Source organism: Arthrobacter sp. 01T419, from assembly GCF_056398865.1.
Genome location: NZ_JBFTQF010000017.1, coordinates 1 through 112,225 on the forward strand (window position 1 = coordinate 1; position 112,225 = coordinate 112,225).

Here is a 112,225-nt window from a genome sequence, read left to right on the forward strand (position 1 = left end):
GGAGGGAGAGTAGGACACCGCCGGACAACCATTAACGGTCAGGCCCCGACACACCAGTGCCGGGGCCTGACCCATTTAAAACCACACCCCCACCCCGGGCACCGGACCCCCGGACACCCAACCCCCGGACACCCCGCCCCGCCGGAAGACGCCCGATAACAGCAGGACCGTCCCGCCGGGAGGCAACATACGTGAGCGAGCGTCCCGCCGGGAGGCAACATACGTGAGCGAGCGTCCCACCGGAAGCCCCCATACGTGAGCGAGCATCCCGCCGGGACGCCCGATAACTGCAGGAGCGTCCCGCCGGAAGCCCCCATACCTGAGCGAGCGTCCCGCCGGGAGGCAACATACGTGAGCGAGCGTCCGGGGTCGGGGAGTTCGCCCGCGGCGGAATTGGGCCCCGAAACACCCCGAAATCGGGTGAATTTGGTCAAAAAGGCGCGGAAACACGCGGAATTTGCTGGCCGTGTCCCTCCAAGCTGGTAAGTTTTCGAACAGTGGCTCGCACGCATGCCGTGTGTGAGCTCCAAAATCGTAAAGTCCAGGAGGACACAAATGGCTAAGAACCGTAGCGAACTGGTTTCCGAGGTAGCTGGCAAGGCTGGCACCAGCCAGGCTGCAGTCAACTCCGTGCTCGATGCACTGTTCGAAGTTTTCGAGACTTCCGTCGCCGCTGGCGAGAAGATCACCATTCCGGGCTGGCTCGCGATCGAGCGCACCGACCGCGCTGCCCGCACGGGCCGCAACCCGCAGACCGGCGAGACCATCCAGATTGCCGCTGGCCACAGCGTCAAGCTGACCGCTGGCTCCAAGCTGAAGGCAGCTGTCGCCAAGAAGTAAGACACTTCGGCGAATGCCTTGAAAGGCGGCAACCTGCGGGTTGCCGCCTTTCTGCTTTAACCCTGTCGATTCGCCGCCTCGCCTACGTTAGCGGACAATGGATAGGTGCCATCAGCCAAGACTCCCGCCACCACCCCTTCGCCCGCGTCCAAGCCGGGAACCAAGGCAGGCGTTGCCGTGGAAGGGATCGGACTGCCGTGGCAGTTGGCTGGCTTCGCGGCGCTTTTCCTGGCCCTCGCGGCCGCTCTGATCTTCTCAGGTGCCGCGGCCGCCCGGCAGGTCTCTGATCCCGGCGCGCTGGTCCGCTGGGGGCTGCCCGTGGCCAAATCCATCCACAACGTGTGCTTGGCGACCGTGATCGGCGGGCTGATCTTCGCCGTCGGCATCCTTCCCAAGTACGCCAAGGCATCCCGGTCCAAGGGCGGCGATGCCACTGAGCACCCCGCATTCGCCCGTGCCTTGGCCGTAGCGGCAGCCGCAGGCGCCGCGTGGACGCTCTCCGCCGTCGCGGTCCTTGTCCTCACCTATGCGGACGTCGCCGGCCAGAGCCTCTCCGGCACCCCGGAGTTCACTGCCTCCCTGGTCTACTTCATGACCGACATTCAGACAGGTCAAGCATGGCTCGCGGTGACCATCATCGCCGCGATTGTCACGACGGCGCTGTTCGGCGTCCGCTCGCTGGCGGGACTCGCGTTGACGCTTGTCTTGGCCCTGGGCGGCTTGGTGCCGAGCGCCCTGATCGGCCATTCGGCTAGTTCCAGCGATCACGAAGGCGCCATCAACTCCCTCGGCCTCCACTTGGTGGGTGTGTCCACCTGGGTGGGTGGCATCATCATGCTCGCGGTCCTGTCGGGCATCCTGCGGGGTTCGAAGGCGTCGGGTACCAAAGACATCACCGAACAGACCCTTAGCCGTTTCTCCGCCTTGGCAGGCTTTGCGTTCGTGCTGGTCTTCGCCTCGGGCATCGTCAACGCGAGCATCCGGGTTACCAGCTTCTCCGCGTTGGTGGGTTCTGCCTACGGCCAGATCATCCTCGCAAAGGCTTTCGCCACGATTGTCCTGGGCGGCATTGGTTTCATGCACCGCCAGTGGGTGATCCCGCAGCTGGGCCGGAAGTCCATGACCACCCGCCGCGTGCTTTGGCAACTGGTGTTGGTCGAACTTCTCGTGATGGGCGCGACGTCGGGACTCGCCGTCGCGCTGGCCAGTTCGGCACCACCGCAGCCCACCACGTACGCACCCGATGCCTCGCCGGCGTTCATCCTGTCCGGTTACGAGTTGCCGCCCGAGCTGACTCCCGCCCGCTGGCTGACGGAATGGCGCCTCGACTGGCTTTGGGTGGCTGTTGCCCTCTTCGGTGCGGTGAGCTACGTCCTGGGCGTGGTGAAGGTCCGGCGGCGCGGTGACTCGTGGTCCTGGTTCCGGACCGTCAACTGGATCATCGGCCTAGCTGTGCTGACGTTCATCACGTCCGGACCGCCGTCGGTCTATGGGCGCGTGCTGTTCTCCGCACACATGGTGGACCATATGGCGCTGACCATGGTGGCACCGCTCTTCCTGGTCCTCGGTTCGCCCGTGACTTTGGCATTGCGAGCACTACCGTCCCGTGGCGAAGGATCTCGCGGAGATGGCTCCCGTGGGCTTCGTGAGTGGCTGCTGGTGTTTGTGCACTCGAAGTTCTCACAAGTGGTGACCCACCCGCTGTTTGCCGCCGCGAACTTTGCCGGCTCGATCGTCCTCTTCTATTTCTCGGACGCGTTCGGCTGGGCGATGCGCGAGCACGTGGGCCATGAGCTCATGAACCTGCATTTCCTGCTGACCGGCTACATTTTTGTCCTCACGATGATCGGTACGGACCCCTTGCCTCTCCGGGCGCCGTACCCCATGCGGCTGCTTCTCCTGCTGGCCACCATGGCCTTCCACGCCTTCTTCGGTGTGTCAATCATGGGAGGCACCGGGCTGCTCGCCGCCGACTACTTTGGCAACCTCGGCCGGACGTGGGGGCTTTCGGCTCTGGCAGACCAGCAGATGGGCGGCGCCGTTGCCTGGGGAATCGGTGAAGTCCCCACGTTGCTGGTGGCGATTGGCGTCGCGGTCATGTGGTCCCGCTCGGATGAGCGTGAGACCAAACGCACCGACCGCGCTGCCGACAGGAATAACGACGCCGACCTTAATGCTTACAACGATATGTTTGCGCGGCTTGCAGACCGCGATGCCAAACTGGCTGATCGGGGCTCCAAGCGCCCCGAAAGCGAAACCAATCTGGAAGGACGCTGATGAGCGAAACCGTACGCACCCAACTGCGTGTCCGCGCCTCTGAACTGGTGGGCCGTGGCTGGCTCAACACCGGGGGCAAGTCCCTGGACCTGGAAGCGCTGCGGGGCAAGATCGTGCTGCTGGACTTCTGGACGTTCTGCTGCATCAACTGCCTCCATGTGCTGGACGAGCTGCGCCCGCTTGAGGAGAAGTATTCCGACGTCCTAGTGACGGTTGGCGTGCACTCCCCCAAGTTCGAGCACGAGGCCGATCCCGTGGCCCTCGCATCTGCCGTGGAGCGCTACGAAATCCACCATCCCGTCCTGGACGACCCCGAGCTCGCCACGTGGAAGGCCTACACGGCCCGCGCTTGGCCCACGCTGGTGGTAGTGGATCCTGAAGGCTACATCGTCGCGCACCTCTCTGGTGAGGGCCATGCGGACGGCCTCGGGGTGCTCCTCGAGGAGCTCGTGGCCGAGCACGACGCCAAGGGGACCCTCCACCGCGGTGACGGACCCTACGTGGCTCCCGTCCCGACGTCGGGCACCCTGCGTTTCCCGGGTAAGGCGACCCAGCTGGACAACGGCAACTACCTCGTGGTCGATTCCGGCCACCACCGCCTGGTGGAACTGCGCCCGGACCTCGAGACCGTGGAGCGTGTCATCGGCTCCGGCACCAAGGGCTACCTGGACGGCGCAGCGGAAATCGCCCAGTTCAACGAGCCGCAGGGCGTGGCGGTCCTCCCGTCGTCGCTGGCTTGGCAGCTCGGTTACGAAGCCGTCGTGGCGGACACTGTGAACCACCGCCTCCGGGGCGTCACGCTCAGCTCCGGTTATGTGCAGACTGTTGCCGGCAATGGGGTGCAGCGACTGCTCGACGCCGGCCCTGCCCGCGTGACGGACAGCGGTGCCGGAGTTTGGGCTGAACACCACGACGGCGGTCCGGCTGACTTCGCTGCCGACGCGGTGGACGTCGGAGTGCTGGGTCTTGGGACCGGGGTGTCCCTGTCCTCGCCGTGGGACGTGGTGTGGAGCGAGAAGCTGCAGCGCGTTGTCATCGCGATGGCCGGCACGCACCAGATCTTCGCCTTCGAGCCGTTGAGCGGCGAGGTGTCCATCCTGGCCGGCTCGGGCCTTGAGGGCTTGCTGGACGGAGCTGCCGAGGAAGCTTGGTTCGCCCAGCCTTCCGGCCTGGCCGTGGATGCCGACGACAACATCTGGGTGGCCGATTCCGAGACCTCGGCATTGCGCCGCCTGGTCCTTGGCGAAACCGGCGTAACCGTTGAGTCGGCCGTGGGCAAGGGGTTGTTCGATTTCGGCTTCCGGGACGGCGAGGCCACCGAAGCCCGTCTGCAGCACCCCTTGGGCGTCACGGTGCTCCCCGACGGTTCCGTGGCCATCGCCGACACCTACAACGGTGCCGTGAGGCGCTACGACCCCGCCACTAAGACCGTATCGACTTTGGCGAGGGGACTCGCGGAGCCGAGCGACGTCGTCGTGGTCTACCCGGAGAGCGGCGAGCCGCTGCTGGTGGTGGTGGAGTCCAACAAGCACCAATTGGTCCTGGTCCCCATCCCCAAGGAAGCCCAGCAGGTGGACGAGGGGGCCTCCCAGACGCACCGGCCCAAGAGCCCCGTGGCGCCGGGAAACCTGGAGCTCACGGTGCGCTTCACGGCCCCGACCGGCCAGAAGCTTGACGACCGCTGGGGCGACCCCACGCAGCTGAAGATCTCGTCGACCCCGCCCGAGCTGCTGCTTTCCGGCGGTGGCACGTCCGTGGGGCTGCTGCGGACCCTCGAGCTGTCCGCGGACGTGCMTGAAGGGATCCTCCACATCACGGCCCGCGCGGCCGCGTGCGACGGCCCGGAGACGGAGGACGGCGAAATTCCCGATCACGCCGCGTGCCACTTGTACCAGCAGGACTGGGGCATCCCCGTGGTTTTGCAGGCCGACGGCGACTCCGCATTGGTGCTTGACCTGCGCGGGATGGACTAGGCAGGGGCTGGCCGGGGCCTTCGCGGCGTCACGCTGAGCAACTTTTTAGCGTCCAGCGTCGAGGACAGCCCCGGAAACTCGGGGATTGGGGGAGTCGGTCACGGCCAAAAACCTGCGCTATGTGACGCTGGCCCACTCAACGGCGAAACCTAGAAGCTCACCAGCGGGGTGACCGTGATGGTATCGGCGCCGATGTCCAACCGCGTGGTGAAGCTGAAATCGTGGACCGCGTTGAGGTCACCGACCAATCCGCTGAAGAGATCGATCTCGCGGGCGGTTACCCGGGCCTTGCCATTGAGTGGTGCCACCACCCATTGGCCATCAAAGGGATCGATACTCACCTTGGGGTACTCCGTGATTTGCCACTTGATGGTGCCGTCCACCACCCGGCTGTTGGTGACGTGGTAGAACGGGCAGTCGGGCTGAAGCTTTTGTTGCTTCGTGGCTTCGGCGGCGCAGTTGTCCAGGAATTCCTTGACCTTGTCGCTGACCACCTTGATCATGGCGTCCGTGGGCTTCGTCAGGAGGTTGAGGGGTGCCTGGGGCGACGCGCCGGCGGTCACTGACGTGCTGGTGGAGGGTGCCGAGAAGTATTTGCCCGTGAGGCTTGCCTCGTATTGGCCAGGGTAAAACACGGCAAAGCTGTTGCGGCCATTGGGCAGGTTCACCGGGACGCCGTTCAGGGTCGCCTCGTTGGCGTTGACTACGGTCACCTCGATAGTCGGCAGGGATGACGGCACGAAGGACCATTTGCCGAAGAACAGCCACTCGGTGCCCGTCCGTTCAAGCAAGAAATCCGAGTGCATCGCCTTGCCGTCCATTTGGTAGTCCATAGGGACCGTCACGCGGTTGCCACCGCGGGATTCGGCGTTGCCGATCTTGATATCGGTCATCTTCGAGGCCGCCGTCTGCAGGGCAGTACCGTCCAGCATCGCGGCGTTGGCGTTGGGTACGGACGCATGCAGAAGCCCGAGTGCCTCGCCGCCATGGCCCTTCTGGAGGGCTCCCAGGTACTCGCGAACTTGCTGCTGTGGACTGGCTACGGAGTTGCTCACGAGGTTGATGGAGACGATCGCAGCGGCGACAGCAAGCATCAGACCGAGCAGCCACCCGGCCGCGGTCTTGACCAACGCTTGACTCAACTGCACGCCCTTTACGTTACCTGCAGGGTCCGCAATACCTCGGCATCCTTCCCCTCACGTGACGAGCGAACATGCTGTAGGAAAGGCACGACGGCAGGTGGCAGCTCCGTTTTAGCGCCGGCGACGCGATGAGGTTCCGAACACTCCGCGGAGCAATTCCCGGCCGAGTTGCGTGCCGAGCGACCGTGCCATGCTCTTGATTCCGCCGCCGAGCGCACCGCCCAGTACGCCGGCAAGATCGCCCATCATTCCGCCGCCGTCCTGCTGGGGAACTGGCGCCGGTGCATGGGCTGGTGCCGGTGCCGGGGGCAACTCGACGGGTACTGAGCCCGGCAGTGGACGGCTGCTGGGGCGGCCAAGGATCTCTTCTTCGATTCTGCGGGCATCGGCATCCACGGCGTTGGGGTCAAGGGAAGCAGGCACCGGCGGCTGACCTGGCGCCGCTTCTCCGGTAGTGGGTGCGGTGCCCTTGCCGGTCAGTTTCTCGTAAGCCGAAATGTTGTCAACAGCGGTGCCGTACTTGGGGAGGAGTGATGAAGCCGCAATGGTACTGCGGATCAGATCGTCCGCACTGGGACCCATCACGGATTCCGGTGCGCGCAGCTTGGTCAGGGCAACCGGTGTGGGCGCGCCCTTTTCGTTCATGACGGTGACGACCGCTTCACCAATGCCTGCGGAGGTGAGGGTTTCTTCAAGGTCGTAGTCGCTCACCGGGAACGTGGACACCGTGGCCTTGAGGGCTTTGGCATCCTCCGGGGTGAAGGCGCGCAGGGCGTGCTGGACCCGATTGGCAAGTTGGCCAAGGACATCGGCAGGAACATCCTTGGGTGTCTGGGTGACAAAGAAGATGCCGACACCCTTGGACCGGATGAGCCGCACGGTGGTGGTGATGGCGTCGAGGAAGGCCTTGGACGCGCCATTGAAGAGCAAGTGGGCTTCGTCGAGGAAGAACACGAGCTTGGGTTTGTCCAGGTCTCCCGCTTCGGGCAGGTCTTCGAAAAGGTCCGCAAGCAGCCACATAAGGAACGTCGAAAAGAGCATGGGCTTGGTCTGGAGCGTGGGCAGTTCGAGGCAACTGACCACGCCGCGGCCGTCCGGGGCAGTGCGGAGCAGCTCTGCCGTATCGAATTCCGGTTCGCCGAAGAACTTCTCCATGCCCTGCGCCTCAAGGTTGACGAGTTCACGCAGGATGACGCCGGCCGTTGCCTTGGAGRGCCCGCCGAGGTCTTGGAGTTCCGCCTTGCCTTCATCAGAGGTCAAGAACTGGATGACCGCTCGCAGGTCCTTGAGGTCGATCAGTTCCAGCTTTTTCTGATCCGCGAAATGGAAGATCAGCTGCAGGCTGGATTCCTGGGTGTCGTTGAGCTCCATGATGCGCGAAAGCAGGATCGGGCCGAACGAGGTGATAGTTGCGCGGACGGGAACGCCGTTGCCATCGCCGCCCAGCGAGAGGAACTCGACCGGAAAAGCCTTGCCTGCCCACTGTTGGCCGAGGCTGGCTGTGCGGGCCGTGAGTTTTTCGCTGGCCGTCGCCTCGGTGGCGAGTCCTGAAAGGTCCCCCTTGATATCCGCGAGGAAAACCGGGACTCCGGCGGTGGAAAGTTGTTCTGCCATCATGTGCAGGGTGACGGTCTTGCCCGTGCCAGTCGCGCCAGCTACCAGGCCATGCCGGTTCATCATGGACAGCGGCAACCGGACTTGCGCTTCTTTGTGGACTTCGCCGTCGACGATGGCTGCGCCTAGCTCGATCGTGGCGCCTTCGAGGGTGTATCCCTGCTGGATCGTGGCGAGTTTTTCAGCTGTGGTTTTGTTGGCCATGCGCATAGCCTAGCGGCGCAGGGCCGCAGTTTGGCCGAAAACATTTGACGTTCCGCTCATGCCCCCTTGGCGTACCGGAGGTAGACCACGCCGTTGTCAAAGCGGCGCTCGTCCAGCAGCTTGAGCGTCATCCTGATGCCGTCGGGGAGGAACTGTTTGCCGCCTCCGACGACCACCGGCGTGAGGAAGAGACCGAACTCGTCCACCAGGCCGGCTTTGATGGCTTGCGCAGCGAGCACTGTGCCACCAATGGACATGTCCCTCTCTGCCGCCTCTTTCAGCGCGCGGATGGCTCCGGCGTCGAACTCCCGCTCAATACGCGTCCTCGCAGTGGACGGACCCGCCAAGCTGCTGGAATACACGATCTTGTCCGCGGCACGCCAAATCTCCGCGTAGTCACGCATGACCGGTGGCTCCTCAGAAAGGGACATGTCCTCCCACGCGGACATGACCTCGTACATCCGTCGGCCATAGAGATAGGTGCCGACCGGCCGCTCAAGGTCATTGACGAAGCTGTGCACTTCTTCGTCGGGCATGCTCCAATCGAACTTTCCGTTGGCATCGGCGGTGTAGCCGTCCAGCGACATGATTCCTGCGTAAATCAGCTTGGCCATGCACCGACGGTACACACGCGGGACCGTCATGAGAAGGTACCTGCACCCGATGCCCGCTGAACCGGAAGCGGTATAGTGCCCGGCATGGATGACAAAGCGGTTCTGCTCAAATACCTGCGCGCCCGGCGCGGCGATCTCCTCGCCAAGCTCGACGGACTCGACGAGTACGACGTCCGCCGGCCCATGACCCCCACCGGCACCAACCTTCTGGGACTCCTCAAACATGTGGCCAGCGTAGAGCTCGGGTATTTCGGGGAGGTCTTCGGCCGGCCCAGCGGCTGGGACTTACCCTGGCTTGCGGACGACGCCGAGGCCGACGCGGACCTGTGGGTTCCGACGGAAGAAACCCGCGAGGAGATCGTCGAACTGCATCGATTCTCGGCCGAGCACAGTGATGCGACCATCGAGGCCCTACCGCTCGATGCCCCCGGCGAAGTGCCCTGGTGGTCGGAAGAACGCCGCCACGTGACGCTCCATCAGATCCTGGTGCACATGTGCGTCGAGTCAGCCCAGCACTTGGGACACGCCGACATCCTTCGCGAGCTCATCGACGGCTCCGCCGGGAAAGGCCCTGGCGATCCGAATTTGTCGCGACGAAGCACGGAGGAATGGGCCGCGCACCGTGCCCGGATTGAAACCGCGGCGCGCCAGGCAGTGGGGTAGCCAGGTAGCGGAGTAGCCAATCCAAACGTGAGATCTCGGCACTTCAAGCGAGCCAAAGGGCCGAGATCTCACGCCTCGATGGAAGCCAGGTCCTTCGAGAACGCCAAATGCTTGATTTCTTCAGGATCCGCGTCGAGGTCGAACAAGGGAGTGTAGCCAGTGGCCAGGTACAGGTTCTTGGCTTCGGGCTGCCGCGGACCGGTGGTGAGGTAGATCCGGCGGTAACCACGCCGCGCGGCCTCGGCCTCCAGCTCGGCGAGAACCACCCGGGCCAGCCCACGACGGCGGTGTGCGGAGTGCGTCCAGATCCGCTTGAGCTCTGCCGTACGGGAGTCGTAGCGGCGGAATGCCCCGCCCGCCACGGTTTCGCCGTTCTCCTGCAGGATGAGCAGGGCACCGTGGGGTGCGGCAAACTCGCCGGCCGGGTACCTGTTGAGCTCTTCGGCTGCGCCACCGCTGCCGAAGAGGTCCCCGTAGCGCGTGGTGTATTCGACGGCGAGTTCGTCCAGGAGGGGCTTCACGCGCGGATCGCGCATGGGCAGGCTCAGGACGGAAAGGCCCGACGACGGCAGGGTTGGCGTTGTTGTCATGTCATGCCTTTCGGGAATTTCCCCAACTAGCTCGCATTTGTTGTCGTTATGAGGCGTCAAAACGACAACAACTGCGAGTCAGTTGGGTGGCTGGTGCGTGGGTGAGGGGCGGACAGTTCGGCCAGGAGGCGGCGGGCCAAGCCGTCATTCTCGCGGAACGGTGCAGCGTTGGTGCCGGGCCGCGCGAACGCACCCGCGCCCCACCCCGAGGTCCAGGGTCCGACGGCGAAGAGGCCCATCTGCCGACCGCCGTCGGGAGCCAGGACTTCGTGGGAACCCGAGACCAACAGCTTACCCGTGGAGTGCGGGCCGTCCGAGGTGAGCAGCCGCTGTTCGGTGCCCCATTCGGCGTCGTGCAGGTCCGCCAGCGCGGGGTTGGCCGAACGCGCCACCGACGGCGACGGCAACCGGGCCTCGATGTACGCGGATGCGTCTACCACCACGGGCGATTGGAAGGAGCCGGCCACGAATCGGCCGCTGGCTTCGTCCGGGCGTACCCACATGCCCGGGCCAAGGAACTGGAGCAACCCGGCCCGGTGCAGGGCGAGGATCTCGCGCAACCGGTGGGGCGGCGGGCCGGAATCCACGAAGCTGAAGAAGCCGTGCCACCATCCGTGCACCGCTTGCTGGGAGCGCGAGTTGAGCCGTTCCTGCGGGACCAGCCGGCCGAGTTCCATGTAGACCCGGAGCAGGGCCGTGAACAAGGCCAAGGTTTCCGAATGGTCAGGACTCGTGCGGAGCTGGAGGTCGCGATCGATGTAGTTGGCCACGGATCTCTGCACCGCGGCATGGTCCGCGAAGGCGCAGCCGCTGAACGGTTGGTCCAGGGCTTCGAGGTCGAGCCGGAGGACCGGGTCGGGGATGGCCGCGGCAACGAGGTCCTCGCGTTCGCGGCAGTTCCAATCCAGGCCATCGAATCGCAGCGAAAATTCTTCCCAGCTGCCGCGGACGCGTGCCGGATAGCCGGTGAAGAGCTCGCGGTAGTAGGCGTAGCCGGCGTCCTTGGCAATGAGGGGCCAGAGCTGCGTGCGGAAATCCAGCTCTTCGTGGGCGGCGAGCAACGATTCGACGGCGCTGGCAGTGAAGTACTTAGGGGCGCCGGTGGGCTCGCCGTGCAGGGTGGAGGAGATCTTGGAGTGGTAGGGGACTCCTCTCCGGGAGCCCGCCCAGAGCCGCGGTTCGGCGCCGGATGGCACGTAGTCCAGGCCGCCGTCGGGCCTGTCTTCGAAGCGGCCGCCGCGGCCCTCGAACAAGAGCACCAGCAGATCCACGAACGCCAGCCCCATGCCCGAAACCAGGACATCCTGGCCGGGGGCGATCGCCGAATAGTCGACGTCGGTGGTGTACGACGGCGCCGCATGGAACCCGCCGTGCCGGGCAGCGAAGTCGCCGAGCCGCGCAGATTCCGGCTCGGCTTGGGAGTCCGTGTGGCCCAGCGAGTACACCACGAGGTCGGCTTCCAGCACCCCACCCGAGGCGAGACGCACGCGGTACCGCGGACCGCCGTCGGGCGCTGCCGGACCTTCCGGAGAGTAGCGTTCGACGGCGGTGGCCGTGTCCCGGTGGACCGTCACCGTGACGTCCGGGCCGAGTGCCGCGACGGCCCGGCGGAAGAACCACTCGAGGTACTTGCTCTGGAGCTGGCGGCTGGGAAACGACGCCGGTGTCAGCGCCCTGAGTTGCTCAAGGATGTGGGGTTCGAACTGCGGCACGTCGCGGATGGAACCGTCAAGCACGGCGGTTGCCCAGGCGGCGAGACCCGGACCCTCCACGGAGGGACCGTCGCAGGCCACCGAACTGTCGGTGAACATCGTGACATCCGCTGCGGTGGAGTTGAGCAGGAGCCCCGGGCTCTGGTCATAGCGCCAGATCCTCCCGGAACCGGGTTCGTGCGGCTCAACGACATGGATGGAGAGCTGTCCGTCGAAGAGGCCAGGCTTGTTGGCCGCGAGCCGTTCGAGTATGCCGGCTGAGCGCGGACCACCGCCAATGAACACGATGGTGGGGGCGAAGGGCGGCATGGCAACTCCTGTTGGCGGTGGCTGTTGGTACCCGAGCCTAGGGATGCTTTGGGACTTCGGTCGAGGCCCGGGTAACCGCCGTTCACCCCGCGACATGGCGCGTCAAAAGGCGCAAAGAACCGACTCATATGGCTCCATATGAAGCGGGGCGAAGCGCCATTAAGCCCCGTGAAGAAGTGCAAAAATCCGCCTTGCGGCCGCTTCGAACGCGCCCCTAGATTGGCAGCCATCCGATAAGACAAGCGATATGAAGCGAGGTGGCGCATGAGTTCAGCAGCAACCACAGTGGCGCAGTCCGCACAGCAATCTGCACCGGAACCGGCGCCCACCGGCGCTGTTGCGGAAAGTCCGACGGCGGACGCTGCCCAGAGTGCCGCAGCCCACAGGGCCGTCGCCCGGCCCGCAGCCGACTACTCCGGCTACAAACTGGTCCCGGCCCGGCAACCATGGCGTTGGGTAGGCACCGTCCTGGTGGCGCTCGGCGTCGTCGCGGTGGCCTGGTCCCTAGCGACCAACCCGCGCTGGGAATGGGGTGTGGTGGCGCAATGGTTCACCGCGCAGTCCGTGGTGAACGGCCTGGTGGAGACACTGAAGCTGACGGCCATCTCCGGCGCGCTCGGCTTTGTCCTCGGCTTCATCCTGGCACTCATGAGGCTTTCCGCGTCCCCGCTCCTGGTTTCGGTGTCCTGGACGTTTTCCTGGATCTTCCGGTCAACGCCGTTGTTGGTGCAGATGCTGCTTTGGTACAACCTGGGCTACCTCTACGAGAAAATCAGCTTAGGGCTCCCCTTCACGGATATCCGCTTCTTCGAGGTCCAGACCACCACGCTCATCAGCCAATTCGCGGCGGCCGTCCTGGGCCTGACGCTCAACCAGGCGGCGTACTCGGCGGAGATCATCCGTGGCGGTATCCTCTCGGTGGATCAGGGCCAGCTCGAGGCAGCCGCGGCCTTGGGCATTCCGGCATGGCGACGCTCCACGAGGATTGTGTTGCCGCAGGCCATGCGCGCCATCCTGCCCACCGCTTTCAATGAGATCATCGGCCTGGTCAAGGGAACATCGATCGTCTACGTCTTGGCCTATTCCGAGCTCTTCTACACCGTGCAGGTCATCTATAACCGCACCCAGCAGGTCCTTCCGCTGCTCCTCGTGGCGACCCTCTGGTACGTGGCGATTACCTCGGTCCTGAGTGTCTTCCAGTACTACATCGAGCGCCACTACTCGAAGGGCGCGGTCCGCAGCTTGCCGCTCACTCCGCTGCAGAAGGCCAGGAAGTTCTTTGCCACCCACGCGCCCGTGAACCTTGGCCGAGCGAAGGACGTCCGATGAGTACTGCTGCAAGCCCGACGACGGCGGCGCTGGCCGCCGCTGCAACCCGCGGCCACGTGGAAATCACCAACGTCCGCAAGTCTTTTGGGGGCACTGAAGTTCTCAAGGGTGTATCCCTCACGGTTCCGCCAGGCGGAGTCGCAGTGATCGTGGGACCCTCCGGCTCCGGGAAGTCCACCCTGCTACGGACCATTAACCACTTGGAAAAAGTGGACGGCGGGTACATCACCATCGACGGCCAATTGGTGGGCTACCAGGTCCGTGGGAACAAACTGCACGAACTGCGCGAAAAGGACATCCTCAAGCAGCGCACGGACATCGGCATGGTGTTCCAGAACTTCAACCTGTTCCCGCACCTCACCGCACTGGAAAACGTGACTGAAGCGCCCGTCGTCGCGCTCCAGCGGAACAAGACCGAAGCGCGCAAGCGTGCCCTGGAACTTCTGGACCGCGTGGGCCTCAAGGACCGGGCTGGTACCTATCCACGGCAATTGTCCGGCGGCCAGCAGCAGCGCGTCGCCATCGCCCGGGCGCTCGCTCTTGACCCCAAGATCCTGCTCTTCGACGAACCCACGTCGGCCCTGGATCCGGAGCTTGTCAACGAGGTCCTGGACGTGATCCGCGAACTCGCCACGTCGGGCACCACGTTGATCATCGTCACCCATGAAATGGGCTTTGCCCGCGACGTGGCGGACACTGTGGTCTTCATGGACGACGGCCAGATCGTGGAGCAGGGCAGTCCCCAGGAGATCTTCGCGAATCCCCGCGAACCCCGCACGCGCAGCTTCTTCTCCAAAGTCATCGAACCAGCTTTCAACATCTGAGGAATCCCCCGCATGATTCGCATCAAAACCAAACTCCTGGCGCTCGCGGTGCTGCCCGCCGTCGTACTCCCGGCGCTCGCTGCTTGCTCCGACCCCGGCGCCTCGGCGGCAGGGTCCAGCCCGTCCGCAAGCGCCGCCCGCAACGGCGTCGTCTACAACACCTCACCGGAGCAGAATCGTATCCGGGCGCAAAAGGATCCGGCCGCGGCAGCCGCGGTTCCCGCTGCGATCGGCAAGGACGGCAAACTGACCGTTGCCACCACGGCCGGATCCATTCCGCTGTCCTTCCATGCCACAGATGACAAGACACCGATCGGCGTCGAAGTGGACATCGCACAACTTGTGGCCGACAAGCTGGGCCTCGCGCTGGACGTACAGGTCACTTCGTGGGAGAACTGGCCGCTCAAGACGCAGTCCGGGGACTTCGAAGCCGTGTTCTCGAACGTGGGCATCAACAAGGACCGGGTGAAACTGTTCGACTTCTCCAGCTATCGCGCCGCGTACATGGGCTTTGAAGCCAAGAAGTCGTCCACCTACAACATCAAGGGCGCGGACGACATCTCGGGGCTGAAGGTCTCGGTGGGCTCGGGAACCAACCAGGAGAAGATCCTTCTGGCCTGGAACAAGGACCTGGAGTCCCGCGGCAAGGCTCCGGCGACCCTGCAGTACTACTCTTCCGACGCCGACACCATCCTGGCGCTCTCCTCCGGGCGGACAGACTTGAACATCGCGCCCTACCCGTCCGTGTCCTACCGGGAAAACACCCGGAACGACTTGAAAGTGGTGGGCAAGGTCAACGCCGGCTGGCCCTCCGAGACGCTCGTCGCGGCCACCACCCTCAAGGGCAACGGGCTGGCCCCGGCCATCACGGATGCCCTGAATTCGGCCATCAAGGACGGCTCCTACGGCAAGGTCCTGGATCGCTGGGGATTATCCGAGGAAGCGCTGGCGGAATCCAAGACCGTTACTGAGGCAACGTTTGGGGCTGGTGCGAAGTGAAGTTCCAGGTCCTCGATATCATTCCGCACCTGAAGAACCCGGTAACCGGGGAAATTGTCTCGACGGCGGAGCGGCTCAACCAGGTGGTGCACACTGCCCGCCGGGCCGAGGAGCTGGGTTTTGACAGTTTCGCGGTGGGGGAGCGGCACGCCGGTGAGTTCATCTCGTCGTCCCCGACGACGGTCCTCGCCGCGATCGCGGCCGTCACGAGTCGCATCCGGCTGCAGACCGGGGTCACCGTCTTGTCCGTGCTCGATCCGGTGCGGGTGGCCGAAGACTACGCCACCATCGACCAACTGAGCCGCGGCCGCCTGGAACTCGTGATCGGCAAGGGCAACGAAGTGCTGCAGTACCCCTTGTTTGGGCTCTCCCTTGATGAACAGTGGGAGCTGCTTGCCGAAAAGTATGGCTTGCTGCGGCGGCTGTGGCGGGAGGAAGGCGTCACCTGGTCCGGCCGTTTCCGGCCCGCATTGACCGAAGCGACCACGACGACGCCGCGACCGTTTGCCGGGTCGCCGCGGATTTGGCACGGCTCGGCTACAACCCTGACCTCGGCCGCGCTCGCCGCCCAATGGGGCGACCCGTTGTTCACCGCCAACGCCATCCAGCCTCGCGAGAACTACAAGATCCTGATCGACCATTACCGCGAGGAATACGAACGCCACGGTCACGATCCGCGCCACCAATACCTCGGCTCGGGTTCCGGCGCAGGTGGCGTGTTCATCGCGGACACCACGCGGGAAGCCAAGCGCCAGTTCGGGCCGGTCTACGAGGCGTTGACGATCGGACGCAACGTCCCGGGCAACAATTCGCCGTTCCGGGACATCGACCACGCCGTGGCTGAAGGGCCCGCACTGGTGGGCAGCCCGGAACAGGTCATCGACAAGATCCTGAGCTACCACTCGCTCTACGGCCACGATCTGCAATCCATTTCCTTGCCCACCACCCTGCCTTTCGAGCAGCAACTGGAGATCCTGGAGCGGTTCGCGCTCGAGGTCATCCCGGCTGTCCGCGCTGCCGCGCCCACCACCCTGTGGGAGCCTGCGGATCCTTACGGAGGCCGCCCGGAATTCGCTGGAGCCACCTCGCCTGACGCCGCGGGAACCGTCACCGCAGACCACGCAAACCACAGGAGTGAAAATGTCTACGCCCACTGAAACGGCTGCCCCCACCACTGCGGCCTTCGCTGCCGAGTGGCGGGAATGGCACGCAGCGCACGAACGCCACCGCGCCGATCCGCACGGATTCCTCGCCGTCACCCACCTGCACTGGCTTGGGCATTCGCATCGGCCTGGCGGCGCAGCTGCTCCACTGGACGGGGTGCCCGGCAGTTGGAGTGTGGAGAACGACGTCGTCACCGTAGTTTTGGGGGCAGGCGAAAGCCTGCTGAGGGATGGCCATGAACTCAACCCCGACGGCGTCGGGACCACCGTCACTTTCGGCCCGATCGCGGAACGGGACGGCCTCAACCTCAAGGTGGGGGACGCCGTCGTCGAGCTGGCCAAGCGCGGCGGCGAGTACATCGTCCGTCCTCGGCACCCCGGGAACCCGCTGCTCAATGAGTACCGCGGCACACCGACATACGCGCCCGATGCTTCCTTCGCCGTGAACGGTACGTTCGTGCCGTTCGAGGTCCCCCGACCGACCACCGTGGGCGCCGCCGTCGAAGGCATCCAGCACGTCTACGAAGCGCCGGGCGAGCTCCATTTCACGCTTGCGGGCCAGGATCTGGTGCTGACGGCCTTCAATGGACATGGCCCGGGCACGCTCTCGGTGTTGTTCACGGATGCAACGTCAGGCAAGACCACCTACGCGGCCAACCGCTCGCTCACCGTTGTCCCGAATGCCGACGGTTCCGTGGTCCTCGATTTCAACCGTGCCGTCAACCTGCCGTGCGCCTACACGGACCTCGCCACTTGCCCGCTGCCGCCTGCAGAAAACCGGCTGGCCGTGGCCATTGAAGCCGGCGAACAGATTCCTTATGAAAGGCAGGAACAACAATGAGCGGCATCCCTCGTCCAGGCCGCCCCGGATTCTTGGCCCTGGAGCTCGACGGCGACGGGGCCCACCCAGCCGCCTGGCGCAAAGCCCGGCACGCCCCGCATGAGCTGCTGAACGGTGCGCGAATCCGGAGTACGGCGCTGGCGGCGGAGTCGGCGGGGTTTCATGTGGCGACGTTCGCCGATGGGCCTGTGAGTTCTGGACGTGACGTTGCCGGCCGCCTGAACGCCTTGCAGCGGGCCGCCTTCGCCGGGCCGGTGACAAGTTCCATTGTGCTGGTCCCGGAAGTGGACACGGTCTACACCGAGCCGTTCCACATCTCGACGCAGCTGGCGAGCCTGGACTATGTCTCGCGTGGACGGGCCGGTTGGCTCGTCGCGGCGAGCCGCTCCGCGGAGGAGGCTGCCGCCGTCGGGCGCTCTTTTGTGGACGGTGCCGCGCTGGCGCAGGAGGCCGCGGCGTCGGTGGAAGTGAGCCGGCGGCTTTGGGATTCCTGGGAGGACGGCGCCGTGATCCGCGACGTGGCCACCGGGCGGTACCTTGATGTCGACAAACTGCACTACGTCGACTTCGAGACGCCAGTGGATTTCGCAGGGCCCGGGTACTCCGTGAAGGGACCCTCGATCATTCCGCGCCCGCTGCAGGGGCAGTTGCCCGTGATTGCCCAGGCTGGCGTGCTTCCTTCGGATGTCGATGTGGTGCTGGTGTCCGCTCCGACAACTTCGCTGCTCTCCGCGGAGGTGGCGGAGGTACGTCGGGCTATTGCTGGGGGCGGCCCGGATCTTGCGGGAGGCGCCGCGGTAGTCGCGGAGCTCGACGTCGTCCTTGACTCGCGCGGGCAAAGAGCCTCCGCGCGGCTCGCCGAACTGGACGCGTTTACTCCGTGGTCCAGTTCCCGTGCGCGTTTCGTCGGCACGGCCGCGGAACTGGTGGACTTCCTTGCCGAGCTGCTCGCGGTGGCCGACGGCGTTCGGCTGCATCCGGCGGTCCTGGACATAGAGCTTGAGGAGCTGGCCCAGTTGGTGCTGCCCGAGCTTCGGCGTCGCGGGGCGCTGAAGCCCGTTGCCCAGGGCAGCACGTTCCGGGAATTGCTGGGCTTGGATCGTCCTGTGAGCCGTTACGGGCAAGTAGGCGCGTCGGCGGGCTTGGGCGCGGTGGCGGGCGCCGCCGTCGTTGGCTCGGAAAACTGAGGAGACAACATGACACAGCACAACCGTGCTAAATTCCAGCCGAGCGGGAAGATCCAGTTCGGGATCTTCTTCCAGGGCGTCAACTCCGGCACCATCTGGAAGGCCCCCGAATCCGGTTCGCAGACCGACTTCGAGTCGTTCCGGAGGATCGCCCAGACCGCCGAGCGCGGGCTGTTCGCTGCCTTCTTCCTGGGCGAGGGCCTGCGCTTGCGTGAGCACCTCGGCCGTCCGCACGCCTTGGATGTCGCGGGCAGGCCGGACGCGCAGACCATGCTCGCGGCGCTCGCGTCGGTGACGTCCAACATCGGGCTCGTGGCCACGCAGAACACCACGTACAACGATCCCGCCGACCTCGCGCACCGGCTCGCTTCGCTCGACTTGCTCTCCGGCGGGCGTGCGGCATGGAACGTCGTGACCACAGACAATGCCTGGACCGGGGCCAACTTCCGGCGGGGCGGCTATCTGGACCATGCCGATCGCTATGTCCATGCCGAAGCCTTCGTGGACACGGCCAAGAGGATCTGGGATTCGTGGGAGGAAAGTGCGGTTTCCTCGTCCGTTTCCGCGGATTCCTGGGCGGTTCCCGGCCATGCGCGGAGCGTGCGCCATTCCGGGCAGAACTATTCCGTGGATGTGACGCCGCGGTTGCCGCGCAGCGCCCAGTACAGGCCTGTGTTGTTCCAAGCCGGCGATTCCCCAGAAGGACGCGACTTCGCCGCCCGCCAGGCGGATGTCATCTTCTCGGCGCACCCGAAGTTCGACGACGCCGTGGAGTTCCGCTCCGATATCGTCTCGCGCACCCTGGCTGCCGGGCGCGGAGCCAACGACGTCCAGATCATGCCTGCCAGCGAGTTCATCCTCGCGGCGACCGACGAGGAAGCGCACGAAAAGAAGGAATGGGTCCGAAGCCTGCAGATCGGGCCGCAGCAGGCAGTTGCGTATCTCGAGCAATTCTGGGGCCGTGAATTGTCCGCCTACGATCCCGATGGTCCACTTCCGGAGATCGATCCGGTGGTGGAGGAGACCTCCGAGACCCGTGGCAGTGGTTTCCACGGTGCCAAGGCCCGGCAACTCGCCGAGCAGTGGTGCGCCGAGGCCAAGGAGAAGGGTCTGTCCATCCGGCAGTTCGTGAGCTCCAGGACTTCCAGGGTGGACGCGACCTTCACGGGATCCTACACAGCCGTGGCCGACACCCTGGCCGAATACGCCCGGGTGGGCGCCGTGGACGGCTTCAACATCTCGCCATGGCTCATCCCCACGGGCCTGGATGACATCGTGAACTACTTGGTGCCCGAGCTGCAGGAACGGGGCGTGTACCCCACGGAGTACGTCGGCTCGACCCTGCGCGAAAACCTGGGTCTCCCGACGCCGGTGCGCTCGGAGTCGTTGGAACCGGTACCCGCCGGGGTCACGCGGTGAACTTTCCCGCGCGGCTCGCAGCCGCCGTCGTCGGCTCGCAGACCGACGACGGCGGTTCTCGCGACCCGGACGCGGGCCTCGTGCGGCTCCAACTGACTGTGTGGGAGCAGTGGCTCTAGGTGGCAGCTGAGGTTTGTTCTGGTTGACTAGTCCCATGGAGGCCCCCGATGCCCGGAGATAACCCTTACCGTTCGGCGAGGCAGCGGCCGCGCAGATCAGGGCAGTTCTGCCTCCCGAACAACCTCTCCTTCACATCCCGCTCACGCGGCGAATGCCTTTTTGATGATCCGGACGGTGTCTTCGACGTCGTCGGGCTTTACCAGTACACCGGGGTCCAGGACATCGCCCATGACGGCGCCCTGGATGACGCGCTTGAGGGGTATTTCCAGCCGCTTTCCCGACGGATTGCGGGGAATGCTGGGGACGAAGACGACGTCGTCCGGCACGTGCCGGGGTGAGAGTTCGGTCCTCAGTGCCCGCCGCAGCACGGCCCTTAGTTCCACCTGGTCCGCGCCGTCCCGGGATTCGATGAGGAGGACTAGCCGGCCCATGCCGCCGGCGGGGTCTTCAAAGTGCAGGACCATGCTGTCCTTGACCGCTGCCAGACCGTCGAGGACTGCATAGAACTCCGCCGTGCCGAGGCGGACGCCGCCGCGGTTCAGGGTGGCATCGGAACGGCCCGAGATCACCCAGGTGCCCCGTTCGGTCTCGATGAGCCAGTCGCCATGGCGCCAGACGCCTTCGTAGGCGCCGAAGTAGCTGTCGCGGTAGCGTTCCCGGTTCTCGTCCCCCCAGAAGAAGACCGGCATGGAGGGCATCGGCTTCGTGGCCACGAGCTCGCCGGCGGCGCCGTGCAGCGGCCGGCCCTCCGGATCCCAGGACTCGACCGAGACACCGAGGGGCCGGCAGGCCATCTCACCTGCATAGACTCCGGTCAGCGGGCTGGCGCCCAGGAAGGCGGCGCAGATATCAGTACCCCCGGAAGTGGGGGCCAGCAACAATCCCGGGCTGACGGCGTCGTAGACCCAGCCGGCGACATTCGCCGAGAGCGGGGAGCCGGAGCACTGAATTTCCCGCAGCCGGCTCAGGTCCCAGGTGCTGCCCGGCGTGAGGCCGGCGTGCGCGCAGGCCGCGAGGTAGGCAGAACCCGTACCCAGGTAGGTGGCCCCGGTTTCGGCTGCCACGGCCCATTGGGACCACTCGCCGTCGATCGATGGCCAGTTCGGGTCCCCGTCCATGAGGACCGTCGCGGCGCCGGTCAGCAGGGTGGAGACGCCCAGGGTCCACACCATCCAGGCGGTGGTGGTGAACCAGAACGCGGTGTCTTTCGGGCCCATGTCAAAGTGCAGTCCCATGGCTTTGAAGTGCTCCAGCAACAGGCCCCCATGGGAGTGAACGATCGCCTTGGGTTTACCGGTAGTGCCCGAGGAAAAGAGCACTGTGAGCGGGTGGGCGAACGGGACCGGCTCACAGCGGATTTCCCCACGGTCGTGGGTGAAGTCGGCGTAAGAGGTGGCACCGGCAGGAATGTCACAGTCCTGGTCCAGGTACGGCAGCACCACCGCGGGTGTCTGCGGAAGTTGGTGTCGGATCTGGGCGAGGTCGTCGGCCCGGGAGAGGTCTTTCCTGCCCCAGCGGTAACCATCGATGGCGAGGATCAGGGACGGTTCCAGTTGGCTGATCCGGTCAAGGACGGACCTGGGGCCCATCTCCGGCGGAACCGAGCACCAGATGGCACCGAGTGCTGCGGTCGCCAGGTACGCGGCGAGGGTCTCGGGAATGTTGGGCAAATACCCGGCCACGCGGTCGCCGGCTGTGATGCCGAGGCGGATCAGGCCTTGCTGGATGCGGCCGATTTCCTCCAGCAGCCGGGCACCGGTCCATTCCGAGCTGCCGTTGGTCTGGCTGCGGGATATCACCATGACCTCGTCACTGCGGCTGGCCACTGCCCGAACGATATGTTCGGTGTAGTTGATCGTTGCGCCGGGGAACCAGTCGGCGCCCGGCATCTTTGAGTCGCGCAGCACCGTCTCGTAAGGGGTGTGGGCGATGATCTCGAAGTGCTCCCAGACCGCTTCCCAGAAGTCCTCAAGGTTGTCCACCGACCAGCGCCAGGCGTCCTGGTAGTCGGCGAAGCTCCGCCCCATCCGCTGTTCGATGTCCGCCAGGAAGACACCCATCCGGGACTCGGACCAGTCTTCCCGGGCGGGGGCGGCCTTCAGCAGGGTGCCTATTTCAATAGAACGCATGGGGTAATCCTTCTGGGTGTTTCTCGGGAGATGGGACTGTTTCGCTGCTCAGGCAGCGGCGGTGGGGGTGACGGCGTCGGCAAGCGCGGGGGGCCGCGCGAGCCTCAGGGAGATACCCAGCGACACGATGCACAGGGCCGATGCCGCCAGCGGGATGGAGAAGAGGAAGAAGATACGCTCCGGCTGCCATCCGCCGGAAATCAGGTAGCCCACGAGGATTGGCGCGACGATGGAGACCAAGCGGCCCAGGCCGATCATCCAGCCGATGCCGGTGGCCCGGGCACGGGCGGTGTAGACGTCCGGTGCCACGGCGTAGAAGCCGGCGATCCCGGACGTGGTGAGGATGCCCAGGAACATCGCCACCACGATGGCGGCGTCGATCTGGGTGAACACGATACCGAACAGCAGGTAGGCTGCGGCGGCGGCACCCAGGGCCCAGACGAGCAGGGGGCGGCTGCGGAACTTGATGGCCAGGGCACTGAAGATGAAGCAGCCTAGGATGCCGCCGGCGTTGGCTATCACGCCGATGGTCACGCCCAGGGAGTCATTGCCAGAGGCCGCCGCGACGATCTTCGGTGTCCAAGTGTTCGCGAAGTAGTAGGCCGCGACCAAGCAGGCGTACCCGATCCACAATGCCAGGGTGCGGAAACGGGTGGGCCGGCTCAGGATTTCGGAAACGGCGCTCTGCTGACGGACGGACTCGGGGAGGACGGGCAGCTCGTTCAACGCCGGGCGTCCGATCTTGGCCAGGATGACGTTGATCCTGACCAGGGCACCCGCTGGGCGGCGGGTCAGTAGGTAGTCCAGAGACTCGGGCAGGAATCGCCAGGAGATGAGCAGCATCAGCACCGTCAGAGTGGCACCCACGATGAACACTGAATGCCATCCGAAGAGCGGGATCAGCTGCGCGGCCACCAGTCCGCCGATGGTGGCGCCGATCGGATAGCCAGCGGCATAGATTCCGATGATCGTGCCGCGCCGCTTGTCCGAGGAGTACTCGGAGACGAGCACGTTCAGGTTGGCCATCATGCCACCCACGCCGAGGCCGGTGACGATCCGGAAGGCCATCAGCTGCATCGCGTCCGCGGCGTAGACCGACAAGATCATGCCGATACTGATGATGACCAGGGAGATCAGCGCGAGCCTCCGGCGCCCGATCTTGTCAGCGAGCGGCGTCAGAAAAATGGAGCCGGCTGCCATGCCGAAGAGGCTGGCGCTGAGCAGGAATCCCAGGGTGACCGGATCCAGCCCCCAGGCCCGGGAGAGGCTGGGGGCTGCGTAGGCCATCACGGCCACATCGAATCCGTCGATGAGGATCAGCGTCAGCGCGATAACTACGGCCATCACCTGGAAATGGGTCATCTGCGACCGGCGGATCTGAGCTAAGACGTCCATGTCTTCTTTCCTGATACGTAAAGTTCTTTGACAACACCGTGATCGTAATTACAACTGCGAACAACCGTCCACAACTCCGTTGAAAGTTTCGATCAGCGAAATCTGGTTCAGCGGAATAGTCACTACGAACCACAAATTCCAAGGACATTTCGAAGCCATCACTCCTTTGGTGCAGTTATCGCTGCATGTGATAATTCTGCTATGCGAAATCTGGAAACAAACCCGAAGCTCGAATCAGTTGACCGCGCCCTCCAGCTGCTGGTCCGCCTGCGCGACGGGGACGTGATGAGCGTCAAATCCGCCGGCGAACGCCTGGGCGTGGCACCCTCGACAGCCCACAGGCTGCTCGGCGCGCTCGTCGCTAGGGACTTCGCGGTGCAGGACCGGGAGCGGCGGTATCGCGCGGGACCCCAGCTGATTCCTCATCGCGAGAGTTACGTGTCAGTGAACCAATTACGGCGGGTGGCTCGACCGGCCTTGCTGAAACTCCATGAAGACGTCAACGACACTGTCCAGCTCATGCTGCTTACCGGCCCCAACATCCGTTTCATCGACGGCATCGAGTCCGAAGAGGTGCTGCGCGTCAAGGCCAGGATGGGAGACCTCATGCCGGCCTACTGTTCCGCCGGGGGCAAAGCGATCCTGGCCGAGCTCGGCAACGTGGAGGTGGAGCAAATCTACCGCGGTGGCCTGACCCCGTGGCCCACCGCCAGAATCCACACCCTGCCCGCCCTCAAGCGTCAACTGGCGGTCGTCCACAAAGCAGGCTACGCAGTGAGCCTGGAGGAGACTGAACAGGGGGTCACAGGCCTGGGCGTCTGTATGAGGGACTCCACCGGAAAACCCGTCGCCGCCTACACGACCGCCATCCCCACAGCGAGATTCAGGAAGGCTTCCACCCCCGAGTACGTCAAGGCACTAATGGAAGCCGCGGCCATGACCGAGGGCGGGCTGCTAAACGGATCAGCCGAGCTTCCCTGAATTGCTTGCCTCCACCTTTGACCCTCATGGTGGCCTGCTTTGGTACGCGTAGCCCACAGTTAGCCATCGTCGGCGACTGTGCTGGTCTCCTGCAGATGCCGGAGCATCCAAGCACCCAGTGTTTGCGCGAGGGTGGAAAGTTCTTCTGCGGCGTAATGGTCGGGCTCCCAGGCTGCATAAAGGCTCACGACGAGGGGCTTCTTGTTGTGCAGAACGGGTATGTTTTTAAGGCCGAACCGCACAGGTTCTATCACCAGGGCGCTACCGTGGCCCGCCGCCGCCAAGGCCTGGGCCAGAGTCCCGTTGCTAGTCGACTTCGTCACGTCCAGAGATAACCCTGACGCTGCTGCGGCCTGCCTCACGGTACTCTCGATGGCACTACCGAAACCTGGCATCAGAATCGGCCCTTCAGCCACCGTAGCCAGCTCGATGCTCCCATCCGGCTCTGTCCGGAACCGCTCAGGGTGGAGGTCCTGCATGAGGATTCCGACGGATATGAGTTTCCGTGAGGCAAGATGTTCAGGGGGCCGCGATGTGTTGACGGCGAAGTCGATTCCGTCGTCAAGCTGCTCGTAAACCGCGCCGGGACGGACGGGAACAATGTCCGAGATCGGTGCGCCCGAGGCGATGTATGGGGCGATGAAGTAGTCGCCAGTAGTTTCGGGACACGCGACGGTGAACGCCTGGCGCTCCTCGTGAAGCGCAACCATTACTTGTCGGGTCCGCTCGGTCCTGATTTGGATGTCCTTGGCCATCGCCTGCAGGCGCGCACCAGCGGGTGTGAGCCGCATGCCCGTAGCAGTGCGCCGGAACAGCTTCAGGCCAATTTCGCGCTCGAGGGCGGCGATTTGGCGGGAGACGGCTGGCTGGGAAACAAAACACGACTGGGCAGCAGAGCTGACCGAGCCAGTGTCGGCGACGGCAAGAAAGTAAGCCAGTGATCTCGTATCCATTATTACCCTAGGTTATACCTGGGCACCTTAAAAGGCATTGGACAGTAATACTGCGCCAGCGGATAGTAGGTGATACATCGAACAGGCGAATAGCTCCGGCTTCGTTTCACACCGCCCCGCCCCTGCCAAATTTTTGGAGATCCCGCTGTGCCCCAAACCTTCACTGCCGCGCAGGCGGCCCGACAGCGACGCTCGACCGTGGGCGCCTTCGTTGGTACCGCCATCGAGTGGTACGACTTCTACATCTTCGGTACTGCCGCCGCGTTGGTTTTCAGCCAGGTCTTTTATCCCGGCGCCGCACCGGCCGCGGCCCTCATGGCCTCTTTCGCCACATTCTGGGTCGGTTTCCTTGCCCGGCCCATCGGTGGGATGATCTTCGGGCACTTCGGCGACAGGCTCGGCCGCAAGAACGTCCTGGTGATCACCCTTCTCATGATGGGTGCCGCGACAACACTGATCGGTTTCTTGCCGGGTTACGCGGCCATCGGCGTATGGGCTCCGATCCTCCTCATCGCCCTGCGCGCGCTTCAGGGCGTCGCAGTAGGCGGCGAATGGGGCGGCGCCGTACTGATGGCCACCGAAAACGCTTCCGAAAAGAAGAAAGGCCTTGCCGGCGCCTGGGTCCAGCAGGGCTCCCCTGCCGGCTCAATCCTGGCCACGGTGATGTTCATGATCGTCGGCTCGCTGCCGAACCGGGACTTCCTGGCCTGGGGGTGGCGCATTCCCTTCCTGATGTCAGCCGTCCTCGTCATCGTTGGGCTGGTCATTCGGATGAAAGTAGAGGAATCCCAGGACTTCATCGAAACCCGCAAGAACCAGGCCGTCGTCAAGACACCGCTCATAGAAGTGTTCCGGATCGCCCCAGGCATCGTCTTCTTGGGCATCGCCGCCTCCATCATGGGCATCTCGCTGGCTTACTTCACCAACACCTTCCTCTTGGCCTGGACCACCGGCACCCTCGGGATTGAACGGCAGGCCATGCTGAACGTCCTGCTCGGGATGGCCATTCTTCAGTTCATCTGGCAGCCGATCGCAGCCCGCATCGCGGAAAGGATCGGCACCACCAAAGTCATGATCTGGGGCCTGGCTCTCTGCGTCGTGATGGTCGTTCCGTTCTTCCTTGCCATCACCTCCGCCAATCCGCTCAGTATCGCCATTACGCTCTACATCTCCGCGCTCGGCGGGACGGCCTACTACGCGCTGCTCGCGCATTTCCTTGCCGGCGCGTTCCCAGCAAACGTCCGGTACACCGGCGTCTCGCTCGCCTACCAGCTTTGCGCAACCCTCATCGGCGGCTCCACCCCCCTTATTGCCCAGTGGATCCTCACCTCCTCCGGCGGATCGCCCTGGGGCGTCGCAGGGTTCTACGCAGCGATGCTCGTGGCCACGATCGCAGGAGTCTGGGGACTCAACCGCTTGGCGACTTCCCGTGAAGCCGCTACCGCCGACCAGCACGCCACCGTTCCGGCCTAGCAACTACGTCCCCCAGCGGAACCAACCATCCTGCCAGGTGCGGCCTTGAAGCCACGCCACGGCAGAGAGCCCTTCAGGAGGCCCCATGCTGATTGACACAATATTCACCAACGGCCGCATCCGAACCATGGACCCCGAGCGCCCTACCGCCCACCGGATCGGTGTCCTGCACGGACGCATCGTTGGCCTCGATTCCGATATCGACGGTGTCACCGCCAGCCGAACCATCGATCTCAAGGGCGCGCCCGTTCTGCCCGGGTTCCATGACGCCCACAACCACCTCTCCCTGACAGGGGCCAGGCTGGCGTCGCTGGACCTGAAACACGGAGCCGTTCCTACCAGCGACGCCCTTTACGCTGCGGTGGCCCGACGAGCTGCGGAACTGCCCGCCGATGCGTGGGTCCGCGGCTCAGGCTACGACCAGAACTTTCTGGACGGACATCCGACGGCGGAACGCCTCGATGCCGCGGCCGGCGGACGGCCGGTGATCCTTGAGCACGTCAGCGGACACATGATCACAGTGAGTACCCGCGCCTTTGAACTCGCCGGATACCCGGCCCGCAACGGCGTTCCTGACGTCGATGGCGGCTTCGTGGCCCGGACTCCGGATGGCCGCGCGGAAGGACTTCTTCAGGAAAAAGCCATGTCCTTGATCTATGAACTTGTCCGGCCCATGCAACTCGAGGAAGTGCAGCACAACCTCTCCCTCGCTGGCGAGCAGGCAGTGCGTTACGGGCTGACCTCCGTTACGGAGCCGGGCATAGGTGCATTCACAATGATCGGGAACTCACCCGTGGACTTCCACTCTTATCAGCAGGCGGTCGAAAACGACGTCCTGTCCACCCGCGTGACGCTCATGCCGTACTGCACCACCCTGCATGAGGTGAAGGGATTCAAGGACCGCGGCTGGTTTGGACTGGACCTCGGCATCCGCACCGGTCTGGGCAACGACCGCCTGCGAGTAGGTCCGGTAAAGATCGTGTCCGACGGTTCGTTCATCGGCCGGTCCGCTGCGATGCACCACTGCTATCACGGCGAGCCGGACAACCACGGGGTCCTGCAGTTCGACCCCGCTCAGCTGCAGGCCATGATTGTTGGCGCCCACGAGGCCGGCTGGACCGTGGCGACTCACGCAATCGGTGACGCTGCGATCGACCACGTGATGGATGCCGTCGAAGTAGCCCAACGGCGGCTGCCACGACCGGGCGTACGGCACCGGATCGAACACTTCGCCCTTGCCACCGACGCCCAGGTTTCCCGAGCCGCCGCCCTCGGCCTAACGGCCGTTCCGCAGGGGGTGTTCATTTCGGACTTCGGCGACAGCATGATGGCTGCGGTTGAACCCGGAATGGGATCACTGATCTACCGCATGAAGTCACTTCTCCTTGCCGGCATGGTTCTGCCCGGTTCCTCGGATTCGCCGGTCTCCGACGGCAACCCGCTGGTGTCCCTCCATGACATGGTGAACCGGCTCACCGCGACGGGCGCACTGATGGGGCCGGAGGAGCGGCTCACCGTGCACGAGGCCGTGCTCGCGTACACCTACGGCTCGGCCTTCGCGGTTGGCCAGGAGCAGGACAAGGGCACATTGAGGGTGGGGCAGTTGGCGGATTTTGTGGCCCTTTCCGACGATCTTTTCGTTGTACCGGAGGAGAACATCCGAAACGTGACGGTAGCTAGCACCATCATCGGCGGAGTCGTGGTGTTCGACGACGGCCTCCTCGGCGAGCCAGTACGAGACTCCGAGGCGTTGGTCGTGAGCGGCTGAGTTACAAGGTCATGCCCGGGCCAGCGCCGCCGTTGGCCGAGAATCCGCCAATCTGCGATTCCTACAATTGGTTCTCGAAAACGGACACTCCAGAGCCGCATCAAGTTTCGAAGGGGAGCCCAACAGGCTCGGCGTTAAGGCGGCCATCCATGATGTGTCCATTCCGCAGCGATCGTTTCAGTAACGACCACATTCGCTACAGATCACGCTGCGACCATGAACACGTCCACCGGATCCTCCGTCTCCAGGACGAAGCCGTGGCGTTCGTAGAGGCGTCGGGCCGGGCTGCCTTGGAGCACGTTGAGCCGGAACGGTCGGTGGTCCTTGGACTCGACCATGACCCGCTGAAGCACGCCGCTCCCCAGCCCGAGCCCCTGGAATCCTGGAGCGATGTAGAAGTGCTCGATCCACAGCGCATCGGGTTCCGGGCGGACAGCGATGACACCGACAGCTTGCCCCTCAACGGCAATGACGAAGGTGTGTTCCGGCTGGAACGCATTCAAGAACCGTTCCCTGACCCGGATCGGATCCCAACGCCCAAGCCGCTCCAGATCGGGCCGCATGACGACGGCGCGCAGTTCCGCGATCCAGCGGGCATCGGTGGGCAGGGCAGGACGGAGCGAGAATTCGGCAGGCACTGGACCATTCAACCCCAACCTCAACCCCGATCGGCGCCGCCGAATCAAAGGGTGAGCACTCGCAACGGGGCCCCCCGCACCCACCCGCGGATGTCCTCGAACGCCTCGCCATAGAAGCGGGCGTAGCTTTGCGACGTGACGTAACCCAAGTGCGGCGTCAGCACGGTTCGCGGAGCCATGAGGAGGGGGTGGTCCGCCGGGAGGGGCTCGACGTCGTACACGTCCAGGGCCGCGCCGCCGAGCCACCCCTCGTTGAGACCGCGGAGGAGCGCCACTTCGTCCACGATTGGCCCACGGGCTGTGTTCACCAGGACGCCTTCAGGGCCGAGGAGCCGCAGTTCGTCCTCCCCGACGAGCCCCCGGGACCGTTCCGATAACCGCACGTGGACACTCACGACGTCGGCCTCCCGGAAGAGTGCCTCCTTGCTCACCTTCCTGGCGCCGGCCGTAGCGGCAGTTTCTTCAGTGAGGTTCGGACTCCAAGCAATCACCTCCATGCCGAAGGCCTTGGCGTAGTCGGCGATCTTGCTCCCGATCTTTCCCAGGCCCAGCACCCCGAGCGTCTTTCCGGACAGCTCGAAACCCACCGTGCTCTGCCAATTTCCGGCGCGCAGCCGACGGTCCTCGAACGGCACCTTGCGTGCGAAAGCCAGGAGCAGGGCCCACGTCAGCTCGGGCGCCGCGGCGGGTGAGCCGCCCGTCCCGCAGACGGTGATGCCCTGCTCCTCGGCTGCGCGCAGGTCGATGGCTGCGTTGGCCATCCCCGTGGTGACGAGGAGCTTCAGCTTCGGCAGTTGCCGGAGGAGCCCGGCGTCGAAAGCGGTCCGTTCCCGCATGGCCATGACGATGTCGAAGTCGCGGAGGGCGGCCACCGGGTCAGCCAAAGGCTCCGTGAAAACGGAGACCTCGACGCCGTCGTCGGCGAGCTCGGCCCACGGCGCATAGTCGTAGGCGACCGCTTGGTAGTCATCAAGGATGGCAAGGCGCTGGACCATGGAATTCCCTTTCGCTGTGAGGGGTCGCGGCTATTCGTAAGCTACCCCCGAAGCGAACCCTAACTCTTCGGAAGGCCCGGCGGGTTCAGTTCCGACTTCTGAATGGCTTCCGCCGAGAGTCCCCAGCGGTCCAGGATCTTGCCGTAGGTGCCGTCCTTGATGAGCGAGTTCAGGCCTGCCTGGGCTGCCGCCGCGAAGCCGTTGCCCTTCTTGGTGGTCACCGCGATGCTCGCCTTGAGCGGCCACCCGCCGTCTACCAGGCCCACGTTCTTTGTCTTGCCATCGGTCTGCGACTTGTAGGACGCGGTCGCGTTCGGCCCGAACGTCAGGTCTGCACGGCCCGACTGCAGCGCGAGTGTGGACGCAGAGTCGTCGTCGTAATACTGGAACTCGACCGGCTTCAAGCCGTTCTTCTTGTTCTCGGCGTCCCAGCGCAACAGGATTGCTTCCTGGTTGGTGCCCGAGCCCACAATGATCCGCTTGCCCGCCACATCCGGCGCCGAGTCCACCTTCGTGATGGAACTGCCGCTTTTGGCGTAGAAGCCCAGTTTGTCCTCGCGGTAGGTGGCGAAATCGAACTTGAGCTTGCGCTCTTCCGTCACGGTGACGTTCGAGATGACGGCCTCGTACTTGCCCGATTCCACGCCCAACGGCCAGTCGGCCCACGCCGTCGGGACGATGTCCGGCTTGAGTCCCAGCGATTCGGCCAGCGCGACGGCGATGTCCACCTCGTTGCCCACCGGCGTCTTGTTGTCCGTGGCGTAGACAGCCAGCGGCGCGGCGAAGGGGCTCACTGCGACGGTCAGCTTGCCGTCCGCCTTGACGGATTCAGGCACCAGCGCGGCAGCTTCGGGCGAAACCTTCGCCGGGAAACGGTTCTGCTCCGGGGACAAGTTGAAGGTCTTAGCAGCGGAAGAGCCAGCGGACGACGACGGCGCTGACGCGGCAGAGGCGCCCGGGTCTGAGCACGCGGCGAGGCCGAGAGTCGTGGTGACGGCGAGTGCCAACGCGGCGCCTGTTTTGAGGCGTGAAATAGCCATGGAATCCCTTTCGAAAGTGATGGATGGTGTGCGTTGCAGCAACTATCCGGCAGGGCCCAGTACCGGTCAAAGCGATGTGAAACGCTGGGATACAGGGGTTAATCCGGCTTCATTCGAGGTCCCGAGAAGTCACACTCGAGCTCGGTGTAGGCTTCCCAAACAACGCCCATACCAGAGGAGATTTTTCGTGAGCAACGAGCAAACCCCGGTTACACAGGCACTGGACTCCTACGCCGCCGCGGTCCACGCGAAGGACGTCGACGCGTTCACGGCGCTCTACGACGACAACGTCCACATCTACGATTCCTGGGGACAATGGCAATACACCGGAATCGATGCTTGGCGGCAGATGGCAGGGGAATGGTTCGCCTCCCTTGGCGAGGAGCGCGTTAAGGTCGAATTCAACGATGTGCGGTCCGTGGCCGGGGAGGACGTGGCTTTCGGGCATGCAGCCGTGACCTTCGCCGGCATCTCGGCGGAAGGCGAACGGCTCCGGGCGATGACCAACCGCTTCACCATTTGCCTTGAGAAGAAGGACGACACCTGGAAGATCTCCCATGAGCACTCTTCCCTGCCCATCGACTTGGAGACCGGCAAGGGGATCTTCACGAGCTGAGACGGAACCCACGCAAGCCGACGAAATAACCCGGTCGCCGCCGTCGTTGTCGCAAGAGTGGCCGGGAAACCGGCCCCTTGGACGAAACCACCTTCGAAAGGCCGGCACCAACGTGACTGTTCCCCTCTCCATCCTCGACCTGGCAATCATTGGCAAAGGCCAGACGGCGGCGGAGAGTTTCGCCGGAAGCGTCGCCATGGCGCAACTGGCCGAGCGGCTTGGTTACCGCCGGATTTGGTACGCCGAGCACCACAACATGGGCTCGATCGCGTCCTCGGCCACGAGCGTGCTGATCGCCCACATCGCCGCCAACACGAGCACCATCCGGCTCGGTGCCGGCGGGGTGATGCTGCCCAACCATTCGCCGCTCACCATCGCCGAGCAGTTTGGAACGCTCGAGACGCTGCACCCGGGCCGCATCGACCTCGGCCTCGGACGGGCGCCCGGCAGCGACCAGAACACGATGCGTGCACTCCGCCGCGATCCCATGGCCGCCGATACTTTCCCGCAGGATGTCCTGGAGTTGCAGGGCTACCTCACGGGGCCCACCCGCATCCAAGGCGTTGAAGCAACGCCCGGCAAGGGCACCAACGTGCCGCTCTACATTCTGGGGTCCTCCCTGTTCGGGGCACATTTGGCGGCGCAACTCGGCCTGCCCTATGCCTTCGCCTCGCACTTCGCGCCCAATGCGCTGCAGGACGCCGTCGCCGTCTACCGCCGCGAATTCAAGCCGTCCGAGCAACTGCAGGAGCCGTACGTGATCGCCGGAGTGAACGTCGTGGCCGCAGATTCGGCGGCCGAAGCCCAACGGCTCTTCCTTGAGGTCAAGCGGGACCGCGTCTCCCGCTTCCTGGGCGGCGGACGCGAATTCACCGACGCCGAAGCGGACCTCATCCTCGACTCGCCGCAGGGCCAGCACATCGCGCAAATGGTGAAGTACTCGGCGGTGGGCACGCCGGAAGTGGTGCGCGATTACCTCGACGAGTTTGCCCGCCACGCCGACGCCGACGAACTGATCGTCGCCCACCAGAGCACGGGCACGGAGCAGCGACTGCGTTCCGTGGAGCTGGTTGCGGAAGCCGTGGGGCTCACCCAACTAGCTCGCAGTTAATGTCGCTATGAGGCCGCATAGGGACATTAACTGCGAGTCAGTTGGGTGCTAGCGGCGTAGTCGTTACACCCCGGCAATACGCGGGTCATGGGGGCGAAACTCCCGGGGCGGAAACTGGACGAATCCACCCCGGAAGGATCGTCTCCATGGCTACTCCGCTCAACCAGTCCGTGGCCGATTCGGCGCTGCTGACAAAGTCGCTTCCGCTCGGCCTCCTGCGGACCTTCGTCCAATCCGAGGCCGCCCACGACGGCATCACCCCGGACCTGCTGGCCGAGCTGAGGATGCTGGCCCGCACGCCGGGGCTCCTGGTGGCCTGCAACTACGGTGGAACCCTCTGCGCCGCTGAAGGCGTGTCCACGGAGACGCTTCCGTTGGGGAGTGCCGCCGTCGCGCTCAGGGCCTTGGCCGCTTTGCCGAACACGCACACGGCGGTTATCTCCGGGCGGTCGCTGCGAGACTTGGCCGCAGTGTCGAGGCTCCCGGCGGAGGTCCATCTGGTGGGTTCGCACGGCGCCGAGTTCGACATGACCTACGCGTACAGCATCTCCATGGCCACGGAGGCCGTCCTTCAGCAGGCAGCCACCGCCCTGCACGAAAGCGTCGGCTTCGAGAAGGGCATCAGCATCGAGCACAAGCCCGTGGCCATCGCGGTCCACACCCGGCCGGCCACCCCCGCCGTGGTCGCGCGGGTGACCCGCGAGGCGCACCAGATAGCCCGCGAGCTGGGCCTGTTCTTCATCGTGGACGGATCCGTGTTGGACTTATCCATCGTGGAACCGTCCAAGGACGCCGCGCTTGAGCATCTGCGCACCCAACTGGGTGCCAGCGCAGCCTTGTTCGCCGGCGACGCCGACAGTGACGAACTCGCCATTGCCACCTTGCGTGGCCCGGATCTTGGCCTGCACGTCGGAGACGGAGAAACGTCAGCGCGCCACCGTCTGCCGGACCCGGAGTCCTTCGCCAAGGTGCTTGCCATCCTGTTCGAGCTGCGGCGGGCGTGGCTGTTCGGCGAGGACGCAGTGGGGCTGGAGCGGCATTCGATGATCGGCAACGGGACCTCGACTGCGCTGCTCACCCCCGAAGCCAAGATCTGCTGGATGAGCCATCCCCTCCCGGATTCCGGCTCCTTGTTTGCCCACATCCTCGGTGGCGACCCGGCCGGCCACTTCAGCGTGGAACCCGTCAAGACCTCGAAGGTCCTAGGCCAGCGCTACGTGGACAACACCATGATCGTCGAGACCCGCTGGGCGGACGTCACAGTCACCGACTACCTCGAGCCTGCACCGGACGGTATCACCAGCCTGGTCCGCGTCCTGTCCGGAACAGGCATTGCGCGGATTGTTTTCGCACCGCGGCCGGACTACGCCAACGCCCCGTTCAACATGGAAATCCGGGGCGAGGAACTGCACGTCGTGGGCACCTCGGACCCCATCATTCTCTTCGCGCCCGGAGTGTCCTTCACAGTCACGAGCGACGGCAAGCATGGCACCGCAACCGCGGAAGTCAGTCTCGCGTACGGTCCCGTGGTCATGAACCTGAGGTGCGGGGACACTGAGCCGACGACGCCGGACCCCGCCGGAGAGCTCGCCCGGCGGGCCGCCGTCGCGCAGCAATCCCGGCAGTGGGTCCGGGGGCTGGAGCTGCCCGACATGAAACCGTCGCTGGTGCGGCGCTCGGCCCTGGTCCTGAAGGCGCTGGTTCATGAGCCAACCGGGGCCGTCCTCGCGGCGCCGACCACCTCGCTGCCCGAAGGGATCGGCGGCACCCGCAACTGGGACTACCGCTACTGCTGGCTCCGCGACGGGTCTATGACCGTCAACGCCCTGGTAGACCTCGGCTCCACCGAGGAGGCGGACGGTTTCCTGAGCTGGCTGGGCCGCATTCTCGAGAACGCGCCCGGGCCGGAATGGCTGCACCCCCTGTACTCCGTGACTGGTGCCCCGCTGTCCACGGAAGCCATCATCGAAAGCCTGCCCGGCTACGCTGGTTCGCGGCCGGTGCGGATCGGAAACGCCGCGGACCACCAAGTGCAACTGGACGTCTTCGGGCCGATCGCCGAGCTCATCCAGACCCTCAGCAAGCGGCGCGGCACCCTGCCGGACGAACACTGGAAGCTCATGGAGCAGATGGCCTCTGCCGTCTTGGCCCGGTGGCACGAACCTGACCACGGCATCTGGGAAGCGCGGCGGGCGCCGCGGCATCACATCTACACCAAGGTGATGTGCTGGGTGACCCTAGACCGGGCAATGCACACGGCGGTCCGGTTCCGGCGCCCTATTGGCGCCGAGTGGGAGGAAACGGCCAACATCATCCGAGCGGAAGTCCTCCGCGAGGGCTGGGATGATTCCGCGACTTCCTACACCGTGGCCTACGACAGCCCGGACCTCGACGCCGCGGTGCTGCACATCGGACTCTCGGGCCTGCTGGATGTCCGCGACCAGCGCTTCCTGGACACCGTCACCGCCGTCGAACGGGAACTGCGGGTGGGTCCCACCGTGTTCCGGTACAGGTACGACGACGGCCTGCCGGGTTTGGAGGGCGGGTTCCACATCTGCACCACCTGGCTCATCGAGGCCTACCTTGCCGTGGGCCGGCTGGACGATGCGCTGGAATTGTTCAACCAACTCGTGGCGCTCTTCGGTCCGACCGGGCTGCTTCCCGAGGAGTTCGACCCCGGCACGGAGACCCACCTGGGCAACCACCCGCAGGCCTATTCGCACTTGGGCTTCATCCGCTGCGCACAGCTGCTGGACAGGTACCTTGACTCGGTAGACGAAGAGTAGCCCCCGCCCAACTAGCTCGCAGTTAACGTCGTTTTGGGCGCTCAAAACGACACCTAATGCGAGCTAGTTGGGGGATCGCCTTAGGTGAGCAGGAGCGCGACGGCGATCATCGCGGGGACGGCCACCACCGTGGTGACCAGGACGGTGTCTTTGGCGACGGTGATTCCCGTGTTGTAGCGGCTCGCAGCCACGAACACGTTCTGTGCCGTGGGCAGCGCCGAAGTTACCACCACGGCGAACAGCGCGTGACCGTCCAGGCCCAGCGCGAAGCGGGCGAACAGGTATGCCATCGTGGGGTGGACGAATAGCTTGAAGCCGCTGGCCAGCACCGTGTCCAGGCGGCGGCCCATGTCTTTTTGCAGGGGGCGCGAGCCGTTCAAGCTCATGCCGAACGCCATCAGCATCGCGGGAATGGCGGCGCCTCCGATCAGATGGATCGGCTCCATAATGAGCGAGGGCACTTGCCAGCCCGTGCCGGCCACCACCAGGCCGAAGGCCGATCCCACGATCATCGGGTTCCGCACGATCATCAAGACGAACCGCAGGGGAGTGGTGCGGTGGCTACTGGTGCTGGCATCGAGCGCCATGAGGTACATGGGCGTGAAGAACGCGAGCTGGAAGATCAGCAGGGGTGCCACATAGCTTGCGTCGCCCAGGACGAATACTGCGATGGGGATGCCGAGGTTCGCGGAGTTGGCCAGTGAGGCGCTCATGGAGGACATGAGGGATTCGGGCAAGGAACGTTTGAGCCAGAACTTTACGATGACGAAGAACAGGGTGCCTGTAGCTATCGCGCCCACGGCCGTGACCAGGAGTGGCGCGGCGAAGATGTCGTGAAGATGGGCCTTGCCCAAGGTTTCAAAGAGCAGCGCAGGGCTTGCGACGAAGAAAGTCAGTCCGCTGAGAACTGGACGCGCATTGTCGCCCAGGATCCCACGCTTGCCGACGAACATGCCCACCAGGATGATGGCCCACACCACGAAGAACCCGGAAAGGACGCCCAGCACTACGGGATCCGGGAGGGGAAGGGCGCGGGACGGCGTGGGTTCACAGTCCCAGCCTAAATCAGCTTTATTCGGCTGTAAGGCCCGACGGCGGGATGTTCCGCCATATGGACAGCGTCAAGGGGCGCACCGCTGGGGAAGAGGAGACTAGTTCAGGTCGGCGTTGTTGAGGGCGTGAGGCGGGCGCATAAGCCCGGGAGTGAGGCCCTCAGCGGGATCGCTGCCGAGCTGGACGATCTTGTTGGACCTGTCCACGTGGACCACCTTGGGCTGATAGGCCTTGGCCTCTTCGGTGGTCATCTCCGCATAGGTGATGAGGATGACGACGTCGCCCACGTGCACCAAGTGCGCTGCGGCGCCGTTGATGCCGATGACGCCGGAGCCGCGCTCGCCGGCGATGGTGTACGTCTCGAGGCGTGCACCATTGGTCACGTCAACAATGGAGACGAGCTCGCCGGGCAGAATGTCCGCAGCATCCAGCAGGTCCAGGTCGACCGTCACTGAACCGACATAGTGCAGGTCGGCATGGGTCACCGTGGCGCGGTGAATCTTGGACTTAAACATTGTGCGGTTCATAACGTGACAAGTTTAGCGCGTGGCCGCTTGATCGCCGGGTGATGCCTGACACAGGCTAGGCCCTGGCAGCGGCCTTCGTTGCCTGCCGCCTCTTCAGGGAACCGTAGCCAGCGAGCAGTTTGGGAACAACCAGGTACACGGCGGTAGGAACCACGGCGAGCGTCAAGACGAGGGCGCGCAGCGCGGGGTGCCATGATTCCGTGAGCGGAGCGAGAATCGTCATGCCGATCGCGACGAGCGGGAAGATAGCCAGCCAAGTGATCACTGCGCGGGTGTGTATGGAAGGCATATGCACGGACGGCGGGTGCACGGACGGTGCTGGTGCCGTAGAAGCAGGCGCGGAAACCGGCGCTGGCGCGGCGCTGTCCGCGGGTGCAGTAAGTGGTGTCTGGGTGCTCATGAAGTTCTCCAACTAATTAGTTGCTTTCGGGTGAGTTCAGACTAGACGCCACTTTCGAAAACTGCAACTACTTGGTTGGAATCTGTTAAGATGGGCATATGGCATGGGATATCGAGCGGACCAAGCGACTCCTCCTTGAGGCGGCCACTGCCGAGTTCTGTCAGTTCGGACTCGCCGGCGCCAGGGTGGACCGCATCGCCGCCGCGGCCGGAGTCAACAAAGAGCGCATCTATCAGTACTTCGGCAAGAAGGACCTTCTCTTCGATGCCGTGATCGCGTCCCAGCTCAGCAAGGTGGTGGACGAAGTCCGCGTCGAGGGCAGTGGTCCCGAGGCCTTGGCCGACTATGCCGGACGCCTGTTCGACCACCATCACCAAGATGCGACCTTGCCGAGGCTGCTGTTTTGGGAGGGGTTGGAGCGGGGCGACTACGTGGTGAACCGGCCGGACCGGGCCGCGAACTGCAGGAATAAGGTTGATGCCGTCATCCGAGCCATGCCGGGCACGTCCAGGGAAGACGCTGCGGATCTGATGCTCACCATCATTGCGCTCTGCGACGCGTGGCCGGTATTGCCCGAGCTGGACGGCCTCATGGCCGGCAAGGGGGCAAGCAGGGTGGAGCGCCGTCGGAAGGCGATAGTCCAGACTGCCCTCTTGTCCGCGCGGGCGCTAGCTACGTCTGCTTGTTGAGTGTCCTGCCGATAATCGCCTGGGTGAGCGCATCCACTACCTCTGCGTTCGCGAGCGGGTTGCGGATGAGGGTGAAGTCGACGTCGCCCACGGGCGGGAGGCCGAAGCGCCGGGTGATCACCGTGAGGTCCTCGGGAACCAGCGACGACGGCATGACCGCGACGCCGATGCCGGCGCGTACCGCTGCGAGGACGCCCGCGATCTGCTTCGTGGAGCAGGTGACCCGCCAGGTCCTGCCCATGGCCTCGAGGGCATCGATGGCCAGTTTGCGGCTGACGCTCGGTGCTGGGTAGCAGATCAGCGGTACGGGGCTTGAAGGGTCCAGCGCGGTCTGTTCGACGCCAACCCAGGCAAAGTTGTCATGCCGGACCACGGTGCCGTCCTTGGCCTCGCCCACCCACTTCACGAACACCAGGTCCAGTTGGCCGGCGTTGAGGCGTTTGTAAAGCTGGTCGCTCTGGCTGACCGTGAGTTCGAGGTTGATCTGGGGATACAGTTGCCGGAATTCGCGAAGGATTCGCGGAAGGCCCGTAATGGCAAGATCGTCTGCGGTTCCGAACCGCAGACGGCCGCGCATGGCGGAACCGGAGAAATATCTCGCTGCGGAATCGTGGGCGGCCAGGATGTTCCGGGCAAAACCCGCCATGGCGTCGCCATTGTCCGTGAGTCTCACATCCCTGGTGTCACGCGCCACGAGCGCCCGCTTTGCCGCCGTTTCCAGCTTTCTCACGTGCTGGCTCACCGTGGGCTGGGCCAGGCCGAGGCGCTCGGCGGCCTTGGTGAAACTCAGGGTCTCGGCGACGGCCAGGAAGGACCGCAGCTGCACGGGTTCGAACACGGGGCTCCTTGAATTGGTACGTTTATCGTCGCTCATGGCAGTCTATTGCATTTCGCAATGCTAGTTATACAGCCAATTCGCTTCCATAATTGCAGCTGCCCACCCTAGCGTTAAGTGCATCCCAGCGAAACGTCTATCCAAGGACTTCCTTTGGCACCCCCACCGCCCTCAGCGGCACACGTCAGCCAACCCTCCATCGATTCACTCGTCGCAAGCGGCCGAAATTCAGGCGCCGCTGACTATTCGGACACAGTCACCCAGCCAATCGCCGTCGTGAGCGAACGCCTGCCTTGGCGGCACACTTTCATTTCCCTCAAAGTACCCAACTTCAGGATCTTCGCCATTGGTCATTTCGTGGCCGTGATCGCACTCTGGATGCAGCGCATTGCGCAGGACTGGTTGGTACTCCAGCTCTCCGGCTCCGTGACCGCCGTCGGAATAACCGTTGCCCTGCAGTTCATGCCGTCGCTGTTCCTAGGCCCGTGGGGCGGCATGATGGCCGACCGCTTCCCCAAACGGCGCATCTTGATCCTGTGTCAAAGCGTGGCGGCCGGCCTCGCGGCCATCCTTGCCATCTTGGCGCTGAGCCACCGCATTGAGGTGTGGCACGTCTACGTGATCGCGTTTGTCCTGGGCCTTGTGACGGTCCTCGACCAGCCCGCCCGGCAGGTCTTCGTCAACGAACTCGTGGGACCGAAATACCTGCGCAACGCAATTAGCGTCAACTCCACCACGTTCCAACTGGGAGGCCTGATTGGTCCCGCCCTGGCCGGCGTGCTGCTGACTGCGGTCGGCGCAGGCTGGGCCTTCGCGGCGAATGCGGTCGCATGCTGTTCCACGGTCACCATGCTTTTGATGCTCCGCAAGAATGAACTTCATGTCAGCACGCCCGTGCCAAAACGCAAGGGAATGCTGCAAGAGGGCCTGCGCTACGCCCTCAGCAAGCCCACCATCTACTGGCCGTGGCTTATGGCGGGCTTCGTAGCGGTCTTCGCGATGAGCTTGCCCGTGCTCCTCGCCGCGTTCGCGGACCACATCTACCACGCCGGCGCCGGCGGCTACGGCTTGCTCAACGCCATGGTTGCCCTTGGTGCGCTGGCCGGAGCAATCACTTCGGCCCGCCGCCGCCAATTGCGGCTGCGCTCAGTGGTGCTGTGCGCAGGGATGTACGGCCTCATGCTGTGCCTGGCTGCGATGGCGCCGTCCATGGTCTGGTTCGCCGCCGCCATGGTCCTGTCCGGGTTCTGGTGCCTCATGTTCCTGACCGCCGCCAACCAATTGGTCCAAGTCAGCGCGAACATGAGCATCCGCGGCCGGGTCATGAGCCTCTACATCATGGTGCTGATCGGGGGCCAAGCCATCGGTGGACCCATGATGGGCTGGCTCGCCGAGCACCTCAATCCGCACATAGCGGTCCTGGTGTCCGGAGGGGTGCCTGCGCTCGCGGCGGCGACGGTCGCCGTCGTGCTCGCCCGGAAGTCCGCCCTGCGGCTCAAAGTGGACGTCCGGGACCGACGCCGGATGGTGCGGATCGTCGCACAGTCGGCCTAGCGCCTGTTGGCTGAGCCGGGCGCCCACAAGGCGCCCGGCTGGCGGCGTGCTTAGACTACGGGGCCCCTACGCCGCAAGATGCGGATAGTCCGCCGCGCGCCCTTGGAACTGGAGCACGTCCGGGTTGCGGATGACACCGTCCCGGATTTCGATGGCTCGGGAGATCGTTTCGTTGGCGGTCCAGGCCTCGGGGCCCGAAATGACGGTCTCGAGGAACGGCAGGAGTGCTTCGCTGATCTCCCAGCTGGACGAGTTCCACAGGTAGGACGGGCTGTGGTCCACGGCGTAGTAGTTGATGTGGTCGCCCACGGTGAACATGGGCTCGGCGAACGTGGTGGTGCGCGCCCAACTGAAGCCCATGCCTTCGTCGCAAGAGACGTCCACAATCAAGCTTCCCGGCTGGAACGCGTCAAGGTCCTCAGTCCGCAGGTACGTCAGCGGTGAGTTCGGGTCCTGCAGGGTGCAATTGACCACGATGTCGCTCGCGGCGAGGAACGGCGCCAACGGCAGGCGGCCACGATCGGTAATGACCTCGCTCAGGAACGGGGCGTTCTGGTCGTGGTCGAACTGCACTATCCGCACCGAATGGATGGGGGAGCCGACCGCCGCCACACCGCGGTTGGTCAGCACCTGGACATCATGAATGCCGTGGGCGTTCAGGGCGGTGACCGCGCCACGCGCTGTGGCTCCGAAACCAATCACGACGGCGCTCAGCCGCCTCCCGTAGTCACCCGTCGAGCCCGTCAACGCAAGGGCGTGGAGGACGGAACAATAGCCTGCAAGTTCGTTGTTCTTATGGAAGACGTGAAGCCCGAAGCCGCCGTCGCTCGCCCAGTGATTCATCGCCTCGAAGGCGATTAAGGTCAGCTTCTTGTCGATGGCGAGCTGGGTGATGGCCCTGTCCTGGACGCAATGCGGCCAGCCCCAGAGGACCTGCCCGTCGCGAAGGTCGGCCAGATCTTCCGGCTGGGGCTTGGGCAGAAGGATAACGTCGGCGTCCGAAATGAGCTGTTCCCGGCTTGCCATGCCGCCGACCAGCGGCTCAAGCTGGCTATCCGAGAAGCCGAAGCGCTCGCCGTAGCCGCGCTCCAGCCGGATGTGTTGCCGGAGTTCCGGAGCAATGCGCTCCAAATGCAGGGGATGGACAGGCAGCCGGCGCTCGTCCGGCTTCCGCGAGGACGACAGGATGCCGAGGGCCATGGCGCCTATATGGCCGCTCATTTTTTGTTGCCGGTTGCCGGCTTTATTGCGGCGGTTGCGGAGGACTCTGCAGCCCGTTTGTCCGCGCGCTTTTCTTTGATGGATTTGCCGGACTTTTTCGATGCAGCTTGGCGCGGTGATTTGTCGGCCATGATCGCTCCCTAGAGCAGAGCCGAAATGGCTCCTAGCTCCCGACGATACACCCTTCGCGGTTGGGGCCCGTATATCCGAGGGGCAACCGAGGTGCCCAGACAAGGACGGCCTGGAAGAGGAAAATGGAGCGGGCGACGGGAATCGAACCCGCGTATCGAGCTTGGGAAGCTAGCGCTCTACCATTGAGCTACGCCCGCAATGCCCGGCAATGCAGCCGGAGCAGATCCCAGCTTAGCGTAAATGCCGCGGTGATCCGGACACAGACTCACCGGCGGGTGGCGCCGTTCTCTTCCCAGGTATCACGGTCGCATCAAGTTTGGTGCGGAGCTCGTAAAGATTCGGTTAAGGCGCGACGCGGGTGTGTTGCCCTGAGCCACGCCTGACTATTCTGTAGCAGTTAGCTGCTGTGTCATGGGGAACCCGGCTATGCCTATGAGCCATACGCCGAAAGAGGATTCCGTGGCATTTGCAGAGCATGAAGTACTCATTGGCCGCGACGCCATGACGGTTTACCAATTCCTCGTGGACGGCTTGAACAATCCCCTGTGGCGCAGCGGAATCCGCAGCATTTCCCTCCGTTCCGGACACGCCGGCGAAAAGGGCGCCGTCTACCAGCAGACCTTGACAGGCCCTGGCGGGCGGCCGGTTGCGGCTGACTTTCAGATCACCGAGGCCCGGCCCGGCGCTGAAGTGCGTTTCGCCGTCGTCGCCGGTCCTGCACGCCCCACCGGTGGCTACTATCTCAGCACCGAGGGCCCCAACACCCGCCTGCGGTTTGCTCTGGAGTTGCATCCGAAGGGTTTGCAGAAACTCATGAACAGCATGATCCAGAAGACCATGGAGGACGAAGTGGTCCAGCTGGAGCAGCTCAAGGCGGTCATCGAGGAGCAGACGCCTAAGGCGTAACGAACTACTGCGCCAGCTTGAGGCCGCCCAAACCAGTGACCGGAGTGCCCGGCGTCGTGAGGCGTCCGCCAGTCAGGTCCCAGTATTCAACCGTTCCGTTGCCCAGCAGGCCTGCAACGCCGGTGGAGTTGAGGCCCGTGACGCCCCGGAGTGAACGCAATCCGGAGTAGTCCGTCCAGCCGGTGCCCACTACCAGCCGGGCCTCAGACTTCGGCGTCGTGAGCCCGGAGCCACGGTAGAGCCGCAGGTCCCCGTTTGCTTCCACAGCCAGCAGGTCCTGGAAGCCGTCGGCGTCGTAGTCCACCATGCTGAGGCGGACTGCGGAGACTCCCGAGCCTATTTGGGTTCGTCCGAGCAATGCAGTGAGCCCCAGGTTCCGGTACAGGTAAAGCGCGCCGGTGGAATCAGTGGCGAGGATCTGCGGGAGACGGTTGTTGCCGCACCACGTCCCCACCGCCATGGTCACAGCCTGCCAACCTGATGAGCCCAGCAGCACCGGCGCCTTGAATCCACCGCTCGCCACGCCGGGGTAGAGCACGAGCCTGCCGTCCAGCATTTGGACCAGGACGTCGATCACGCCATCGCGGTCCCAATCCGTCGTCATGACTTCTTTCGACCCCGAGAAGCCGGACCCGACGGTTCGCGCCGGACCGAACGTGCCGTTGCCAAGTGCCGGATAGTCCTTGAGCACTCCGGAGGGGTCGACGGCGACCAGGTCACCGGTGCTGCGGATGGCCGCCGCGCGCAGGTCCAGCGTGGGCGGCTGGTGCTTGGCGATGGGGTCGCAGACGCTCGGGGCCGGTGGCTGGGGCATGGCCGTGCCCGCGCCAGGGCTGTTGACGGTACCGGCCGGGAGAGTCGTATAGCCGAAGAGATTGACCACACCCCACATCGTGTAGCTAGTGGGAGTGGTCAGCCAGTTGCCATCCGTGAAGGTAATTCCGACGCCAATCACGTTGAATCGGGGATCACGCAACAAAGCATCATGGGCGGGCGAGCTTTTCCACCATTCGACGAGTTGCGCGGCGTTCCGATCCCAGCGGACCGCGATGACCTCGCCTGCGCCGTTGTTGGGATTCAGGGCCCTGGGATCGGTCCAGAAGTTGCTGCGGTGTTCGATTACTTGGCGGCTGGCGATGTTGTTCGACCAATCCTGCGAGAGTGACGCCACCGTGGGGTTGTACTTCACCGGATTCAAGCCGAGCGAGGTCCGGTAGCTGTTGATGGCGTTGAAGACGGCCAGCACTTGGGCGGAGTTGTCATCATTGACCAGTGCCTGGGCTGAAACCATCGGGACGGCTGCCGGGGAATTCTTCTTCGGTATCGGAGCGGCCACCGGCGGCGGGGCATCCGCCGAGCCGCTGGGGAGCGGATCGGGGCCGGATGCCGGCGGGATGGTGGGCACCGGGGGCGGTCCGTCCACTGCTTGCGGCGATGTGCCATCACCGGGCCCGACGGCGGTGCTGGGGTTAGCGGGCGGGGTCGCCACATCTTTGGGGGAGGCGGTGCTGGCTTCGTTGCGAGCAGATGGAGCAGCTGGAGCGGCTGGGGTTTCCACCGGTGACTCCGGCGCAGGTTTGGCGTGCGGAAGGCTGGATCCCGACGGCGGAGCGGACGCCGTCGTCGTAGTTTCAGTGCGCAGGGTGGAGCTTGAGCTCAAAGGCGCAGCCGAAGGCGCCGTTCCCGCGAGCGGAAGCGGGACGGTCAACGGCCCGGAGGCAGGGGCCATTACTGTCAGGATGCACGCCACCAAGACGGCAACTGGCACCGCAATTCGTCTCAATGTTTCCCTAGATTCGCATTGTGCCACCGTCCCCAAACGCAACAGCGGTAACGGTAGTCTATGTGGTGCACTATAGTCCCATCCGCCACTCCCGCACCACGGTCTTTGGCGCATGCGGTATTTTTGATCGTGTGCTGATCTCTGACCGCGACATACGTGCCGAAATCGACTCCCGACGTATTGTCCTGGAGCCCTACGACCCCGCGATGGTTCAGCCATCCTCCGTGGATGTGAGGATTGACCGCTTCTTCAGGCTGTTCGACAACCACAAATATGCGCACATCGACCCCTCCGAGGAGCAGCCTGAGCTGACCCGCCTGGTTGAGGTCGACGGCGACGAGCCTTTCATTCTGCACCCGGGCGAGTTCGTGCTCGGTTCAACGTATGAGACCGTGAGCCTGCCGGACGACGTCGCCGCGCGGCTGGAGGGCAAGTCTTCCCTGGGACGCCTCGGGTTGCTGACCCACTCCACGGCCGGCTTCATCGACCCTGGGTTCTCCGGCCACGTGACGTTGGAGTTGTCCAACGTCGCCACGCTGCCCATCAAGCTGTGGCCGGGCATGAAAATCGGCCAGCTGTGCTTCTTCCGTCTCTCTTCGGCCGCCGAGCACCCCTATGGCTCCGGCGGATACGGCAACCGCTACCAAGGCCAGCGCGGCCCCACGGCGAGCCGCAGCCACCTGAACTTCCACAGGACGTCGATCTAGCTTTTCTTCGCGCCGAGACGTGAGATCTCAGCCTTTTCGGGCGAGCAAAGGGGCGAGATCTCACGCCTCGTTGACCCACCCTGCGCGCATCAGCGCATCGCGCACGCGGTGTACGACGCCGTCGAACCCCCACGCCTTCACGTGCCGCGCCGTGATGGTCACCGAGGTCCAGCCGATCGCGGCGATGGATTCGTCACGGCGAATGTCCGATTCCTTTTGGGCAGCAGTCAGGTTCCGGCAATCCCTGGCGGCCGATGGCGAGCCGGAGCTTTGTTTCCGGCACGGAGTCGGCACCAACCCTCGCAAACTCAAGCGCTAGCCGTGCGTTCTTGCGTCCGCGGATGCCGGGGTTTCCTTCCACTTGCCGGCGCAAATCCTCAAGGGAACAAAGCGCAGCACGGTTGTGGCCGAAACTTCGGGACTGACAGCAGACGAAGTAGTCGGCCGCGGCCACGAGATCGTCCAGGGGAAGCAGCGCTGCCAATTCCAGCCATGTCCGGGCAGGACTCGTGACGGGGATGCTGTCAATGACTCGCCGGTCAGCGGCTCGCAAAGGCACGCGACGCCCGACGACTCCTTTGCGAACCGGCCGATCCCCGCCGTCCCATCGAGACAGATACACCAAGGGCTGGCGTTCCAGATCAAAGGGGAGGGGCAGCGCCACAGGATTGCCGCCGTCGGGCCGGAACACACAGTTCCGGGCGAGATGCCGGTCAGGAGGCGTGCAGTGTGGGAAAGCTCCTGGGCGGCGCCCCAAGGAACACGGACTCCACGGCTGGCCACGCGAAGATCCTTGTTCCAACCCGGTTATCCACAGTGGGGAGGAGCAGTGACCGCTCGCCTATGAATCGAGGCGTGAGATCTCGGCCCTTTGGACACGTCAAAGGCCCGAGACATACGCGGTGGCGAGGGCTGCGAGATCGCGGGGGACTGCTCCCGAGGTTACGGCCAGCCCGGCAATGACAATGGAGAACTCTCCGCGGGCTATCAGGGCGGCCCCCGCGCGGAACCGTCCGGGTACGGCGATGCCCGCCCGCTTGGCGGCCCAGAATCCGGTCAGCACCTTGGTCACAGCGGTCGCGAAAGCCAGGAGCAGCGCCCAGCCGAGCACCGGCGGGATGCTGGACGGATCCGTGTTGAGGCCGAACGCCACGAAGAAGATGGCAGCAAAGAGATCCCGCAGCGGTTCGAGTATCCGCGTCGCGTTGTGGGCCGTTGCCCCCGAAATGGCGATGCCCAGCATGAACGCGCCCACTGCCGCAGAGACTTGGAGGGCGGACGCGATACCTGCCACCAAAAGGGCGGCCCCGAGGAGATTGAGCAGGAAGACTTCAGAGTTTTCGCTGTGCACGGCTTGGGATACCCGGTGGCCGTGTTTGAGGGCCACCACCAGCACCAGGGTGACCACGGCCAATGCAATACCCACGGTCTGGAGTCCGCCCAGGAAGCCCACGCCCGCGAGGATTGCCGTAAGGATCGGAAGATAGATGGCCATGGTGAGGTCTTCGAACACCAAGATGGCCAGTACCACCGGAGTTTCGCGGTTACCGATCCGGCCGAGATCCGTGATCACTTTCGCGGCGATGCCCGAGGACGAAATATAGGTGACACCGCCCATGACGATCGCGCCTACAAGCCCCCAGCCGAGCAACACAGCGATACCCGCGCCGGGAAGGAAGTTCAGGATCAGGTCCAGCACGCCCGCTTGCCAAGACCGCCGCAGCCCGGTGACGAGCTCAGCGGCTGTGTATTCCAATCCGAGCATCAACAGGAGCAGGATGACACCGATTTCGCCGGAAAGATGCGCGAACTCGTGCATGCCATCGAGTTTGACCAGTCCTCCTGCCCCGAAGGCCAGGCCCCCCACCAGATAGAGCGGAATGGGGGACATGCCGATCCTGCCGGCCAATCGAGCCAAGAGGCCGAGACAGAACACGACTGCGCCCAGCTCAATGAGGGTCAGGGCCAGGGGGTCCATGAACGTCAGCCGTTGCGCAGAATGGCAGCCGCAGAGTCAAGACCTTCCTGCGTACCGACAGCCACCAGCAGATCACCCGTGTGAAGGACGACGTCGGGTGCCGGTGAGGGTACCACTTCGCCTTCGCGCATGATCGCCACGATCGAGACGCCACTGCGGGTGCGGATCTGGGCTTTGCCCATGGGCTGGTTGTTAAAAGGGGAGTCAGCGGTGATGGAGAATTGCCGCGTGACAATGCCGGGGATTTCCTTGTGGGCTTCGGCGAGGCGCATGGCGATGTGCTGCCCACCCAAGAGGTTGCCCAGGGCGGCTGCTTCGTCGGCGGTCAACGGGATGGACGCCTGGCAGGTATCGGGATCGTCCCAGGTAGAGACGAAAAGCTCGGTCTCACCCTCCCGCATCTCGACAACACCGATCCGGCGTCCCGAGGCCGTGATGAAATCCTTGCGGACCCCAAGGCCTGGAAGTTCTGTCTCATCCACGTTCATAAGTCCACCCTAGCCCTCTTGAGCGGGCGGTGGAATGACGCCACTCACAGCCGCCGAACGAAGCGATCCGCCCCTTACCAGAGGGTCAAAGCGAGTCCGCGCGCGGCGTCGTCGTAGTATTCCCGGTTGGCGAGTCCGGCAGCGGCAGCCTCATCGAGCACCACCACGGCGTCGGCGTGCCACTGCAGGATAGATCCAGGGCACGAAGCCGTCAGAGGGCCCTCGACGGCGGCAGCGATCGCGGCGGCCTTCGCGGCACCCGTGGCGATGAGCACCAGCCGGCGCGCATCCAGCATGGTCCCCAGTCCCTGGGTGATGCAGTGAGTCGGGACGTCGCCGTCGTGGTCGAAGAACCTTGCGTTGTCCCGCCGAGTGCGGGCCGTCAGTCGCTTCAGCCGGGTCCGCGACGACAACGAGGACCCAGGCTCATTGAATCCCACATGGCCGTTGGCGCCGATGCCCAGGATCTGCACGTCGACGCCGCCGGCGGCACGGATCGAGGCATCATATGCGGCCGCGCCAGCCTCAAGCGCCGCTTGCGTGGGACCGGTGCCGTCCGGAACGTTCAGCCCCGCCAAGGGAAGCCCGATGACCTCGCAGACCTCACGGATCAACACCTGGCGGTAGGACTGGGGATGCCCCGCCGGGAGTCCGACGTATTCATCCAAGGCGAAACCAGTGGCGGCCGAGAAATCCACGCGACCAGCGGCCGCAGCGGCCGCGAGCTCCGCATATAGGCCCAGCGGGGACGAACCCGTGGCCAGGCCCAGCACTGGCCGCTTGCCCGCGGGAAGCCCCGAGAGGACGGCGTGGGCGGCAGCCGAAGCGGCAGATTCCGGGGTGGGCGTGACAATGACTTCCATGGCTGCTTCCTGTGGATGGGATAGTGCTTCAGTGCTAGGGGCCGGTTTAGGAGGCCTTGGTATTGCCGTTCAGCAGCAGGGACGTCAGTGCCTGGGAGACCGTGAGGGACGCACCATAGGTGACGATGTCCGCACCGCCGCGCGGCCAGCCGCACTCGACGGCGATCACCGCGTGCCCTTCCGCCCTCAAACGGGCAAAAACGGTCCAGAGCGGGTGCTCGGCATCCAGCCCGCGCCCGACGACGGCGACCCGGGCGCCGTCGGGCACCTCGCCTTCGCTGACCACTGCCTCAGTCGCGGAAGCGGGACCCCATGGCACGCGGCCGACGGCGAAATTTGCCCCGGTCTCAACCTGCACGATGGCCACGGGCTCCTTCCGCGCAAGCCATTTTTCGGCTGCCTCGGATACCTCGAAGGCCTCGGCGATACGCACGCCGTCAAGCGCCTGCTGGTCAGCGAGCATGCCGGATAGCTGCGGCTCGCCCTTCAGTCCCAGTTGGCCTCTGATGGCGGCTTCTTGGATCTCCGCGGCACCCGCGGCGGGGAAACGCGAGGACAGCGCCGACGTGCGGGCAGCAGCATCGGCCAGCCGCTCCAAGGGCAGGCGTCCCTCGTCAACGGCATCGGCGATCGCGTTGAGCGTCTGTTCGAAGAGGGCCGGACCTGTTTCCGAGCCCAGGCACAGCAGGTCTGCCCCGGCCACGAGCGCACGGACCGCCGCTTCCGGAACGCCTGTCTGGGCGGATGCCCCGGCCATGTCCAACGCATCCGTGATGATGACGCCGTTGAAGCCCATGTCTCGGCGGAGCAAGTCCTGGAGGATGCGCGAGGAGAAGGTTGCAGGGTGGTCCGGGTCCAAGGCCTCAACCAGGATGTGGCTGGTCATGACGGTGGCACCGCCGGCAGCAACGAGCGCGCGGAACGGGACCAGTTCGCGGGCATCCAGTGTGGCGGCATTGGCCGTTACCCGAGGGAGGGCCAGGTGTGAATCAGTGGTGGTGTCGCCGTGGCCCGGGAAGTGCTTGGCACAGGAGGCCACACCGGCATCTTCAAGCCCACGGATCCAAGCGGCGGTATGCCGGGCTACCAAATCCGGTTCGGCACCGAAGCTGCGCACTCCGATGACGGGATTGTCCGGAGCGGAATTGACGTCGGCATCCGGAGCCAGGTTGAGGTTGATGCCAAGGCCCGCGAGTTCGTGGCCGATGGCGCTCGCGCTGGCGGCGGTCAGTTCGACGTCGTCCAAACGCCCGAGCACTGCGTTGCCGGGCTGCGGTGATCCCGTGAGGTAGTGAAGACGCGTGACGTCGCCTCCCTCTTCATCGACGGCGATGAGGGTGTTCGGGGAATGCGCGCGGAGTCCGGCGCAGAGTTCGCGCAGCTGCACACGGGATGCCACGTTGGTGCCGTAGAGGCACACAGCCGCCAGCCCGGCGTCGTACGCATCCAGGATCCAGACCGGGACGGCGATGCCTGTAAATCCGGGCATGAGGGTACCTGCCGCCAATCGGCGGAGGTGTTCGCGGGCGGGCGCGGTGGCAAAGGACTGAGTAGCGGGGGACTGAATCGTGTCCATGTCCGGCTCCTTCTTCAGGGATGCATATCGGGTAGTCAGGGCTGGAAACGGCTGTGTGCGGCGCTCAGGCGACACCCAGCTGGTTCCACAGGACCATCACGGCGGCTCCGCGCAGGACAATGTCCTGTGCGTCTGCCGCGAGACGGACGGACACCGGTGAGGGGTCCTGGTGCAGTAGCCGCTCGAGCAGGGTCTGCTGGACGGCGTCGAGAAGGGGGCCCTCCAAGAGCTCCCTGGGTCCACTGAGGACCACTTCAGCCAAGTCAAGGGCGCCGACCACGGGCGCGAGGGCGATGGCGAGCCGCTCGCCTGCTTCCCGGAGTACGACGCCGGCCGCGGCCTCCGGTTCGGCGCTCGCCGATGCTTCGGCCAATGCGCGTTCGAGGCTGGGGACGGACATCCACGTTTCGAGGCAGCCGGTCTTCCCGCACTTGCACATGGTCCCGCCGTCGGTGCCGACCGTGACGTGGCCGATTTCGCCCGCCGCAGAGTGGGCGCCCCTGGCACGCCGGCCACCCACGATGAGACCCGAGCCGACGCCGCGGCCGATTTTCACGAGGACCATGTGGTCACTGCCGCCGCCGAAGGTGTAATCCGCGTGGACCGCAGCATCGGCGTCGTTGGAAACGAGGGTCGGCAGGCCAGTGTGCTCCTGGAGGAGATCGCGTAGCGGGACGTCCTTCCATTCGAAGTTGGGTGCCGTGGTGACCACGCCGTCCGCGTTGACGATGCCGGGAGTTCCGACGCCGATGCCGAGTAGCGTGGCGGTTGCGCGTCCTGCTGCTTCAGAAGCGAGTTCGAGGACGTGGCTGACGACGTCCTGCCCGGTTTCCGAAGCGATGTTGCGTTCGACCCGTTCGAGGATGTTGCCGTCAAGGTCTAGGACGGCGGCACGCAGCACGGAATTTTCGGCCAGATCCATGCCGATCACTTGGAGGCCTTGGCGGTTGATGTCCACCAGGATGGCCGGTTTGCCGGGGCGGACTTCATCCGACTGGCCCAGTTCCACCACGTGGCCGCGCTCTAAGAGGTCGGATACGAGGTCCGATACCGTGACGCGGGTCAGACCCAGGGTTCTGGACAGATCCGCGCGGCTCATCGCACCTGCCGAGTGCAGCGTTTGCCGTACCAAGGAGAGGTTGTGGGCACGTCCATCGGACGGCAGGGTCGCTGCGCCTGTTCGATCGCTGCGGTGGCGATCGGTGCGGGGGCGGTCACGAAGGGCTTCCATGTGAGTTAGTAAACTCTACTAACAATCAAAGATCAAGGGTTTCGGCAGATTGCGTGGATTCAAGGCACCCATTTTGACGTAGGCACCCGCTAAGGACCCACGCCCCGGGAAGACCGGGTGCGCCAGCCCTTTTCGGGTGCGAAGCACAGGCGCTGGTGCCGGCCCGGCGGCGCTGCACCCCGCGCACGGCCGTGCTGCACCCAGCCGGCACCGCTCAGTGAACGGGAACCACGGCGATTTCCGTCTTGCTGGGTGATTTGACGGGCAGGATCACCAACAGGCCGGCCAGGAGCACCACCATAATGCCAAGAATGCCCCAGCGTTGGGCTCCGCCGGGGGCCACCAGGGGCGTCGCCAGAGTGATGCACAGAGTAAAGAGCGCCGGTGCCAGGAAGCTCACTGCCCTGCCGGTCGTAGCGTAGAGTCCGAACAATTCGCCGGATTCGCCATTCGGCGCCAGCCTCGCGAGGTACGCGCGGGAAGAAGCCTGGGCTGGTCCGACGAAGAGGCAGAGGAACAAGCCGAACACCCAGAAAGTGGTGCTGCCTGCCCAGTGGGTTCCGAAGAACACGTAGTCGCCATTTCCAAGCACCAGGATGGCCGTGCCGGCCACCAGGAGTCCCAGCAGGGAAATGACGATGACAGCCTTGGGGCCGATCCTGTCGTCCAGGAATCCGCCGATCATGGCGCCGACCGCGGCCACCACATTTCCGAAAATCGCGAAGAAGATGACTTGCTTGAGTTCGAATCCAAAGGTCCCTGCGGCAATGACTCCGCCAAAGGTGAAGACCGCCGCGAGGCCGTCGCGAAAGATGGCGCTCGCGAGCAGGAAATAGATAGTGTGCGGACTGGTTCGATAGATGGCCGTGATCCGGCGGGCCAACAAACCGTACGAAGCGAGGAGCCCGAGCCGGGACTCCGGTTTCTTGACGGAAAGCTCCGGCACCGCGAAGAGGACCGGTAACGCGAAGATGAAGAACCAGAGCGCGGAGAAGACAGCCACCAGCCTGATGTTCAGGCTGTCCTGAGTGGAAGCTCCGAACCACTCAAAAGACGGCTGGACGAAAAGCTGCAGCACCGCGAGCAGCGCCACGATTCCGCCCAAATACCCCATTCCCCAGCCGAAGCCACTCACTTTTCCGATATTGGCGGGGGTGGAGATCTGGGCCAGCATGGCGTTGTAATTGACGCCCGCGAACTCGAAAAACACATTGCCGAGCGCGATCAACGAGACACCCAGAAGCAGGAACTCGGGCTTGGGGAAGACGAAGAAGCACAAGCCGGTGAGGACGGCGACAAGAGCAGTGTTGACCCCCAGCCACAGTTTGCGCCGGCCACCGGAGTCGGAGCGCTGGCCGGTGACGGGCGCCAGGACCGCAATCGCGACGCCGGCAATCGCCAACGCGGAACCCAACGCCGCCGATGCAGAGTCTTCACCGCCGAAGGCTTTGGACGTCAGGTAGACGGTGAACACGAAGGTGGTCATGACGGCGTTAAAGGCCGCGGAACCCCAGTCCCAGGAGGCCCAGGCAAGGATCTGGCCCTTGTTGGACAATGCCGGCCCGGAAGCAAGCTCGGATGCCGGGTGCGGGGCTTCAGGCGCGGTTGCCATGTTCATGGTCTGAATGGTAACCGCCCGAAGTGACAGTTTTGGGACGTGAGCTTGCCCGCATCGAACCGCCCGCTCATACACCTTTGATGCCGACATTGTTTGTCACATGCGGTTGATAAACTACCTGCACCGAACCCAACGTTTGACCGCCTGCTCCAACTTTTGACAATTCATTCCTGACTTTGCGGAGATTCCAGTGATCACAGTTCTTGCCGTGACCTTTGCAGCGGCAACTGTGGCGCCCTGGATCTTCCGGAAACTCCAGCGGAATGCTTTCTACGTCCTCGCAGCGGTTCCAGCCGGTGCCTTTGTCTGGCTGCTTTTGCAGTATGACCGGATCTATCCCGGAAAAAACGGGGACCCCACCGGCGGCTTCATTGAAGAAACCCTCCCATGGATTCCAAACCTCAAGCTCGAGTTCGCCTTTCGCATGGACGTCCTGGCCTGGGTGATGTCCTTGCTGGTTCTTGGCGTTGGCGCGCTGGTCTTGGTCTATTGCGCCCGATACTTCAAGAACAAGGATGCCGATCTGGGCGGGTTCGGGGCCCAACTGCTTGCCTTCGCCGGCGCAATGTTCGGCTTGGTGACCGCGGACGACCTTCTGATGATGTTCATCTTCTGGGAGCTCACCACCGTCCTGTCCTATCTGCTGATCGGCTACGCGCGCACCCGCCTTTCCGCCCGGCGCTCGGCTTTGCAGGCCCTCATGGTCACCACCGCTGGTGGCCTGGCCATGCTCGTCGGCCTCATCATTCTGGGCCAGACGGCCGGAACATACCGGATTTCGGCGATCATGGCCCAAGCAGCCACCTTCGTCACGGGACCCGCGCAGGGCGCGGTTTCTGCCGCCGTCGTACTCATCCTGGTAGGGGCGATTACCAAATCGGCGCTGGTCCCTTTCCACTTCTGGCTCCCGGGCGCCATGGCGGCCCCCACTCCGGTGAGCGCCTACCTGCACGCAGCAGCCATGGTGAAGGCCGGTATCTATATCGTCGCCCGCATGGCGCCCGGTTTCAGCGGAAACCCCTACTGGCTGCCTCTGGTGCTCGGACTTGGCCTGGCCACCATGCTGGTGGGCGGCTACAGGGCGCTCCGGCAGACTGACATCAAGCTCATCCTCGCCTATGGCACAGTCAGCCAGCTCGGATTCCTCACCATGGTGGTGGGCCTCGGCCGGCCCGACGCCGCACTGGCCGGACTCGCGCTTCTCCTGGCTCACGGACTCTTCAAAGCTTCGCTATTCCTCGTGGTGGGCATCATCGACCACCAATCCGGCACGCGGGACATCCGCAAACTCTCCGGGGTGTACCAGTCCTCGCGGGCGCTTGCCATCGTGGCAGGCATTGCCGCTGCATCCATGGCCGGAATACCGCCGCTGGCAGGCTTCGTGGCCAAGGAATCCGTGTTCGAAGCGTTCGTCCACTACGGCACGGGCCCTGCGTCGCAACCGTGGGGGCTGGTTCTCCTCGTCGGCTTGGTCCTGGGGTCCATCCTCACGTTCGCTTACAGCGCGCGCTTCATGTGGGGTGCGTTCGCCACGAAGCCGGGCGTCGAACGGACGCCGTTCAAAGCAATCCAGCCATCATTCTTGGCGGCGCCAGCCATCTTGAGCGTCCTCACCATCGTGTACGGCCTGTGGCCGGATCCCGTTGACTCGTGGATCCAGCCGTATGCGGCCGCTTTTAATAGTGCCGCCGATCACGACGCCGGTGCCAGCCCCGCCGCTGCAAGCCACCTCGCGTTGTGGCATGGGTTGACGCCCGCGTTGGGCCTGACCGCCGTGACGTTCGCGGCCGGCGTCGTGATGTTCTACGGGCGGAACCTTGTGTCCCGGGTGCAGGGGCGCATCCCGGACTGGGTGGACGGCGATCGCGCCTACCAGCGCACGATCGGCGCCCTGGACGACGTCGCCGTGTGGGTCACGGGGCGCACACAGCGCGGTTCCCTGTACTTCTACTTGGCAGTCATCCTCACGGTGGCTTTCGCCGTGCCTTTGACTGCGTTGATTGTGGCCCACAAGCCGCTTCCGGGCGGCCTCTACCTCGTGGATCCGAACTCGCCGCTCCAGCTCATCGCCGCGGCCGGGATCGTTGTCGGAGCCCTCGCCGCCGTTCGTGCCAATAAGCGCTTCCTCGCCGTGCTGATGGTGTCCGTCACCGGCTATGGCATCGCCTTGATGTTCGCATTGCAGGGAGCCCCGGACCTCGCCCTGACCCAAATGCTCGTAGAGACCATCATCCTGGTGGCCTTTGTCCTGGCGATGCGCAGCCTCCCGCCGGAGCTCCGGGACCGTACCGGCGGCAAATACCGGGTAGTGCGCGTCATTATCGGTGTGGCGTTCGGCGTCACCATGATCTTCGTGGCGATCTACGCCATGGGAGCCCGGATCGCGGAACCTGTGTCCCTCTCGTTCCCTCGGCTGGCCTACGAAGGCGGCGGTGGCCTCAACGTCGTCAACGTGACGCTCGTGGACATCCGGGCGTGGGACACCTTCGGCGAGATCTCGGTGCTCGCCGTTGCCGCCACTGGCGTCGCCAGCCTGATCTTTGTCCGCAGCCGCGGTGAGCGCATCAACAAGGCGGCCACGGTGCCCGAAGGCACGGTGGGAAGACGCGCCGCCGTCGGGGGCAATTCGCGCGACGACGCCTCGCTGGCACTCGTGCGCAAGTTCGCCGGCTCGCTGACGGACCCTTGGCTAGTGGCCGGCCGCACCTTGGCACCCGAACGCCGTTCCATCATCTTCGAGGTGGTCACTCGGCTGATTTTCCACTCGATGATCGTCTTCTCGGTTTACCTGCTTCTCGCGGGACACAACCTTCCGGGCGGCGGCTTCGCCGGTGGACTCACGGCTGGGCTCGCCCTGACCATCCGTTACCTCGCCGGAGGACGCTTCGAGTTGCGCGAAGCCGCGCCGATCAGCGCCGGCATGCTGCTGGGAACCGGTCTGGCGACGGCGGCCGCGGCGGGCTTCGTGCCCTTGCTTCTGGGCGGCCAGGTGTTCCAAACCGCCATCATCGGGTTCTGGTTGCCGCTGTTCGGTGACATCAAATTCGTCACGTCCACGATCTTCGACATTGGCGTGTATCTCGTGGTGGTGGGACTGGCATTGGACGTGTTGCGAAGTTTGGGAGCCGAGATCGACGAACACTTCGAGGAGACCGCCAGCGGAGACACGGGTAGGCCCGGGGAAGCCCGGCCAGTAACCTCCGCCGCCACGGCCGCCGGGACCACTACGGCCACGGCGACTGCGAGTCCGCTAGCGAAGGGGACACCATGAGCGTCAACCTGACCCTGTTGATCGTCATGGGCGTGCTGTATGCCTGCGGAATCTATTTGATCCTGGAACGCAGCCTGACCCGGGTGCTGCTGGGACTCATGCTCCTGGCCAACGCTACCAACCTGCTGATCCTGTCCACCGGCGGATATGCCGGACTTGCTCCACTCTTCAACAAATCGACGGATCCGCGCGACTACAACGATCCCTTGCCACAAGCCTTGATCCTGACGTCGATCGTGATTTCCTTCGCGGTGACTGCATTCATGCTCGGCATCATCTACCGGACCTGGGCGTTGGCACGCCAAGACGATATCCAGGATGACGCCGAAGACCGCCGTGTGGCCAAGACTCCCAGCTTCGACGCCGAGGACGACTCCGTGGTTCCTGAAGAAACATCCGAATTCCCGGTCACCGCAGTCACCGAAGCAGCCAAGGAAGGAGGCCCCGAGTGAACATCGCCAGCCTGGCGCCGCTCGCCGTCGTACTTCCCATCCTCGGTGCCGCGCTGACATTCGCCCTGAACAGGAACCCGCTGGCGCAGCGCGTGGTGAGCATCGGTCTGTTGTCCCTGACCCTGCTCCTGGAATGCTGGCTCCTTGCCTCGGTCTGGACCACCGGCACGACGTCGGTCACCCTGGGTGGCTGGCAACCGCCGTGGGGCGTGGTGATGGTGGTGGACCAGTTTTCCTCGCTCATGTTGGTGGTTTCCTCCGTCATCAGCCTCGCCGTGCTGATCTACGCCACCGGCCAAGGCATGGCCGACGGCGACCGCGAGGCACCGGTGTCGATCTTCCACCCGACCTACTTGATCTTGGTGGCGGGTGTCTCCAATGCCTTCCTCACCGGTGACCTCTTCAACTTGTACGTGGGCTTCGAGATCCTGCTGACAGCGAGCTACGTGCTCATGACGCTGGGTGGGACCGGGCCGCGCATCCGCGCCGGGGTCACGTACGTGGTGGTGTCCGTGGTGTCCTCGGTGTTGTTCCTGATCGCCATTGCGATGATCTACGGAGCCACCGGGACCATCACTATGGCGGACCTCGCCATCAAACTCGCCGAATTGGATCCGGGCACCAGGAACTTGCTCCATGTGATGCTACTTGTGGCGTTCGGCATCAAGGCCGCCGTGTTCCCGCTGTCCTTCTGGCTGCCTGACTCGTATCCGACAGCCCCCGCACCGGTCACCGCCGTGTTCGCCGGTTTGCTCACCAAAGTAGGCGTCTACGCGATGGTCCGCACGGAGACGCTTCTGTTTCCAGGGGACACCTTGAACACCCCGTTGATGGTGGTGGCGCTGCTGACCATGCTGGTGGGTATCCTCGGCGCCATAGCCCAGAGCGACATTAAACGTCTGCTTTCCTTCACCTTGGTCAGCCACATCGGGTACATGGTGTTCGGCCTGGCCATGTCCTCCATCGCGGGGCTCGCGGCCGCCGTGTTCTACGTGGCCCACCACATCACCGTCCAAACGAGCCTGTTCCTTGTGACGGGCTTGATCGAGCGCCGCGGTGGGAGCTCTTCGATGGACCGGCTGGGTGGGCTCGCCAAATTGTCCCCGCTCCTTGCGCTCTTGTTCTTCATTCCGGCCATGAACCTCGCCGGAATCCCGCCGTTCTCGGGGTTCCTGGGAAAGCTCGGGCTCTTGCAGGCCGGCATTGCCCTGGGTACGCCTTTGGCCCTTACCTTGGTGGTGGGAGGGGTGGTCACCAGCCTCCTGACCCTGTTGGCGGTCGCCCGTGTTTGGAACCGCGCATTCTGGCGGAAACCCGAGGATGCCGAGTACCCGGACCCCGTCCTGAAGAACACGGCAGGCATCGGTCTGCTCCCACGGACCATGGTGGGGCCAACCGCCGCGCTTGTGGTTTTTGGTGTGGCGCTGACCGTCTTTGCGGGTCCGCTGTTCCAATTGGCAGGCAACTCCGCGGAACAGATGCTGGACCGCACGGCATATATCCGCTCGGTGCTTGGCGAGAAAGCTCCGATGCCGGGAATCGCCGCGCCGCACGGTGACGCGCCAGCGGGCGTTCCGGCAGGCGGAGCTCTGCCGGCCTCGCCAGCAGGCAAGGCTTTGCCGGCCGCGCCAGCGCAAGGAGGTGGAAAGTGAGTCGCAAGCGGATTTCGTTCCGCACCGAGCTGCCGCTGCTGGTCTGGCTGGTGGTCGTCTGGGGTGCCCTCTGGCGGGACTTCAGCCCGGGCAACCTCGTATTCGGTGCCCTGATCGCGGTGGTGGTGGCCAGGATCTTCTACTTGCCTCCCGTGGAACTCAGCGGACGGTTCAACCTGCTGCGGGCTATTCCTTTCGCCGTTGTGTTCCTTGGCAAAGTGGTGGCCGCGAGCTTCCAGGTCATGTACCTAGCGATCTTCCGCGGGCCTTCGGTGACCAACGCAGTCGTCGCTGTCCCACTACGTAGCCATTCCGACCTCATGGTCACAGCCACGGGCCACGTGATTTCGCTGATCCCGGGTTCGCTGGTGGTTGAGGTGGACCGCTCGACGTCTACCCTTTACATCCACGGACTCAATGTCCGCAACGATTCAGACACCGCCAAGCTCCGCCGGGAAGTCCAGGACACGGAGGCCTCGCTGATACGGATCATGGGCACACGGGCGGAAGTGGACGCGCTCCAGGCCGAAGGCTTGTCTGCAACGAGGGGAGCCAGCTCATGAAAGACATCGTGCTGATCGTTACGGCGGTGATTCTGAGCCTCGCGGCGGCTGGCGCGATCTACAGGATCGCCGTCGGGCCGTCACTGTTGGACCGCGTGCTCGCCTCCGACGTGCTCCTGGCCATTCTGGGCGCGGCGCTGTCCATCGACATGGCCGTCAACAGGCACCTCAACAACCTCGTGCTACTCGTGGCGCTGACGTTGATCGGGTTTGTCGGATCGGTGACGGTGGCCCGCTTCGTGGCCGACCGGAGGGGACAGGTCAATGACTCCTAACGCCACCGGAGTGGATGCCGTGATCGACGCCGTCACCGCAGTGCTGCTGATAGCGGGTGCGCTGATGTCATTGGGCGCGGCAATCGGACTGTTGCGCTTCCCGGACCTCATGAGCCGCATGCACGCAGCTACCAAGCCGCAAGTGCTGGGACTGTTCCTTGTCTTGGCAGCGATCGGGCTGCAGATGCGCGAATGGTGGGTTTGGCCGATCCTGGCGGTCGCCTGGATTTTCCAACTGCTGACGGTGCCCGTGTCCGCACACATGGTGGGCCGCGCAGGCTACAGGACGAAGCACCTCCACCCCGAGTTGCTCAGCACAGACGAACTCGAGGCCGTGGTGCTACGTGCGGCTGGTGAGCGGGCAGCCGAGAAAGCTGAAGAAGCAGGCTCGGACGTGCCGCACAGCCGAAACGGCGGGCACACGGGTGGCACCACAGGGAATGGCGGCCCGTCGGCCTAGACGATGTCCTGCGTCTTCGAGAAGCGCGAGATGGCGCGCTGAGTGCTGCGGCTGGCGAGAACTTGGATGACGGTGCTGACGGTGGCCGAAATCAGAGCGAAGGTCAGGGCTGAGCGCAGGCTCGCTTCCATGTCGTCGTGGCCCTTCGGAGGCTTGTTGCCGGTGGACTTTTCCCACAGCGCGTTGACGAGCTTGCTGCCGACGATTCCTGCGCCGATGCTCACACCGGTACCGAGCAGTTTGAAGAGCAGGTTCATTCCGGGACTCCTTGCGGGAGGAAACAGGACCATCCCCAGCCTAACCCCACTTCAGGACAGTTACGGAGCAACGGACGGGGGTTGGCGCCTGAGCCGGAAGAACTCCTGCAAGGCCCCGGGCTCCGGCCGCACGGGAAAGATGTCACGCTCTTCAGCCAACACAGCCTCCACCGTGCCGAGAGCGAGCAGTTCATCCAGCAGGACCAAGGTGGGCGGCATGAGCTTGAGGGTCCCCGCGGCCTCGGCATCAAGAATTCCGCGGACCGGCATCCATAGTGATGACGATGCCTCCGTAGTCTGGTGCTGTGGCTCGGCCCCGGCTGAAGGGCAGGCAACATAGAAGTACGTGTCGAAGCGCTTGGGCTGGTCCTCCGGAGTGACCCAGTTGGCCCACGGGCGAAGGGTTCCGGCGTCGAGCTTTAGCCCGGCCTCTTCGGACACCTCACGTTGCGCGGCCGCCAGCACCCGGCCGGCGTTATGCCGGGCCGATGCGGGCTCGACGGCGATGCTGCTCCGGTGCCATGCGGCCGCGTGCCGCTCGACGACGTCGTCCGCGAAGTCCCAGCCGGTGCTGTCCACGTTGTCCACTCGGCCGCCGGGGAAAACGACCATGCCCGCGGCGAAATCCATCGTGGACACCCGGTGCTGGACGAAGACTTCCAGGCCGCTCGCGGCACCTTGGGAAGCCACCCGGCCGTCAGGACCGGCGGAAGCGCCAGGGCCGGCCGAAGCGTCAGGGCCGGCCGGACCGTCAGTGCTCCCGGGAAGGGGAGCGTCGCGGACCAGGATCACGCTCGCGGCGAGCCTTGGTTCGGACACCGTGGTGCTGTTCGCTTCGCCTATGCCTGCCAAGACCGCTCCTTTGCCAGCTTGCTGCGATGGATTCTGCTGGATCATTCTCCCAGTTCCGGCGCCCGTCCGCGCCACCGCAGGCCTGCGTGCGCTGAGACCACGAATGATCCAGCAGAATCCTTCGTTTCCGACTTTTGTGACCGTCCCGACAACCCTGCCAAGGTGTAAACTGAACCACGCCCAAAAGGGTGGATTGATAACGACAGGGGAGCGCCGCCGTCGGGCTCGCAGCAATGCGGCACGGAGGACGGGCGCTGAGAGTGCGGACAACCGCAGACCCTCGAACCTGATCCGGCTAGTACCGGCGCAAGGGAGTCGAGTTCTCATAGTGTCCGGAACCGGTGCGGCGGAGGCCGCTCGGAGGCAAGCCGAAACACTTTCCCCTCCTGTTCCTCAGGAGGACAAAATGACTGGTATTTCTGCAAAGCCGGGCATCACCAAGCCCGGTTACAACTGGCGTGTCGTGGACATCGTGGTGGCGGCTTTGATCTCCATCGCCGGCGGCGTGATCTTCTGGGCGTGGGACCAGATGGCTGCTCTCGTCTCGACGCCGATGACCGCCGCATACCCGCCGGTGACCGGCATCATTGCTGGCGGCTGGATGATTCCAGCTGTGCTGGGCATGCTCATTATCCGCAAGCCCGGTGCGGCAATTTTCTGTGAGACCGTCGCCGCCACCAGCGAACTCATCATGGGTTCCCAGTACGGCACCACCGTGTTGATGTCCGGACTCCTCCAGGGACTCGGTGCAGAGCTCATCTTCTTGGCATTCATGTACAAGAAGTTCAACCTGCCTGCGTCCCTGCTGGCCGGTGCCGGTGCGGGCCTGTTCTGCGGCTTGAACGATTCCTTCCTGCCGTGGGGCTGGAACATCGCCTACGAAGCCGTCGACAAGCTCGCTTACATCGCGTTCTGCACGGTTTCCGGTGCCGTCATTGCCGGCGCTCTGGCCTGGATCGCCACCCGCGGCCTGGCCAAAACTGGCGTCCTGAGCGCGTTCGCGTCCCGCAAGGCCGCTTCGGAGCCCGTCTTTTCCTGATGCCCAGTCCTGATTCCGGCACCTCCGCTGTGGTGCGACCCGCCGCAATTTCCGCGCAAGGCTGGGGCTGGCGGCACGCGGGCCGCGCCACGCAGGCCATCCACGCTCTGGACCTGAACATTCGTCCGGGAGAGCGTGTGCTGCTGCTTGGCCCGTCGGGCGCAGGCAAGTCGACGCTCCTGCATGCCCTGGCGGGCGTGCTGGGCGAGGAAGGCGACGACGCCGACGAGACCGGCTCATTGCTGGTGGACGGCGTTTCGCCGAGGGCCCAGCGGGGCCGTGCCGGGCTCATGCAGCAAGATCCCGAGACCCAGGTGGTGCTTTCGCGACTGGGTGACGACGTCGCGTTCGGCGCCGAGAATCTTTGCGTGCCGCGGGAAGAGATCTGGAAGCGCGTTGATGAAGCGCTCGACGACGTCGGGCTGCGGAACAGTGCCGCAGGCGGCTTTGCGCTGGACCATCCGACGTCGGCGCTCTCGGGCGGGCAGAAACAGCGCCTTGCGCTGGCTGGCATCCTGGCGATGAGGCCTGGCCTGATTCTCTTGGACGAGCCGACCGCCAACCTGGACCCCGCGGGCGTGCTGGAGGTCCGCGATGCCGTGGGCCGCTGCCTGGACAAGACCGGGGCCACCCTGGTGGTGGTGGAGCATCGAGTCTCCGTGTGGAAAGACCTCGTGGACCGGATCGTGGTGCTCCAGCCGGGGCGCTCCTCTGAGGGAGGGTCCACGCCCGCTGTGCTCTTGGATGGCGATCCGGATACAATGCTGGCGCAAGCAAGGGACATGCTCACTGCTGCGGGCGTCTGGGTGCCCGGGTACGTGCCGGCCACCCGGCCCCGTTCTGGGGCGACGGACGGGGGAGAGCTGCTGCTCGCCACCCAGGAGCTTGCTGTGTCACGTGAGCGGGCGCGCCGCCGAGGATTCACAACCATCCCGCCTGTTCCTGTGCAGGCCGGACTAGACGCCGACGTGCTCGCCGGGCAGGCGTTGACCGTCACAGGGCCCAACGGCGCCGGAAAGTCCACGTTCGCTTTGACCCTGGCCGGCCTGTTGGCGCCCGTTTCCGGTACGGTGACTGCCGCCGTCGGGCTCAGCGACGGTGCCGGCACCGATCCTTTCAAGTGGAAGGCCCAGCAGTTGATCTCCCGCATCGGGACCGTGTTCCAAGAGCCTGAGCACCAGTTCGTTACGGGCCGGGTGCTTGACGAGCTCATGTTCGGCCCCAAACACCTTGGCCGCGGCGAGGAGCGCGTGGACGAGTTGCTGGAGCGGCTGCGGCTGGGGCATTTGGTGGACGCCAATCCGTACACGCTCTCCGGCGGCGAGAAGCGGCGGCTGTCAGTGGCCACCGTGCTTGCCGCGCACCCGCGCGTCCTGGTGCTGGACGAACCAACCTTCGGGCAGGATGCCAACACGTGGGCCGAGTTGGCGTCGTTCCTGTCCGAACTGCTCGATGCCGGCACCTCCGTGGTTTCCGTGACCCACGACCAGGAATTCAGTTCCGTCCTGGGCGGCACCGAGATGCGGCTCGAGCCTGCGTTGCAAGGCGCAGCCCGGCAAGAAGCGGGTGCGGCATGAGGGAAGCCCTGAGCCTGCGCAGCAATAATGCGCTCCTGACGCGCGCGAATCCGCTGGCCAAGTTCGTGTCGGTCTTCCTGATCACGTTGGTGTTGGCGTTGTCTATCGATTTGGTGTCTGCCTCGACCGCTCTCCTCGGAGAGCTGGCGCTGTTCCCCCTCGCGGGCCTCACGCTGCGCTTGCTGTGGCAGCGTGGCTGGCCCCTGATCATCGCGGCAGCGCTCGGCGGCTGGAGTACCGCGATCCTGTCGGCTGACAGCGGCAGGATACTGCTCGACGTCGGGATCTGGTCCATCAGCGAAGGCTCGCTTCAGCTGGGACTCGGGTTCATGCTGCGCGGCTTGGCGATCGCGTTGCCGGCCATTCTCCTGATGAGTTGCACCGATCCGACTGACCTTGCCGATGCCTTGGCGCAGAAGGCGAAACTGCCGCACCGTTTTGTCTTGGGCACCTTGGCCGCGCTGCGGCTCGTAGGGCTCATGGCGGAGGAGTGGCAGACCATCGGCATGGCACGGCGCGCGCGTGGCGTCGGCTCGCACGGGAGTCCGATGCAACGGTTCCGGGCAATGCTAGGCCAAAGCTTCGGCTTGCTGGTCCAGGCGATACGCCGGGCGTCGCGCTTGGCCGTGACCATGGAGGCGCGAGGCTTCGGCGGTGGACCGCGGACCTGGGCCCGCGAATCCACCTACAGTCGCTTGGACGCCTGGGTTTTGGTGGGTGGGTTGGTCATCGCGGCCGCGGCCGTGCTCGCTGCCCAGTCGGCAGGAACCTGGCACTTCGTCTGGCTGAAGGCGGGCTAGCCGGCGGCCTGCTTTATGCGGGCGCGCCAGGGCGGTCCGCCCGCATGAGTATGCCTACGCCGCCGTCGAACGTCGTCGTGTGAAAGCCCGGCGCCCTGGCGACTTCCGCGAACCCCCAGCGGCGATGCAGTCCGATTGACGCGAGGTTGGACGCGTTCACGACGTACCAGGCTTCCGATGCCCGGCGCCATATCCAATCCAGCCGGGCTTGGGTCAAGGCTGTGCCGATTCCCTTGCGTCGACAGTCGGGCCGCACGGTGACGCCGCCCAGGTAGTGGCCCGTGGGCGCGGCGCCGTCGGCATAGTCCCAGGAATGGGTCTTGCCCCAGCCGACAAGCTCCCCGACGTCGGACGCTCCGCGCACGAAAGCGACCACCACAAGGCGCGCGTCGTCGTCGATCGCTTCCGCCAGCATTGCAGCGTCAAGAAAGGGACGCCCGGCTTGGGCTTCGACCTCGAGAATGTGGGCGAGGTCGCTGTCTTTGGCCGGGCGGACCTCCGCACGCAGCGTAGAGGGCGAGTAGTTCGACGATTCGTTGGACCTCATCCGACTGAGCCTGCCTCGTGGTCGCGATGGTGTCAACGCGTATCGCACGAAACGACTAGCAAGCACTGAATCCGGCGTGTTGAATCATGAAATATGCCTCAATAGACCATCTATGATATTTTTTGCTCATGACGCAACCGACTGCCGAACATGTAGGTCTCCTTCTTCGCGATGCCCGAGGCGAAAAGGGCTGGACACAGGGACAGCTCGCTTCGGAACTGGGCACCAGCCAAAGCGCCATTGCCCGCATGGAACAGGGCAAGCAGAACCTCAGCCTCCGAATGATCGAACGCCTTGAGTCCATCTTCGGGCGCACCATCGTCAAAGTCGGCAAACGGCAGATGACACACCTGCGCGTTGAGGGCGGACGCACGCTCTCCGGCTCAGTGGACGTCAACAGTAGCAAGAATGCTGGCGTCGCGCTGCTTTGTGCGAGCCTCATCAACCGAGGCACCACCACCCTGCGTCGGCTTGCCCGGATAGAAGAAGTCAACCGGATCGTCGAGGTTCTGACGTCCATCGGCGTCGAGTGCACTTGGCTCAACGGTAACGATCTCCGCATTCGCCGCCCGGAGACCCTGGACCTCGCCTCGATGGATGTGGAGGCAGCCCGCCGGACCCGCAGCGTCATCATGCTGCTTGGCCCGCTCCTTGATGAAGCGGCCACCTACCAACTGCCGTACGCCGGTGGTTGCGATCTGGGGACCCGTACCGTGGAACCGCACATGCAAGCGTTGCGCCAGTTCGGGCTCTCTGTGGAGGCCAAGTCCGGTTTCTATTCCGTGCAGGCCCCACCGGCCGATGGCGACGATCGCACGTTCGTGCTCACGGAGCGCGGTGACACGGTGACGGAGAACGCCATCATGGCGGCCGCCCACCGCAGCGGCACCACGGTGATCCGCAACGCAAGCCCCAACTACATGGTGCAGGACCTCTGCTTCTACCTGCAGGGACTCGGCGTGGTCATCGACGGCATCGGGACAACCACCCTGAAGATCACTGGCCGCCCGGAGATCGACGTGGATATTGAATACTTCCCGTCCGAAGACCCGATCGAGGCCATGAGCCTGATCACCGCGGGCATCGTGACCAACTCGGAGGTCACCATTTGCCGAGTCCCCATCGAGTTCATGGAGATCGAACTGGCCACGCTTGAGCAGATGGGCCAGCAATTAGACATCTCCGGCGAGTACTTTGCCCGCAACGGACGGACGCGCTTGGTGGATGTCACCACCAAGCCATCCCGGCTGCGCGCCCCCGAGGACAAGATCCATCCGATGCCATTCCCCGGTCTGAACATCGACAACCTGCCATTCTTCGCGGTGATCGCGGGCAATGCCGAGGGCCAGACCATGATCCACGACTGGGTCTACGAGAACCGGGCCATCTACCTGACCGAGCTCAACAAACTCGGAGCCCAGGTACAGCTCCTCGATCCGCACCGCATCTACGTCAATGGCCCCACCAAATGGCGTGGCGCGGAAGTCGGTTGCCCACCGGCCCTCCGTCCCGCCGCGTGCCTGCTGCTGGCCATGCTCGCGGCCCGTGGCACGTCCGAGTTGCGCAACATCTACGTGATTGAACGCGGCTATGAGGACCTGGCCGAGCGACTCAACACCATCGGCGCCAAGATCGAGTACTTCCAGGACTGACGGCGTCGGATTTCAGGGCCGGACTCGACTCCGCGCACTGCGAATCGGAACATTCTGCTGGATCATCCGGGCCCAGCACGCGCTGGCGCCCGGTAAACCGTGGGTGCGCCTTCGGCAAGCTGGCGATGATCCAGCAGATTCGATCGCCGTCCGTTGTCTAGGGCCGGGAGGGCTTGTCTAGGGCCAGGACCGCACGGATTTCCTCCATCACCTGCCCCGGGTTGTTCCAGATCGTCTCGGGAGCGAAGCTCAAGACGTCGAAGCCCCGTGCCTGGGCGGCGTTCAGGCGTGCCATGTCCTTTCTCCACGCCTCCCGGGAACTATGGAAGGCGTAGCCGTTAACTTCGACGATGAGCCGCCGGCCAATCAGAAAGTCGACGCGTCCCACGCCATGGATAGGGACCTGGCGGCGAAATGCCAGGCCTTCCGATTCGAACAGCAGGCGGGCGCTGATCTCGGGTACGGATTCGGACAGGCCATCTGCCTTGGCCAGAAGCCTTCTCGCGTTTCCGTAGCAGTTGGCAGAGATCTCGCTTTCGAGTATTGCCCGCGGGATACCGAACTCTTGGATGGCCGATTGCGCAATCGAAATGGCGTCCACGTCCCGCAAACAGGTCAGCGCGTGAATGACGGTGTCTTCTACGGAGGCCACCGGGACGGCGTTCTCCGTAGACAGGCGAAGACCGCCATGCCGGACGAAGCCCCTGCCCCGGCAGTGCCGCGTGGACAGATGCACACGTTCGGGCTTGTCTTTGATCCACAGGCCGTAGCGTAGTGCGGCACTGGCACAGGTGAGCTGCCCGTTATTGAGAATAGCCGTGAGGTATTCCGTATCCGCTGACGGGAGGGCCCAAATCCCTTTTCGTGGTTGGTGTGCCCCGGCGGCGGCCAGCTTGCGGATGGCTGACGGCGTATAGCCGTTGGCGCGCAGCAGACCAACGCGAGCGACACCGCCCACTGAGACCAGGTATTCCAAGGCATCCATGGATCCAGCCAGTCACGATGTTGGGGTTCACGCGCCAAGGAATGTCGCGTATGTGGATGAGTTGGCCGACATTTTGCTGGATCATCCCCGGGGTGGCTTTCGCCCATGCCCGGAAAATGGGGGCACGCCATCCGCCTGGCAGGAATGATCCAGCAGAATCTGTCGGGAGCCCGCCTCGCCAAACCGCCCGCCCGCCCCGCCCGCCTCGCCAAACTTCGCCCCTGTTTCCCAAAGGCTGCAATGGCGCACAATTGATCCGTGCGCACTTTTGGTGTGGAAGAGGAGTTGTTGATCGTCGATCCCGTGACCGGCGAGCCGCTTGCCCTTGCCGACGCGCTCCTTTCGGGAGTGGCCCAGAACGGCGCCACCCCGGACACCCAGGAATCCAGCGTGAACCCCGAGGACATGGACGGCCCTGATACCGCCCTCAGCCATGAGCTCAAGCTTGAGCAGATCGAGACCCAGACCCGGCCATGCCGCAGTTACGCCGAGCTGTTGCACCAGATCCGCAAGGGTCGGGGCCTCGCGAGCCACGCGGCACGGCTCCACGGTGCAAGGATCGCGGCGTTGGCCACGTCACCCGTGGACGCCGCTTTGCACACCACTCCGGATCCCCGGTACGCCGTCATGCTCGAACGCTTCGGCATCACGGCACACGAACAGCTCACCTGCGGATTCCACGTCCACACCTCGATCGAGTCCCCGGAGGAAGGCGTGGTGATCCTGGACCACATCCGGGACAAGCTCGCAGTCCTCACCGCCATCAGCGCCAATTCGCCCTACTGGCGGGGGCTGGCGACGGGTTTTGAGAGCTACCGGACGCAGGCGTGGAACCGTTGGCCGTCATCGGGACCGTCGGCCCTCTTCGGATCCCTGGCCTCCTACCGGCGGGTGGTCCAGAGGCTCATCGAAACGGGTGTCCTGCTGGACGAGGGCATGGTTTACTTCGACGCCCGGTTGTCCCGGCACGTCCCCACGGTGGAGGTCCGGGTGGCCGATGTCTGCCTGCGGGCCGAGGATGCTGCGCTGATTGCAGTGCTGGTCAGGGCCTTGGTGGAGACCTCCGTGCGTGAATACCATGCCGGCGTGGAGCCTGCGTCCGTGCCCACGGCGCTCTTGCGGATGGCGTCCTGGCAGGCAAGCAACTTCGGACTGCGCGGCGAACTCTTGGACTTTGGAACCTTTCGGCCGGAGCCCGCCGCCGACGTCGTCTGGTCCTTGGTGGAGTATCTCGAACCCATCCTGGCCGAACAGGGTGAACTCGAATTGGCACAAGCGGGCGTGGCAGCCATCCTGAGCCGTGGCAATGGCGCGATCGAGCAGCGCGGAGTTGCCGAGCGCTGGAGCGAGAACAACGGGGGCACCCCCGACGCCGCCGGGCTGGCCGCCGTCGTGCAGCACGCCGTCCAGATCACGATGCGCTCAGAGAGGGACGAGAGCGACACCAAACCCCAGCCCGTGCTCACCTGGGTGCGCCAGGACTGGCGCGAGGCGCCGGGCTGACCACGCCCGGCTAGACCTGCTTGAGTGCCTGCTCCAAGTCACGGATGAGATCGTCCACGTCCTCCAGACCGACCGAAAGCCGTACGACGCCGTCGGCCAGCCCGATGGCCGCCCGGCCTTCCGGACCCATGGCGCGGTGCGTGGTAGTGGCCGGGTGAGTGATGAGGGACTTGGAGTCTCCCAGGTTGTTCGAGATGTCGATGACAGAGAGCCCGTCCAGCAGAGCGAAAGCGGCCTCCTTCGCCGAGCGTCCCGCAGAAGGGAGCAGCTCGAAGGTCAGTACCGTTCCGCCGGCCTTCATTTGTTTGGCGGCGAGCTCGTACTGCGGGTGCGATTTCAAGAGCGGGTACTTGACCCAGCTGATGGCTGGCTGCTCCTCAAGCCATTCGGCGATCCGCTGCGCCGATGCTGAGGAATGGTTCACGCGGAGCGCCATCGTTTCCAGGCCCTTGGTCAGGACCCAGGCGTTGAACGCGGAGAGGGACGGCCCGGTGTGCCTCATGAGCTGCTTGACGGGACCGTCGATGAACTCCTTGGTGCCCAGAATGGCACCGCCCAGGACTCGTCCCTGGCCGTCGATGTGCTTAGTACCCGAGTAGACAATCACGTCTGCGCCGAGATCGCCGCAGCGCTGCAGCAAGGGAGTGGCAAAGACGTTGTCGACGACGACCGTGGCGCCCGCCGCGTGGGCGAGCTCGCTCACCGCGGCGATGTCGACGATTTCCTGCATCGGGTTCGACGGCGACTCGAAGAACACCGCCGTTGTCGGCTCGGACAAGGCTGCGCGCCACTGGTCCAGGTCTGGTCCGTCAACGAAGACGGTCTCGACGCCCCAGCGCGGCAGGATCTCGTTGAGGATCACGAAGCAGGAACCGAACAGCGAACGCGCGGCAACCACCCGGTCGCCCGCTGCCAGCAACGCACCCAGGGCGGTGAAGACAGCGGACATGCCCGACGCCGTCGCGAAGCACGCTTCGGTGCCTTCAAGCAGGCGGAGACGCTCCTGGAAGGTTGCCACGGAGGGGTTGCCGTAACGGGAGTAGACGAAGCGCTCGTCTTCGCCGGTGAACGCGCGCTCGGCGGCTTCCGCGGATTCGTAGACGAAGCCGGAGTTGAGGAAGACGGCTTCTGAAGTCTCTTGGAAATTGGTGCGGTCAAGGCCTCCGCGGACTGCCTGGGTGTCAGGGCTCCAGCCGGCGGCGTCAGGATTGAAAGTCACTTAGATGTTCCCCAGGTTCGTCGGAAGTCCACGGTTTTTCCAGCCGTTCACGGTTCGCTCGCCGTAGCGGTCAGGCTCGCCTTCAAAGCCCTCCAGGACGTTGTAGGAGGTGTAGCCGGCCTGTGTTGCGGCGATCGCGGCGGCGATGGAACGCTGGCCGGAGCGGCAGAGGAAAACCAACTCGGTGCCATTTTCCTCCGGGGCCTGCTGCTTCAGCTCGTCGATGAATCTCGAGTTGGGGATGCCGCCGGCGAAGTTCCACTGGATGAACAAGGGATCATTCTCGGTGGCTTTGGTGTCCGGGATGCCGATGTGTGCCCACTCGCCTTCGGTGCGGACGTCCACCAGAATGGCGCCTTGTTCGAGCTTGGCCCAGGCGTCGTGCGGACTCAGGTCGCCTGCGTAGCTCATGCGTGGCCCTCGCCGTCGAACTCTTCATCGAGCTGGTCTACGGCGTTGGCGACTGCCGCATCCGCGCTCGCGATCGCCGCGGGCAGGACGATGGCTTGCGCCACAATCACGTCCGTGCCGTTGAAGGTCGCGGCCGGGCTGCCGTGCAGCACGTATCCCTCGGCGAGGGCAGTGGAGATCCTCTCGCAGAATTCCCGCGTGTCAGGACCCGTGACGAGACGGTAGGAGAGTTTTTCTTCGGTGGGTTCAGGCATTGGTGCTCCTCAGTCACGCTTGCAGTTCGAAAGTGTCGATACGCCGAGTAGTCACCTGAGGCACCCCGCCGGAGAGAGGGTTGCCGACCAGCAAGTCAGGGCTTCGCGCTGGTGCTCATTACTCAAGAAGAAAATAACATCCGCGACGGCGGCCTGCATCACCGGCCGTCGTCATGTTCCGTAACCGGACGGCGGCCGAGGGCCTAGGCCTCGGTTTCATTCGGCAGCGGTTCCAGGCTTGCCTGGATACGGGGCGGAAGGGCATCAAGCCGTGACGCTACTCCTGAGGGGGAGTGATGAAAAGTGGAACCTTGGTGTTTCCGGATTTCCAGCAGCTCGTGTACGGATATCCCAGTGGCCGTGGCTAGTGCATGCAGCGAGAGGCTGTTGTGATGAGCCAAGGCAAAGACCACACCTGACAGGGCTTCGAAACCCTCCGTCTCGTAAATTTCCTTGACCAAGTTGGACATACCATTCGCATCATCGATTGATCCCGCGGACGCGGCGGTCGCCATGGCGGTCAGCGACCATGCGGCAGAGTCGGGGCTGATGTAAATGCTCATGTCGATACCCTACGGACTCGGCCCCTCTTGTGGAATGGGCGATACGTTTATCTTTATGGCAGCACTCACCGACCTTGACCGCCAGCTCCTCTCTGCCCTGAGGGAGGACGGCAGGGCGTCCGTGGCCAGCCTTGCGCGGAAGCTGGGCGTCGCTAGGGCCACCGTGAACAGCCGGCTTGAGCGTCTTGTCACCTCCGGAACCATCGTTGGCTTTACCGCGAGGGTCCGCGACGAGTTTGATCCACTTGCCATTCGGGCTATTGCGCTCATAGCGGTGGAGGGCAGGTCGGCGGACAAGGTTATTCGCCAGCTCCGGGGACTTCCCGAGATTTGGGCCCTGCACACCACGAACGGCGGTTGGGACCTCGTGGCTGAGCTACGCACGGAGAGCCTCAGCGACTTTGACCAAGTGTTGGGCAGGATCCGCGGGATCGAAGGGATCGTCAATAGCGAGACAAGCCTGTTACTTAGTTCCGTCCTCCGGTAGTCGCCCGCATTACGGACGCTTGCCGAATGATCATTGTGTACATACGTGTGCGTCATTTTGTACGGATTTTCAATGAAAAGTACGTACTTTGGCAATTGTGCATGCATATCGCCGCTCCGTAGCCTCGTAGCAACAGTGCTTATGAGGGAAAGGAGCGCACATGACGCGCTTTGTCGATGTCCGCAATATGGTTCGCTGGACGGCCGTGCGGGGCCCGGAGGCCATCATCTCGGAGATGATTCAGTATTTGGAAGACGACTTCCGGCGGTGGGAATCTTTTGACAAGACTCCCCGGGTGGCAAGTCACACGCCATTTGGTGTCATCGAGCTGATGCCCACCAGCGACCATGAAACATACGGCTTCAAGTATGTAAATGGACACCCTTCGAATCCCGCGCGCGGCTTCCAGACAGTGACAGCTTTCGGTGTCTTGTCCGACGTCCATAACGGCTATCCGACGTTCCTTGCGGAGATGACGGTGCTGACAGCGCTTCGAACGGCGGCTACGTCCGGGATGGTCGCGAAGAAACTCGCGCGCCCCGATGCCCGGATCATGGGGATGATCGGAACCGGAACCCAATCGGAGTTTCAGGCCCTGGCCTTTCGGGCGGCCCTGGGTATTAACACCGTCAGGATTTGGGACACGGATCCTGATGCGATGGAGAAGTTCGTCCGGAACATGGCTCCGCTCGGCTTCGACGTCACCATTGCAGACTCGGCGGCCCATGCAGTGGAGGGCGCCGACGTCATCACCACGTGCACGGCGGACAAGGCCAACGCCACGATCCTGACGGCAGACCAGGTTTCGACCGGTGTTCACATCAACGCGATCGGTGGCGACTGCCCAGGGAAGACCGAGCTCGACGCTGCCATCCTGGACCTCGGCGACGTGTTTGTGGAATACGATCCCCAGACACGGATTGAAGGCGAGATCCAGCAAATGTCCGCCGATTTTCCCGTCACGGAATTCTGGCAAGTCCTGGGCGGGCACGCGCCGGGCCGGACCTCCAGCGACCAGATCACGATATTCGATTCCGTGGGCTTTGCGATCGAGGACTTTTCCGCCTTGCGGTATCTCCGCAATGCCGTTGACGGCTCGGAGTTCTTCGAGGAGATCGACCTCGTCGCTAACCCCGATGACCCCAAGGACCTCTTCGGTCTGGTGCGGGCGCTTTCTCCGATCGGATCCTGAGGAGCCCCAACTGACTCGCATTTGTGGTCGTTTTCAGGCCTCGTAACGGCAGCTACTGCGAGTCAGTTGGGAAAGAAGCCTGATGCGCCGGCCCCAGAACCGGCGCATCAGACGCTTTTATCCCGGCTTATATGGCCATCCCGCCAACCCCGGCTATTCCGCCGCGAGGCGCAGGATCAGCTCAGCATGCCCAGGAAACCTCAAAACGAGCGACTCGATGTCCCGTGCCGTTGGTTTCACGGAGTCCGATCTCTCGTATCCCGGGGTGAGACTGCAGCTGACCAAGGCGAACCCCGGACCGGCCAACTCGGCGCCGAACCACGTGGAGTTCGGCGCAACTCCTTGCAACGTCTCGCCTGCTTCCGGATCCGGCCCCAACAAAGTCTCGGAATAGCCAAAGTCCTCATGTCCAAGCTCCCGGGAGAAGACATGCAGCCTGATTGGCGTACCCAGGTGGAAGAACCACAGTTCATCCTGCTTGAGGGCATGCAACTGGAGGACCTCCCCCGACTGAAGCAGGTACCAGTTGGAGCTGTAGAGGGGATGGTCGACGCCGAAGCGCGGAGGCAGCGCCGAACCGGCTATGTCCTCGTTGCTCACCAGAGCGGGCGCGAACCAGCCGCCCACGATAGCGGGGGACATGTCCAGCCGCTTGATCCAGTCCTCTGCGGCGGCCGTCATGTGATCGGATCCTTCAGTGAGAAGCAGACCGTGATCCCGATGATCTCCTTGCTGCCCAGGGCACGCAACAACCCTTTTTGGGTCACGATGTCCACATTCACCATGCCGCCCTCCTTGCTGGGGACGGCGATGGTTTCGTGGAAGTTGAGCAGCGGCTTTCCGCTCGCCATCACTTCCTTGTCGTGGGCAACGTGTTCCGCGCGCGAGTCCTGGTGTCCGATCAGTTCCGACTTGCTCATGCCCACCAAATCCGCGAAGTTCTGGTTGACCCACAGAAAGACCGAATTCGCGTCCTTCACCACCCAATACACGCCGTCCTGCCGGTCCAGCACGTCGGCGACGCTCATCGGCGGAACCGTGGGAAGGAGTGCCGGGTCCAGCGCTGGGGCGACGGTCACGGCGCTGCCGCCGCTCCGCCGTCGGCCTCCAGTCTTTCGGCGAGGTCCTGGGCCAGGGCCACCATGGTCATGGTCGGATTCCAGGAACCGCCGGTGGGCCAGAGGCTGCCGCCGGTGACGAAGACGTTCTGCACGCCGTTGAGGCGGTAGTCGGTCCCGACGACGGCGTCCTCCTCTTCGCTGATTGGCAGGCTCGAGCTTTCGTGGACCAAGCCCGGTACGCGGCGTTCCGGGGTGGCGGGACGCTCGGCGCCCCAGCTCCCTGCGTCGGGATCCCCGTGCCAGTATTCGACGCGCTCCGCGCCGGCCGGGGACAGGACCCGCTCCAGCATCTGGAAGGTTCCCTCGTCCATGGTGTCCCACGTTTCGTCGTCGGTGGCGTTGGCCAGCACCTGCAAGGTGACGTTGCAGGTGGGGTCGGCCCCGCCGGACAGGCGCAAATGGTTCTCCGGGTTGCTTTCGTCCAGCTCGCCGAGGACGGCACAGACGAACACCAGGTAGTCCTCCGAAGACCGCAGCTGTGCCAGCGAAGCCGTGGCGACGACGTCGGGGGCGTAGCGTTCGGACTTCTGGGCGTTCTTGTCAGGGAAACGGTCTGAGAGGACTGAAAGCTGTACGTGGTACTGCATGCCGGCCGGGCTCTTGCCCGCCAGATAGATGGCCGCCAACTCCAGCTCGCCGAGTTGTTCGCTGAAGTCAAAATCCTTGCGAGGTACCCGGGCCACGACGGAGGTGATGAAGTGGGCGCTGAAGTGCCCACCTGCCCCTTGAACTTGCGGGAATGAATTGAGGACCAGGGTCGCCGGAGGAAGAGTGCCCATGGCCAGGACCAGGTTGGCATTGCCGACATTCACCACGCCGCGATTGGTGTTCAATGCCGTGGCCCGTCCGTCCTGCTGGAGCACACTCAACACCGTGCAGTCCGTGACCATGCGAAGAGCGGCGCCCTTGCCTTGGGACTCAAGTGCCGCCTGCTTGTCCGACAGTTCAAGCAGGACCGCCGGTGTGGAGAACTTCGCGAAGTCCACGCCTGAGCTTGCGCCGGTTGCCGCGGCGAGTGGGGCCGGCATGCTGCGGGTGGCGGAATCGATCTTGTGCAGGCCCGCCTCAAGCCGCTCCTGGAGGGCTTTCTGCATGATTCCGTAAACAGGTCGGGTGTTGTTGATGAGATCGACGACGTCGGCTGACCGTCCGGCGTCGATCTGGTCCGCCGAAACCACGTTGAGCAGGTCTTCCGCCGACGTGAAGTGTGACTTGGCGGCGTCCATCACCGCCCGTGGCCATCCCCGCATTTCATCTTCCTCGGGGCGGGGACACCAGGCGCTCCACATGATGCTGCGTCCGCCATAGAAGGGGACCATGCCGTGCTGCCAGGAAATCTTGCCGGGCGGCTGGGTGGCCGTGGCGGCCGCCAAGGTCCAAGGGAAGGTCTCCGAGAGGCCTCCTAATGTCTCCTTGTAGGGCAGTGGCAGGTTCTGGAAATGCTGCGGCAAGAAAAACGGACCCCGTTCAATGATCAGGATCCGCGCATGCGGGTTGACCGTTAGGGTCCGCTCAGCAAAGGCGTAGGCGCAGAACCCGGTGCCGATGACAATGTGGTCGAATTGTTCTTCTTCGCGGACTTTTTTCCATTCCCCTTCGGAGAGGAAGAAAACATGATCCATGACCTTCTGGGGCGAGGGATCCTGGGGTCCGGGTGTGGGAAAACCGTGATTGAAATTCTGGGACGAAGAAACTGCACTCACAATGATGCCCTCCATCAGCTTGCTGGTTCCACGGCACCGTGAAACCAGGTGCCCGCTGGGCCCTAGAGGTAGATCACCCTTCCCCAGCAGGGTTCACGAGGACTAGTTAACTACCGCGGCCATGGCGGCACAATAGACTTGGCACGCTAAATTTCCCGGCCGGTTTTTCAGGGGTTGGTGTGACTTAACTACCGTCCGCGTGGATAGACCGCGAGGGGCCTGTGCCCATTCGAATGTGCCTTGGCGCGACTATAATTTTGTTCACACCCCGCAGCGGGAGATGAGCGATGATACGCGGAATTGGCAGGCGTAAAATGGGCAGGCGTCGAATTGGTCTGTTCGGGATCATATATCTGGCCGTCGGTGTACTGGTCGCCAGCACCCACGGCTATCTCGTGGCGTGGAACATCCCAGCCAACTTTCTGAAGGGCCTGGTGGCGATTGTGCTCTGGCCGCTAGTGGCCCTCTTTGGTGTTGATTTCCATACCTTGATTGCCTAGCCCCGCTTCCGGCGTCCGTGGTTCTTCGCTGCTCCAAATTCGGAGAAGCTCGGATAGAGGGGCAACAGCTGCTGGACGAGGCTGCATTCGACAACGAATAGTTTCTCTCTGGCTCGGTACACTCGGATTCATGTCGGGTCATGGGGGAACCAGAACTGTAGCCGTACTAGTGTCCGGGCTGCTCTTGGCCCTCGGCATGTCCGGTTGCGAATACACCGACGCCGGTGATCCGCAGCGGGCTGCCGCGCCCACTCGGAGTTCCCAGCCTCGGGCACCGCTGCCCACCAAGGATCAGGCAACGGTGGCACTTGAGGCCAGCAACCTGGTTACGGCAAAAAGGCTGCTCGGGCAAGGATCCGGGGCTGTGATCTTGGAGGACTCCGGCACCGTGGGTGGCGCGGTCAGCGGCGTCAACAAGAGCGCCAGAGTGGAGGACGCAGGCTCCTACACCGTGACGGCAGCTTGCGTTGGTGCTCCGGAGGTCCAGCTGGTCATCGCCCAAGATCCACGGACCGGACTGGCCCCGGATGACCAGACATTCGATTGCTCCGCCCCCTATGCGCGCGTTGTTCAGCTGCAGCCCGGGCCGGTTAGCGTCCAGGTCCACGTGGCGCGGGCCAATTCGGGTAACTCCACCTCCGCCGGAGCGGGAGAAGTCGCCGCGGTGAGGATCACGGCCAACGGCTGAGAAGAAGCGAGCATGACTTGGTAGTCGATTGCGCCGGAGTGACGCTCTTGGGATACTCCACGCATGTCTTCTCTTCCTGTGACGTTTGCCGAGGACGTCATCAACCAGCCAATCAGGAACCAATTCGAAGCATTCATCGATGAGCACCGCCGTGCGCTCAATGCCTGCTTGAACGGGATGACTGAGGAACAAGCCCGCAGGTCATTGGTGCCGTCCCGGACCACTCTGCTAGGTCTCGTGAAGCACGCGACCTTCGTCGAGAAGGTCTGGTTCGACGAAGCCATCACTTGCCGTCCACGCGCCGAGATCGGTATCCCCGCGACGCCGGACGAGTCGTTTATCCTCGATGACGCCGACACCATCGCCTCCGTCCAGCAAGCACACCTAGAGGCATGCGAGGCATCGCGCCTTGCGACCTCATCCTTCGGACTGGATGACCTGCTCAACGGCAACCGACGTGGCCCGCTCCCGCTGCGCTGGGTGTACCTTCACCTGCTGCGCGAGCTTGCCCAACACTGCGGGCATGCCGACATCCTGCGCGAGCAGATCCTCGCACCCATGTGACTCGCAGTAGATGTCGTTTAGGGCGCTCTAAACGACATCTACTGCTAGCTAGTTGGGCAGGCGGAGCGGCAGCGAGCCCTACTCGATCCCTGCGAACAGCTCGTTGAGCTCGGCGGTGAGCTGCTTCCGCATCGCGGGCGTACCGATCTCCTTGCCGTCCACGTGATTGACGGGCGCGATAAGCCGGATACTTGAGATCAGCCACACGGCGTCGGCGTCGAACAGATCGTCCGGGACCAGCGGGCCGTAGCCGAGCTCCCAGCCCGCTGCTTTTGCCTTGGTGAAAAGCGCGTCCTGGGAGGTGCCCGGGAGGATGCCGCTGTCCAGTTGCGGCGTGATGAGGCGCTTGACGGTGCGCACGGAGCCGGCGCCGTCGTCGACCGTTTCAACATGCGCCAGCAAAACGGTGGACGTCGGGCCCTCCAGAACGCGGCCGTCGGTTGAGGTGAAGATGGCGTCGTCCGCGCCTTGCTTATGCGCGTAGCGCAGCGCAGCCATGTTCACGGCGTAGGAGAGCGTCTTCGCGCCGAGCAGCAGCCAGGGGGCGCGGTCGCCCGCCTCGGTGTCGAAGCCGCGGTCAAGAAGTACGACGTCGATGCCCGTCTCGCGCTGCCGGCGACTGCCCGCGGGGGACGGCGAAGCCTGGATCCAGCATGTGGGAGTCGACGCGCCTTCTACACCGCGTGTCACCAGAAGCTTGATGACTACCTCGTCCTCGGCCGGGCTCGGCGCGGGGAAGGCGTCGCGGAACTCGGTGATCGCCGTGTCGATTGCCCGCCGCCAGACTTCCGGCTCGGGAATGTTGAGGTCCAGCGCGCGGGCTGAGCTTTCAAGCCTGTTCAGGTGGGCTTGGACCTTCCGTGCCCGGCCCTCGACGGCGAGCAGCGACTCGAAGACGCCGTCGCCTCGAGTGGCACCCAGGTCCGTGGCCATGAGCTGTGGCTGGCTGGAATCGGCGATACGGCCGTTTTCGAACGCGGGATCCAGGAAAACGAGGACCGTCGAGGCAGGAAAAGTCATGCTTCCAGCTTAGTGCGGCCCTGCAGGACGAGCGGCCAGGACCGGGGTGCCAGATAGGCTGTGGTGACTGCTAGTTCATTGACCGTGGGGGTTGTCGAGTGCTGTTTCCTTTTCAGTTCGGGATGGAGTGGACTTGGCTCCTCAGTGCCTGGGCGATCGCTGAAATCATCTTGCGCATCGTGCTGCTGGGCGTCATCCCGGGAAACCGTCGTCCCACGACGGCCATGGCTTGGCTCCTGGCCGTTTTCCTCGTACCTTCCGTCGGTTTCGTCCTGTTCCTGTTGTTCGGCAATTTCCGGCTGTCCCGCCGTCGCCGTGAGCAGCAAGAGGAGGTCAACGAAAGGGTGCGTGCCGGCACTTCGGCAATTGCCGACGTCGTAAGCACATACTCCGGACCCGAATGGGTGACGTCGGCGGGTGAACTGAACCGGCGCCTCGGCTCGCTCCCCATGGTGGACGGCAACTCCGTCGAGCTGATCCCCGGCTACGAGGAATCACTCAAGGCCATGGCAGAAGCGGTTCGCGGGGCCAAAAAGTTCGTCAATGCGGAGTTCTACATCATGAGCAGCGACTCCGTTACGGACGAGCTCCTCACCGAATTGGAAAACGCAGCCGTGCGCGGTGTCAGCGTTCGGCTCCTCTTCGACCACATCGGCACGTTGCGGATTCCCGGCTACCGGAGGCTGGTCCGCAGGCTCAAACGCAGCCAGATCCAGTGGCGCCGCATGCTGCCGTTGTTGCCCATCCACGGTCAGTGGCGCCGTCCGGATTTGCGGAACCACCGGAAAATCCTCGTGATCGACGGCGAAATCGCCTTCACCGGCTCCCAGAACCTGATCGAGCCCTCCTATAACAACCCCAAGCACCGGCGCGCCGGCCGCAAATGGGTGGAGCTCATGGCGCGCATGGAGGGGCCGATCGTAGCCACCCTCAACGTCGTCTTCGCCACAGACTGGCTCAGTGAAACCGACGAATCCCTCGAATACCAGTTGCAGGTCCCGGTCCAAGCGACGCCTGGCAGGATGACCGCCCAAGTGGTTCCGAGCGGGCCGGGATTCGTTACGGAAAACAACCTGCGCCTCTTCAACACCCTCATCTACTCGGCCCAGCACCGCATCTCAATCTGCAGCCCATACTTCGTGCCGGACGATTCGCTTCTCTATGCCATTACGACGGCGGCCCAGCGTGGCGTGGACGTGGAACTTTTCGTCTCCGAGAAGGGCGACCAGTTCCTGGTTCACCACGCGCAGCGGTCCTACTACGAGGCGCTTCTGGAAGCGGGAGTGCGGATCTACTTGTACCGTGCGCCGTACGTGCTGCACGCCAAGCACTTCACGATCGACGATGAAGTGGCGGTCCTCGGTTCAAGCAATATGGACATGCGCTCGTTCTCGCTCAACATGGAGGTCTCCGTCATGCTCCTCGGTGCCGAGGCCGTGGACAGGATGCGCTCGGTGGAGTCTTCCTATCGCGAAATGTGCCGCGAGCTGACCCTGGACAATTGGCTGGACCGGCCGATGCTTGCCAAGTACGTGGACAACGTGGCGCGATTGACGGCTACGCTGCAGTAATTGGGGTGGCGTCGCCGCGTTTCGGTCAATCCTCAGCGCAGGCTTCGTCTGCGGGTTCGGCGTGAATCCGCGACAGCAGCCCATGGAGTTGCTGGAGCTCATCCGCGGAGAACCCGGCAAAGGCCTCGCGTTCGACGTCGCCCACGGCAACTTCGATTGACGCGACAGCGCGCTTGCCTTCCGCGGTGATTTCAACGATATGACGACGGCGGTCCGCGGGATCGCGGCGCCGTTCCGCCAGCCCTCCGCTTTCGAGATCGTTCAGGACCGCCACGAGAGCGCTCGCATCGATGGAAAGAATTTCGATGAGGCCTTGCTGACTGATGGGCCCGGAATCGTCAAGCCGACACAGGAGGACCGCGTGCCTCGGGCTGAGTCCGGAGGAGTCCAGCGCTTGGCGGAGGCGTGTGTTCATGATGCGCCCATGGCGCGCCAAGAGAAACCCCAGTTGTTTGCCTGCTGCTGAAGGACTCATCGAGAAAATCTTATCATCGGGGAAATTATTGCCCAGGTGAAATCGTTGTCTTTCATAAACGATCTGGGCGGCACAAGCCGAGCAGCGTGAGCCTCTTACTAAGGAGTTGCCATGAATGACCAGGCTCCGCACCCCACGGTGGCGGTTATCGGCGGAGGATACGGTGGAATCGCCGTAGCCAAAGCACTCGACGAACATGCGACGGTTACCTTGGTGGAGCCCAAGGACGCCTTTGTCCACAACATCGCGGCGCTACGATCCGTGGTCCAGCCGGACTTCTTGCCGCGGATGTTCCTTCCGTATGACCGCTTGCTGGTGCGCGGCGAGGTGTTGCGTGATCGAGCTGTCAGGGTAGACGGGCACACCGTCGAGTTGGCCTCTGGGACCCGACTGACGCCGGACTACATCGTCCTCGCCAGCGGTTCCAGCTACCCCTTCCCGGCCAAGAGTGATCGGATGGTCACCACTGAGGCCATCGCCCGCTACCAAGCAGCACACGATGACCTCAAACGGGCCAGCAGGGTGATGCTCCTCGGCGCCGGGGCCGTGGGCCTCGAATTTGCCGGCGAGATCGCCGCGGCATGGCCGGACAAAGACATTGTGCTGGTGGACTTGGCGCCGGACATCCTTCCCGGACAGTACGATCCACGGTTGCGGGTGGAGGTCAACCGGCAGCTGGATGATCTCGGCGTGCGGCGAATTATGGGCAGCGGGTTGGTCCAGCTGCCCCCGGTTCCCGCCGGGGAGCTCGGTACTTTCACGGTCAACAACACGGACGGCACTTCCATCGAAGCGGACATCTGGTTCCGCTGCTATGGGATCGCTCCGCAGACGGACTACGTAGCGGGGGACCTCCTTGCCGCGCGCACAGCAGAGGGCTACCTGGAAGTCACACCGGAACTCCGCGTGGTGGGCTTCGAGAACGTCTATGCCCTGGGTGACATCTCGGCGATCGACGTGAACAAGGCCGGGGTCGCGGGACGCGAGGCCGCGGTTGTTGCCAAGAACATCCAAGCCCAGATCAGCGATTCCGAAGAACTGACGGCGTGGTCGCCGTCGCGCCCGGTGATCATTCTTCCTTTGGGGCCTACGGGCGGTTCGGGACAACTGCCCGACGGCGAGATCGCCAGCCCGGAGGTGATCTCCAAGATCAAAGGCCAACACATGATGATCGACCGCTACGTCGAGATGCTGAACCTGACCCCGTGAGGTAAGGACCGCCGTCGGGAGGCTGGAGGCTCAGCGGCAAAGTTCGGTGGAGAACCGCTGCTAGCTGGGGATGTTTAAGGCAGACTGGTGGCGTGAGCGGAATCCCGTGGGTGCTGCACGTTGATCTCGACCAGTTCATCGCGGCGGTCGAAGTGCTGCGGCGGCCGGAGCTTGCGGGCAAGCCGATCATTGTCGGCGGTCGGGGGGACCCGACGGAACGGGCCGTGGTGTCCACCGCATCCTACGAAGCCAGGGCGTTCGGTGTGGGTTCCGGAATGCCTCTACGCGTTGCGGCCCGGAAAGTGCCCGACGCCGTGATCTTGCCCGTCGATCAGGAGGCCTACCTCGCGGCGTCTGAAACAGTGATGGCCACCCTGCGCGCGCAGCCCGGCGCGACCGTGCAGGTGCTGGGTTGGGATGAAGCGTTTGTAGGCATTGAGACAGAGAATCCGGAAGCCTACGCCCGGCTGGTGCAGGACGCCGTCCTGGAGCGAACGCAGCTGCATTGCAGCGTGGGCATCGGCGACACCTTGGTCCGGGCCAAGGTCGCTACCGGTTTCGGCAAGCCAGCCGGGGTCTTCCGTCTCACTGCCGGGAACTGGCTCGACGTCATGGGCAGCCGGCCCACCAAGGACCTGTGGGGCGTCGGAGCCAGGGTGTCGGGCCGGCTGGCCAAACTCGGGATCAACACAGTCGCCGAGCTCGCCGCGTCCGATCCCCATGACCTCGTCCCGGAGTTCGGCCCGAGGATGGGTCCTTGGTACGCGCAGCTCGGACGCGGGGACGGCGCCAGCGTTGTGGACGACACCCCGTGGGTTGCCCGCGGGCATAGCCGGGAGACCACCTTCCAGCAGGACCTGACCGAGCCGGCCCAAATAGACGACGCCGTGAAGGAGCTGGCAGCGCGTGTCCTGGAGGACGTCGTGGCCGAAGGACGGCCCGTGGTTGGGCTGACCCTCAAGGTTCGGTACGCGCCGTTCTTCACCACGACCCACGCGAGGAAGATTCCAGAGACATTCGACCGGAACGAAATCCTCGCGCGGGCCTTGGACCTCGCAACCGGAATCGAAGAGGGCCGTCCGATCCGACTTCTAGGCCTGCGGGCCGAAATGGCAATGCCCGACGATGCCCGGAAGGGACATACGCCCACGCGCGGCGGTTGGTGACGGCGTCGCTGCCCTTGCCTCTACCAGCGCGGCGTCGGTCTTGCCAGCACGGCACCGGTCTTTACCAGCAAGGCACTGCTCAGATGCGGTGAGCGCGGTCAGTACTCGCCTTTGATCACGAAGTAGGAGCCGCGGATAACGCCCGCCAGCTTCGACTTCTGGCGGGCGAACTTGAAGCGCGGCGCCAGTTCTTCCGGAATCTCCATGCCGTCGGCGAGTTTGAATCCGACCGCCCGCTTCCCGCCGTCGTCGACGCTGTACATGACATTGATCGACAGTCCCGACTCGTAGAAAACGTAGGCCATCCGCAAACCGTCAACCTCGAAGGCGGTCGCTTCTAGCGGCCGGGACCCGATGACGATGTCACGCTCCTCCCGGAGTATCCGGCTCACCCGCTCGACCACCTCCGGAACCTCGCTCGCGGGGCTCACTGTGAAGACGTGGTCGTACTTGTTCCGGTAATAGCGGGCCTCGTTGGCGCGCAACCCGGCGAGGGTTTCGGCGACCGGAGAGGACTCCAATCCGACTGTAGAGACGTTTCCGAAGTCAACGATGTACGGCATGCAACCTCCTGGTAAGACGTAGTGGGACCAATGCTAACGCGACGACGTGCCAGCACTAGCCGAGTTCAGCGGCCACCCGACCGCCGTCGGGTCTTTCCTTCCTGCCGCGATGGGGCGATTCTGTAATTCCAAGCATGTTTGGAAGCGTTGTTCGGAGGAATCATGGCGCGGAAAAACGAAATCCCGGTCCCGCAGGCACCGCCCGAGCCAAGTGTTGAACACCCGGAGAAAGTCCGGATCCTGGCCGAGGGCCGCGTAGTCAGCGACCGGCTGTGGAACGAAGACCTCGCCCCGGCCCGGCAGCGGAACTGGAGGGTTCGCAGCCTCTTCGCCCTCTGGATGTGCGACGTCCACAGCATCGCCGGCTACACCTTCGCCGCCGGTCTCTTCATCACGGGTTTGGTGGGCTGGCAAGTGTTCCTGGCACTCGTCCTTGGCATCACCCTGGTCTACTTCCTCATGAACTTCGCCGGGACAGCGGGGCAGAAGACAGGCGTCCCGTATCCCGTCCTGGCGCGGATGTCCTTCGGCCTCTTCGGCGCCAACCTCGCCGCCCTGATCAGGGCACTCATCGCCATTGCCTGGTACGGCATCCAGACGTGGCTCGCCTCGGAAGCCGTGCTGGTGCTGCTGTTCTCGGTGTGGCCGCAATTGACCTCCCTGGACGGCCCGGACGTGCCACGTATCCTTGGCCTGACCCCGCTCGGTTGGGCGGCCTTCCTGGTCCTGTGGGCGGTCCAGTTGCTGGTCATCCGCAGGGGCATGGAGACGGTCCGGAGGTTCCAGGACTGGGCGGGTCCTGCCATTTGGGTGGCCATGTTCGCGCTGGCGGTCTACATCCTGACGCAGGCGGGCGACAAGTTCAGCCTGTCGATTCCAGGCGTCGCACCCCTGGATGGCCCGGCAGCCTTGAGCCAGTTCTTCTCGGCCATTGCCCTGACGGTCACCTATTTTGCTGCGCTGCTCCTGAACTTCTGCGACTTCTCCCGGTTCTCCCCGGATCGCAAAACCATCTTGCGCGGAAACTTCTGGGGACTGCCCGTGAACTTCATCGCGTTCGCTCTGGTCACGGTGGTGGTCACGGCCGGCGCGGCGTCCTACTTCACTGCAGACCAGTACCAGGGCCAGGACATGTTCAAGGTCATCACCGATCCCGTCGCGATCGTGCAAGCCATCAAGAATCCGTGGATCACCATCATCGCCGCCGTCACGTTTGTGGTGGCCACGATCGGCATCAACGTGGTGGCAAACTTTGTCTCGGCTTCCTACGACCTCGCCAACGTGGCCCCGCACCGGATCGACTTCCGCCGCGGTGGGCTGATCAGTGCCGTCTTGGCGATCGTGATCCTGCCGTGGAACCTCTTCAGCAGCCCCGTGGTCATCGTGTACTTCCTGGGTGGCCTCGGCGCGCTCCTCGGTCCCCTGTTCGGGGTCATCTTCACGGACTTCTTCCGCATCCGGCACCAGCGCTGCAAGGTCTCGGACCTGTACCACGAGGATGAGAAAGGCCTCTACTTCTACACCAAGGGCTGGAACCTCAAAGCGATCGCCGCACTGGTTCCGGCCGCCGTCGTCGCCGGGTTCATGGCGTTGGTTCCTGCACTGCAGACCTTCCTCCCGGGCGGCTCGGGCCTGGGCCCGTATTCATGGTTCGTGGGGGCCATCCTGGCCAGCGTCATCTACTACACAATCACCCGCAACGACCCGCGGACGCTCCGCGCCCGCACGGAGGAGCACGACTAGACTCAGCCCTCGGGGAACTCCGCTCCCAGTGCCGAGAGCACGCCGAATGCCTTGGTCCGGACTTCCTCGTACTCCTCCAGGGGCGTGGAGTCCGCAGTGATCGCGCCTCCGACGCCGAGACTCAGCGTGCGTCCGCCGTCGCCGTCGGGACCCATCACCAAAGTCCGGATCACGACGGCGAGGTCCGTCGCCGCGTTGAGCGAGAAGTAGCCGATGGCGCCGGAGTAGACCCCGCGCGGACCGGACTCGAGTTCGTCCAGGATGTCCATGGTGCTGATCTTCGGGGCACCCGTCATGGACCCGGCGGGGAACGCAGCTGCCACGGCCTCGGCGCGGGGGGCTCCCGGCCGCAGCTGGGCGTCGATGGTGCTCACCATCTGGTGCACGGTGGCGTAGCTTTCCACCGCGCACAGCCGGCTGACGGTCACCGATCCGGGCACGGCGAAATGGCTCAAATCGTTGCGGAGCAGGTCCACGATCATGATGTTCTCGGCACGGTCCTTGAGCGATGATTCAAGGCCACGCCGCAGCGCTTCGTCAATGACGGGATCGTTGGCCCGGGCCCTGGTGCCCTTGATCGGCTCGGCCCGCATACCGCCGTCGGAGGTGATCCGAAGGAAACGCTCGGGCGAGGTGCTGGCCACCGTCAGCTCGCCGAACCGCAAGTAGCTCGCGAACGGCGCCGGGTTGCGATGACGAAGCGCAAGGTAGCTCTCCCACGGGTCCAGTCCTGGATCCTTGGCGCTCACGGTGGTGGTCAGGCAGACCTCGTACGTGTTGCCCTCGGCGATCTCGTTTTGGGCGCCAGTGATCTTGCGCTTGTATTCGTCCTCGGTGTCCCGGCTGGAAAAGCTCGGAACCGGCGGCGTTCCCGGCGCGCGTAGGTCCTTTCGCGGAGAGCGCACGACGGCGTGACGCACCCGGGCGAGCCACTCGGCGTCGTCGGGATCAAGGGTGAGGGCCCAGACATGGCCACTCTGGTGGTCGAGGACCACCGCGCGGCCGGCGAAGATCAATTGGGCGTCGGGGGTGTGCGCGCGTACGTTCGACCCGCCGGTCTCGCGCTTAAGTTCGTACCCGAGGTAGCCGAGCCAGCCGAGGGTGAAGCCGCATTCGTAGCCATCGGGGCCTTTGAGCGTTCGACGGCCCCACACCGAGTTGAGCCACCGGAAGAACAGCCCTTCGGCAGCCACGGATGCCTGACCAGCCGTAATGGTGGTTACTCCATCGGAGTGCCTGGCCCATTGTCCGAAGGCCCCCGAATCGTCGGCCATGATGCTGAAACGGCGGCGATCTGCGCCCGGAGCCGTGCTGTCGCCCGAAGCATTGGAGGAATCCAGCCACACTGCCTGCCGCGAATCGCCGTACAGCTCGGAAAACAACGCGGCAGGATCCGCGAGCACGCCCTCATGGCGCTCGTAGTTCAAACTCAGACCCCGGCGTGCCGAGAGTTCGGGGGCCAGCACGGGGGAGAGCGAGGGGAGGTAGTTCAGCGCCTGGAGGACGTCTTCCGACGCATTGCCGTCCGCCCGGTTCCGGACCCTGATGTCGACGTGTTCGAGGACGTCATCGGTCTCCAGCCACTCGTCTTCCTGGGATGCCCAGCTGTCCCAGAATTGCTCGTATGTGCTGCCGTCCCTGACCAATGCGCGGTGCTTGCGTTCGTCGTCGGGAGCGTCTACCCAAACCACTGCGTCCAGCATGGGACGGGCGGCGCTGGCCGCGGCCCCGACGCCCTCCACAATGACGATTTCGGCGGGCAGGGTGACGTGGCTGCGGCCGTCATAGTGGTTCTGCCAATCCCAGCTGACCCATTCGGCCGCGTCGCCGTTGCGCAGCGGAGCCAGGACGGTGGTGACGTACCGCTCGATGCCCGCGGCGAGGCCGTTCCAGCCCGGATAAATGTCCTCAAGATGGAACAGCGACACCTTGTGATGCACGCGGAGACGGGCGGCAAGTTCGACGGCGAGGGTGGTCTTTCCGGCGCCGGAGCGGCCATCGACGGCGATGATCACGGGTGCTGGGGTCATGAAATAGAGCGTACCTGCTGTGGGTCGTAGTCCCGTCCCGGCTTCCCAGCGTCCTGATGGCCAGCGGCCTGATGCCCAGCGGCGAGGACTGCCCGCGTGTGGGCGACGATCCCGGGGACGGCCGCCCTGATCAGGTTCCACGTGACGTCGAAATCGTGGTGGCCGCCGTACCAGGGGTCCTCGATGCCCAGATCCAGGGTGCTCCGGCCAGCAACCGAGGGGTCGAAACTGCGCAGCATCCGGATTTTGGCGAGGGTCTGTGAGTCCGGGGCGGCCTCGTGCAGCCAGCCGTAGTGGTCCACGTCGAGCGCCAGGATCAGGTCCCGCTCCTGGAACCATTCCTGCCGCCAGCTCCTGGCAATGTGTGTCTCAGAGCGGATGCGGTGGGCTGAAAGGACCCGGGCGGCGCGTGGATCGATCGGGTGGCCGGCCTCGTATGAAGTAGTTCCCGCGGAGTCCACCACAACCGCCCCACCCAACCCTCCGGCGTCGAACGCTTCGGTCAACATCAGCTCAGCCATGGGCGAGCGGCAGATGTTCCCCGTGCAGACGGTGATGATGCGGTATGGGCTCGACGCTGAGTACATGGAGCAAGCATGGGGGATGCCACCCCGTCTTGGCTAGTCACAAGGGGCGGCAGTTTGCGGAATTTGTAAAGTCGCTGGTTGAGGGGTAAAAGCACGTGCTTGCCGGGGCTGACTTAGGTGCACACCAGATCACGACGGCGGTAGCCCGCCAGCCCGGCAACCACCAGAACGGCGGCGATCGCCAAGGTCCACCACGCCGGCAACCAGTCCGTTCCGGCGGAGAAAACGTGGGGCACCACATGGAAAGGGCTCGTATTCATCAGCCATTCGGGGGCCTTCAGTATGGGCCCGAAGAACGTCAGGAGCAGCCAGTAAACCAGGAGCAGCCAGGCCAAGGACCGAAGTCCGGGGGCGAGTCCGATGAGGGCGAGGGCCACTGCCACGGCGAGCCAGATGGCCGGAAGTTCCGCAGCGCCCTGCAGGACCACCTTGCCCACGTCGAGCGGAGAGCCGGAAGCGTTGGATGCGATGGCCAAGGCAAGGGAACAAACCACCATTCCCACCCCTGGAGCAACGATGGACAAGACCGCCGTCGGTATGACGTGGCGCAGGCGTGACAATGGGGCCGACAATACCCACTCTGACCTGCGCTCCTCTTCTTCCACGAAGAAACGGAGGGCGAGCTGGATGCCCAAGACCGCGCCGATGATTCCCAGTATCAGCACCAGGACCTCAACGAACCCGTAGACCAGTTGCTCCTCCGTGGTGACTCGGAACGCGATCAGCTGCCTGACGAACGGGTTGCCGGCAAAAGCGCTGCTCAAGGTTCCCGAGACCAAGCCGAACACCGTTCCAAGTACCAACAGGTTCACCCCCCAGCTCCAGAAGGGCAGGCGGTTCAGTCGCGAGGTCAGACCCCAGATCCCCGCCCGTCCCCGTGCGGGACCCGGCATGGTTGGAATCAGGCCAAGTCCAAAGTCCCGCCGCGATGACAGCCATGCGGCCAAGCCAACCAGGAGCACGCCGACGCCAACCAGAAGCATCATCGGCCTGGGGTCGTTGTCGGTCGCCGGACGGACGTGCTCCGCCCAGCCCATTGGACTGGCCCAAAGCAGCCAGTTGGCGTCATTGAGCGTGTCACCCAACCCGCGCACAAGATAGCTGATGCCAAGCACGGTGTCCGCGAGGGTATTGGCGACGCGGGCCGCCGACCCTAGCTGCGCGGTGACCGCCGAGACTCCGGCGAAGGCCACTCCAGTACCTCCCAGCACTCCCCCGAGGGAATAGGCCGACGCCGACGGCGCGCCAGCCAGCGTCAGCGTCGCGCCCACCAGCAGGCCCACTGCAGCAGAGGCAAGCCAGGCGAGAAGGACTGCGGATGCCAGCCTTGCATGCCTGCCTACGACGCCGGAGTCCAGCAGTTCGGCCTGCCCTGAGTCTTCGGCTGCCCGGGTATGTCGCGTCACGGTGAGAACCGCCATCAGGGCCGCGAAGAACATGCCGAACATCTGGAGCCGCCATGTGGTGAAGCCGATCGCGGTGCTGAGATCCGTTGCGGGACCCAAGAGCAAGGAGAAAGCCGGGTTGGTGGAAAGGCTCGACTGGAGCGCCAAGGCGTCGATTGGTGAAGGGAAAAGGGAGCCGTACAACGAATAGACAAGCACCGGAAGGATCCCGAAGACCAGAAACCAAGGCAACAGCTTCCAATGGTCCAAACGGATCGCGTGTCGCAGGAGGGGTAACGTCCCCGTGAATGCGCGGTTCATTGCGCGCGCCTGCGGCCGCGCCTGCCGAAGAACGATGGGTTCAGCCGGTCCGCGTCATCGGCCACGGGGTCATGTTGATCGCCGTAGTGCTGGAGGAACAGGTCCTCCAGGCTCGGAGGTGTGACCGCCAGCGCGGACATTCCGTGGCGGGCAAGCACACTCATGGCGTCGCCAAGGGTTTCTGCGTCCACGCTGAAATGCACGCGGTTTCCCTCGACCCTGAGGTCCGTCACTCCGGGCAGCGCAGTTAGCACCCCGGCGCCGTCGCTGAGCGTCGCCGAGACGTTGGTACGGGTCAGGCGACGCATCTCCTCAAGGCTGTTCGTCTCTACGACCCTGCCTTTGCGGATGATGCTGATACGGTCGGCCAGGGCCTCCACCTCGGCGAGGATATGGCTGGAGAGAAGCACTGTACGTCCCAAGGTGCGGTCCCGGTGGATTTCCTCCCGGAAAGTAGCCTCCATCAGGGGATCCAAGCCGGCAGTGGGTTCATCAAGGATCAAAAGCTCGGCGTTGGACGACAAGGCCGCCACGATGGCCACTTTTTGCCGGTTGCCCTTCGAATAGGTGTGCCCGCGTTTGGAAGGATCCAGGTCGAGGGCTTCCAGGAGATCTTCCCGGCGCTTTTCATCCAAACCGCCGCGCAGCCTGCCGAGAAGATCGATGGCCTCTCCGCCCGTGAGGGTGGGCCAGATGCTGACGTCCCCGGGCACATAGGCAATGCGCCGATGCAGTGCGACGACGTCCCGCCACGGGTCCGCGCCAAGAACCTCTACGGCCCCTGAGTCGGCCCTGAGGAGTCCGAGGAGAATACGAAGCGTTGTCGACTTGCCTGCGCCGTTCGGCCCCAGAAAGCCATGGACCTCGCCTTCGCGGACCTCAAGATCCAGTCCGTCCAGGGCCCTGAACCGCCCGAACGATTTCACGAGCCCCGAAATGCTGACGGCGGCGGTCATGGAGTGAGCTTACTCCCGCGATGACGGCGCGGACAGGTGCAACGGAGGTGGTCTGCTGCACCTGCCCGAGGGCGCCCTGCCGGCGTTTTTGCGGGTCAGGAAATCCGCAAGTGCTCCAGGACTTCCTCGGCGCCCGGGTAGGCGGCTTGGGTGCCCTTCTTCGTAGTGGCGAGCGCCGCGGCGACCGATGCGAACGCCGCGGCTTCCGCCAAGGTTTCACCCGCGGCGAGGCGGGCAGCCACGGCGCCGGTGAAGGCGTCTCCTGCGCCGGTGGTGTCCACGGCATTGACCTTGGTAGGCGCGATCCGGGAGATCTGTTCCCCGGATGCGGCGAGCGAATCCAACACCACCGAGCCATGGGAGCCGAGCGTAACCAATACCCGTTGCAATCCCCGCTCGGCGAACTGGCTTCGGACAGGCTCCCAGGCGCTTGCGTGCGCGCCCGGATGGGGCATCTCGGCGTCGCCCAGGAACATGGAGGCTTCGTGGGCGTTGACCAACAGCACATCGCTCAAGGCGGCAAGGCTTTGCGGAATCTCGGCGTAGGGCGAGAGGTTCAGCAGAACGGTTGCTCCGGCGTCGTGCGCTGTTTTGGCGGCGGCCTCCACAGTCTCAAGGCTGACCTCCAGGCAGAGGCAGAGCACCGCGGCGTCGTCGAAGGCGTCCGCCGACACGTCCGCCGGAGCGAGCGTTCCGTTGGCACCGGCCGAAATGATGATGTTGTTCTCACCATGCGAGTCCACCGCGATGACCGCGACCCCGGTGGCCACATCCGCGGAACGGCGGACGCGCGAAACGTCCACCCCGGCCCCTTCCGTGGAGGCGAGGAGCATGTCACCGTTGGAGTCGTTTCCGACCGCGCCGATCAGGCTCACCGTGCCGCCCAGCTTGCTCGCCGCGACGGCCTGGTTGGCGCTCTTGCCGCCGGGATTGACCACGAAACCGTTGCCGTGCACGGTTTCGCCCGGGAGCGGGAGCCGCTCGCAATAGATGGTCAGGTCAGCGTTCAAGGACCCGACGACGACGATCCTGCTGGTCACCCTTCCACCTCGGCTTCGAGGGGCTTGGGAATCAGCAGCGACGCCGCGAAAGCGGCAACCGTGATGGCCAGGCCGACGACGACGACCGTCAAGTACGAGGCCTTGGCGTCACCGAAGGCTGACGTTGCCACCAGCACCGCCGGCAGGACCAGGAAGCTCAGGCCGGCGCCGAGGTTGAACGCGCCGGCGTTCATGCCGGGCAGGAAGCCGGGGTTTCCGGCGGGGGAGAGGACAACTCCGAGTCCGTTGAGCATGATGTTGACGGTACCGGCGTACATGATGCCGAGCAAGGCCGTTCCCACGATCATGAGGGGCAGGCTGCTGAGCCCGAAGAACGCGATGATGGCCAGAGCCGCGATGCTGCCCAGCATTCCGATGCGCAGGACTTTGGTGTAGCCGAGCACCGGCGCGAGCCGGCCGCTGATGGGTCCGAATACCCAGCCGAGAAGAGCGTACGGAGTAAGGATCATGAGCGACATCTCGGTGGGGCCAACGCCGAATCCCGGTGCTGCGGCCTGGACGTAAGCGGGGACGATGCCGTTGATGACTGCGAAGATGCCGGTCATGGCGAGGGTGGTGGTCAGCAGCGGTGCCCAGGTTGAGCGCTGGCGAAGGTGGATGGTTTCGACCATCGGCGCCTTCGAGCGTTTCTCCACTGTCCAGAAGGCGGCGAACGCGGCTGCCGCGATGACAATCAGCCCGATGGCCAGCATCAGCGTGCTGGAGGAGAAGGCGCCGACCAGCTTGGAACCCTCGTTGAGAGCCGTCAGGAGTGCGCCCACGGCGATCACGATGAAGAATACCCCGAGCCAGTCCATGGTGGTGCCAGCGGCAGGCTTGCTCTCGCCAGCCAGGAGGGCGATCAGGGCCGTGGCCGCGATTGCGAGGCCGACCATGAGCCAGAAGATGCTGCGGAATCCGAAGTGCTCGGCGAAATAGCCGCCCACGAAGGAGTCGACGCCGGCAACGCCGCCGTTGACTGCCGTGATGAGGCCCATGAGGGCTCCGTACTTGCGTGGGTTGTTGACCGCGGAGCGCAGCATGATGAGGCACAGCGGCACGGTGGGGCCGCTGACGCCCTGGATGATGCGGCCCACGAAGAGCCACGTGACGTCCGGGGCCATCGCCGCGATGACCGAGCCGACGGCCATCAGAAGCATCATGCCGAGGAGGATCTTCTTGCGGCCGACGATGTCGCTCAGGCGCGGCAGGAAGAGCGAGAACAGGGCTGCGGCCGTGAAGAACCAGGTCTGGGAGAGGCCGATGACCGCCTGGTCCGTGTGGAGCTCATTGCCCATGGTGACCAGGGCCGGGCTGAGCATGGACGCGTTGAGCTGGAAGGCCACGCAGGCAGCCAACAGGGCGACCATGAGGGCCGTGACGTTGCCGCGGGTGGTCTTGGTTTCGTTGATCAGGGTGGTCATCTACTTGGCCTCTCCTGCGATGCTGCCGGCAGCGGCGACGGTGGGTTCGACGGCGTCGGGCTCTCCGATGCGGACGATCGCGTCGGTGACGAGGTTCCAGAATTTCTCGTGATCGAGGTCGACGGCGACGGAGGTGTTGCAGTCAGCGGGTGCGGGGGCGCGGAAATCGGCCACGGTCATGCCGAGGGTGAGCTTGCCCTGAAGTTCGATGTCGACCGGGACTTTGCGGGTAGTCATCACGCTCGGGTCGATGACGTAGGCCACGGCGCAGGGATCGTGGACCGGGGGATAGTCAAAGCCCTGGGCGTCCTTGTAGGTCTTGGTGAAGAACTCCATCAGTTCCATGACGAACTTGGCCGGTTTGGTACCCACGGCGGCGATCTTCTCTACGACCTCGGGAGTGGCCAAGGCCTGGTGCGTGAGGTCCAAACCGACCATCACCACGGGCCACTTTTCGTTGAAGACGATGTGTGCGGCCTCGGGGTCGATAATGATGTTGAATTCGGCCACGGCGCTCCAGTTACCTACGTGGTAGCCGCCGCCCATGAGGACAACTTCCTTGACTCGTTCAACGATGCGCGGCTCCTTGCGGGCGGCCATGGCGATGTTGGTGAGTCCTGCAGTGGGGACCAGGGTCACGGTGCCCGGCTCATGCGCCATGATCGTCTCTATGATGAGGTCGACGGCGTGGCGGGGGTCCAGCTCGATGGTGGACTGGGGCTGTTCGGGGCCGTCCATGCCGGTATCGCCGTGGATTTCCGGCGCGGTTTCGATGGAGCGGACGAGTGGGCGGTCGCAGCCTGCTGCAAAGGGAACGCCTGTGATGCCTGCGATGGTGCCCACGGACAGGGCATTGCGGGTGACTTTTTCGAGGGTCTGGTTGCCGACCACTGTGGTGACGGCGAGCAGTTCGATGTCCGGGTTGCCGTGGGCCAGGAGCAGGGCCACGGCGTCGTCATGCCCGGGGTCGCAGTCCAGGATGATCTTCTTGCGTTCACGGGTCATGGTGTTGGGGTCCATGTTCATCTCCACGTCATTGGGGCCTGCCGAGGCAGGGCGCTAAAGCATTCAGGGGAATTCTGGCACTGGCCCGCGGGTCGCGTCAAGCGCTTAACGCCGATCACGTCAAGCGCTTGATGCCTTGCGGCGTGGGAATTGACCGGTTCCCGGCTACGATCGATGTATGGAATCGCCGGAACGAGTGCAACAAGCACCAGGCCGTACGCAGCGCGTGACCGCGGCGATGGTGGCCTCGCTGGCCGGGGTTTCCACCGCGACGGTGTCCCTGGTTGCCAACGGAAAAACGCAGGGCAGGGTATCCGAGGACAACATTTCGCGCGTCCGCCAGGCCATCGCCGAACTTGGCTACGTGGTGGATGGCATCGGCAGTTCCTTGGCCAAGGGCGTGAGCTCGATTGTGATCCTTGTGGCGCCGGATATTTCCAACCCCTTTTTCGCCAAGGTCATCGCAGGGGTGCGGGAATCGCTCGGCTCCGAATACCAGCTTCTGCTCTCCGTGACCGACGCTGGTGAGTTTCCCCGCGCGGACGACGTCCGGAAGCTCCTTGCCCTTCGCCCAGCGGGCCTCCTGGTAGATGCGCCCAACGCGGCCTTCCTGGAGGAGCTGTCCGTTGCCGGGCCGCTGGTCCTTCTCGATGCTCCGGGCCTTGAGGCCTACGCTCCGTCCGTGAACCTCGATGTTGCCCATGGCGCCCGTGAATTGGCCGCACACCTGGCTGCCTCCGGGCACAAACGCGTGGCCTACGTGGACAGTGTGACTGGAACGGCAACGTTCGAAGTGCGCCGGGCCGCGTTCTTGGATGAGGCAAATTCCTGCGGTATTTCCGTTGCGGACGCGCACATCATCAGTACCACCATCGACGTCGGCGCTGCCGCGGCTGCCTTTGCTGCTGCATGGCCGGACTGGCAGCGCGCCGGGGTCACCGCCGTCGTCTGCGGAACGGACACGCACGCCTACGGTGTGCTGCAGGAAGCCCGCGTGGCTGGTGTACGGATTCCGGAGGAACTTGCGGTTGCCGGCTTCGACGATTTGCCGTATTCGGCGACAAGCAACCCGAGCCTGACCAGTGTGCATTTGCCGGCCACGCCCCTGGGACTCAAGGCCGGCGAACAGCTCCGGGGACTGATGGAAGGCCGTGAGCTGGAACAGCCGCAGCTAACGCTTGAGAGTTCGTTGGTGGTGCGGGGTTCTACCGCGTAGGCCAGGTGGTTTTTCGGCAGCAGTGGCGTTAGTGGATGACGGCCAGCAGCACGCCCACCGACATGAACAGCACGCCGAAAGTGCGGTTGAGGACCTTCTGCCCATGCTCATTGTGGGTGAACCGTTGGAATGAACGGGCTGCCAAAGCGAAGAAGAACCACATGACGCAGATGTCGATGAAGACGATCGTGGTGCTGAGGATCAGATACTGCGGAATCAGTGGCTGTTCGGGGCGGATGAACTGCGGCATGAAGGCGAGGAAGAAGACGATCGCCTTGGGGTTGAGCAGGTTGACCCACACGCCCCGCTGAAACATGGACCAGGCCGGCTCATTCCGCCGGGCCTCCACCTTTTCCTTGTCCAGGTCCGGCCGGTGCAGGAACTGCCGAATACCCATGTACACCAGGTAGGCAGCCCCCGTGTAGCGGATGACGTTGAAGACCACCGGCGAGCTGGAGACCAGAACACCTACCCCGAGCGCCACGACCAGGATGTGGATGATCAGCGCCGCCTGTTGGCCTAGTACTCCCCAGATGGAGCGGCGGAATCCGGAGTTGAGCGAATTGCTCATGGTGGAGATGGCGCCCGCGCCGGGAGTGAAACTGATCAGGGTGCCAGCGCCTACTAGGGCCAGCCAAAGCGAAATCTGCACCGATCCAGCTTATGCCCGCAGGATGCGGTGTCCGGACGGGCGACCAAATCGACGAGGCGTGATCCTGAGGCGCGGCTACCAGATTGTGGCTACGAGCTTGAATTCCTGGAGCGCCCGATCGGACGTCACAAGCGTCAAGCCTTCGACGGCGGCCTGCGCAGCTATCATCCGGTCGAAAGGGTCCCTGTGCTGCCAATCAAACGACGCCGCAGCGAGGGCATGCTCTGCGGTCAGGCTCAATTCCTCGGTGACCACACGCTTCACGTGCCGACGGTAACCAGTCATGATCGGATCCAACGCAGCGAGGCGGCCGCGTGAGTACTTGTAAGCCAGTTCATAGGCGGAGGCGGCGGAGGCGAAAGTTCGATTTTCGAGATCCTCGATGATCGACCGGGCTGTTCCGGACAATTGGTCTGGCCTGGTCATGGCGAGCACCAACGCGTCGGAATCCAAGAGAAACGCGGTCATTCCCACTCCTCCAGTTCTTGCTCCGTCAGAGGGTTGAACAAGTTGTCAGGAAGATCGATCTGACCCAGAAAGCCCAATTCGCGCTTCCGGGGGTGCTCAATACGAACTATCCGTGCAACGGGCTTGCCTGCCTTGGCTATAACCACTTCTTCGCCCCGTTCGACCATGTGGAGAAGCTCAGAAAGGCGAGTTTTTGCTTCCTGGATGTTGTACTGTCCCATGTTGACCAAGCATACTTGGTCAACCTTTACGGCGTAAGGTTCAGAACGGCTGCGGACGCTTCTGGCTGTTGCGCTCCGACGCCTACTCACAATGGCCAAACTTCGAATGTACCCAGTGACTCATGGTGGGTGGGAGATCGTCGTGATATTGGTCAAAGTAGGAGTGCGGCCCGGCGGACACATACCCGGTTTCGTCGATACCAAAATGGCCTATCATCCGAAATCCACGCGCTGCGGCGGCCTTCTCCAGTTTGTCCGCCTCCCTGATGATTGGCTGGTGCTCAAAGCAGTAGTCCTCGGTCCAGATCCCGGCGTGTGCAATCGCAAAGTATTTGGTGCGCTCTGGATGCATGCCCTCCAGAATTTCGTCTCGGAAGGGTTCCAAACTACCTTCGAAGCACTCGGTGACAACTCCTATGCTGTCCAACTGCATTTCGGCGTCAAGGCCGATCACCACGAGCCTTGGGAACAGTTTTCCTTCTTGAACAATGAGCGGACGAGCGAGGAGCTCCAGGTCAAAGCCTGCTTGAATAATCATGTTTCGAGGCTATTCGCGGCCGTGAAACTGGGACAGGGGTCACTATGCCTATGTGGACAACTGCCCCAGTTTGGCCGCCTTCACGAGGAGGTACTGCCGCTCCGGCAGGCTCCCCGTCTTCTTCGCTGCGGCAAGAAAGTGCTCCCGCGCCCCCACAAGATCCCCGGACATTTCGAGCAAGTGCCCGCGGACGGCGTCGAGCCTGTGCCAGTCCTTCAACCCTTCCCCGAGTCCATCCAGTAGCTCAAGGGCAGCCCGCGGCCCCTCGACCATTGCCACCGCAACCGCCCGGTTGAGCGTCACGACGGGGCTCGGGGACATTGCATCGAGAACCGTGTATAAAGCCAGGATTTGCGGCCAATCGGTCTGGTCCGCTGAAGCCGCCTCTGCATGGACCGCAGCGATGGCGGCCTGCAATTGGTAAGGCCCCGGACGCCCAACTCCCAGAACCGATGACAAGAGTTCAAGGCCCTCGGCGATCTGCGTCGCGTCCCACAACCCGCGGTCCTGCTCGGCGAGAGGTACGAGCATCCCGTCCGGCAGCGACCTCGCCCGGCGTCGTGCATCGGTGAGGAGCATGAGGGCCAGCAGTCCGGCCACCTCAAGCTCGTTCGGGAGCAGCCCCCACAGAAGCCGCCCAAGGCGGATGGCCTCCGCGGTGAGTTCTTCGCGCTGCATGGATGGCCCGGAACTCGCCGCGTAGCCTTCGTTGAAGATCAGGTACAGGACATGGAGTACGACGCCGAGCCGCGCCTTGCGCTCGGCGGCTACAGGGAGCTCGAAATGGGCCCCGCCTTCTTGATGCTCTGCTTCGCCCTGCTGATCCGCTGCCCCATAGTGGCTTCCGGGACGAGGAATGCGCTGGCGATTTCCGCCGTCGTGAGCCCCCCAACTGCCCTCAATGTCAGTGCCAGCTGCGAGGGTGCTGAGAGAGCGGGGTGGCAACAGAGGAAAAGGAGGGTGAGGGTATCTTCTGCAAACCCGCCCAAGTCACTGTCTTGGGAGGGGTCCTCGCTGGGCGGCGGTTCCAAGGCCGCGGCACGTTCCTCGCGAGCCTGCCGGGAACTCTCGCTGCGCCAGTGGTCCACCAAGCGACGGACGGCCACCGTGACCAGCCACGCCCTGGGACTGTCCGGGACGCCGGAGGTGGGCCATTGCAATGACGCCTCCAGCAGTGCTTCCTGGACAGCGTCCTCGCACTCGGCGAATTGGCCATGCCTGCGCACGAGCACGCCAAGGACCAGCGGCGCGAGCGTGCGCAGCAGGTCCTCGAACGTAGATCCTCCGGAAGGCTCGGCCAAACTCTAGACCTCCGGCGGCTCGTCCTGGACACGGCGAAGCTCCACGACAGGCGCGTACTTCACGATGCTGGAGCAGATCTCCACGGCCCGTTCCTCGCTGGCCACGTCCACCACCCAGTAGCCGATCAGGGATTCCTTGGCTTCGGCGAAAGGCCCGTCGGTGGTGATGACCCCGTTGTCCGTTTGCTTGACCAGTTTGGCGGTGCTGGCATCGGCCAATCCGGCGTTGAAAACCATCTCGCCGGAATCCGTGAGGTCCTTGTCGATCTGGATCATGAACCCGATCATTTCCTTGATCCATTCGGGATCGGCGGTTTCCATCATGCCCTCGGCAGAACCAAACATCATGATCATGTATTTCATCTCGAACTCCTTGTGAGGGGCGCTCCGTTTGGGGCGCTTTCATTCATGGGTCGGAACTGCAGGCTGGTTTTCGACATGGGTCGATGGAATTTCCCAAAAACTCTTGGCGGGCCCCTACGCCCGCGCGATGACTTCGCCGTTCGGGATCAAGAAGAAGCCGTCATCCGTGGAGCCCCAGCGGTGCCAACCGGCGGCGATCCGGGCCAGGTCTGCCTCGTTGGCCAGGCCGTATTCCAGCGCTTGTTCGGCAAAAGCGGAGTGCAGGACGCGCTCGCTCCACACCCGGGACTGCCAGCGGCGCTGCTGCGCGGTGGCGTACAGCCAGTTGCTGCTGGAGGGCGCGACGTCGGTGAAGCCCGCCTGTTGCGCCCAGGACACGAGCCGACGCCCGGCATCGGGCTCTGCTCCGTTCCGGCGGGCGATCTTCTGGTAGAGCTCCATCCAATCGTCGAGCTCGCGGACTTCCGGGTACCAGCTCATGCCGTGGAAATCGGCGTCGCGCACCGCCACGATGGCACCGGGCTTGGCGACCCGCCGCATTTCCCGCAATGCGGCCACGGGATCGGTCAGGTGCTGTAGGACTTGGTGCGCGTGGACGAGGTCGAAAGTTTCGTCCTCGAAGTCCAGGTCGTAGATGTTGCCGGTCACGAATTCCACGTTTTCCACGCCGCGCTCGGACGCGAGCGAGGCGGCCTGGGCCACGATCTCGGCGGAACGGTCCAGCCCGACTACTTTCGCGGGAGCCACCAGCTCCGCGAAGTCGCAGGTGATGCTCCCAGGTCCGCATCCGACGTCGAGCACTGATGTCCCGGCGGTGAGATGCGGGATGACAAACGCGGCAGAGTTCTCGGCTGTGCGGGAGGCATGGGCGCGTACGACGGACTCGTGGTGGCCGTGTGTGTAAACGTCTTCAGGCTTCTGCTCGTTCATAGGGAAACGCTACCCCGGTGGAGTCGAAAGCGAGCGGAATTCCACCACTGGCTCGCAATTGTTGTCGCTATAGGCCCGCAACACGACTGCGGTGACGGACCATCATCCTGACGTTCGCTCACGTCTAGTGAGCGAGCGTTGTCGGAAACCCGGCGATAAGTGAGCGAGCGTCGTGGGGAGCGCGCCGGGCCTAAGGAATAGGGTCCTCGGGAAGGACCCTATTCCTTAGGCCGGTTCCGGTAGGCGGCAAGGAATGTCGCGATCCTGCGCACGGCCTCCTCGATCTCCCGAACGGAGGGCAGGATGACAAAGCGGAAGTGGTCCGGGGTGGGCCAGTTGAAGGCCGAGCCGTGGGAGACCAGGATCTTCTGGTCCTGTAGGAGGTCCAAGACGAATTTCTCGTCGCTCTCTATCGGGTAGATCTCAGGATCCAGGCGGGGGAACAGGTACATGGCCCCGGCCGCTGGAACGCAGCTCACTCCGGGGATCGCAGTGAGGAGCTTCAAGGCCAGGTCCCGTTGCTCCCGGAGCCGGCCGCCGGGTTTGATGAGTTCCTCGATGCTTTGGTAGCCGCCCAAACAGGTCTGGATCGCGTGTTGCGCAGGCACGTTGGAGCATAACCGGAGTGATGCCAGGAGCTCCAATGCTTCACGGTATTCAGCGGTGGCAGCGTGTGGGCCGGTCACTGCGACCCATCCTGCGCGGTAGCCCGGCATCCGGTAGGCCTTGGAGAGGCCGCTGAATGTCAGGATGCAGATATCGTCTGCGATGGACGCCGTGTGGATGTGCTGGGCGTCCTCGTATCGGATCTTTTCGTAGATCTCGTCCGAGAACAGGACAAGATCGTGCTTGCGTGCCAGTGCCGCGAACTGCTCCAGGATGTGGCGGGGGTATACCGCGCCCGTGGGGTTGTTCGGGTTGATGATGACGATTGCCTTGGTGCGCTTGGTGATCTTGGCTTCGACATCGGACATGTCCGGCCACCAATTCTGGCCCTCATCGCAGAGATAATGCACCGGCTTGCCGCCCGTGAGGGTCACTGTGGCCGTCCACAGCGGATAGTCCGGCGCGGGGATGAGGACCTCGTCGCCGTTCTCCAGGAAAGCCTGCAGCGTCATGGAGATCAGTTCGCTGACGCCGTTACCGATGAAGATATCCTCGACGCCGATATTCATCAGGTTCTTGGTCTGGTAGTACTGCGAAATCGCGGTCCGCGCCGTAAAGATACCTTTCGAATCGCTATACCCCTGGGCGCCGCGGAGGTGGTGGATCATGTCCACCACAACGGACTCCGGCGCTTCCAGGCCAAATGGCGCCGTATCCCCGAGATTCATCTTGAGGATGCGGTGCCCTTCGGCCTCCATGGTCTTGGCCGCTTGGAGGATGGGCCCACGGAGTTCATAGCGGACGTTCTGGAGTTTGCTGGAGTGCTGCATAGGACGCATGGTTGATCATTGCATGTCCGGCGCTTGACCGCGCGTGATGACGTGTGTGTCAGGGTTTCGCATCCATGCAGGGCACCGAATGGTGCTCCCTTTCACTCCCACTGGATGATGACCGGCAGGCTGCTCGTATTGGCTGAGACTTCGCGTTCAGTGCCGCGGACTGCCACGACAAAGTGCTGGAGCTCGTCCGCCGAGGCAAGTACCTCGAAATGGCCGGTGGGATCGCTCACAACGGCGGTGGCGGACGAATGCGGGCGGATGTAGGCATCCGGGATGCCCTTGTTGTGAACATCGACCAGCCGGCCGTGGATCCGGCGGGCCACCGTGGTAGTAGCGACGAGCGGTTCAGTGACCGGAGGGCCGGAAAGCTCGTCGAAGCGGATGCCCACAGGAATGCGGACGAGGAAGCCGAGGCCCTGGCGGATCCCGGCATCGTATTCGTCCGGCTGGAACTCGCCACTAGAGACAACGGAGTACTGGTTGTGATGCTCGACGGCCAGCAGCAGCTTCTCCATGTTGTCCAGTTGCCTGGGACCGTGGCATTCCACGGCTACCTTCAGCTCAAGGTCCAACAAGGGGCCTTCCCGCCTCGAGCGGCCCACCCTGTTCATGGCGACGGCGTGGACGGTGACAGGTGCAGCGGAGGATTGACCGGTGAGTGGTTCAGAGCCGTCATCGAAGCGGACACGCTCAGGTGAAACGGCGTCGGAAAGTATCCCGAGGAGCTCGGTCAACGATGATCGCACAACACCCACGGTGACACCCCAGTCCACTAAGTGGTCCAGCACAGCCGATGTGCTCTACGTTACTCCCGCACTGGCCTGCGAGTCATCGGGACATCAGTAGTAACTCCATTCGATGGTTCTCGGCTTGGCACGAGGTGGCCAATTACCACTTCAAAGGGATGGTCTCGAAAGGGACAGTCCCATCGCCATCCCCGGAGGCAAGCCGAAGTAGCTGATCCGGCTTGACCCTGAGCTGACTTGCGACGGTCGCGATGCCAGTTAGTGCAGCATGCGGGGTAAGGCGCGGGTTATGGAGCAGCCAAGACAGCAGCGGGTCAACTTCGCAGTCTTCGGTCGGAAGCGGAACCGCCAGAATTTCGCCACCAAGTTCCCAACGCCCTTCCAACGGATCGGCAAGGCGAACGCAATCGGCCACTTCGGCTGCTGTTTGCGCCAAATGGCTGGACGACATCAGCAAGTGGGTTCCGCGCTCGGTTTCCACGGTGAACTTGGCGAGGCCAAGAATCCGAATCTGTTGGGGATCCAGGTTTACCCCGAGTTCCTCCTGCGCTTCACGCGCAAGGGCGCGCCTCGGATCGGGTATCCCTCGCATGTCTGCATCGGAGAGGATGCCATCACGGGGGCGAAGTTCAAGGTTGCCGTTTACCGCTGGCCCGAAGAGTCCGGCGTGTGACCCCGCGTTTTTCGATCGTCCTGCGAAGAGCAACTTCCTGTCTGCTGTGACCAGAACAGTGGACAAGGTCAACAACTTCGAATTCTTCCCATCCGCGCTTCTGGGCAAGGCGCCAGGACTCGGCTTCAGATCCTTGAAAGTCTCCGGATAGTGATCAGTCAGAACCGCGGAGTACGTGGTTTCGGCCATGGCGAGATGCAATCTCAGCCGCCCGTTTCCGTTGTCTCTTTCAGCTCGCCAGTCAATGAGACTTGGCAGAACGCTGTCAAAGACGCGTGGGTCGCGAAACTTCTTTCGAAGGATTTCCGCTTCCGCATGCGTCGCGGGAAGGCATTCGGTTTCCAATCCGTCCGCTTCGATGGCCACGGGGCTGTTTCCCGGCCCGGCCTCGCGGAAGATCGGGGCAATTCTGTGCCGGCGATAGCTGACGAAGAGATCGTAGGCAAGGGTGCCTGCTTCGACGTCAGGGAGCTGCCACAGGTCGAAAGTCCGGTTGCCCGGGAGTTTCAGGTGAACGTTCATGCACCTGCATGGAGTTTCCGCCCCGCCACCAGAGGCTGCCGAGGCGAGAACGGCCGACGTCTCCAATGCTGTCTGCGCTTCGTGGACGATGAGGGGTGCCGTGGCCGTGCCCAAGAAGGAGCCGCTTCGCAGTTTTGCCGCGTACCTGGCGTAAGCCTGGGAAAGCCCGAGCAAGGCGGCGCTGGAGGTGGCGAAGGTCAACGGCATCGGATTGCCTTTTCCACAGACCTGGTTTCCCGAAGGTGCCAGGCCGCGGTAGACAGTGGCCAGCCAATTCAGCTCGTCTGCAGCGGTCGCCGGGCCGTTTTCCGCAATGCTCTGAACCCTGCGATTGCTTTCTTGCGGGACGATTCCGAGATCCCTCATAGCGCTGATCCGGCTGCGTTTCATCAAAGGGACCGGTCTGGCCCGCAATGCCACAACGAAGGCCCAGATCGCAATGATCCCAGGTATGAAGGAAAACCAGTCCGACAAGGCCATCTCCACAAGCTTGTCCAATCACGGCCCCCTGCTTAGTCGGTATGTCGCTTGTGCGCCTACTCCGAGAATCATCCTATGTTCGGAGTGCCGCCAGGCTGGACCTAGCGGGTTCCCGCAGCCACGGCTTCCTGCTCGCGCCACCAGGCAACGGTTGCCGCCATCGCTTCCGGAAGCGGCGTCGGTGCCAGCCCGAGCTTGGCCTGGCTTGCCGTGGAATCCATGACGAACGGCCGCTCGAACTGGTACAGCATTTCGGCCAGCTCCCGCATGTCCGTCGAAATCAGGCCGAGGGTCCGGAGTAACCAACCGGGAATCACGCTCAGCTTCGGTTCCGGAACGCCGGCCGAGCGTGCGAAGTTTCCCGCGATTTCCCGCATGGTCAAGGCCGGCCCCGTGGGAGCGTGCAGCACCGAGTTCCAGAGTTCGGGCTTCTGCGCGGCAGCGATCATGGCTGCGGCAAGATCCGGGACGTAGGTGAAGGCATGGGGCTGATCGGCGCTTCCGAGGACCTGAACTGTTTTCCCCTTGAGGACCAGCGGGACCATGCGCTCGCCGGCGTGAGCCAAACGAACCCGTGGCCCGAAGAAGTCCCCCGACACGACGCTGACGGTATTCGCCGGGTGAGCTTCCCGCGCCTTCAGCAGGGCGGAACGGATCCCGCGCTTGCCGCCAGCCGCTTCGCGCGGGCTGCTTTCAGTGATGGTCTTGTCCGGTTCGCTGTAGGAGTAAAGACTTTCCGGGAAGACGACGACGGCGCCTGCCGCCGCAGCGGCGTCCATCACCACTTGCTCTGCTCCAGGAAGCTCGGCCGCCCAGGCTTTGGCCCGGTAGGCGGAGCCGTGGATGCAGTGGAAGACGGCCGTGGCGCCGGCGAAGGCTTGCGCCAACTTGGCTGGGTCCGAGACGTCCACGCGGAGCTTCTCGACCAGCGGGTGGTCGGGGCCGCTGGCTGAGCGCGTCAGGACGCGCACCTGTTCTCCGAGCTCCGCGAGTTGCCCGGCAATGGTCCAGCCGACGGGGCCCGCTCCTGTGACGACGTACATGGTGATTCTCGCTTTCTGGATGGGAATTTGTAACCGAGAGCACTGCTCTCTGAATTCAGGATGAGTCCTCTCGGGGCACGTGTCAAGAGCACTGCTCACATTTGTTGCCACTGCTCTCATTTGTGGCATGCTGGATACATGGACCTCCCTCCCGCCGCAGCGGCCAAACAATCGACTCCGCGCGAACGAGCCCGGGTCCAGACCGTTGCGGACATCATCCGGCTGGGCCGCCAGCACCTTGCGCTGCATGGTGCCGCGGGCTTGTCCCTCCGGGCTGTCGCTCGGGATCTTGGCGTGGTGTCCTCCGCCGTTTACCGCTATGTGGAGAGTCGCGATGAACTGCTGACCCTCTTGTTGATTGACGCTTACGGCGAGCTGGGCGACGAAGTGGACGCCGCCGTCGACGCCCTGCCCGAGGGCGATTACCGCGGCAGGTTCCTGGCGCTCGGAAGGGCCGTTCGGAAGTGGGCCCTGCGCGAGCCCGCCAGCTATGCCCTCCTGTTCGGCAGCCCGGTCCCCGGCTACCAGGCGCCAGCCGAGCGCACCACGGAACCCGGAACGCGAGTGATCTACCGGATGGTGGGGATCTTCGACGCCGCCCATCGCGCAGGTGCCCTGTCCACGGAAGTGGCGCCCGCCGTCGTCGTTCCTCCTGCCCTTGCCACGGACCTGGCGGCCATCCGCGCGGAACTGGGCCTGGCAGTGCCGGAGCCTGCGTTGGCCCGAGGCGTGCTGGTGTGGACCTCGGTTTTCGGCGCAATCAGCTTCGAGGTGTTCGGCCAATACGGGGCTGATACCTTCGCCGCGCGGGACGAGCTGTTTGAGCACCAACTCGAGGTCCTGCTGGGGATCGTGGGGTTGCAGGCGCCGACGGTAGAGTATCTAGATGGCTCGAGGACTGGCTGACATCGGCGCGGAGGGCGTTTTGCTCGCCGGAGCCGGCCGCGCCGTCCTGATGCAGATCGCCAATCCGGCGGTCGGTCATGGCGTCGCCGAGCACAGCAATTTCGCCGAACGGCCATTGGACCGGCTGCGCGCCACCCTGACGTACGTCTATGCGGTGATCTACGGCTCCGAAGAGCAGCTGGCCGCTGTGCGCCGGACTGTGAACCGCGCTCACGCCCCTGTTCGCCGGGCTGCCGATGGTGCATCGAAGGGGTACGACGCCTTTGACGCGCAATCCCAGTTGTGGGTGGTGGCGACCCTCTATGACACCGCCGTCACCGTCTACGAAAAAGTCCATGGAACGCTCGACGACGACACTGCCGATCGCATCTATCGTGAGTATGCGCGGATCGGCACAGCCCTGCAGCTTCCCGCCGAGCTCTGGCCCGCCGACCGCTCGGCCTTCGCGCGCTATTGGAACGAATCGTTGGGGAACCTGGAACCGGATGCGGCCGCCCTGAGGGTTGCCCGGGACCTGCTTTACCCGACAAGCGGGCCGCTCTTATTGCGCCTGACCATGCCGTTGGCCCGCTTGCTCACGGCAGGCCTGCTGACGGAACAGCTTCGCGAGGGTTTCGGGCTGCCATGGGATGCACGGCATCGGCGCGGTTTTGATGGCACCATGCGCCTCTTGGCCCTTGCTTATCCGAGGTTGCCGGAGAAGGTCAGGCATTGGCCGAAGAACTACTATCTTGGCCAGCTCGGCCATCACCGCGCCGATGCGTGAACTCACCGCGGTAGAGGAATTTATCGATGGGAGTGCAAGCCGCTTCCTGGACCACGCGCCTGCCCGGGGCGTCCGAACCAAGCTCACGGAATTCGCGGTATTCGGCCTCAAGCAGGCATGGGCGTGCATCTTCGGTGCTTCGCTCCTCGCCGTCATTTTCGGTGCGCACCTTTGGTATCCAGCCGGCGCCGGACTGGCCCGGAACGATTTCCTGACGATTGCCGCCGTCGTGATCCAGGTCCTGATGGTCGCCACGAGGCTGGAAACTTTGCGCGAGCTCAGGGTGATCGTGCTCTTCCACCTTGTGGGGACGGTCATGGAGTTGTTCAAGACCGACGTCGGCTCGTGGTCATATGAGGCGGAGGGCGTCCTTCGGGTGGGCGCCGTTCCACTCTTCAGCGGCTTCATGTATGCCGCGGTCGGTTCGTACATGGTGCGCGTCTACCGGGTTTTCGACCTGCGCTTCTCCAGATATCCGCGGCGCTGGATCACCGCGATCCTGGCCGCCGCCGTCTACGTGAACTTCTTTTCGCACCATTACATCGTCGATGCCCGCTGGATCCTATTGGCCGGCGTCGTGGTGATCTATGGCCGGTGCGTCATGTACTTCCGGGTGTTCCGGCGCCGGTTCCGGATGCCGCTGATCGTGGCATTCCTGCTGGTGGCGCTCTTTATTTGGATAGCCGAGAACATCGCCACATGGTCGCACGCGTGGCTGTATCCGAGCCAGTTGGATGGCTGGCATTTGGTGTCCGCCGACAAACTTGTCTCGTGGTTCCTCCTGATGATCATCTCCGTGGTGCTGGTGGCATGGGTCTACAAGCCGATGCCGCCAGCCTCCGCCTGACGGAACACCCGCCGTCGACATCGCCGGAACGCTGCGGAGTCGCCGGAGCGCTCACGCGAACCGGCACTGTTCCCGCGAGTTCGACGTCGGCCCTCAGGTTGAGCGTACTCGACTCAACTTTGGATTGACTTTGAGCGAGTCCTGAGTACAGTTGAGTGGAGAACGCTCAACTAGCCGAATGTTGAGTGCTTCCCGGCTCCGGACCCCTCGATGGGTTGAGGTAGCGGGTGAAATCTCGATCGTCGGCCATTGAAAGGAAGCAACATATGTCACGCGCTGTAGGTATCGACCTCGGAACCACCAACTCCGTCGTCTCTGTTCTCGAAGGTGGCGAGCCCACCGTCATTGCCAACGCCGAGGGTGGCCGCACCACGCCGTCGGTCGTTGCATTCTCCAAGTCCGGTGAAGTCCTGGTTGGCGAAATCGCCAAGCGCCAGGCTGTCAACAACATCGACCGGACCATCGCCTCCGTCAAGCGCCACATGGGCACCGACTGGAGCGTCGCCATTGATGACAAGAAGTACACGCCGCAGGAAATCTCCGCGCGCATCCTCATGAAGTTGAAGAACGACGCCGAGTCCTACCTCGGCGAAAAGGTCACCGACGCTGTCATCACCGTCCCGGCCTACTTCAACGACGCCGAGCGCCAGGCCACCAAGGAAGCCGGCGAAATCGCTGGCCTTAACGTCCTGCGCATCGTCAACGAGCCCACCGCGGCTGCACTCGCCTACGGCCTGGACAAGGGCAAGGAAGACGAACTCATCCTGGTCTTCGACCTCGGCGGCGGAACGTTCGACGTCTCCCTGCTGGAAGTCGGCAAGGACGAAGACGGCTTCTCCACTATCCAGGTCCGCGCCACTGCCGGCGACAACCGCCTCGGCGGCGACGACTGGGACCAGCGCGTTGTTGACTACCTGCTGAACCAGCTCAAGGTCAAGGGCATCGACCTCTCCAAGGACAAGATCGCGCTGCAGCGACTGCGCGAAGCCTCCGAGCAGGCCAAGAAGGAACTGTCCTCCTCCACCAGCACCAACGTTTCCCTCCAGTACCTCTCCGTCACCCCGGACGGCCCGGTCCACCTGGACGAACAGCTGACCCGCGCCAAGTTCCAGGACCTCACCAAGGACCTGCTGGAGCGCACCAAGAAGCCGTTCCACGACGTCATCGCCGAAACCGGCATCAAGCTCTCCGACATCGACCACATCGTACTGGTGGGTGGCTCCACCCGTATGCCCGCCGTCTACGACCTCGTCAAGGAACTCGCCGGCGGCAAGGAGCCCAACAAGGGCGTCAACCCGGACGAAGTTGTTGCCGTTGGCGCAGCACTGCAGGCCGGTGTCCTGAAGGGCGAGCGCAAGGACGTTCTCCTGATCGACGTCACCCCGCTGTCCCTCGGCATCGAAACCAAGGGTGGCGTCATGACGCACCTGATCGAGCGCAACACGGCTATCCCCACCAAGCGTTCCGAGACCTTCACCACCGCTGACGACAACCAGCCGTCCGTGGCCATCCAGGTCTTCCAGGGCGAGCGTGAATTCACCCGCGACAACAAGCCGCTGGGCACGTTCGAACTGACCGGCATCGCCCCCGCACCGCGCGGCGTCCCGCAGGTCGAGGTCACCTTCGACATCGACGCCAACGGCATTGTCCACGTCTCCGCGAAGGACAAGGGCACCGGCAAGGAGCAGTCGATGACCATCACCGGCGGCACCGCGCTGTCCAAGGAAGACATCGACCGCATGGTCCGTGAAGCCGAGGAGCACGCAGCCGAGGACAAGGCCCGCCGCGAGGCTACCGACACCCGCAACACCGCCGAGCAGCTCGCCTACTCCGTGGACAAGCTCATCGCCGAAAACGACGACAAGCTGCCTGAAGAGGTCAAGACCGAGGTCAAGGCCGACGTCGACGCCCTCAAGAAGGCCCTCGAAGGCACCGACGACGCAGCAGTGAAGACCGCTTTCGAGAAGCTGCAGCACTCGCAGTCCAAGCTCGGCGAAGCGATCTACTCGCACGCAGGTTCCCCGGATGGTGCAAGCAGCGCCGCTGGTGCTGAGGGCGCTCCCGCCGGTGCCAAGGCTGGTTCTGCCTCCGGCGATGAGGACATCGTCGACGCCGAGATCATCGACGAAGACGAAAAGAAGTAAGCATGCCTCACCACGGCAACGAAGCAGAGCACTCACGTTCGAGCAACGAGGGCAACGAACAGCACAAGCCGGTCATACGGGACAACCGCAAGGTCGACCCGGAGACCGGGGCCGCCCGCCACACCCAAGGATCGGCAGCTGATTCCAACGCCTCTGCCACCGAGGGCGATGCCCTGTCCCAGGCTGAGGAAATCCTCAACGGCGTCGAGGTTCCGGCTGAAGAGTCGGTAGCCCCCGGTGCCGCCGCACAAGCAGAGGCCGCGGAACTCCGCAACGACCTCCTGCGCCTGCAGGCTGAGTACGTCAACTACCGCAAGCGCGTCGAACGCGACCGCGCCGTCGCAGGGGAAATGGCCGTCATCGGCGTCCTGAACTCCCTCCTGCCGGTGCTCGACGACGTCGACGCCGCCCGCCAGCACGGCGACCTCGTGGACGGCCCGTTCGCCGCGATCGCCGCCAAGCTGGAGACTGCGCTGAAGACGTACGGCCTGGAGCGCATCGCGGAGACTGGCGTCGAATTCGACCCCACGATCCACGAAGCCCTCATCCAGCAGCCGGGCGAGGACATCGAAGTGGACACCGTCAGCCAAGTGCTGCGCTCCGGCTACCGCTCCGGCGACCGGGTGCTGCGTGCGGCCCAAGTAATTGTGGCTGTGCCTGCTTAGGTCCCGCCTTAGTTGGGCTCGCCGCGCTGGGTGTGCTCACCGTGGCGCTTCGCCGGATATGGGGCGGTGCCCTCCACACCGCCGCCCCATATCCGGCTTCGCGCCCGCTGTAAGCTCGCCTGAGGTGAGATGACAGCAGGCGCGAAGCGAAGCATAGGCCCCGGGAGTGGCATCGGGCCTGCCGGAGCGTGGCGGCTGAAGTCCGTAGGACTTAGCCGCCACGCGAAGGGGCGGGGGCCTATGCATCGCGGAGCGCACGCAACTTAACCAGAAGAAAGAGAGAAGCCGAGTGGCCAGCCAGGACTGGGTTGAGAAGGATTTTTACGCCATCCTTGGTGTCGCCAAGGACGCCTCTGACGCTGACATTAAGAAGGCGTACCGCAAGCTTGCGCGGAAGTATCATCCGGATACCAATTCCGGGGATGCTGCTGCCGAGAAGAAGTTCAAGGACATCTCGGAGGCCTATTCAGTGCTTTCGGATGCCGAGGAGCGTCAGCAGTACGATGCCATCCGTGCCATGGGCGGGGCACGATTCGCTCCGGGGGCAGCAGGACGCGGCGGGCCGGCCAATGGTGGCTTCGAGGACCTGTTCGGCGGACTTTTCGGCGGCGGAGCACGTCAGCCTGCCGGTGCCGGCGGTATCCCCCCCGAGTTCGCCGACCTGTTCGGCGGCGGCTTCGGCGGTGGACAGACCGGCTTCCAGCGCGCCCCGCAAAAGGGCAGCGACCGCACGGCGTCCACCTCCATTTCCTTCGCCGGATCCATCCACGGCACCACGGTGAGCCTGCGCGAAAGCAACGGCAACGTCATCGACGTCAAGATTCCCGCGGGCATCAGGGACGGCCAGAAGGTCCGTCAGCGCGGCAAAGGCAATCCCGGAGCAGCCGGCAACGGGGACCTCATCATCACGGTGAACGTCAAGCCACACGATTTCTTTAACCGCGACGGCGACAACATCCGCATCCACGTGCCGGTGACTTTCGCTGAAGCCGCGTTGGGTGCCAACATCCACGTGCCAACGCTCGACGGCGACTCTGTCACCGTCCGCGTCCCGGCCGGCACGCCTTCCGGGCGCACCCTCCGGGTCAAGGGCCGTGGCGTCAAGACGACGAAGGGCACCGGCGATCTGCTGGTGACAATCGACGTCGCCGTCCCGCAGAACCTTAACAAAGAGGCCGAGGAGGCCGTCAAGGCATTCGCCGCGGCTACTTCCGACGCCGATCCCCGCCACGACCTGGCCGCCAAGGCCCGCTTGTAGCGGCGGCAACACACAGGAGGGACGTCGTCATGGGCATCGACATCAACCAGCCGATCTTCGTCATCTCCGTCGCGGCCGAACTGGCTGACATGCACCCGCAGACCCTGCGCCAGTACGATCGCCTCGGCATCGTGTCGCCGAGCCGAGCGCCGGGTAAGTCCCGGCGCTACTCCCAGCGGGATATCGACCGCTTGCGCGAAGTCCAGCGGCTCTCCCACGAAGGCGTCTCCCTTGAGGGCATCAAACGGATCCTTGATCTCGAAAACCAAGTGGCCGCACTGCAGTACCGCGTGGCCGAGCTGAGCGAGGAACTGCAACGCCGGCGGGGCCCGGTGGAGGCCCGCGTTTTTGCGGCAGGAGCAGCGGGCGACGTCGTCAGCCTGGCCCGCGGGCAGCGCCCCCGGGCGCGGTCCCAGGCAGTTGTCGTGTGGCGGCCGCGTCCGGGGGAGTAGTCCGCTAGGCCTGCGAGAGCGCCGCGAGCAGCACGGGACTGCTTTGATCGGCCCACGTGCCCCGGAGGGCAGCAGAATCTTCCGGACCCTGTGTCCCGAGATCGAGGACACGGTTCACCAGCAGCGTATGCTCACCGGCCTCGATCCGGGTGATGGTGTCCTGGGTGATCGGCGCTGCCGGGCTCAGTGGAGGGACTTCGCTACCCGGCGTTCCACTGCCCTTGACCTTGACGGAGCCCGT

Annotated in this window: 110 protein-coding genes, 1 tRNA gene and 2 riboswitches (1 of these 113 cut by a window edge); of the genes, 51 read left to right on the forward strand and 60 right to left on the reverse strand. The window is 64.1% G+C overall.

The features are described 5' to 3' along the window. Positions 1–555: 555 nt before the first annotated feature. The 3 genes from AC1DLO_RS19335 to AC1DLO_RS19345 all read left to right on the forward strand — a co-directional run bounded on the left by AC1DLO_RS19335 (position 556) and on the right by AC1DLO_RS19345 (position 5,090). Complete coding sequence (locus AC1DLO_RS19335; RefSeq protein WP_184739845.1) at positions 556–840, forward strand: HU family DNA-binding protein; 285 nt, start codon at positions 556–558, stop codon at positions 838–840. Positions 841–945: 105 nt separating this feature from the next. Beyond that, positions 946–3,117 (forward strand): bifunctional copper resistance protein CopD/cytochrome c oxidase assembly protein, encoded by a 2,172-nt coding sequence (locus AC1DLO_RS19340; RefSeq protein WP_476891334.1) that lies wholly within the window; start codon positions 946–948, stop codon positions 3,115–3,117. Continuing rightward, positions 3,117–5,090, forward strand: a complete 1,974-nt coding sequence (locus AC1DLO_RS19345; protein ID WP_476914572.1) for an NHL domain-containing thioredoxin family protein — start codon at positions 3,117–3,119, stop codon at positions 5,088–5,090. The genes AC1DLO_RS19340 and AC1DLO_RS19345 overlap by 1 nt, the downstream gene beginning before the upstream one ends. Before the next feature lie 149 nt (positions 5,091–5,239). Here the strand turns inward: AC1DLO_RS19345 and AC1DLO_RS19350 are convergent, their stop codons facing one another. The 3 genes from AC1DLO_RS19350 to AC1DLO_RS19360 form a co-directional block, all read right to left on the reverse strand. Beyond that, complete coding sequence (locus tag AC1DLO_RS19350) at positions 5,240–6,232, reverse strand: hypothetical protein (RefSeq protein ID WP_476891448.1); 993 nt, start codon at positions 6,230–6,232, stop codon at positions 5,240–5,242. A 111-nt stretch (positions 6,233–6,343) separates the two neighbouring features. After that, positions 6,344–8,050 carry a helicase HerA-like domain-containing protein gene (locus tag AC1DLO_RS19355; RefSeq protein WP_476914573.1) on the reverse strand — a complete coding sequence of 569 codons (1,707 nt, stop codon included), beginning with the start codon at positions 8,048–8,050 and terminating at the stop codon, positions 6,344–6,346. A 56-nt stretch (positions 8,051–8,106) separates the two neighbouring features. Further along, entirely contained in the window at positions 8,107–8,664 is a 558-nt protein-coding gene (locus AC1DLO_RS19360; protein WP_476891337.1) for a dihydrofolate reductase family protein, read from the reverse strand. A gap of 84 nt (positions 8,665–8,748) precedes the next feature. Between AC1DLO_RS19360 and AC1DLO_RS19365 the strand changes: the two genes are divergently transcribed. Beyond that, a complete protein-coding gene (locus AC1DLO_RS19365; RefSeq protein WP_476891338.1) occupies positions 8,749–9,327 on the forward strand; it encodes a DinB family protein in 579 nt (192 codons plus the stop codon). A gap of 68 nt (positions 9,328–9,395) precedes the next feature. On the opposite strand, the gene AC1DLO_RS19370 is transcribed toward AC1DLO_RS19365, so the two are convergent. After that, entirely contained in the window at positions 9,396–9,917 is a 522-nt protein-coding gene (locus AC1DLO_RS19370; RefSeq protein WP_476891339.1) for a GNAT family N-acetyltransferase, read from the reverse strand. 56 nt (positions 9,918–9,973) lie between these two features. Continuing rightward, positions 9,974–11,938: an FAD/NAD(P)-binding protein gene (locus AC1DLO_RS19375; RefSeq protein WP_476891340.1), complete on the reverse strand. Its 1,965-nt coding sequence runs from the start codon at positions 11,936–11,938 to the stop codon at positions 9,974–9,976. 264 nt (positions 11,939–12,202) lie between these two features. On the opposite strand from AC1DLO_RS19375, the gene AC1DLO_RS19380 reads away from it, so the two are divergent. From AC1DLO_RS19380 to AC1DLO_RS19415, 8 genes are read left to right on the forward strand one after another with little or no spacing between them, the layout of a single operon-like run. After that, entirely contained in the window at positions 12,203–13,267 is a 1,065-nt protein-coding gene (locus AC1DLO_RS19380) for an amino acid ABC transporter permease (RefSeq protein ID WP_476891341.1), read from the forward strand. Beyond that, positions 13,264–14,091 (forward strand): amino acid ABC transporter ATP-binding protein, encoded by an 828-nt coding sequence (locus AC1DLO_RS19385; protein ID WP_476891342.1) that lies wholly within the window; start codon positions 13,264–13,266, stop codon positions 14,089–14,091. The genes AC1DLO_RS19380 and AC1DLO_RS19385 overlap by 4 nt, the downstream gene beginning before the upstream one ends. Positions 14,092–14,103: 12 nt before the next feature. Then, positions 14,104–15,090 carry an ABC transporter substrate-binding protein gene (locus AC1DLO_RS19390; RefSeq protein ID WP_476891343.1) on the forward strand — a complete coding sequence of 329 codons (987 nt, stop codon included), beginning with the start codon at positions 14,104–14,106 and terminating at the stop codon, positions 15,088–15,090. Further along, entirely contained in the window at positions 15,087–16,247 is a 1,161-nt protein-coding gene (locus AC1DLO_RS19395; RefSeq protein WP_476891344.1) for an LLM class flavin-dependent oxidoreductase, read from the forward strand. Before AC1DLO_RS19390 ends, AC1DLO_RS19395 begins: the two co-directional genes overlap by 4 nt. Next, positions 16,231–17,094: a DUF1684 domain-containing protein gene (locus AC1DLO_RS19400; RefSeq protein WP_476891345.1), complete on the forward strand. Its 864-nt coding sequence runs from the start codon at positions 16,231–16,233 to the stop codon at positions 17,092–17,094. The genes AC1DLO_RS19395 and AC1DLO_RS19400 overlap by 17 nt, the downstream gene beginning before the upstream one ends. Continuing rightward, positions 17,091–18,281: an LLM class flavin-dependent oxidoreductase gene (locus AC1DLO_RS19405; RefSeq protein ID WP_476891346.1), complete on the forward strand. Its 1,191-nt coding sequence runs from the start codon at positions 17,091–17,093 to the stop codon at positions 18,279–18,281. Before AC1DLO_RS19400 ends, AC1DLO_RS19405 begins: the two co-directional genes overlap by 4 nt. A 9-nt stretch (positions 18,282–18,290) precedes the next feature. After that, positions 18,291–19,700, forward strand: coding sequence for an NtaA/DmoA family FMN-dependent monooxygenase (locus tag AC1DLO_RS19410; RefSeq protein WP_476891347.1), 1,410 nt, complete (start codon positions 18,291–18,293; stop codon positions 19,698–19,700). Beyond that, positions 19,697–19,819 (forward strand): hypothetical protein, encoded by a 123-nt coding sequence (locus AC1DLO_RS19415; RefSeq protein ID WP_476891348.1) that lies wholly within the window; start codon positions 19,697–19,699, stop codon positions 19,817–19,819. Before AC1DLO_RS19410 ends, AC1DLO_RS19415 begins: the two co-directional genes overlap by 4 nt. 141 nt (positions 19,820–19,960) lie before the next feature. Here AC1DLO_RS19415 and AC1DLO_RS19420 read toward each other — a convergent pair whose 3' ends face one another. After that, a complete protein-coding gene (locus AC1DLO_RS19420) occupies positions 19,961–21,949 on the reverse strand; it encodes an acetoacetate--CoA ligase (protein WP_476891349.1) in 1,989 nt (662 codons plus the stop codon). A 48-nt stretch (positions 21,950–21,997) separates the two neighbouring features. Next, on the reverse strand, positions 21,998–23,344 hold the full coding sequence (locus AC1DLO_RS19425; protein ID WP_476891350.1) for an MFS transporter: 1,347 nt from the start codon (positions 23,342–23,344) through the stop codon (positions 21,998–22,000). A 201-nt stretch (positions 23,345–23,545) separates the two neighbouring features. On the opposite strand from AC1DLO_RS19425, the gene AC1DLO_RS19430 reads away from it, so the two are divergent. Continuing rightward, the gene (locus AC1DLO_RS19430) at positions 23,546–24,325 is read left to right on the forward strand and encodes an IclR family transcriptional regulator (protein WP_476891351.1); all 780 of its coding nucleotides are present in this window, start codon (positions 23,546–23,548) and stop codon (positions 24,323–24,325) included. 59 nt (positions 24,326–24,384) lie between these two features. Here AC1DLO_RS19430 and AC1DLO_RS19435 read toward each other — a convergent pair whose 3' ends face one another. After that, complete coding sequence (locus tag AC1DLO_RS19435) at positions 24,385–25,278, reverse strand: LysR family transcriptional regulator (RefSeq protein WP_476891352.1); 894 nt, start codon at positions 25,276–25,278, stop codon at positions 24,385–24,387. A gap of 147 nt (positions 25,279–25,425) precedes the next feature. Between AC1DLO_RS19435 and AC1DLO_RS19440 the strand changes: the two genes are divergently transcribed. Next, positions 25,426–26,751, forward strand: a complete 1,326-nt coding sequence (locus tag AC1DLO_RS19440; RefSeq protein WP_476891353.1) for an MFS transporter — start codon at positions 25,426–25,428, stop codon at positions 26,749–26,751. A gap of 85 nt (positions 26,752–26,836) precedes the next feature. Next, positions 26,837–28,519 (forward strand): amidohydrolase, encoded by a 1,683-nt coding sequence (locus AC1DLO_RS19445; protein ID WP_476891354.1) that lies wholly within the window; start codon positions 26,837–26,839, stop codon positions 28,517–28,519. A gap of 203 nt (positions 28,520–28,722) precedes the next feature. Here AC1DLO_RS19445 and AC1DLO_RS19450 read toward each other — a convergent pair whose 3' ends face one another. Genes AC1DLO_RS19450 through AC1DLO_RS19460 form a run of 3 tightly spaced genes read right to left on the reverse strand, consistent with a single transcriptional unit; the run spans position 28,723 to position 31,192 of the window. Further along, positions 28,723–29,157, reverse strand: a complete 435-nt coding sequence (locus AC1DLO_RS19450; RefSeq protein ID WP_476891355.1) for a GNAT family N-acetyltransferase — start codon at positions 29,155–29,157, stop codon at positions 28,723–28,725. 44 nt (positions 29,158–29,201) lie between these two features. After that, a complete protein-coding gene (locus AC1DLO_RS19455; RefSeq protein ID WP_476891356.1) occupies positions 29,202–30,152 on the reverse strand; it encodes a D-2-hydroxyacid dehydrogenase family protein in 951 nt (316 codons plus the stop codon). Positions 30,153–30,211: 59 nt separating this feature from the next. After that, on the reverse strand, positions 30,212–31,192 hold the full coding sequence (locus AC1DLO_RS19460) for an ABC transporter substrate-binding protein (RefSeq protein WP_476891357.1): 981 nt from the start codon (positions 31,190–31,192) through the stop codon (positions 30,212–30,214). Positions 31,193–31,379: 187 nt separating this feature from the next. Here AC1DLO_RS19460 and AC1DLO_RS19465 point away from each other — a divergent pair, with 187 nt between their 5' ends. The 3 genes from AC1DLO_RS19465 (at position 31,380) to AC1DLO_RS19475 (ending at position 35,705) form a co-directional block, all read left to right on the forward strand. Continuing rightward, positions 31,380–31,808 (forward strand): YybH family protein, encoded by a 429-nt coding sequence (locus AC1DLO_RS19465; RefSeq protein ID WP_476891358.1) that lies wholly within the window; start codon positions 31,380–31,382, stop codon positions 31,806–31,808. Between the two features lie 112 nt (positions 31,809–31,920). Further along, positions 31,921–32,919 carry an LLM class flavin-dependent oxidoreductase gene (locus AC1DLO_RS19470; RefSeq protein ID WP_476891359.1) on the forward strand — a complete coding sequence of 333 codons (999 nt, stop codon included), beginning with the start codon at positions 31,921–31,923 and terminating at the stop codon, positions 32,917–32,919. A 146-nt stretch (positions 32,920–33,065) separates the two neighbouring features. Beyond that, a complete protein-coding gene (locus AC1DLO_RS19475) occupies positions 33,066–35,705 on the forward strand; it encodes a trehalase-like domain-containing protein (RefSeq protein ID WP_476891360.1) in 2,640 nt (879 codons plus the stop codon). A gap of 80 nt (positions 35,706–35,785) precedes the next feature. Here AC1DLO_RS19475 and AC1DLO_RS19480 read toward each other — a convergent pair whose 3' ends face one another. The 3 genes from AC1DLO_RS19480 to AC1DLO_RS19490 all read right to left on the reverse strand — a co-directional run bounded on the left by AC1DLO_RS19480 (position 35,786) and on the right by AC1DLO_RS19490 (position 37,685). Beyond that, complete coding sequence (locus AC1DLO_RS19480) at positions 35,786–36,712, reverse strand: AEC family transporter (protein ID WP_184739751.1); 927 nt, start codon at positions 36,710–36,712, stop codon at positions 35,786–35,788. 144 nt (positions 36,713–36,856) lie between these two features. Then, the gene (gene panD, locus AC1DLO_RS19485; protein WP_184739749.1) at positions 36,857–37,285 is read right to left on the reverse strand and encodes an aspartate 1-decarboxylase; all 429 of its coding nucleotides are present in this window, start codon (positions 37,283–37,285) and stop codon (positions 36,857–36,859) included. Between the two features lie 55 nt (positions 37,286–37,340). Further along, complete coding sequence (locus AC1DLO_RS19490; RefSeq protein ID WP_476891361.1) at positions 37,341–37,685, reverse strand: hypothetical protein; 345 nt, start codon at positions 37,683–37,685, stop codon at positions 37,341–37,343. 98 nt (positions 37,686–37,783) lie between these two features. On the opposite strand from AC1DLO_RS19490, the gene AC1DLO_RS19495 reads away from it, so the two are divergent. After that, positions 37,784–38,374 (forward strand): TetR/AcrR family transcriptional regulator, encoded by a 591-nt coding sequence (locus AC1DLO_RS19495; protein ID WP_476891362.1) that lies wholly within the window; start codon positions 37,784–37,786, stop codon positions 38,372–38,374. Here AC1DLO_RS19495 and AC1DLO_RS19500 read toward each other — a convergent pair. Then, on the reverse strand, positions 38,358–39,212 hold the full coding sequence (locus AC1DLO_RS19500) for a LysR substrate-binding domain-containing protein (RefSeq protein ID WP_476891363.1): 855 nt from the start codon (positions 39,210–39,212) through the stop codon (positions 38,358–38,360). The two genes, AC1DLO_RS19495 and AC1DLO_RS19500, sit on opposite strands and share 17 nt — an antisense overlap. A 150-nt stretch (positions 39,213–39,362) precedes the next feature. Between AC1DLO_RS19500 and AC1DLO_RS19505 the strand changes: the two genes are divergently transcribed. After that, positions 39,363–40,763 carry an MFS transporter gene (locus AC1DLO_RS19505; protein WP_476891364.1) on the forward strand — a complete coding sequence of 467 codons (1,401 nt, stop codon included), beginning with the start codon at positions 39,363–39,365 and terminating at the stop codon, positions 40,761–40,763. A gap of 66 nt (positions 40,764–40,829) precedes the next feature. On the opposite strand, the gene AC1DLO_RS19510 is transcribed toward AC1DLO_RS19505, so the two are convergent. From AC1DLO_RS19510 to AC1DLO_RS19520, 3 genes are all read right to left on the reverse strand, one after another. Next, positions 40,830–41,984, reverse strand: a complete 1,155-nt coding sequence (locus tag AC1DLO_RS19510; RefSeq protein WP_476891365.1) for a N(5)-(carboxyethyl)ornithine synthase — start codon at positions 41,982–41,984, stop codon at positions 40,830–40,832. After that, positions 41,981–42,115: a hypothetical protein gene (locus AC1DLO_RS19515; RefSeq protein ID WP_260404957.1), complete on the reverse strand. Its 135-nt coding sequence runs from the start codon at positions 42,113–42,115 to the stop codon at positions 41,981–41,983. The genes AC1DLO_RS19510 and AC1DLO_RS19515 overlap by 4 nt, the downstream gene beginning before the upstream one ends. A 124-nt stretch (positions 42,116–42,239) precedes the next feature. Further along, positions 42,240–42,313, reverse strand: a tRNA-Gly gene (locus AC1DLO_RS19520). Between the two features lie 262 nt (positions 42,314–42,575). Here AC1DLO_RS19520 and AC1DLO_RS19525 point away from each other — a divergent pair. After that, positions 42,576–43,022, forward strand: coding sequence for an SRPBCC family protein (locus AC1DLO_RS19525; RefSeq protein ID WP_476891366.1), 447 nt, complete (start codon positions 42,576–42,578; stop codon positions 43,020–43,022). A 4-nt stretch (positions 43,023–43,026) separates the two neighbouring features. Here AC1DLO_RS19525 and AC1DLO_RS19530 read toward each other — a convergent pair whose 3' ends face one another. Beyond that, entirely contained in the window at positions 43,027–44,313 is a 1,287-nt protein-coding gene (locus AC1DLO_RS19530) for a CAP domain-containing protein (RefSeq protein ID WP_476891367.1), read from the reverse strand. On the opposite strand from AC1DLO_RS19530, the gene AC1DLO_RS19535 reads away from it, so the two are divergent. Together AC1DLO_RS19535 and dcd are read left to right on the forward strand one after the other, a co-directional pair. Next, positions 44,288–44,881, forward strand: coding sequence for a hypothetical protein (locus AC1DLO_RS19535; RefSeq protein ID WP_476891368.1), 594 nt, complete (start codon positions 44,288–44,290; stop codon positions 44,879–44,881). The genes AC1DLO_RS19530 and AC1DLO_RS19535 overlap by 26 nt on opposite strands. Before the next feature lie 55 nt (positions 44,882–44,936). Then, positions 44,937–45,512, forward strand: coding sequence for a dCTP deaminase (gene dcd / locus AC1DLO_RS19540; protein ID WP_184739874.1), 576 nt, complete (start codon positions 44,937–44,939; stop codon positions 45,510–45,512). Between the two features lie 60 nt (positions 45,513–45,572). On the opposite strand, the gene AC1DLO_RS19545 is transcribed toward dcd, so the two are convergent. The 7 genes from AC1DLO_RS19545 to AC1DLO_RS19575 all read right to left on the reverse strand — a co-directional run bounded on the left by AC1DLO_RS19545 (position 45,573) and on the right by AC1DLO_RS19575 (position 53,266). Continuing rightward, positions 45,573–45,809 (reverse strand): hypothetical protein, encoded by a 237-nt coding sequence (locus AC1DLO_RS19545; RefSeq protein ID WP_476914574.1) that lies wholly within the window; start codon positions 45,807–45,809, stop codon positions 45,573–45,575. Positions 45,810–46,392: 583 nt separating this feature from the next. Beyond that, positions 46,393–47,490: a cation:proton antiporter gene (locus AC1DLO_RS19550; RefSeq protein ID WP_476914575.1), complete on the reverse strand. Its 1,098-nt coding sequence runs from the start codon at positions 47,488–47,490 to the stop codon at positions 46,393–46,395. A 5-nt stretch (positions 47,491–47,495) separates the two neighbouring features. Further along, on the reverse strand, positions 47,496–47,978 hold the full coding sequence (locus AC1DLO_RS19555; protein WP_059389838.1) for a cation:proton antiporter regulatory subunit: 483 nt from the start codon (positions 47,976–47,978) through the stop codon (positions 47,496–47,498). A 74-nt stretch (positions 47,979–48,052) separates the two neighbouring features. Beyond that, positions 48,053–48,841, reverse strand: coding sequence for a glucosamine-6-phosphate deaminase (locus tag AC1DLO_RS19560; protein ID WP_476891371.1), 789 nt, complete (start codon positions 48,839–48,841; stop codon positions 48,053–48,055). Positions 48,842–48,887: 46 nt separating this feature from the next. Then, the gene (locus tag AC1DLO_RS19565; RefSeq protein WP_476891372.1) at positions 48,888–50,417 is read right to left on the reverse strand and encodes a glycoside hydrolase family 3 protein; all 1,530 of its coding nucleotides are present in this window, start codon (positions 50,415–50,417) and stop codon (positions 48,888–48,890) included. A gap of 64 nt (positions 50,418–50,481) precedes the next feature. Then, positions 50,482–51,648 (reverse strand): ROK family transcriptional regulator, encoded by a 1,167-nt coding sequence (locus AC1DLO_RS19570; protein WP_476891373.1) that lies wholly within the window; start codon positions 51,646–51,648, stop codon positions 50,482–50,484. Positions 51,649–51,862: 214 nt separating this feature from the next. Next, on the reverse strand, positions 51,863–53,266 hold the full coding sequence (locus tag AC1DLO_RS19575) for an MFS transporter (protein ID WP_476891374.1): 1,404 nt from the start codon (positions 53,264–53,266) through the stop codon (positions 51,863–51,865). A gap of 190 nt (positions 53,267–53,456) precedes the next feature. On the opposite strand from AC1DLO_RS19575, the gene AC1DLO_RS19580 reads away from it, so the two are divergent. Genes AC1DLO_RS19580 through mnhG form a run of 6 tightly spaced genes read left to right on the forward strand, consistent with a single transcriptional unit; the run spans position 53,457 to position 59,939 of the window. Then, positions 53,457–56,537, forward strand: coding sequence for a Na+/H+ antiporter subunit A (locus tag AC1DLO_RS19580; RefSeq protein ID WP_476914576.1), 3,081 nt, complete (start codon positions 53,457–53,459; stop codon positions 56,535–56,537). Next, on the forward strand, positions 56,534–56,989 hold the full coding sequence (locus AC1DLO_RS19585) for a Na(+)/H(+) antiporter subunit C (protein WP_476891376.1): 456 nt from the start codon (positions 56,534–56,536) through the stop codon (positions 56,987–56,989). The genes AC1DLO_RS19580 and AC1DLO_RS19585 overlap by 4 nt, the downstream gene beginning before the upstream one ends. After that, the gene (locus tag AC1DLO_RS19590) at positions 56,986–58,641 is read left to right on the forward strand and encodes a Na+/H+ antiporter subunit D (protein WP_476891377.1); all 1,656 of its coding nucleotides are present in this window, start codon (positions 56,986–56,988) and stop codon (positions 58,639–58,641) included. Before AC1DLO_RS19585 ends, AC1DLO_RS19590 begins: the two co-directional genes overlap by 4 nt. Continuing rightward, entirely contained in the window at positions 58,638–59,204 is a 567-nt protein-coding gene (locus AC1DLO_RS19595; protein ID WP_184739718.1) for a Na+/H+ antiporter subunit E, read from the forward strand. Before AC1DLO_RS19590 ends, AC1DLO_RS19595 begins: the two co-directional genes overlap by 4 nt. Then, entirely contained in the window at positions 59,201–59,479 is a 279-nt protein-coding gene (locus AC1DLO_RS19600) for an MrpF/PhaF family protein (protein WP_476891378.1), read from the forward strand. The genes AC1DLO_RS19595 and AC1DLO_RS19600 overlap by 4 nt, the downstream gene beginning before the upstream one ends. Further along, positions 59,469–59,939 (forward strand): monovalent cation/H(+) antiporter subunit G, encoded by a 471-nt coding sequence (gene mnhG, locus AC1DLO_RS19605; protein WP_184739713.1) that lies wholly within the window; start codon positions 59,469–59,471, stop codon positions 59,937–59,939. Before AC1DLO_RS19600 ends, mnhG begins: the two co-directional genes overlap by 11 nt. Here mnhG and AC1DLO_RS19610 read toward each other — a convergent pair. After that, positions 59,936–60,196, reverse strand: coding sequence for a DUF4235 domain-containing protein (locus AC1DLO_RS19610; RefSeq protein ID WP_184739711.1), 261 nt, complete (start codon positions 60,194–60,196; stop codon positions 59,936–59,938). The two genes, mnhG and AC1DLO_RS19610, sit on opposite strands and share 4 nt — an antisense overlap. Positions 60,197–60,256: 60 nt before the next feature. Continuing rightward, positions 60,257–61,048, reverse strand: coding sequence for an NUDIX hydrolase (locus AC1DLO_RS19615; RefSeq protein ID WP_476891379.1), 792 nt, complete (start codon positions 61,046–61,048; stop codon positions 60,257–60,259). A gap of 194 nt (positions 61,049–61,242) precedes the next feature. Then, positions 61,243–61,379, forward strand: a riboswitch (TPP riboswitch). 75 nt (positions 61,380–61,454) lie between these two features. Here AC1DLO_RS19615 and AC1DLO_RS19620 point away from each other — a divergent pair. From AC1DLO_RS19620 to AC1DLO_RS19630, 3 genes are read left to right on the forward strand one after another with little or no spacing between them, the layout of a single operon-like run. Continuing rightward, the gene (locus tag AC1DLO_RS19620; protein WP_184739709.1) at positions 61,455–62,087 is read left to right on the forward strand and encodes an ECF transporter S component; all 633 of its coding nucleotides are present in this window, start codon (positions 61,455–61,457) and stop codon (positions 62,085–62,087) included. Next, positions 62,087–63,664: an ABC transporter ATP-binding protein gene (locus tag AC1DLO_RS19625; protein ID WP_476891380.1), complete on the forward strand. Its 1,578-nt coding sequence runs from the start codon at positions 62,087–62,089 to the stop codon at positions 63,662–63,664. The genes AC1DLO_RS19620 and AC1DLO_RS19625 overlap by 1 nt, the downstream gene beginning before the upstream one ends. Beyond that, positions 63,661–64,464: an energy-coupling factor transporter transmembrane component T family protein gene (locus AC1DLO_RS19630; RefSeq protein WP_476891381.1), complete on the forward strand. Its 804-nt coding sequence runs from the start codon at positions 63,661–63,663 to the stop codon at positions 64,462–64,464. The genes AC1DLO_RS19625 and AC1DLO_RS19630 overlap by 4 nt, the downstream gene beginning before the upstream one ends. A 13-nt stretch (positions 64,465–64,477) precedes the next feature. Here AC1DLO_RS19630 and AC1DLO_RS19635 read toward each other — a convergent pair whose 3' ends face one another. Continuing rightward, positions 64,478–65,011, reverse strand: a complete 534-nt coding sequence (locus AC1DLO_RS19635) for an N-acetyltransferase family protein (RefSeq protein ID WP_476891382.1) — start codon at positions 65,009–65,011, stop codon at positions 64,478–64,480. A gap of 128 nt (positions 65,012–65,139) precedes the next feature. Between AC1DLO_RS19635 and AC1DLO_RS19640 the strand changes: the two genes are divergently transcribed. Beyond that, on the forward strand, positions 65,140–66,663 hold the full coding sequence (locus AC1DLO_RS19640; protein ID WP_476891383.1) for a UDP-N-acetylglucosamine 1-carboxyvinyltransferase: 1,524 nt from the start codon (positions 65,140–65,142) through the stop codon (positions 66,661–66,663). 157 nt (positions 66,664–66,820) lie between these two features. On the opposite strand, the gene AC1DLO_RS19645 is transcribed toward AC1DLO_RS19640, so the two are convergent. Then, the gene (locus tag AC1DLO_RS19645) at positions 66,821–67,648 is read right to left on the reverse strand and encodes an endonuclease domain-containing protein (protein ID WP_476891384.1); all 828 of its coding nucleotides are present in this window, start codon (positions 67,646–67,648) and stop codon (positions 66,821–66,823) included. 258 nt (positions 67,649–67,906) lie between these two features. Here AC1DLO_RS19645 and AC1DLO_RS19650 point away from each other — a divergent pair, with 258 nt between their 5' ends. Beyond that, a complete protein-coding gene (locus tag AC1DLO_RS19650; RefSeq protein ID WP_476891385.1) occupies positions 67,907–69,151 on the forward strand; it encodes a glutamate--cysteine ligase 2 in 1,245 nt (414 codons plus the stop codon). 10 nt (positions 69,152–69,161) lie between these two features. Here the strand turns inward: AC1DLO_RS19650 and AC1DLO_RS19655 are convergent, their stop codons facing one another. The 4 genes from AC1DLO_RS19655 to AC1DLO_RS19670 all read right to left on the reverse strand — a co-directional run bounded on the left by AC1DLO_RS19655 (position 69,162) and on the right by AC1DLO_RS19670 (position 71,598). Further along, positions 69,162–70,370 carry an O-succinylhomoserine sulfhydrylase gene (locus tag AC1DLO_RS19655; RefSeq protein WP_476891386.1) on the reverse strand — a complete coding sequence of 403 codons (1,209 nt, stop codon included), beginning with the start codon at positions 70,368–70,370 and terminating at the stop codon, positions 69,162–69,164. Continuing rightward, positions 70,371–70,781 (reverse strand): rhodanese-like domain-containing protein, encoded by a 411-nt coding sequence (locus AC1DLO_RS19660; RefSeq protein WP_184739697.1) that lies wholly within the window; start codon positions 70,779–70,781, stop codon positions 70,371–70,373. Continuing rightward, entirely contained in the window at positions 70,778–71,035 is a 258-nt protein-coding gene (locus AC1DLO_RS19665) for a DUF1737 domain-containing protein (RefSeq protein ID WP_476891387.1), read from the reverse strand. The genes AC1DLO_RS19660 and AC1DLO_RS19665 overlap by 4 nt, the downstream gene beginning before the upstream one ends. Before the next feature lie 10 nt (positions 71,036–71,045). Next, positions 71,046–71,158: riboswitch (SAM riboswitch) on the reverse strand. An 80-nt stretch (positions 71,159–71,238) separates the two neighbouring features. Further along, complete coding sequence (locus AC1DLO_RS19670) at positions 71,239–71,598, reverse strand: hypothetical protein (protein ID WP_184739692.1); 360 nt, start codon at positions 71,596–71,598, stop codon at positions 71,239–71,241. A 55-nt stretch (positions 71,599–71,653) separates the two neighbouring features. Here AC1DLO_RS19670 and AC1DLO_RS19675 point away from each other — a divergent pair, with 55 nt between their 5' ends. Both AC1DLO_RS19675 and AC1DLO_RS19680 read left to right on the forward strand, forming a co-directional pair. Next, the gene (locus AC1DLO_RS19675; RefSeq protein WP_476891388.1) at positions 71,654–72,085 is read left to right on the forward strand and encodes an Lrp/AsnC family transcriptional regulator; all 432 of its coding nucleotides are present in this window, start codon (positions 71,654–71,656) and stop codon (positions 72,083–72,085) included. A gap of 160 nt (positions 72,086–72,245) precedes the next feature. Continuing rightward, the gene (locus AC1DLO_RS19680) at positions 72,246–73,277 is read left to right on the forward strand and encodes an ornithine cyclodeaminase (RefSeq protein ID WP_476891389.1); all 1,032 of its coding nucleotides are present in this window, start codon (positions 72,246–72,248) and stop codon (positions 73,275–73,277) included. Positions 73,278–73,430: 153 nt separating this feature from the next. Here the strand turns inward: AC1DLO_RS19680 and AC1DLO_RS19685 are convergent, their stop codons facing one another. Genes AC1DLO_RS19685 through AC1DLO_RS19695 form a run of 3 tightly spaced genes read right to left on the reverse strand, consistent with a single transcriptional unit; the run spans position 73,431 to position 76,020 of the window. Beyond that, positions 73,431–73,958, reverse strand: a complete 528-nt coding sequence (locus tag AC1DLO_RS19685) for a cupin domain-containing protein (RefSeq protein ID WP_476891390.1) — start codon at positions 73,956–73,958, stop codon at positions 73,431–73,433. Continuing rightward, on the reverse strand, positions 73,955–74,356 hold the full coding sequence (locus tag AC1DLO_RS19690; protein ID WP_476891391.1) for a PAS domain-containing protein: 402 nt from the start codon (positions 74,354–74,356) through the stop codon (positions 73,955–73,957). Before AC1DLO_RS19690 ends, AC1DLO_RS19685 begins: the two co-directional genes overlap by 4 nt. Next, on the reverse strand, positions 74,353–76,020 hold the full coding sequence (locus AC1DLO_RS19695; RefSeq protein WP_476891392.1) for a GMC oxidoreductase: 1,668 nt from the start codon (positions 76,018–76,020) through the stop codon (positions 74,353–74,355). The genes AC1DLO_RS19690 and AC1DLO_RS19695 overlap by 4 nt, the downstream gene beginning before the upstream one ends. A gap of 368 nt (positions 76,021–76,388) precedes the next feature. Between AC1DLO_RS19695 and AC1DLO_RS19700 the strand changes: the two genes are divergently transcribed. The 3 genes from AC1DLO_RS19700 to AC1DLO_RS19710 all read left to right on the forward strand — a co-directional run bounded on the left by AC1DLO_RS19700 (position 76,389) and on the right by AC1DLO_RS19710 (position 77,853). Continuing rightward, positions 76,389–76,601, forward strand: coding sequence for a hypothetical protein (locus AC1DLO_RS19700; RefSeq protein ID WP_476891393.1), 213 nt, complete (start codon positions 76,389–76,391; stop codon positions 76,599–76,601). 130 nt (positions 76,602–76,731) lie between these two features. After that, positions 76,732–77,289, forward strand: a complete 558-nt coding sequence (locus AC1DLO_RS19705; protein ID WP_476891394.1) for a hypothetical protein — start codon at positions 76,732–76,734, stop codon at positions 77,287–77,289. 63 nt (positions 77,290–77,352) lie between these two features. Then, complete coding sequence (locus AC1DLO_RS19710; RefSeq protein ID WP_476891395.1) at positions 77,353–77,853, forward strand: DinB family protein; 501 nt, start codon at positions 77,353–77,355, stop codon at positions 77,851–77,853. A 78-nt stretch (positions 77,854–77,931) separates the two neighbouring features. Here AC1DLO_RS19710 and AC1DLO_RS19715 read toward each other — a convergent pair whose 3' ends face one another. Then, positions 77,932–78,873, reverse strand: a complete 942-nt coding sequence (locus AC1DLO_RS19715) for an aminodeoxychorismate lyase (protein WP_476891396.1) — start codon at positions 78,871–78,873, stop codon at positions 77,932–77,934. A gap of 122 nt (positions 78,874–78,995) precedes the next feature. On the opposite strand from AC1DLO_RS19715, the gene cls reads away from it, so the two are divergent. Further along, on the forward strand, positions 78,996–80,444 hold the full coding sequence (gene cls, locus AC1DLO_RS19720; protein WP_476891397.1) for a cardiolipin synthase: 1,449 nt from the start codon (positions 78,996–78,998) through the stop codon (positions 80,442–80,444). Positions 80,445–80,469: 25 nt separating this feature from the next. On the opposite strand, the gene AC1DLO_RS19725 is transcribed toward cls, so the two are convergent. Then, positions 80,470–80,919, reverse strand: coding sequence for a MarR family winged helix-turn-helix transcriptional regulator (locus AC1DLO_RS19725; protein WP_476891398.1), 450 nt, complete (start codon positions 80,917–80,919; stop codon positions 80,470–80,472). A 111-nt stretch (positions 80,920–81,030) separates the two neighbouring features. Between AC1DLO_RS19725 and AC1DLO_RS19730 the strand changes: the two genes are divergently transcribed. Together AC1DLO_RS19730 and AC1DLO_RS19735 are read left to right on the forward strand one after the other, a co-directional pair. Beyond that, a complete protein-coding gene (locus AC1DLO_RS19730) occupies positions 81,031–82,128 on the forward strand; it encodes an NAD(P)/FAD-dependent oxidoreductase (RefSeq protein ID WP_476891399.1) in 1,098 nt (365 codons plus the stop codon). Between the two features lie 92 nt (positions 82,129–82,220). Further along, entirely contained in the window at positions 82,221–83,294 is a 1,074-nt protein-coding gene (locus AC1DLO_RS19735) for a DNA polymerase IV (RefSeq protein WP_476891400.1), read from the forward strand. A 98-nt stretch (positions 83,295–83,392) separates the two neighbouring features. Here AC1DLO_RS19735 and AC1DLO_RS19740 read toward each other — a convergent pair whose 3' ends face one another. After that, positions 83,393–83,857, reverse strand: coding sequence for a phage tail protein (locus tag AC1DLO_RS19740; protein ID WP_476891401.1), 465 nt, complete (start codon positions 83,855–83,857; stop codon positions 83,393–83,395). A 162-nt stretch (positions 83,858–84,019) separates the two neighbouring features. Between AC1DLO_RS19740 and AC1DLO_RS19745 the strand changes: the two genes are divergently transcribed. Continuing rightward, entirely contained in the window at positions 84,020–85,600 is a 1,581-nt protein-coding gene (locus tag AC1DLO_RS19745) for an NCS1 family nucleobase:cation symporter-1 (protein ID WP_476891402.1), read from the forward strand. 2 nt (positions 85,601–85,602) lie between these two features. On the opposite strand, the gene pabB is transcribed toward AC1DLO_RS19745, so the two are convergent. The 7 genes from pabB to uriH form a co-directional block, all read right to left on the reverse strand. Next, complete coding sequence (gene pabB, locus AC1DLO_RS19750) at positions 85,603–87,630, reverse strand: aminodeoxychorismate synthase component I (RefSeq protein ID WP_476891403.1); 2,028 nt, start codon at positions 87,628–87,630, stop codon at positions 85,603–85,605. Beyond that, entirely contained in the window at positions 87,627–88,217 is a 591-nt protein-coding gene (locus tag AC1DLO_RS19755) for a low molecular weight protein-tyrosine-phosphatase (RefSeq protein WP_476891404.1), read from the reverse strand. The genes pabB and AC1DLO_RS19755 overlap by 4 nt, the downstream gene beginning before the upstream one ends. 113 nt (positions 88,218–88,330) lie before the next feature. Then, a complete protein-coding gene (locus AC1DLO_RS19760) occupies positions 88,331–89,923 on the reverse strand; it encodes an ABC transporter permease (protein ID WP_476891405.1) in 1,593 nt (530 codons plus the stop codon). Then, positions 89,920–90,879: an ABC transporter ATP-binding protein gene (locus tag AC1DLO_RS19765; protein WP_476891406.1), complete on the reverse strand. Its 960-nt coding sequence runs from the start codon at positions 90,877–90,879 to the stop codon at positions 89,920–89,922. Before AC1DLO_RS19765 ends, AC1DLO_RS19760 begins: the two co-directional genes overlap by 4 nt. A gap of 95 nt (positions 90,880–90,974) precedes the next feature. Beyond that, the gene (locus AC1DLO_RS19770) at positions 90,975–91,919 is read right to left on the reverse strand and encodes a ribokinase (protein WP_476891407.1); all 945 of its coding nucleotides are present in this window, start codon (positions 91,917–91,919) and stop codon (positions 90,975–90,977) included. Continuing rightward, positions 91,916–93,343 carry a uridine transporter UriT gene (gene uriT, locus AC1DLO_RS19775; protein WP_476891408.1) on the reverse strand — a complete coding sequence of 476 codons (1,428 nt, stop codon included), beginning with the start codon at positions 93,341–93,343 and terminating at the stop codon, positions 91,916–91,918. The genes AC1DLO_RS19770 and uriT overlap by 4 nt, the downstream gene beginning before the upstream one ends. Beyond that, complete coding sequence (uriH, locus tag AC1DLO_RS19780; RefSeq protein WP_476891409.1) at positions 93,344–94,363, reverse strand: uridine-preferring nucleoside hydrolase UriH; 1,020 nt, start codon at positions 94,361–94,363, stop codon at positions 93,344–93,346. Positions 94,364–94,526: 163 nt separating this feature from the next. Here uriH and AC1DLO_RS19785 point away from each other — a divergent pair, with 163 nt between their 5' ends. Further along, complete coding sequence (locus AC1DLO_RS19785) at positions 94,527–95,564, forward strand: LacI family DNA-binding transcriptional regulator (RefSeq protein ID WP_476891410.1); 1,038 nt, start codon at positions 94,527–94,529, stop codon at positions 95,562–95,564. A gap of 28 nt (positions 95,565–95,592) precedes the next feature. Here AC1DLO_RS19785 and AC1DLO_RS19790 read toward each other — a convergent pair whose 3' ends face one another. The 12 genes from AC1DLO_RS19790 to AC1DLO_RS19845 form a co-directional block, all read right to left on the reverse strand. Then, complete coding sequence (locus tag AC1DLO_RS19790; protein ID WP_476891411.1) at positions 95,593–96,216, reverse strand: LysE family transporter; 624 nt, start codon at positions 96,214–96,216, stop codon at positions 95,593–95,595. 75 nt (positions 96,217–96,291) lie between these two features. Beyond that, the gene (locus AC1DLO_RS19795; protein WP_476891412.1) at positions 96,292–96,684 is read right to left on the reverse strand and encodes a type II toxin-antitoxin system VapC family toxin; all 393 of its coding nucleotides are present in this window, start codon (positions 96,682–96,684) and stop codon (positions 96,292–96,294) included. After that, positions 96,681–96,905: a type II toxin-antitoxin system Phd/YefM family antitoxin gene (locus tag AC1DLO_RS19800; RefSeq protein WP_476891413.1), complete on the reverse strand. Its 225-nt coding sequence runs from the start codon at positions 96,903–96,905 to the stop codon at positions 96,681–96,683. The genes AC1DLO_RS19795 and AC1DLO_RS19800 overlap by 4 nt, the downstream gene beginning before the upstream one ends. Positions 96,906–96,987: 82 nt before the next feature. Beyond that, positions 96,988–97,443 (reverse strand): hypothetical protein, encoded by a 456-nt coding sequence (locus AC1DLO_RS19805; RefSeq protein WP_476891414.1) that lies wholly within the window; start codon positions 97,441–97,443, stop codon positions 96,988–96,990. 48 nt (positions 97,444–97,491) lie between these two features. After that, complete coding sequence (locus AC1DLO_RS19810; protein WP_476891449.1) at positions 97,492–98,301, reverse strand: RNA polymerase sigma factor; 810 nt, start codon at positions 98,299–98,301, stop codon at positions 97,492–97,494. Next, positions 98,211–98,744: a sigma-70 family RNA polymerase sigma factor gene (locus AC1DLO_RS19815; protein ID WP_476891415.1), complete on the reverse strand. Its 534-nt coding sequence runs from the start codon at positions 98,742–98,744 to the stop codon at positions 98,211–98,213. Before AC1DLO_RS19815 ends, AC1DLO_RS19810 begins: the two co-directional genes overlap by 91 nt. Positions 98,745–98,747: 3 nt before the next feature. Next, positions 98,748–99,107 (reverse strand): YciI family protein, encoded by a 360-nt coding sequence (locus tag AC1DLO_RS19820; protein WP_184739637.1) that lies wholly within the window; start codon positions 99,105–99,107, stop codon positions 98,748–98,750. 114 nt (positions 99,108–99,221) lie between these two features. Further along, a complete protein-coding gene (locus tag AC1DLO_RS19825; protein ID WP_476891416.1) occupies positions 99,222–100,037 on the reverse strand; it encodes a methyltransferase domain-containing protein in 816 nt (271 codons plus the stop codon). 218 nt (positions 100,038–100,255) lie between these two features. After that, positions 100,256–101,482 (reverse strand): pyridoxal phosphate-dependent aminotransferase, encoded by a 1,227-nt coding sequence (locus tag AC1DLO_RS19830; protein ID WP_476891417.1) that lies wholly within the window; start codon positions 101,480–101,482, stop codon positions 100,256–100,258. A 92-nt stretch (positions 101,483–101,574) separates the two neighbouring features. Then, complete coding sequence (locus tag AC1DLO_RS19835; RefSeq protein ID WP_311770575.1) at positions 101,575–102,270, reverse strand: hypothetical protein; 696 nt, start codon at positions 102,268–102,270, stop codon at positions 101,575–101,577. A 100-nt stretch (positions 102,271–102,370) separates the two neighbouring features. Next, entirely contained in the window at positions 102,371–103,789 is a 1,419-nt protein-coding gene (locus AC1DLO_RS19840; protein ID WP_476891418.1) for an NUDIX hydrolase, read from the reverse strand. 215 nt (positions 103,790–104,004) lie between these two features. Next, entirely contained in the window at positions 104,005–104,946 is a 942-nt protein-coding gene (locus AC1DLO_RS19845; RefSeq protein WP_476891419.1) for an NAD-dependent epimerase/dehydratase family protein, read from the reverse strand. A 138-nt stretch (positions 104,947–105,084) separates the two neighbouring features. Between AC1DLO_RS19845 and AC1DLO_RS19850 the strand changes: the two genes are divergently transcribed. The 7 genes from AC1DLO_RS19850 to AC1DLO_RS19880 all read left to right on the forward strand — a co-directional run bounded on the left by AC1DLO_RS19850 (position 105,085) and on the right by AC1DLO_RS19880 (position 111,984). Beyond that, complete coding sequence (locus tag AC1DLO_RS19850) at positions 105,085–105,852, forward strand: TetR/AcrR family transcriptional regulator (RefSeq protein ID WP_476891420.1); 768 nt, start codon at positions 105,085–105,087, stop codon at positions 105,850–105,852. Further along, positions 105,833–106,618, forward strand: a complete 786-nt coding sequence (locus tag AC1DLO_RS19855) for an oxygenase MpaB family protein (RefSeq protein ID WP_476891421.1) — start codon at positions 105,833–105,835, stop codon at positions 106,616–106,618. Before AC1DLO_RS19850 ends, AC1DLO_RS19855 begins: the two co-directional genes overlap by 20 nt. After that, the gene (locus AC1DLO_RS19860) at positions 106,611–107,465 is read left to right on the forward strand and encodes a DUF817 domain-containing protein (protein WP_476891450.1); all 855 of its coding nucleotides are present in this window, start codon (positions 106,611–106,613) and stop codon (positions 107,463–107,465) included. Before AC1DLO_RS19855 ends, AC1DLO_RS19860 begins: the two co-directional genes overlap by 8 nt. Before the next feature lie 266 nt (positions 107,466–107,731). Continuing rightward, positions 107,732–109,609 (forward strand): molecular chaperone DnaK, encoded by a 1,878-nt coding sequence (gene dnaK, locus AC1DLO_RS19865; RefSeq protein ID WP_476891422.1) that lies wholly within the window; start codon positions 107,732–107,734, stop codon positions 109,607–109,609. Positions 109,610–109,611: 2 nt separating this feature from the next. Further along, on the forward strand, positions 109,612–110,274 hold the full coding sequence (locus tag AC1DLO_RS19870; protein WP_476891423.1) for a nucleotide exchange factor GrpE: 663 nt from the start codon (positions 109,612–109,614) through the stop codon (positions 110,272–110,274). 289 nt (positions 110,275–110,563) lie between these two features. Then, complete coding sequence (locus tag AC1DLO_RS19875; RefSeq protein ID WP_476891424.1) at positions 110,564–111,532, forward strand: DnaJ C-terminal domain-containing protein; 969 nt, start codon at positions 110,564–110,566, stop codon at positions 111,530–111,532. Positions 111,533–111,561: 29 nt separating this feature from the next. Further along, positions 111,562–111,984 (forward strand): heat shock protein transcriptional repressor HspR, encoded by a 423-nt coding sequence (locus tag AC1DLO_RS19880; RefSeq protein ID WP_184739619.1) that lies wholly within the window; start codon positions 111,562–111,564, stop codon positions 111,982–111,984. A gap of 4 nt (positions 111,985–111,988) precedes the next feature. On the opposite strand, the gene AC1DLO_RS19885 is transcribed toward AC1DLO_RS19880, so the two are convergent. After that, positions 111,989–112,225: the final stretch of a CG0192-related protein gene (locus AC1DLO_RS19885; RefSeq protein WP_476891425.1), read on the reverse strand. It continues 399 nt past the right edge of the window; the window shows 237 of its 636 coding nt (coding positions 400–636); the start codon falls outside the window, past its right edge — the gene reads right to left on this strand; the stop codon is at positions 111,989–111,991.

Bases quoted from the DNA above. Each gene is read 5' to 3' on its own strand.
- AC1DLO_RS19370 (WP_476891339.1), bottom strand. From the start codon at position 9,917: ATGACAACAACGCCAACCCTGCCGTCGTCGGGCCTTTCCGTCCTGAGC.
- AC1DLO_RS19475 (WP_476891360.1), top strand. From the start codon at position 33,066: ATGGCTACTCCGCTCAACCAGTCCGTGGCCGATTCGGCGCTGCTGACA.
- AC1DLO_RS19435 (WP_476891352.1), bottom strand. From the start codon at position 25,278: ATGGATACGAGATCACTGGCTTACTTTCTTGCCGTCGCCGACACTGGC.
- AC1DLO_RS19570 (WP_476891373.1), bottom strand. From the start codon at position 51,648: ATGGAAGCCCTTCGTGACCGCCCCCGCACCGATCGCCACCGCAGCGAT.
- AC1DLO_RS19375 (WP_476891340.1), bottom strand. From the start codon at position 11,938: ATGCCGCCCTTCGCCCCCACCATCGTGTTCATTGGCGGTGGTCCGCGC.
- AC1DLO_RS19490 (WP_476891361.1), bottom strand. From the start codon at position 37,685: ATGAGCACCCAGACACCACTTACTGCACCCGCGGACAGCGCCGCGCCA.
- AC1DLO_RS19445 (WP_476891354.1), top strand. From the start codon at position 26,837: ATGCTGATTGACACAATATTCACCAACGGCCGCATCCGAACCATGGAC.
- AC1DLO_RS19830 (WP_476891417.1), bottom strand. From the start codon at position 101,482: ATGCGTCCTATGCAGCACTCCAGCAAACTCCAGAACGTCCGCTATGAA.
- AC1DLO_RS19410 (WP_476891347.1), top strand. From the start codon at position 18,291: ATGACACAGCACAACCGTGCTAAATTCCAGCCGAGCGGGAAGATCCAG.
- AC1DLO_RS19385 (WP_476891342.1), top strand. From the start codon at position 13,264: ATGAGTACTGCTGCAAGCCCGACGACGGCGGCGCTGGCCGCCGCTGCA.
- AC1DLO_RS19850 (WP_476891420.1), top strand. From the start codon at position 105,085: ATGGACCTCCCTCCCGCCGCAGCGGCCAAACAATCGACTCCGCGCGAA.
- AC1DLO_RS19510 (WP_476891365.1), bottom strand. From the start codon at position 41,984: ATGAGCGGCCATATAGGCGCCATGGCCCTCGGCATCCTGTCGTCCTCG.
- AC1DLO_RS19880 (WP_184739619.1), top strand. From the start codon at position 111,562: ATGGGCATCGACATCAACCAGCCGATCTTCGTCATCTCCGTCGCGGCC.
- AC1DLO_RS19695 (WP_476891392.1), bottom strand. From the start codon at position 76,020: ATGGATCATGTTTTCTTCCTCTCCGAAGGGGAATGGAAAAAAGTCCGC.
- AC1DLO_RS19365 (WP_476891338.1), top strand. From the start codon at position 8,749: ATGGATGACAAAGCGGTTCTGCTCAAATACCTGCGCGCCCGGCGCGGC.
- AC1DLO_RS19800 (WP_476891413.1), bottom strand. From the start codon at position 96,905: ATGGGACAGTACAACATCCAGGAAGCAAAAACTCGCCTTTCTGAGCTT.
- AC1DLO_RS19715 (WP_476891396.1), bottom strand. From the start codon at position 78,873: ATGACTTTTCCTGCCTCGACGGTCCTCGTTTTCCTGGATCCCGCGTTC.
- AC1DLO_RS19825 (WP_476891416.1), bottom strand. From the start codon at position 100,037: ATGAACGAGCAGAAGCCTGAAGACGTTTACACACACGGCCACCACGAG.
- AC1DLO_RS19760 (WP_476891405.1), bottom strand. From the start codon at position 89,923: ATGAACCGCGCATTCACGGGGACGTTACCCCTCCTGCGACACGCGATC.
- AC1DLO_RS19730 (WP_476891399.1), top strand. From the start codon at position 81,031: ATGAATGACCAGGCTCCGCACCCCACGGTGGCGGTTATCGGCGGAGGA.
- AC1DLO_RS19805 (WP_476891414.1), bottom strand. From the start codon at position 97,443: ATGATTATTCAAGCAGGCTTTGACCTGGAGCTCCTCGCTCGTCCGCTC.
- AC1DLO_RS19870 (WP_476891423.1), top strand. From the start codon at position 109,612: ATGCCTCACCACGGCAACGAAGCAGAGCACTCACGTTCGAGCAACGAG.
- AC1DLO_RS19555 (WP_059389838.1), bottom strand. From the start codon at position 47,978: ATGAACGTGGATGAGACAGAACTTCCAGGCCTTGGGGTCCGCAAGGAT.
- AC1DLO_RS19550 (WP_476914575.1), bottom strand. From the start codon at position 47,490: ATGGACCCCCTGGCCCTGACCCTCATTGAGCTGGGCGCAGTCGTGTTC.
- AC1DLO_RS19390 (WP_476891343.1), top strand. From the start codon at position 14,104: ATGATTCGCATCAAAACCAAACTCCTGGCGCTCGCGGTGCTGCCCGCC.
- AC1DLO_RS19795 (WP_476891412.1), bottom strand. From the start codon at position 96,684: ATGACCGCGTTTCTCTTGGATTCCGACGCGTTGGTGCTCGCCATGACC.
- AC1DLO_RS19820 (WP_184739637.1), bottom strand. From the start codon at position 99,107: ATGAAATACATGATCATGATGTTTGGTTCTGCCGAGGGCATGATGGAA.
- AC1DLO_RS19840 (WP_476891418.1), bottom strand. From the start codon at position 103,789: ATGAGGGATCTCGGAATCGTCCCGCAAGAAAGCAATCGCAGGGTTCAG.
- AC1DLO_RS19725 (WP_476891398.1), bottom strand. From the start codon at position 80,919: ATGAGTCCTTCAGCAGCAGGCAAACAACTGGGGTTTCTCTTGGCGCGC.
- AC1DLO_RS19785 (WP_476891410.1), top strand. From the start codon at position 94,527: ATGGAATCGCCGGAACGAGTGCAACAAGCACCAGGCCGTACGCAGCGC.
- AC1DLO_RS19335 (WP_184739845.1), top strand. From the start codon at position 556: ATGGCTAAGAACCGTAGCGAACTGGTTTCCGAGGTAGCTGGCAAGGCT.
- AC1DLO_RS19855 (WP_476891421.1), top strand. From the start codon at position 105,833: ATGGCTCGAGGACTGGCTGACATCGGCGCGGAGGGCGTTTTGCTCGCC.
- AC1DLO_RS19560 (WP_476891371.1), bottom strand. From the start codon at position 48,841: ATGGAAGTCATTGTCACGCCCACCCCGGAATCTGCCGCTTCGGCTGCC.
- AC1DLO_RS19745 (WP_476891402.1), top strand. From the start codon at position 84,020: ATGGCGCGGAAAAACGAAATCCCGGTCCCGCAGGCACCGCCCGAGCCA.
- AC1DLO_RS19575 (WP_476891374.1), bottom strand. From the start codon at position 53,266: ATGAACATGGCAACCGCGCCTGAAGCCCCGCACCCGGCATCCGAGCTT.
- uriT (WP_476891408.1), bottom strand. From the start codon at position 93,343: ATGACCACCCTGATCAACGAAACCAAGACCACCCGCGGCAACGTCACG.
- uriH (WP_476891409.1), bottom strand. From the start codon at position 94,363: ATGGACCCCAACACCATGACCCGTGAACGCAAGAAGATCATCCTGGAC.
- AC1DLO_RS19425 (WP_476891350.1), bottom strand. From the start codon at position 23,344: ATGGACGTCTTAGCTCAGATCCGCCGGTCGCAGATGACCCATTTCCAG.
- AC1DLO_RS19640 (WP_476891383.1), top strand. From the start codon at position 65,140: ATGACGCAACCGACTGCCGAACATGTAGGTCTCCTTCTTCGCGATGCC.
- pabB (WP_476891403.1), bottom strand. From the start codon at position 87,630: ATGACCCCAGCACCCGTGATCATCGCCGTCGATGGCCGCTCCGGCGCC.
- AC1DLO_RS19585 (WP_476891376.1), top strand. From the start codon at position 56,534: ATGAGCGTCAACCTGACCCTGTTGATCGTCATGGGCGTGCTGTATGCC.
- AC1DLO_RS19845 (WP_476891419.1), bottom strand. From the start codon at position 104,946: ATGTACGTCGTCACAGGAGCGGGCCCCGTCGGCTGGACCATTGCCGGG.
- AC1DLO_RS19495 (WP_476891362.1), top strand. From the start codon at position 37,784: ATGGCATGGGATATCGAGCGGACCAAGCGACTCCTCCTTGAGGCGGCC.
- AC1DLO_RS19530 (WP_476891367.1), bottom strand. From the start codon at position 44,313: ATGGTTTCAGCCCAGGCACTGGTCAATGATGACAACTCCGCCCAAGTG.
- AC1DLO_RS19380 (WP_476891341.1), top strand. From the start codon at position 12,203: ATGAGTTCAGCAGCAACCACAGTGGCGCAGTCCGCACAGCAATCTGCA.
- AC1DLO_RS19630 (WP_476891381.1), top strand. From the start codon at position 63,661: ATGAGGGAAGCCCTGAGCCTGCGCAGCAATAATGCGCTCCTGACGCGC.
- AC1DLO_RS19660 (WP_184739697.1), bottom strand. From the start codon at position 70,781: ATGAGCTACGCAGGCGACCTGAGTCCGCACGACGCCTGGGCCAAGCTC.
- AC1DLO_RS19360 (WP_476891337.1), bottom strand. From the start codon at position 8,664: ATGGCCAAGCTGATTTACGCAGGAATCATGTCGCTGGACGGCTACACC.
- AC1DLO_RS19675 (WP_476891388.1), top strand. From the start codon at position 71,654: ATGGCAGCACTCACCGACCTTGACCGCCAGCTCCTCTCTGCCCTGAGG.
- AC1DLO_RS19665 (WP_476891387.1), bottom strand. From the start codon at position 71,035: ATGCCTGAACCCACCGAAGAAAAACTCTCCTACCGTCTCGTCACGGGT.
- AC1DLO_RS19710 (WP_476891395.1), top strand. From the start codon at position 77,353: ATGTCTTCTCTTCCTGTGACGTTTGCCGAGGACGTCATCAACCAGCCA.
- AC1DLO_RS19405 (WP_476891346.1), top strand. From the start codon at position 17,091: ATGAGCGGCATCCCTCGTCCAGGCCGCCCCGGATTCTTGGCCCTGGAG.
- AC1DLO_RS19670 (WP_184739692.1), bottom strand. From the start codon at position 71,598: ATGAGCATTTACATCAGCCCCGACTCTGCCGCATGGTCGCTGACCGCC.
- dnaK (WP_476891422.1), top strand. From the start codon at position 107,732: ATGTCACGCGCTGTAGGTATCGACCTCGGAACCACCAACTCCGTCGTC.
- AC1DLO_RS19400 (WP_476891345.1), top strand. From the start codon at position 16,231: ATGTCTACGCCCACTGAAACGGCTGCCCCCACCACTGCGGCCTTCGCT.
- mnhG (WP_184739713.1), top strand. From the start codon at position 59,469: ATGACTCCTAACGCCACCGGAGTGGATGCCGTGATCGACGCCGTCACC.
- AC1DLO_RS19610 (WP_184739711.1), bottom strand. From the start codon at position 60,196: ATGAACCTGCTCTTCAAACTGCTCGGTACCGGTGTGAGCATCGGCGCA.
- cls (WP_476891397.1), top strand. From the start codon at position 78,996: ATGGAGTGGACTTGGCTCCTCAGTGCCTGGGCGATCGCTGAAATCATC.
- AC1DLO_RS19620 (WP_184739709.1), top strand. From the start codon at position 61,455: ATGACTGGTATTTCTGCAAAGCCGGGCATCACCAAGCCCGGTTACAAC.
- panD (WP_184739749.1), bottom strand. From the start codon at position 37,285: ATGAACCGCACAATGTTTAAGTCCAAGATTCACCGCGCCACGGTGACC.
- AC1DLO_RS19700 (WP_476891393.1), top strand. From the start codon at position 76,389: ATGATACGCGGAATTGGCAGGCGTAAAATGGGCAGGCGTCGAATTGGT.
- AC1DLO_RS19455 (WP_476891356.1), bottom strand. From the start codon at position 30,152: ATGGTCCAGCGCCTTGCCATCCTTGATGACTACCAAGCGGTCGCCTAC.
- AC1DLO_RS19430 (WP_476891351.1), top strand. From the start codon at position 23,546: ATGCGAAATCTGGAAACAAACCCGAAGCTCGAATCAGTTGACCGCGCC.
- AC1DLO_RS19420 (WP_476891349.1), bottom strand. From the start codon at position 21,949: ATGCGTTCTATTGAAATAGGCACCCTGCTGAAGGCCGCCCCCGCCCGG.
- AC1DLO_RS19635 (WP_476891382.1), bottom strand. From the start codon at position 65,011: ATGAGGTCCAACGAATCGTCGAACTACTCGCCCTCTACGCTGCGTGCG.
- AC1DLO_RS19765 (WP_476891406.1), bottom strand. From the start codon at position 90,879: ATGACCGCCGCCGTCAGCATTTCGGGGCTCGTGAAATCGTTCGGGCGG.
- AC1DLO_RS19645 (WP_476891384.1), bottom strand. From the start codon at position 67,648: ATGGATGCCTTGGAATACCTGGTCTCAGTGGGCGGTGTCGCTCGCGTT.
- AC1DLO_RS19625 (WP_476891380.1), top strand. From the start codon at position 62,087: ATGCCCAGTCCTGATTCCGGCACCTCCGCTGTGGTGCGACCCGCCGCA.
- AC1DLO_RS19515 (WP_260404957.1), bottom strand. From the start codon at position 42,115: ATGGCCGACAAATCACCGCGCCAAGCTGCATCGAAAAAGTCCGGCAAA.
- AC1DLO_RS19755 (WP_476891404.1), bottom strand. From the start codon at position 88,217: ATGTACTCAGCGTCGAGCCCATACCGCATCATCACCGTCTGCACGGGG.
- AC1DLO_RS19860 (WP_476891450.1), top strand. From the start codon at position 106,611: ATGCGTGAACTCACCGCGGTAGAGGAATTTATCGATGGGAGTGCAAGC.
- AC1DLO_RS19705 (WP_476891394.1), top strand. From the start codon at position 76,732: ATGTCGGGTCATGGGGGAACCAGAACTGTAGCCGTACTAGTGTCCGGG.
- AC1DLO_RS19460 (WP_476891357.1), bottom strand. From the start codon at position 31,192: ATGGCTATTTCACGCCTCAAAACAGGCGCCGCGTTGGCACTCGCCGTC.
- AC1DLO_RS19600 (WP_476891378.1), top strand. From the start codon at position 59,201: ATGAAAGACATCGTGCTGATCGTTACGGCGGTGATTCTGAGCCTCGCG.
- AC1DLO_RS19565 (WP_476891372.1), bottom strand. From the start codon at position 50,417: ATGGACACGATTCAGTCCCCCGCTACTCAGTCCTTTGCCACCGCGCCC.
- AC1DLO_RS19685 (WP_476891390.1), bottom strand. From the start codon at position 73,958: ATGACGGCCGCCGCAGAGGACTGGATCAAGCGGCTGGACATGTCCCCC.
- AC1DLO_RS19680 (WP_476891389.1), top strand. From the start codon at position 72,246: ATGACGCGCTTTGTCGATGTCCGCAATATGGTTCGCTGGACGGCCGTG.
- AC1DLO_RS19740 (WP_476891401.1), bottom strand. From the start codon at position 83,857: ATGCCGTACATCGTTGACTTCGGAAACGTCTCTACAGTCGGATTGGAG.